The sequence below is a fragment of the Alistipes sp. Marseille-P2263 genome (assembly GCF_018101075.1).
GTDB classification, from domain to species: Bacteria; Bacteroidota; Bacteroidia; order Bacteroidales; family Rikenellaceae; genus Alistipes; species Alistipes dispar.
The window spans coordinates 115344-230686 of record NZ_JAGQEJ010000004.1 but is presented as its reverse complement, the minus strand read 5'-3'; the positions used below and the strand labels follow the sequence as shown (position 1 = coordinate 230686).

At 62.4% G+C, this 115343-nt stretch carries 96 protein-coding genes and 3 tRNA genes (2 of these 99 cut by a window edge); 53 read left to right on the top strand and 46 right to left on the bottom strand.

Annotation, left to right across the window (positions count from 1 at the left end):
* From KB554_RS06835 to KB554_RS06805, 7 genes are all read left to right on the top strand, one after another.
* Positions 1-933, top strand: partial view of a chorismate synthase gene (locus KB554_RS06835; RefSeq protein ID WP_211035326.1) — the 3' portion only. It extends 54 nt beyond the left edge of the window; the window shows 933 of its 987 coding nt (coding positions 55-987); the start codon falls outside the window, past its left edge; it ends in the stop codon at positions 931-933.
* Complete coding sequence (gene prmC / locus KB554_RS06830; RefSeq protein WP_211035325.1) at positions 930-1772, top strand: peptide chain release factor N(5)-glutamine methyltransferase; 843 nt, start codon at positions 930-932, stop codon at positions 1770-1772. The genes KB554_RS06835 and prmC overlap by 4 nt, the downstream gene beginning before the upstream one ends.
* On the top strand, positions 1754-2293 hold the full coding sequence (locus KB554_RS06825) for a regulatory protein RecX (protein ID WP_211035324.1): 540 nt from the start codon (positions 1754-1756) through the stop codon (positions 2291-2293). The genes prmC and KB554_RS06825 overlap by 19 nt, the downstream gene beginning before the upstream one ends.
* A complete protein-coding gene (locus KB554_RS06820) occupies positions 2278-4005 on the top strand; it encodes a M23 family metallopeptidase (protein WP_211035323.1) in 1728 nt (575 codons plus the stop codon). Before KB554_RS06825 ends, KB554_RS06820 begins: the two co-directional genes overlap by 16 nt.
* A gap of 33 nt (positions 4006-4038) precedes the next feature.
* A complete protein-coding gene (locus KB554_RS06815; protein ID WP_141427801.1) occupies positions 4039-4893 on the top strand; it encodes a DUF2971 domain-containing protein in 855 nt (284 codons plus the stop codon).
* 186 nt (positions 4894-5079) lie between these two features.
* A tRNA-Arg gene (locus tag KB554_RS06810) sits at positions 5080-5153 on the top strand.
* A 173-nt stretch (positions 5154-5326) separates the two neighbouring features.
* Positions 5327-5965: an Arm DNA-binding domain-containing protein gene (locus KB554_RS06805; protein ID WP_211035322.1), complete on the top strand. Its 639-nt coding sequence runs from the start codon at positions 5327-5329 to the stop codon at positions 5963-5965.
* Between the two features lie 38 nt (positions 5966-6003).
* Here KB554_RS06805 and KB554_RS06800 read toward each other — a convergent pair whose 3' ends face one another.
* Positions 6004-6876, bottom strand: coding sequence for an AraC family transcriptional regulator (locus tag KB554_RS06800; RefSeq protein ID WP_211035320.1), 873 nt, complete (start codon positions 6874-6876; stop codon positions 6004-6006).
* Positions 6877-7117: 241 nt separating this feature from the next.
* Between KB554_RS06800 and KB554_RS06795 the strand changes: the two genes are divergently transcribed.
* The 15 genes from KB554_RS06795 (at position 7118) to KB554_RS06725 (ending at position 30809) form a co-directional block, all read left to right on the top strand.
* A complete protein-coding gene (locus tag KB554_RS06795; protein ID WP_211035318.1) occupies positions 7118-10132 on the top strand; it encodes a TonB-dependent receptor in 3015 nt (1004 codons plus the stop codon).
* A 12-nt stretch (positions 10133-10144) separates the two neighbouring features.
* Positions 10145-11806, top strand: a complete 1662-nt coding sequence (locus KB554_RS06790; RefSeq protein WP_211035316.1) for a RagB/SusD family nutrient uptake outer membrane protein — start codon at positions 10145-10147, stop codon at positions 11804-11806.
* A 1-nt stretch (position 11807) separates the two neighbouring features.
* Positions 11808-12662 (top strand): alpha/beta hydrolase, encoded by an 855-nt coding sequence (locus KB554_RS06785; RefSeq protein ID WP_211035314.1) that lies wholly within the window; start codon positions 11808-11810, stop codon positions 12660-12662.
* Positions 12663-12684: 22 nt separating this feature from the next.
* On the top strand, positions 12685-15669 hold the full coding sequence (locus KB554_RS06780; protein ID WP_211035312.1) for a right-handed parallel beta-helix repeat-containing protein: 2985 nt from the start codon (positions 12685-12687) through the stop codon (positions 15667-15669).
* Positions 15670-15703: 34 nt separating this feature from the next.
* Positions 15704-16723, top strand: coding sequence for a glycosidase (locus KB554_RS06775; RefSeq protein WP_211035310.1), 1020 nt, complete (start codon positions 15704-15706; stop codon positions 16721-16723).
* A gap of 77 nt (positions 16724-16800) precedes the next feature.
* The gene (locus tag KB554_RS06770; RefSeq protein WP_211035308.1) at positions 16801-18255 is read left to right on the top strand and encodes a hypothetical protein; all 1455 of its coding nucleotides are present in this window, start codon (positions 16801-16803) and stop codon (positions 18253-18255) included.
* A complete protein-coding gene (locus KB554_RS06765; protein ID WP_211035306.1) occupies positions 18252-19829 on the top strand; it encodes a sodium/solute symporter in 1578 nt (525 codons plus the stop codon). Before KB554_RS06770 ends, KB554_RS06765 begins: the two co-directional genes overlap by 4 nt.
* 20 nt (positions 19830-19849) lie before the next feature.
* The gene (locus KB554_RS06760; protein WP_211035304.1) at positions 19850-22240 is read left to right on the top strand and encodes an alpha-L-rhamnosidase C-terminal domain-containing protein; all 2391 of its coding nucleotides are present in this window, start codon (positions 19850-19852) and stop codon (positions 22238-22240) included.
* Positions 22241-23243: 1003 nt separating this feature from the next.
* A complete protein-coding gene (locus KB554_RS06755) occupies positions 23244-23804 on the top strand; it encodes a 30S ribosomal protein S16 (RefSeq protein WP_211035302.1) in 561 nt (186 codons plus the stop codon).
* 95 nt (positions 23805-23899) lie between these two features.
* Entirely contained in the window at positions 23900-24412 is a 513-nt protein-coding gene (locus KB554_RS06750; RefSeq protein WP_211035301.1) for a 16S rRNA processing protein RimM, read from the top strand.
* A 1-nt stretch (position 24413) separates the two neighbouring features.
* Positions 24414-25826, top strand: coding sequence for a tRNA 2-thiouridine(34) synthase MnmA (gene mnmA / locus KB554_RS06745; RefSeq protein WP_211035299.1), 1413 nt, complete (start codon positions 24414-24416; stop codon positions 25824-25826).
* Between the two features lie 166 nt (positions 25827-25992).
* Positions 25993-26169, top strand: coding sequence for an XRE family transcriptional regulator (locus tag KB554_RS06740; protein ID WP_211035298.1), 177 nt, complete (start codon positions 25993-25995; stop codon positions 26167-26169).
* An 11-nt stretch (positions 26170-26180) separates the two neighbouring features.
* The gene (locus KB554_RS06735; RefSeq protein WP_242116314.1) at positions 26181-27137 is read left to right on the top strand and encodes a hypothetical protein; all 957 of its coding nucleotides are present in this window, start codon (positions 26181-26183) and stop codon (positions 27135-27137) included.
* Positions 27138-27430: 293 nt separating this feature from the next.
* A complete protein-coding gene (ppdK, locus tag KB554_RS06730; protein ID WP_141427806.1) occupies positions 27431-30160 on the top strand; it encodes a pyruvate, phosphate dikinase in 2730 nt (909 codons plus the stop codon).
* A gap of 181 nt (positions 30161-30341) precedes the next feature.
* A complete protein-coding gene (locus KB554_RS06725; RefSeq protein ID WP_141427807.1) occupies positions 30342-30809 on the top strand; it encodes a porin family protein in 468 nt (155 codons plus the stop codon).
* Positions 30810-30930: 121 nt separating this feature from the next.
* Here the strand turns inward: KB554_RS06725 and def are convergent, their stop codons facing one another.
* From def to KB554_RS06690, 7 genes are all read right to left on the bottom strand, one after another.
* The gene (gene def, locus KB554_RS06720) at positions 30931-31476 is read right to left on the bottom strand and encodes a peptide deformylase (protein WP_211035297.1); all 546 of its coding nucleotides are present in this window, start codon (positions 31474-31476) and stop codon (positions 30931-30933) included.
* Positions 31477-31585: 109 nt separating this feature from the next.
* Positions 31586-32005: a Holliday junction resolvase RuvX gene (gene ruvX, locus KB554_RS06715; protein WP_211035296.1), complete on the bottom strand. Its 420-nt coding sequence runs from the start codon at positions 32003-32005 to the stop codon at positions 31586-31588.
* A 143-nt stretch (positions 32006-32148) separates the two neighbouring features.
* On the bottom strand, positions 32149-33693 hold the full coding sequence (locus KB554_RS06710; RefSeq protein WP_141427810.1) for a glycine--tRNA ligase: 1545 nt from the start codon (positions 33691-33693) through the stop codon (positions 32149-32151).
* Positions 33694-33808: 115 nt separating this feature from the next.
* The gene (locus KB554_RS06705) at positions 33809-34444 is read right to left on the bottom strand and encodes a JAB domain-containing protein (protein ID WP_232522921.1); all 636 of its coding nucleotides are present in this window, start codon (positions 34442-34444) and stop codon (positions 33809-33811) included.
* A 44-nt stretch (positions 34445-34488) separates the two neighbouring features.
* Positions 34489-35253, bottom strand: coding sequence for a ribonuclease III (gene rnc, locus KB554_RS06700; protein ID WP_141429927.1), 765 nt, complete (start codon positions 35251-35253; stop codon positions 34489-34491).
* Positions 35254-35289: 36 nt separating this feature from the next.
* Positions 35290-36537 (bottom strand): beta-ketoacyl-ACP synthase II, encoded by a 1248-nt coding sequence (fabF, locus tag KB554_RS06695; protein WP_141427811.1) that lies wholly within the window; start codon positions 36535-36537, stop codon positions 35290-35292.
* Positions 36538-36577: 40 nt separating this feature from the next.
* Positions 36578-36814, bottom strand: coding sequence for an acyl carrier protein (locus KB554_RS06690; RefSeq protein ID WP_141427812.1), 237 nt, complete (start codon positions 36812-36814; stop codon positions 36578-36580).
* A 177-nt stretch (positions 36815-36991) separates the two neighbouring features.
* Here KB554_RS06690 and pepE point away from each other — a divergent pair, with 177 nt between their 5' ends.
* The 4 genes from pepE to KB554_RS06670 all read left to right on the top strand — a co-directional run bounded on the left by pepE (position 36992) and on the right by KB554_RS06670 (position 40297).
* On the top strand, positions 36992-37693 hold the full coding sequence (gene pepE, locus KB554_RS06685; protein ID WP_141427813.1) for a dipeptidase PepE: 702 nt from the start codon (positions 36992-36994) through the stop codon (positions 37691-37693).
* A gap of 6 nt (positions 37694-37699) precedes the next feature.
* On the top strand, positions 37700-38542 hold the full coding sequence (locus tag KB554_RS06680; RefSeq protein ID WP_211035295.1) for a prephenate dehydrogenase: 843 nt from the start codon (positions 37700-37702) through the stop codon (positions 38540-38542).
* Positions 38539-38904, top strand: coding sequence for a YraN family protein (locus KB554_RS06675; protein ID WP_211035294.1), 366 nt, complete (start codon positions 38539-38541; stop codon positions 38902-38904). Before KB554_RS06680 ends, KB554_RS06675 begins: the two co-directional genes overlap by 4 nt.
* A 163-nt stretch (positions 38905-39067) precedes the next feature.
* Complete coding sequence (locus KB554_RS06670) at positions 39068-40297, top strand: glycosyltransferase N-terminal domain-containing protein (RefSeq protein ID WP_211035293.1); 1230 nt, start codon at positions 39068-39070, stop codon at positions 40295-40297.
* Between the two features lie 381 nt (positions 40298-40678).
* Here KB554_RS06670 and KB554_RS06665 read toward each other — a convergent pair whose 3' ends face one another.
* Both KB554_RS06665 and KB554_RS06660 read right to left on the bottom strand, forming a co-directional pair.
* The gene (locus tag KB554_RS06665; RefSeq protein ID WP_339328766.1) at positions 40679-41950 is read right to left on the bottom strand and encodes a histidine phosphatase family protein; all 1272 of its coding nucleotides are present in this window, start codon (positions 41948-41950) and stop codon (positions 40679-40681) included.
* Complete coding sequence (locus KB554_RS06660; protein WP_141429928.1) at positions 41947-43230, bottom strand: L-serine ammonia-lyase, iron-sulfur-dependent, subunit alpha; 1284 nt, start codon at positions 43228-43230, stop codon at positions 41947-41949. The genes KB554_RS06665 and KB554_RS06660 overlap by 4 nt, the downstream gene beginning before the upstream one ends.
* 211 nt (positions 43231-43441) lie before the next feature.
* Between KB554_RS06660 and KB554_RS06655 the strand changes: the two genes are divergently transcribed.
* On the top strand, positions 43442-44005 hold the full coding sequence (locus KB554_RS06655) for an NUDIX hydrolase (protein ID WP_211035292.1): 564 nt from the start codon (positions 43442-43444) through the stop codon (positions 44003-44005).
* A 69-nt stretch (positions 44006-44074) separates the two neighbouring features.
* Here KB554_RS06655 and KB554_RS06650 read toward each other — a convergent pair whose 3' ends face one another.
* Positions 44075-44758: a SagB/ThcOx family dehydrogenase gene (locus KB554_RS06650; protein ID WP_141427819.1), complete on the bottom strand. Its 684-nt coding sequence runs from the start codon at positions 44756-44758 to the stop codon at positions 44075-44077.
* A 73-nt stretch (positions 44759-44831) separates the two neighbouring features.
* On the opposite strand from KB554_RS06650, the gene KB554_RS06645 reads away from it, so the two are divergent.
* Both KB554_RS06645 and KB554_RS06640 read left to right on the top strand, forming a co-directional pair.
* Positions 44832-45791 (top strand): 4Fe-4S binding protein, encoded by a 960-nt coding sequence (locus KB554_RS06645; protein WP_141427820.1) that lies wholly within the window; start codon positions 44832-44834, stop codon positions 45789-45791.
* 13 nt (positions 45792-45804) lie between these two features.
* On the top strand, positions 45805-46251 hold the full coding sequence (locus KB554_RS06640; protein ID WP_141427821.1) for a hypothetical protein: 447 nt from the start codon (positions 45805-45807) through the stop codon (positions 46249-46251).
* A gap of 26 nt (positions 46252-46277) precedes the next feature.
* Here KB554_RS06640 and KB554_RS06635 read toward each other — a convergent pair whose 3' ends face one another.
* Positions 46278-46874, bottom strand: coding sequence for a GNAT family N-acetyltransferase (locus KB554_RS06635; RefSeq protein ID WP_211035291.1), 597 nt, complete (start codon positions 46872-46874; stop codon positions 46278-46280).
* A 215-nt stretch (positions 46875-47089) separates the two neighbouring features.
* Here KB554_RS06635 and KB554_RS06630 point away from each other — a divergent pair, with 215 nt between their 5' ends.
* From KB554_RS06630 to KB554_RS06605, 6 genes are all read left to right on the top strand, one after another.
* Positions 47090-47524: an Hsp20/alpha crystallin family protein gene (locus tag KB554_RS06630; RefSeq protein WP_141427823.1), complete on the top strand. Its 435-nt coding sequence runs from the start codon at positions 47090-47092 to the stop codon at positions 47522-47524.
* A 152-nt stretch (positions 47525-47676) separates the two neighbouring features.
* A complete protein-coding gene (locus KB554_RS06625) occupies positions 47677-48417 on the top strand; it encodes a (Fe-S)-binding protein (protein WP_211035290.1) in 741 nt (246 codons plus the stop codon).
* Positions 48414-49781, top strand: a complete 1368-nt coding sequence (locus KB554_RS06620) for an LUD domain-containing protein (protein ID WP_211035289.1) — start codon at positions 48414-48416, stop codon at positions 49779-49781. Before KB554_RS06625 ends, KB554_RS06620 begins: the two co-directional genes overlap by 4 nt.
* Before the next feature lie 42 nt (positions 49782-49823).
* Positions 49824-50402, top strand: coding sequence for an LUD domain-containing protein (locus tag KB554_RS06615; protein ID WP_141427826.1), 579 nt, complete (start codon positions 49824-49826; stop codon positions 50400-50402).
* Between the two features lie 133 nt (positions 50403-50535).
* The gene (locus tag KB554_RS06610) at positions 50536-51267 is read left to right on the top strand and encodes a copper homeostasis protein CutC (protein WP_211035357.1); all 732 of its coding nucleotides are present in this window, start codon (positions 50536-50538) and stop codon (positions 51265-51267) included.
* A gap of 17 nt (positions 51268-51284) precedes the next feature.
* Positions 51285-52466: a transglutaminase domain-containing protein gene (locus KB554_RS06605; protein ID WP_211035288.1), complete on the top strand. Its 1182-nt coding sequence runs from the start codon at positions 51285-51287 to the stop codon at positions 52464-52466.
* A 111-nt stretch (positions 52467-52577) separates the two neighbouring features.
* On the opposite strand, the gene KB554_RS06600 is transcribed toward KB554_RS06605, so the two are convergent.
* The 13 genes from KB554_RS06600 to KB554_RS06540 all read right to left on the bottom strand — a co-directional run bounded on the left by KB554_RS06600 (position 52578) and on the right by KB554_RS06540 (position 64261).
* Positions 52578-53021: a GNAT family N-acetyltransferase gene (locus tag KB554_RS06600; protein ID WP_211035287.1), complete on the bottom strand. Its 444-nt coding sequence runs from the start codon at positions 53019-53021 to the stop codon at positions 52578-52580.
* Between the two features lie 62 nt (positions 53022-53083).
* A complete protein-coding gene (locus KB554_RS06595; RefSeq protein ID WP_141427829.1) occupies positions 53084-53476 on the bottom strand; it encodes a hypothetical protein in 393 nt (130 codons plus the stop codon).
* 2 nt (positions 53477-53478) lie between these two features.
* Positions 53479-54198, bottom strand: a complete 720-nt coding sequence (locus KB554_RS06590) for an SDR family NAD(P)-dependent oxidoreductase (protein ID WP_211035286.1) — start codon at positions 54196-54198, stop codon at positions 53479-53481.
* 53 nt (positions 54199-54251) lie between these two features.
* The gene (locus KB554_RS06585; protein ID WP_211035285.1) at positions 54252-54812 is read right to left on the bottom strand and encodes a Crp/Fnr family transcriptional regulator; all 561 of its coding nucleotides are present in this window, start codon (positions 54810-54812) and stop codon (positions 54252-54254) included.
* Positions 54813-54820: 8 nt separating this feature from the next.
* On the bottom strand, positions 54821-55393 hold the full coding sequence (locus tag KB554_RS06580) for a GNAT family protein (RefSeq protein ID WP_141427832.1): 573 nt from the start codon (positions 55391-55393) through the stop codon (positions 54821-54823).
* Between the two features lie 268 nt (positions 55394-55661).
* Positions 55662-56099 (bottom strand): hypothetical protein, encoded by a 438-nt coding sequence (locus tag KB554_RS06575; protein ID WP_211035284.1) that lies wholly within the window; start codon positions 56097-56099, stop codon positions 55662-55664.
* Complete coding sequence (locus KB554_RS06570) at positions 56083-56508, bottom strand: hypothetical protein (protein WP_211035283.1); 426 nt, start codon at positions 56506-56508, stop codon at positions 56083-56085. The genes KB554_RS06575 and KB554_RS06570 overlap by 17 nt, the downstream gene beginning before the upstream one ends.
* Positions 56509-56510: 2 nt before the next feature.
* Entirely contained in the window at positions 56511-56984 is a 474-nt protein-coding gene (locus tag KB554_RS06565; protein WP_211035281.1) for a hypothetical protein, read from the bottom strand.
* A 12-nt stretch (positions 56985-56996) separates the two neighbouring features.
* Positions 56997-57887: a WG repeat-containing protein gene (locus KB554_RS06560; protein WP_211035279.1), complete on the bottom strand. Its 891-nt coding sequence runs from the start codon at positions 57885-57887 to the stop codon at positions 56997-56999.
* A gap of 388 nt (positions 57888-58275) precedes the next feature.
* Positions 58276-58348: transfer RNA gene (locus KB554_RS06555), tRNA-Phe, on the bottom strand.
* Between the two features lie 167 nt (positions 58349-58515).
* The gene (locus KB554_RS06550) at positions 58516-59454 is read right to left on the bottom strand and encodes a hypothetical protein (protein ID WP_141427833.1); all 939 of its coding nucleotides are present in this window, start codon (positions 59452-59454) and stop codon (positions 58516-58518) included.
* Positions 59455-59491: 37 nt separating this feature from the next.
* Positions 59492-61081, bottom strand: a complete 1590-nt coding sequence (locus tag KB554_RS06545; protein WP_141427834.1) for a RagB/SusD family nutrient uptake outer membrane protein — start codon at positions 61079-61081, stop codon at positions 59492-59494.
* A gap of 21 nt (positions 61082-61102) precedes the next feature.
* The gene (locus KB554_RS06540; RefSeq protein WP_211035278.1) at positions 61103-64261 is read right to left on the bottom strand and encodes a TonB-dependent receptor; all 3159 of its coding nucleotides are present in this window, start codon (positions 64259-64261) and stop codon (positions 61103-61105) included.
* Positions 64262-64572: 311 nt separating this feature from the next.
* Between KB554_RS06540 and KB554_RS06535 the strand changes: the two genes are divergently transcribed.
* The 6 genes from KB554_RS06535 (at position 64573) to KB554_RS06510 (ending at position 74547) form a co-directional block, all read left to right on the top strand.
* The gene (locus KB554_RS06535; protein ID WP_211035275.1) at positions 64573-65787 is read left to right on the top strand and encodes a site-specific integrase; all 1215 of its coding nucleotides are present in this window, start codon (positions 64573-64575) and stop codon (positions 65785-65787) included.
* A 300-nt stretch (positions 65788-66087) separates the two neighbouring features.
* Positions 66088-69312, top strand: coding sequence for a SusC/RagA family TonB-linked outer membrane protein (locus tag KB554_RS06530; RefSeq protein WP_141427837.1), 3225 nt, complete (start codon positions 66088-66090; stop codon positions 69310-69312).
* A gap of 21 nt (positions 69313-69333) precedes the next feature.
* Positions 69334-71013 carry a RagB/SusD family nutrient uptake outer membrane protein gene (locus KB554_RS06525; RefSeq protein WP_141427838.1) on the top strand — a complete coding sequence of 560 codons (1680 nt, stop codon included), beginning with the start codon at positions 69334-69336 and terminating at the stop codon, positions 71011-71013.
* 30 nt (positions 71014-71043) lie between these two features.
* Positions 71044-71889, top strand: a complete 846-nt coding sequence (locus KB554_RS06520; RefSeq protein ID WP_211035274.1) for a hypothetical protein — start codon at positions 71044-71046, stop codon at positions 71887-71889.
* A gap of 137 nt (positions 71890-72026) precedes the next feature.
* Positions 72027-73217, top strand: coding sequence for an FprA family A-type flavoprotein (locus KB554_RS06515; protein WP_211035271.1), 1191 nt, complete (start codon positions 72027-72029; stop codon positions 73215-73217).
* A 13-nt stretch (positions 73218-73230) separates the two neighbouring features.
* A complete protein-coding gene (locus tag KB554_RS06510) occupies positions 73231-74547 on the top strand; it encodes a UDP-glucose/GDP-mannose dehydrogenase family protein (protein WP_211035355.1) in 1317 nt (438 codons plus the stop codon).
* Between the two features lie 175 nt (positions 74548-74722).
* Here KB554_RS06510 and KB554_RS06505 read toward each other — a convergent pair whose 3' ends face one another.
* A complete protein-coding gene (locus tag KB554_RS06505; RefSeq protein ID WP_211035269.1) occupies positions 74723-75172 on the bottom strand; it encodes a YhcH/YjgK/YiaL family protein in 450 nt (149 codons plus the stop codon).
* 127 nt (positions 75173-75299) lie between these two features.
* Between KB554_RS06505 and aspA the strand changes: the two genes are divergently transcribed.
* Entirely contained in the window at positions 75300-76733 is a 1434-nt protein-coding gene (aspA, locus tag KB554_RS06500; RefSeq protein WP_141427843.1) for an aspartate ammonia-lyase, read from the top strand.
* A gap of 81 nt (positions 76734-76814) precedes the next feature.
* On the opposite strand, the gene KB554_RS06495 is transcribed toward aspA, so the two are convergent.
* The 11 genes from KB554_RS06495 to KB554_RS06445 form a co-directional block, all read right to left on the bottom strand.
* Positions 76815-77963 carry an endonuclease/exonuclease/phosphatase family protein gene (locus KB554_RS06495; protein ID WP_141427844.1) on the bottom strand — a complete coding sequence of 383 codons (1149 nt, stop codon included), beginning with the start codon at positions 77961-77963 and terminating at the stop codon, positions 76815-76817.
* A gap of 3 nt (positions 77964-77966) precedes the next feature.
* On the bottom strand, positions 77967-78581 hold the full coding sequence (locus KB554_RS06490; RefSeq protein ID WP_141427845.1) for a rhomboid family intramembrane serine protease: 615 nt from the start codon (positions 78579-78581) through the stop codon (positions 77967-77969).
* A gap of 94 nt (positions 78582-78675) precedes the next feature.
* Complete coding sequence (gene mutL, locus KB554_RS06485; protein ID WP_141427846.1) at positions 78676-80727, bottom strand: DNA mismatch repair endonuclease MutL; 2052 nt, start codon at positions 80725-80727, stop codon at positions 78676-78678.
* A 5-nt stretch (positions 80728-80732) separates the two neighbouring features.
* A complete protein-coding gene (locus KB554_RS06480) occupies positions 80733-81143 on the bottom strand; it encodes a hypothetical protein (protein ID WP_141427847.1) in 411 nt (136 codons plus the stop codon).
* A gap of 220 nt (positions 81144-81363) precedes the next feature.
* The gene (gene dnaJ, locus KB554_RS06475) at positions 81364-82530 is read right to left on the bottom strand and encodes a molecular chaperone DnaJ (protein ID WP_141427848.1); all 1167 of its coding nucleotides are present in this window, start codon (positions 82528-82530) and stop codon (positions 81364-81366) included.
* 4 nt (positions 82531-82534) lie between these two features.
* Positions 82535-83143 carry a nucleotide exchange factor GrpE gene (locus tag KB554_RS06470; RefSeq protein ID WP_211035267.1) on the bottom strand — a complete coding sequence of 203 codons (609 nt, stop codon included), beginning with the start codon at positions 83141-83143 and terminating at the stop codon, positions 82535-82537.
* 67 nt (positions 83144-83210) lie between these two features.
* Positions 83211-83927 carry an SAM-dependent methyltransferase gene (locus tag KB554_RS06465; RefSeq protein ID WP_211035265.1) on the bottom strand — a complete coding sequence of 239 codons (717 nt, stop codon included), beginning with the start codon at positions 83925-83927 and terminating at the stop codon, positions 83211-83213.
* 6 nt (positions 83928-83933) lie between these two features.
* A complete protein-coding gene (alr, locus tag KB554_RS06460) occupies positions 83934-86303 on the bottom strand; it encodes an alanine racemase (protein ID WP_141427851.1) in 2370 nt (789 codons plus the stop codon).
* 222 nt (positions 86304-86525) lie between these two features.
* Positions 86526-89018 (bottom strand): Smr/MutS family protein, encoded by a 2493-nt coding sequence (locus tag KB554_RS06455; protein ID WP_211035263.1) that lies wholly within the window; start codon positions 89016-89018, stop codon positions 86526-86528.
* Positions 89019-89094: 76 nt separating this feature from the next.
* Positions 89095-90096 (bottom strand): MlaD family protein, encoded by a 1002-nt coding sequence (locus KB554_RS06450; protein ID WP_211035261.1) that lies wholly within the window; start codon positions 90094-90096, stop codon positions 89095-89097.
* Positions 90097-90205: 109 nt separating this feature from the next.
* On the bottom strand, positions 90206-91447 hold the full coding sequence (locus KB554_RS06445) for an N-acetylmuramoyl-L-alanine amidase (protein WP_211035260.1): 1242 nt from the start codon (positions 91445-91447) through the stop codon (positions 90206-90208).
* Between the two features lie 138 nt (positions 91448-91585).
* On the opposite strand from KB554_RS06445, the gene KB554_RS06440 reads away from it, so the two are divergent.
* Positions 91586-94453 (top strand): putative LPS assembly protein LptD, encoded by a 2868-nt coding sequence (locus KB554_RS06440; protein ID WP_211035259.1) that lies wholly within the window; start codon positions 91586-91588, stop codon positions 94451-94453.
* 196 nt (positions 94454-94649) lie between these two features.
* Here KB554_RS06440 and KB554_RS06435 read toward each other — a convergent pair whose 3' ends face one another.
* Entirely contained in the window at positions 94650-95930 is a 1281-nt protein-coding gene (locus tag KB554_RS06435; RefSeq protein WP_141427856.1) for an MFS transporter, read from the bottom strand.
* 138 nt (positions 95931-96068) lie between these two features.
* Between KB554_RS06435 and KB554_RS06430 the strand changes: the two genes are divergently transcribed.
* Positions 96069-96139, top strand: a tRNA-Gln gene (locus KB554_RS06430).
* An 18-nt stretch (positions 96140-96157) separates the two neighbouring features.
* On the opposite strand, the gene KB554_RS06425 is transcribed toward KB554_RS06430, so the two are convergent.
* The 4 genes from KB554_RS06425 to KB554_RS06410 form a co-directional block, all read right to left on the bottom strand.
* Complete coding sequence (locus tag KB554_RS06425) at positions 96158-96427, bottom strand: hypothetical protein (protein WP_211035258.1); 270 nt, start codon at positions 96425-96427, stop codon at positions 96158-96160.
* A gap of 153 nt (positions 96428-96580) precedes the next feature.
* The gene (locus tag KB554_RS06420; protein ID WP_211035257.1) at positions 96581-97549 is read right to left on the bottom strand and encodes a hypothetical protein; all 969 of its coding nucleotides are present in this window, start codon (positions 97547-97549) and stop codon (positions 96581-96583) included.
* Between the two features lie 179 nt (positions 97550-97728).
* Positions 97729-99849 (bottom strand): M3 family metallopeptidase, encoded by a 2121-nt coding sequence (locus tag KB554_RS06415; RefSeq protein ID WP_211035256.1) that lies wholly within the window; start codon positions 99847-99849, stop codon positions 97729-97731.
* Between the two features lie 59 nt (positions 99850-99908).
* Positions 99909-102260 carry a M3 family metallopeptidase gene (locus KB554_RS06410; RefSeq protein ID WP_242116313.1) on the bottom strand — a complete coding sequence of 784 codons (2352 nt, stop codon included), beginning with the start codon at positions 102258-102260 and terminating at the stop codon, positions 99909-99911.
* A gap of 97 nt (positions 102261-102357) precedes the next feature.
* Between KB554_RS06410 and KB554_RS06405 the strand changes: the two genes are divergently transcribed.
* The 9 genes from KB554_RS06405 to KB554_RS06365 all read left to right on the top strand — a co-directional run bounded on the left by KB554_RS06405 (position 102358) and on the right by KB554_RS06365 (position 111533).
* Positions 102358-103086: an RsmE family RNA methyltransferase gene (locus tag KB554_RS06405; RefSeq protein ID WP_211035255.1), complete on the top strand. Its 729-nt coding sequence runs from the start codon at positions 102358-102360 to the stop codon at positions 103084-103086.
* 9 nt (positions 103087-103095) lie between these two features.
* The gene (locus tag KB554_RS06400) at positions 103096-105084 is read left to right on the top strand and encodes a proton-conducting transporter membrane subunit (RefSeq protein ID WP_211035254.1); all 1989 of its coding nucleotides are present in this window, start codon (positions 103096-103098) and stop codon (positions 105082-105084) included.
* Between the two features lie 3 nt (positions 105085-105087).
* On the top strand, positions 105088-106005 hold the full coding sequence (locus KB554_RS06395; RefSeq protein ID WP_141427861.1) for an NADH-quinone oxidoreductase subunit H: 918 nt from the start codon (positions 105088-105090) through the stop codon (positions 106003-106005).
* Positions 106002-106631, top strand: coding sequence for a hypothetical protein (locus KB554_RS06390; protein WP_141427862.1), 630 nt, complete (start codon positions 106002-106004; stop codon positions 106629-106631). The genes KB554_RS06395 and KB554_RS06390 overlap by 4 nt, the downstream gene beginning before the upstream one ends.
* Positions 106632-106635: 4 nt before the next feature.
* Positions 106636-108039, top strand: coding sequence for a proton-conducting transporter membrane subunit (locus tag KB554_RS06385; protein WP_232522922.1), 1404 nt, complete (start codon positions 106636-106638; stop codon positions 108037-108039).
* Positions 108036-109556 carry an NADH-quinone oxidoreductase subunit C gene (locus KB554_RS06380; RefSeq protein WP_211035253.1) on the top strand — a complete coding sequence of 507 codons (1521 nt, stop codon included), beginning with the start codon at positions 108036-108038 and terminating at the stop codon, positions 109554-109556. The genes KB554_RS06385 and KB554_RS06380 overlap by 4 nt, the downstream gene beginning before the upstream one ends.
* 85 nt (positions 109557-109641) lie before the next feature.
* Positions 109642-110415, top strand: a complete 774-nt coding sequence (locus KB554_RS06375) for an NADH:ubiquinone oxidoreductase (RefSeq protein ID WP_211035252.1) — start codon at positions 109642-109644, stop codon at positions 110413-110415.
* A 3-nt stretch (positions 110416-110418) separates the two neighbouring features.
* On the top strand, positions 110419-110967 hold the full coding sequence (locus tag KB554_RS06370; protein ID WP_141427865.1) for a chromate transporter: 549 nt from the start codon (positions 110419-110421) through the stop codon (positions 110965-110967).
* Positions 110964-111533 carry a chromate transporter gene (locus KB554_RS06365; RefSeq protein WP_211035251.1) on the top strand — a complete coding sequence of 190 codons (570 nt, stop codon included), beginning with the start codon at positions 110964-110966 and terminating at the stop codon, positions 111531-111533. The genes KB554_RS06370 and KB554_RS06365 overlap by 4 nt, the downstream gene beginning before the upstream one ends.
* An 8-nt stretch (positions 111534-111541) precedes the next feature.
* Here the strand turns inward: KB554_RS06365 and KB554_RS06360 are convergent, their stop codons facing one another.
* The 4 genes from KB554_RS06360 to KB554_RS06345 form a co-directional block, all read right to left on the bottom strand.
* Positions 111542-111829 carry a hypothetical protein gene (locus KB554_RS06360; RefSeq protein ID WP_211035250.1) on the bottom strand — a complete coding sequence of 96 codons (288 nt, stop codon included), beginning with the start codon at positions 111827-111829 and terminating at the stop codon, positions 111542-111544.
* Positions 111830-111892: 63 nt separating this feature from the next.
* Positions 111893-112333, bottom strand: a complete 441-nt coding sequence (locus KB554_RS06355; protein ID WP_141427870.1) for a DedA family protein — start codon at positions 112331-112333, stop codon at positions 111893-111895.
* A 2-nt stretch (positions 112334-112335) separates the two neighbouring features.
* Positions 112336-113247 carry a class I SAM-dependent methyltransferase gene (locus tag KB554_RS06350; protein ID WP_211035249.1) on the bottom strand — a complete coding sequence of 304 codons (912 nt, stop codon included), beginning with the start codon at positions 113245-113247 and terminating at the stop codon, positions 112336-112338.
* Positions 113248-113401: 154 nt separating this feature from the next.
* On the bottom strand, positions 113402-115343 hold the 3' portion of the coding sequence (locus KB554_RS06345; RefSeq protein ID WP_211035248.1) for a glycoside hydrolase family 2 TIM barrel-domain containing protein. 1127 nt of this gene lie beyond the right edge of the window; the window shows 1942 of its 3069 coding nt (coding positions 1128-3069); its start codon lies off the right edge, out of view — the gene reads right to left on this strand; it ends in the stop codon at positions 113402-113404.

The following is a 115343-nucleotide window of genomic DNA, read 5'->3' as shown; positions in this document are numbered from 1 at the left end:
CCGCAGATCGGCGTCACGATCGACGGCGTAAGTCCCGGCATTCCCCTCTCGGAGGCGGATTTCGCCGAAGACCTGGCCCGGCGGCGCAGCGGCGCGCCCGGCACGACGCCCCGCCGCGAGGCCGATGCGCCGCAGATCGTCTCGGGCGTCTATGAAGGGTACACGACGGGGGCGCCGCTGACCGTCGAATTCACGAACGCCGACACCCGTTCGCAGGACTACGCCGCCCTGAAGACCCACTACCGCCCCTCGCACGCCGACCTGACGGCCGTCCGCAAGTTCGGCGGGTTCAACGACCCGCGCGGCGGAGGCCACTTCTCGGGGCGCATCACGCTGGGGCTGGTGGCCGCGGGCGTCGTGGCCAAGAAGATGCTCGGGGAGCGCGTCCGCTTCTCGACGCAAATCGTCGAGATCGGCGGCTGCACCGACCCGGCGCGCTTCGACGACCTCCTGCGCGAGACGGCCGCCGCGAAGGATTCGGTGGGCGGCATCGTGGAGTGCCGCGCCGAAGGGGTGATGCCCGCCGTGGGCGAACCCTTCTTCGACTCGACGGAGAGCCTCATCGCCCACCTGCTGTTCTCGGTCCCCGCAGTCAAGGGGGTGGAGTTCGGCAGCGGATTCGCCGCGGCGCGGATGCGCGGCTCGGAGCACAACGACCCGATCGTGGACGCCTCGGGACTCACGGCGACGAACCACGCCGGAGGCATCGTCGGCGGCCTCACGAACGGCAATCCGCTCGTCGTGCGGGCCGCCGTGAAACCCACGGCGAGCATCGCCCGCGAACAGATGACCTACAACCTCGCGACGGACCGCATGGAGCCGCTCGAAATCCGCGGACGACACGACGTCTGCATCGCCCTGCGTGCGGCGGTGGTCGTCGAGGCGGCCGTCGCCATCGCCCTCGAGGACCTGCTTCTCCGCTGCCGCGCATGACACGCCGCGAAGCCATCGGACGCCTCGCCGCACGGCTCGTCCCCCTCTACGATCCGCGCGAAGCGCGCAGCATCGCGCTCGCGGCCGCGGCGGGAATTTCGGGCCTCACGACGACGGCGCTGCTCACCGACCCCGGCGCGGAGCTGCCCGCCGCCGAGCGGCTCGAAGCCGCCGCCGAGCGGCTCGCCGCGGGGGAGCCTCTGCAATACGTGCTCGGAGAGGCCGGGTTCTGCGGCCGCCCGTTCGTCGTGCGCCCGGGAGTGCTGATCCCGCGTCCGGAGACCGAGGAGCTGGTGGCATGGGTGCTGCGCGGCGAGGTCCGGTCGCGGCGCCTGCTCGACATCGGAACGGGCAGCGGCTGCATCGCCGTCTCGCTGGCGCTCGGGCTGCCCAGCGCGGAGCTGTTCGCCGCCGACCTCTCGGACGAGGCGCTCGCCGTGGCCGCCGAAAACGCCCGCCGGCTCGGGGCCCGCGTCACGCTGCGCCGCGCCGATGCGCTGCACGGACTGGCCGACGCCTTTCCCGAGCGGTTCGACGCGATCGTCTCGAACCCGCCCTACGTGCCCGAAAGCGACCGTGCGGCGATGCACCCCAACGTCCGCGACCACGAACCGGGCATGGCGCTCTTCGTGCCGGACGACGACCGCATCCTCTTCTACCGCGCCATAGCCCGCGCCGGACGGAGGTTGCTGCTTCCGGGCGGCAGGCTCTATTTCGAAATCTACGAACACGCCGCGGAGGAGACGGCGCAAATGCTCCGGCAGGAGGGATACTCCGCCGTCGAGCTGCGCGAAGACCTCAACGGCAAACCCCGCATGATATGCAGCCGGCTGACGTAAAGGAAAGCCCCGTCCGCGGCGAACGGCCGCCGCGGCGCACCAAAACCCCGGAGGAGGCGTATGCCGCGCTGACGCGCCTCTGCGCCCGGGCCGAGAAGTCCGAAAGCGACGCCCTGCGCCTGATGCGCGGCTGGGGACTGGCGGAGAGCGACGCGCAGCGCGTGCTCGCGCGCCTCGTGAGCGACCGCTTCATCGACGACGCCCGCTATGCCGAGGCCTTCGTCCGCGAAAAATTCCGCCTGAGCGGCTGGGGCGAATACAAGATCCGCGCGGCCCTGCAACGCAAGGGCATCGCACGGGAGCGGATCGACGCCGCACTGGCGGAGGCCGACCGCGGCGACACGGCCGGCCGGCTGAGACGCCAGCTCGAACGCAAGGCCCGCACGGTGCGGCATGCGACGCCCTGCGAGCTGAAGGCCAAACTCGTCCGATACGGCCTCTCGCTCGGATACGAATACGAAGCGGTGCTCGACGCCGCCTCGGAGATGACCAAAAACACGGAACCATGCGACGATTTCTGATCCCGCTTCTCGCCACCGTCCTCGCCGCGGCCGCCTACGGCCAGCGGCTCGACCCCGCCGACTACGTCTATCCCGTGCTGGACGTGTCGCGGCTCTACGCCGCCAATTTCGGCGAACTGCGCCCCGCGCATTTCCACGCGGGCATCGACATCAAGACCGACGGCGTGGAAGGCAAGCCCCTCGTGGCCGTGGCCGACGGCTACGTGTCGCGCGTCTCGCTGGCCGCGGGAGGCTACGGACGGGCGATCTACCTGACGCTCGACAACGGCACGACGGCCGTGTACGGCCACCTGCAACGGTTCCGCGACGACATCGAAAAACGCGTGCACGAAGAGCGCTACCGCAACCGTTCGAACGGCGCGGACCTCCGGTTCGACGCCGCGGAGTGGCCCGTCCGGCAGGGCGACACGATCGGATTTTCGGGCAACAGCGGCTCGTCGATGGGCCCGCACCTCCACTTCGAACTGCGCGACACGCCGACGCAACGGCTCCGCAACGTCGTGCGCGAAGGGGTGATCCGCCCCGAGGACGACCTCCCGCCCCGGATCATGCGCCTGCACTACATCGAGGTCGATACGCTGGACGGGATTCCCGTACACCGCCGTCCGGTCAGCTACGCCGTGGTGCGCGAAGCCGAAGGCCGCTACCGCCTGACGCGCGAAGAGCCCGTCGGCACGGGCCGCAAGGGGTACTTCGTGGCCGAGGTCACCGACCGCCGCAACGGCGTGCACAATACGTTCGGCGTCTGGCGCGTCTCGCTCGCGGTGGACGGCGAACCCCGCTTCGAATACCGCATGGACGGCTTCACGCACGACCTCTCGCGCTGCTGCGACGCCGTGAGCTGCTACCCCATGCAGCTCGGTTCGCGCAACGAGGCGATCCGGCTGGCGCGGATGGAGCGCTCGCCGGCATGCTTCTACCCCGTGGCCGAGGAGCGCGGCATCGTGCGTACCGCGCCGGGAGAGGTGCGCCGCGTCCACATCGAGGCCGAAGACGACTGCGGCAACCGCTCGGCGCTGGAGTTCGACATCCGGGGCCGCGCCGACACCTTCCGCGCGAAGGCCGACCCGGCAGCCACGGCGCTCCGGCCCGAACGCACCTCGACGCTCCGCATCGGCCGCACGGCGCACGTCACCGTTCCGGCCGGGGCGCTCTACGAACCGCTCTTCGTCCGCCCGGAGATCCGCACGGCCCCCGAAGCCCCGGAAGGCGTCGTCGTCCTCTCGCCCGCCTACCGGTTCCTGGATTGCACCACGCCGCTGCGGCTGGCCGCGACCGCGGAGATCCGCACCGACATCCCGCGGCCGCTGCAACTGCGCACGCTGCTGGCGGTCCGCAACCGCCACGGACGGCTCTCGCCCGCCGGCGGGAGATGCAACAACGGCATCGTGCGCGCCGCGACCCGCTCGACGGGCGACTTCGTCGTCGTGGCGGACACGCTGCCGCCCCGTGTCCGGCCCCTCTTCGAACGGGGCGCCGACCTTTCGCGGGCCGAAGGGCTGCGGTTCGGCGCCGGGGACAACTTCTCGGGCATCGCGGCCTGGTCGCTCGAAATCGACGGACAGTGGGTTCCCTGCGACCGGTTCCCGATCAAGGGAACGCTCGTGCACTTCTTCGACACGCCGCCCGCCCGCAGCCGCCACACGGTGCGCCTGAGCGTGACCGACGCCTGCGGCAACACGACCCGCTGCGAAACGGAATTCGTACGCTGACACGCCGGACAACACCCCAAAAAGAAAGCCGCCATGAATACCGAAAGACCGGAGGTGCTCTACCACTACACGACGATGAACGCCCTCTGCAACATGCTCAACGGCGTGACCGACCGCGGGGACGGACAGACCCCGGACTACCGTTTCCGGATATGGGTATCCTGCGCCGACTACATGAACGATCCGCTGGAGGGGGTCTTCTTCCGGAAATGCCTCCACGAGGCATTCCTGCGTTACCAGTCCGCACACGATCTTCCGGACAAATCCGGATACATGCCGTTCGCATTCACCGCACTGAACCTGAACCGGCAGACCTTCTACGCCTTCTCGCTCTCCGAACACGCCGACTCGCTGCCGATGTGGGTCGCGTACGGCAACAACGGCCAGGGCGTAGCGATCGGATTCGACACGGAGGAGTTCGCGCGGGCGGCGGCGGAATACCCCTACTGCCATTTCCTGAAAATGGCTTACAGGACCGGCGGGGAGTTCGCGGAGATGTTCTCCGACGAGGACATGGCGCGGGCCTACGAAGCGATCCGCCCGCGGGAGGACGGAGGCTGTTCGGTATGCTATGCCGACTACGACTTCCTGCACGACAAGTACAGCCATGTCAAGAACCGCTATTATGCCGCCGAACGGGAGTGGAGACTGGTCTTCGACGACCGGCCCGACCTGCCCAAACAGTTCCGCGAACGGAACGGGCTGATCCTCCCCTACTACGAGATCGAGTTGCCGCTGAAGGTCATCCGGCACTTCGTCATCGGCCCGTGCACGAACCAGGCACTTTCCCGGAGCGCGCTCGAGTCCATGCTGTACCACAAGGCCCGGGAGTTCCGCAAGAACGAAAGGAAGGTCCTCCTTTCCGAGGTCCCCTATGTGCTGCGATAGCCGCCTCGGAAAGCAGTTGTGCGAACCGGATTTTCCGCCGCCGGCCCCCGGCGGAATCCGCAGACGAAAAGTCCGCAGACCGAAACCGCGTCCCGAAAAGCGGAAAATCGGACGATTAAGTTTGCAGAAGCCCCGAAATTTCGTACTTTTGCACCTGCATCGCGCCGCGACGACGATGCGAGCGTCGGTTCCGTAGCTCAGTTGGATAGAGCAACAGCCTTCTAAGCTGTGGGTCTTGGGTTCGAATCCCAACGGAATCACAATAGGAATCCTCGCTTCTATCTACTTCATTTATAGCGATTTGAACAATTCGCTATGGGTGTCTTTTTTGTGTATTCTTTCCACTCCGGCTGGTACATTCCTCAAAAAAGGCCAAAAAATGATTGTTTTTGAGCCAAAAAATTGTCCAAAAATTGTCCAAAAAAATTAAACAATGGCAACTTTCAAGGTTTGTGTCTTCAGGAATCATTTACGGAAGGATGGGACGTACAATGTGAAATTACGGATTACGCATAATTGCCAGACCCGAAAAATAAGCACTCCCTTTTACGTCGAGGAGGAAAATCTCTCCCCGGATCTTCAGATCACGGATGATGAACTTGTCGATCTTTGTGAGGATCTCTGTCATGAATGCCGAAGAATCACCCGAGAGTCAGGCTATAAAATCAACGGCATGACTATTGACGAGCTTGTCCATTACCTCAAACTGAAGTTGCAGGGCGGAGGCGATTTCCGCTTGGACTTTTGCAAATTCTGGAGAGAACAGGCAGAGACGATGAAACCTGGGACCCGTGGAATTTACATATCAGCTCTCAATGCCTTTCAGCGATTCATTCATGCAGAATCATACGATATCATGCGAATAACCTCACATACGGTCAATGATTTTATGACATTCATCAAGCAGGAACCGTCGCAGCGAGGCTCAAACAGGTTGCGAGCCAAAACAGGCAATAGCTCATCCAAGACCAGGGCCGTATCTTTATACCTCGCATGTATGCGATCCATTTACAATCGGGCAAAATTTCAGTTCAATGACGAGGACTATAAGATCTCGGTATTTTTAACTTAGCCGCTTATCCGAATTTGTTTGAGTATTAGTCAGCATGTTCAATAACGCGTCATGATCGACTGGATGTTGTGGCGGTATTCGGAAGGCGAGCATCCTTTCTTGCGCTTGAAGATCCGGTTAAAATTGGAAATGTTGTTGAACCCCGAGGCGTAGCAGACCTCGAAGACGGTATGAGTAGTTTCATAGAGCAATTTCGAGGCGTACCCGATCCGGATGTCATTTAGGTAGTCGATGAAACTGCGGTTGGTCTTCCGTTTGAAAAAGTGGCTGAAGGCAGATTCGGACATTCCGACCGTGTCTGCCATGGCTGCCAGCGTGATCTCTTCTGTGAAGTGTTTCTGGATGTAAGAAATTACCTGATTGATCCTCCGGCTCTTGGATTCGCGGATAGCCGTATTGGCTTCGAAGTTGTCGTCGAGCAGGAAACGGCGTTTCTCTGTCATGGCCATTGTATGCAGAATCTCGAAAAAGGTCAGAGCTGAATCGAAGCCCTGTTTGCCGGTAAGCTCTAAAATCTTTGCCTGCAAGATGCTCTTCGCCGGTTCGGAGAACACGATTCCCCGGAAGGCATCGTTGCACAATTGGTGAATGGGATGAAAAATCTTTTTGCGCAGAATCTGATAGTCGAGCGTCTCCTTAGGAAACTGGATTGTTACCACATGCATGATCAATGCTTCGTCTCCAGTGGTCCAGCGGTGCGGTACGTTCGGACCGATCATTACCAGATCCGTTCCCTCAAACTTTTCGATGTTGTCCCCCACGATGCGCTCTCCCCGGCCGTTGATGACTAGGTTGATTTCGTATTCCGAATGGAAATGTCCCGTGTAGTCGAACTTGGCATTGGGATGATTCATGACAATGAACAGATCCTCGTCGCCGATGGGGGTGATTTCCCTCTGGAGATATTTCATGGCTGTTTTTTTACAAAAATACATTTTTTGTCAAAAAAATACAAATTATAACCTAAAATATATACATGTATAAATATTTGACTGATAAATATTTGCTTATTTAGCCACCTAAACATGTCGAAATAGTATAAATATTCGACCGTAAAATATCAAAAAAGTGTTGGCTGGCTGATAATTTTGTGAACAACAAAAAACGAATGCGGCATCCGGAAGCCCGAAGCAATCATTAAAACCCATCTTTATGAACCGAAAATTTTTACTTATCTTGTTGGTATCCGTCATCCCGTTGTGGGGTCTCGCGCAGCCAGTCGTTCGGGGAACCGTTACCTCGTCGGAAGGGGAGGCGTTATCCGGTGTAACGGTCATCGTCGAGAATACCACTACGGGAACCGTATCCAATGCCCGGGGGCACTACCAGTTGAAGGCTTCGACGGGCGACACGCTGATCTTCTCCCTGCTCGGTTATGAATCCGTGAGGATGCCCGTATCGGGAACCGAGATGAACGTCGTACTGACTCCCGATACCCAGCAGGTCGAGGAGGTGGTCGTCGTGGGATATGGCATTCAGCGTAAGGTCGATGTTACGGGATCCGTCTCTACGGTCAAAGGGCAAGAGCTGTTGAAAGCTCCCGTCCCCAATCTGACCAACGCCCTGACCGGAAAGATGACGGGTGTCATCACGAAACAGCAGAGCGGAAAACCCGGTCTGGACGATCCGACCTTCATTATCCGGGGTAAGAGCACTTTCGGCGACAATGGTACGCTGACGCTTGTCGATGGTGTGGAACGCTCGATCGGGAAACTCGATCCCAACGAAATCGAAAGCATTACGATCCTCAAAGATGCCGCCTCGGCAGCGATCTACGGCGTGCGCGGTGCGAACGGCGTCGTGCTGGTTACAACCAAACGCGGGTCCGAAGGCCGGACACGCATCAATTATTCGGGAACCGTGGGATTCCAGCAGCCGACTGTTGTTCCCGAGATGATGAATGCTTACGAGTATGCCAAGTACCTGAATCTAGCGATGAGCAACGTGAGCTCGAACTCCATACCGCGTTTCACGGGAGCTGAGATCGAAGCCTACCGCACCGGAAAACTCCCCTCAACCAACTGGTGGAAGGAGACCTTCCGGGAACGGGCTCTGATGCACCAGCACAACCTGACCCTCGACGGAGGCAATGACCGGGTGCGTTTCTTCATCTCCGGAGGCATGCTCGACCAGAACGGCCTTTACGACCAATCCGATTTCAGGCGCTACAACATCCGTTCGAATATCGACACGAAAGTTACGCGTGATCTGAGTATCTCGGTTGATCTGGCCGGACGCTTCGAGAAGATCGGCGAGGCGGCCGCCGGAGATTATATCTTCACGACGGTCATCAATTCGAAACCTACCGAACGGCCCTATGTACCCGATTCGGTCGAGCCGGGAGGCCTCGGCTCCAACGGACTGAACCTCTCACCCATCGGCCAGGCCGAGCAAGGCGGATATCACCATGTAGAGAATTCGGTCTTCAACGGAACCCTTTCGGCGACTTATGAATTCCCGTTTGTCAAGGGTCTCAAGATTCGGGGACGCTTCTCCTACGACCGCTGGTTCTCCAACGACAAGACCTTCACAACCCCCTATGACTTCTACACCTACGACCGCGATATTGATCTCTATACGCGGCGTACGTCCGGCGGCGGCATCGATCTCTACGAGGGTACAGCCGAGGACCAGCGTATCACCGTCCAGGCCATGCTGACCTACGACCGCAAGTTCGGCAACGGGCACACAATCTCGGCGCTGGCCCTGTACGAAGGCTCTTCCTACAAATACCGGAACCTTCAGGCATCACGTGTGAATTACATCTCGGGGGCCATCGACCAGATCTACGCAGGGCCCACGAAGGACCTTTCAAACGGCGGCAGCGCCAACGAAACGGCCATGATGGGCTATGCCCTGCGGGTCAATTACAACTACAAGGAGCGTTATCTGCTCCAGGCCAACGTCCGAACCGACGGATCGTTCAACTTTCCGAAGCACAAGCGCTGGGGCGTTTTCCCGGCCGTTTCGGTCGGTTGGCGTTTGAGCGAGGAGCCCTTCCTCAAGGACCGGATCCACAATCTCAAACTGCGGGCCTCCTACGGCGAATTCGGCAACGACCGTGTGGCGGCGTTCCAATACATGACCGGATTTGTCATGTCCTCCGGGTCGGTTATCAACGGCGACTACCAGTCGGGAATCTCCGACAAGGGAATCGCCAATCCCAATATTACCTGGGAAAAGGCTCGCAACTTCGATGTGGGGCTCGATTTCGGTCTCTTCGACGGGGCTCTCTCCGGCGAGCTGACCTGGTTCTGCAAGAAGACCCGCGATATCCTGCTGCCGCGTTCGGCTTCGGTTCCCGAATCGTTCGGCGCGACATTGCCCGACGAAAATATCGGCAAGGTCGATAACCGGGGCTGGGAAGCCGTGCTGCGGTATGCCCGGCAGTTTGGCGATTTCCGGATGATGCTCGAGGGCAATCTGACCTATGCCCGCAGCAAGGTAGTATTCATGGATGAGGCCGCAAATATTCCCGAATGGCAGCGCCGGACGGGACTTCCGCTCGACCAATTCTTCGGATACAAGGCCGTCGGGCTCTTCCAGTCGCAGGAGGAGATTGACGCATGGGCCGTGCAGGACGGCAATGGAAATGCCAGCCTCCGCCCCGGCGACATCAAGTACGAGGATTATGACGACAACGGCGTTATCGACGGTCAGGACAAGCAGCGGATCGGCCGCAGCCAAATTCCCGAACTGATCTACGGCCTGAACTTCTCCTTCTCGTGGAAGGGGCTCGACCTGACGATGAACTGGCAGGGCGCGGGGCGTTTCGACCAGTTTCTGATGTGGGACCCCTTCAACCTCGAATCTAATGCGCTGCGCATGTACATGGATTCATGGCACGAGGGCAACCGCGACGCCCGCTATCCGCGGCTCTATGCCGGAACGCTGCAGAACAACCGCGAGACCTCCTCGTTCTGGCTCTACAATGGTCGTTACCTGCGACTGCGCAACCTTGAGATCTCGTACACTTTCTCCCGACTGGGATTCCTGCGCAAAGCCGGCATTCGGGGACTGCGGATCTTTGTTTCGGGCAACAACCTGCTCACCTTCTCGAAGATCAAGCACCTCGATCCCGAAGCTCCGAACATCCATCCCGACAACGGCAGCTTCTATTATCCGCAGATGAAGACCTACAATGTGGGAGTAAACATCGAATTTTAACGCTACGGCACTATGAAAAACTTACTGAAAATATATGCGGCCCTGCTTCTGGCCCTCACGGGTACCGGATGCTTCTCCCTCGACAAAATGCCGCTGGATACCATCTCGGACCAGGCGGTATTCAAGGACGAAGCCCTTACAATGGCTTATATGTATAACATTTACGGGTACATGCCCTGTGGTTACGGCGTATCGACCGTTCCCGGAGTAGATGTCGTGCGGACCGGCGGTCTCGGATTGACGGATCTGCTGGACGGCAGTACTGACCTGCTGCGTTCGCCGGCCATGTGGAATGAGAGCAACGGCGTGATGATCCCGGGGACGATCTCTCCCACATACAATCCGATGGAAGTATGGGCCAACCGTTACGAAGTAATCCGGAAGGTGAACAATCTGCTGGCCCATACGGGTGAAGGGAGCGTGTTGGACGAGTCGTTCCGTCTGCGGGTCCGTGCAGAGGCCCGGTTTGTCCGGGCCTGGATGTATTTCGATCTGGTACGACGCTATGGTCCCGTGCCCCTGATCGAGGAGCTGCAAAACTACGAGGATCCCCAAAGCCTCCTCGTCGCACGCGATCCGGTCGAGGATATTTATGACTTCATCTATCGTGAATTGGACGAGATTTCCCGGGAGGGCCTCCCCCATGCCCGTGAGATGAGTGCTTCGGAGATGGGGCGGGCCAGCAAGGAGGCTGCCTGGGCGCTCAACGGCCGTGCCATGCTTTTCGCCGGGCGCTGGAAGGAATCCGCCGAGTGTTCGGCCTGCGTGCTGGAGAGCGGTTACCATCAGCTCAATCCCGATTACAATGCCTTGTTTCAGTCGAAGGGCGGAGATCCGGAGGTGATCTTCGAGGTGATCTTCGACGGCGTGAACAAGGGTCATGCCGCCGACATGCTCTACATGCCGCCGAGTCTGGACAACGGGTGGGGCGCCCAGAGCTGCCCCACACAGGAGCTGGTCGATTCGTACGAGATGCTCGACGGCTCCCCCTTCGACTGGTCGAATCCCGAACATGCCGCCAATCCCTATGAGGGGCGTGACAAGCGGTTACAGTGGAGCATCATTGTCGATGGTTCGGAGTTCAAAGGAAAGATCATCCGTACGGCCTATCTGGTTCCCGACGACGGTCTGGGTCTCCTCGAGCGGACCAATACGGGATATTACATCCGTAAATTCCTCGACGAGACGCTTCCGTTCGAGAAACTCGTGGGATACGGAGGCAGTTCCACGAGCTGGAAAGAGATCCGCCTGGCCGAGGTGCTGCTCAATTATGCCGAGGCGCTCAACGAGCTCCACGGCGGACCCGATCCCGAAGGCGAGGCTTACGAGGCGATGCGGCGGGTGCGCGAACGGGCCGGGTTGCCGGCACTTCCCGACGGGCTGGATTATACGGCCTTCAAGGAACGTGTGATCCAAGAGCGGAAGGTGGAGCTCGCTTTCGAGGGACACCGTTTCTGGGACCTGCGCCGCTGGCGTTTGGCCGAATCGGTGCTCAACGACAAATATTTCCACGGCATGCGGATCACCGAGGATACCTCGGGAAAGAAAACCTACGATATTTTCGAAATCAACAGCGTCCCGAAGCAGGTCTTCCTCGAAAAGCACTACCTGATGCCCATCAACCAGGGCGAAATCGAGAAGAATCCGAATCTGTTACCTAACAACGGCTATTGACATGGGACGCTTTGTGATCTGGACTCTCCTTGTATGGATCGGGTCTTTGGCAGGTACGGCCTGCAGCCCCCGCAACGGGCAGCTCGTCGCGTACGATGTGGCATACGGGACCGATTCGCTCCAGCGAATGGATCTGCACTTCGTCGAGGGACGCGATGCCGCGACGCCGCTCGTGATGCTGATTCACGGCGGTGGGTGGATGGCCGGCGACAAGCATGATGCAGACTTCATGCGGGAGGCACTCTTCGCCCGCGGAATCAATGTCGTGAATGTAAACTACCGACTGGGCGGTGAAACGGTTCATTATCCGGAGATGATGGCCGATATCGATGCGGCAGTCGGCTACCTGCTCTCTCATGCCCGGGAATGGGGCGTCCGCTCTTCAGGAATCGTCCTGTGGGGCGGCAGCGCCGGAGCGCACCTCGCGCTACTCTATGCCTATGCCTACGATAACAACGATGTCGTGTCGCTCGCCATCACGCTCGGAGCCCCTACCAAATTCGACTCTTTCGCCTCCATGGAGGGGGCCAAGCCGCAGGATATCGAGGGTCTGCTTCCGATCGTTACCGGAAGACCGTGGAACTATGATGAGACGCAGCTCGACGAGGCATATCGGCTGGCCAGCCCCTACTACGCCCCGCATTTCAAACCGACGCTACTGGTGCATGGCGGTGCGGACGACATTGTTCCTGTCGGGCAGTCCCAGATCATGTGCCGTCGGCTGCAGGAGGCCGGAGTGCCCTGTCGCCTGATCGTGCTCACCGGAGCCGGCCATGGCGGGGAAAACGCCCCCAGAGAGGAGTCCGAGGCACTCAATGACGCCCTGTTCGAATGGATTTTCAAATACAGCAACTGATAATCATATGAAAAGGAAGATAATGAATACCTTGTTTTTGGCGATCATGACATCGCTTGCGACACTCGGCTCCTGCACGCAGGTGGAGGATACGCTTGGAGACACGGATTATCCGTCGAAAGGGGTTCAGGGTGCGACATATTACCTGGATTCCGAATCGGGAGACGATAGCCAGGACGGCATGAGCCCCGAAACGGCGTGGAAAACGCTCGGCCGTCTCGAAAAGGTCTATCTGCAGGCCGGCAATGCGATCCTGCTCCGTTGCGGTTCGTCGTGGGACGGGCAGCTGGCTCCGCGGGGTTCGGGAACACAGTCCGCCCCCATCCGCATCGGTCACTACGGCGAGGGCTCCCTGCCCGTTATCAACGGTTGCGGCGAGGTGGATGCCGCCGTGAAGCTCTCGAACCAGTCCTATTGGATCATCGAGGGGATCGAGGTTACGAACCTGGCTCCCGAGCGCGATATCTACCGATGCGGCATCCATATTGAGAACAACGGCGGGGGAACCGTTTCGGGAATCGTCATCCGCAACAACCGGGTTCATGACGTAACCAGCTCGTTCGACTACAGCGACGTATATCATCCGCACCAGTTCGGCGGCATCTCGGTCTCGACGAAGAGCGTCACGGTTGCCGAGGAGAAGTTCGACGACATCTTGATCGAGGGCAACGAGGTCGAGCGTGTGGGGCGCACGGGTATTGTCGTCTGGGATTTCGTCTGGGGAAGCAACACGCAGTCGAGTACGAATGTGATCATCCGCGGCAATACGGTCCGCGAGGTCGATTCCGACGGTATCCTGACCTACGGATGCAACGGATCGCTGATCGAATACAACCTGGCCGACGGATGCGGTTCGTGGCGCGAGGAGGACGGTTTCAACGGAGCCGCGGCGATCTGGTGCACGCGGGGCAAGGAGTGCGTCATCCAGTTCAACGAGGCCCGCAATACGAAGGCGCTCGAAGGGAATGACGACGGTGTTGGATTCGACGTCGACCTTGACTCTTCGGACTGCATCGTGCAGTACAACTACAGCCACGATAACGAGGGCGGTTTCATGCTGCTCATCGATGCCCACAAGGAGCAGGGAAACGGCTCGCGAGGGAGCATCGTCCGTTACAACATCAGCCAAAACGACCGCAAGCGGATCTTCATGATCGCCGGAGGCGTAACTCCGGGGATGCAGATCTACAACAACACGGTTTATGTCGGTGCGGGGCTTGACACGAAACTCATCGATCATACCTGGGATGCCGCCGGCGATCTTGATGCCGCGTGGTCATTCCGCAACAATCTGATATACAATCTCGGATCGGGCGAGTGGGTCATCCCCGGCAACGGCGGCAAGTTCGAGGGTAACCTCTATTACGGCAACCATCCCGCGAGCGAACCCGCCGAGGCGGACAAGCTGACGTGTGATCCCCTTTTGTCCGATCCCGGGTCAGGCGGTGAAGGGCTGGCTTCGCTCGATGGCTATCGTCTGCTCGAAACATCGCCGGTGGTCAACGCCGGCGTACAGGTCCCGAACAACGGCGGTCGCGACTTCTGGGGCAATCCGGTTTCGCGCCGTGGTCAGGCTTCGATCGGAGCCCATGAACCTAACGGCGAGGTACAGGAGGGCGGTTATCTCTACGATCCGCTCGATGACTGGAGTCTGGTACACGAATACTCCGCAAATCTCGGACTCGACGGATCCAATCCGACCTATTTTGACGAGGACACCTCGCGGGCCGTACGCCAGGATAAGGAGGACGGCGTGGTGGTCTACCGTCTGGAGGGCTGGAAGTCGGCGTCGGTTACGGCTTACCTCGGCATGTGGTACGGCGCGACTCCAAATGTGCTCAGACTCTATGCTTCGGCAACCGGGGAGGAGGCGGACTATGTTCCTGTGGCGATCCGCTATGCCGAAGCGGGCGATGTAGTCGAAGGATGGCAGAAGTTCGAGTTCTTTGTGAACGAAGTGCTGCCAGATGGGATGAACTTCCTGAAGATCGTCATGTCGGACAGCATTAACGAAGCCTGGGCTGTGCAACTCGGAGAGGTGGAGATCTGCGACGAGCCGGCCGAGGTCGTGGAACCAGAGGACAACACCTTCGTCGATCCGATGGATAACCTGTCGAACCTGGTTTTCAGCTTGGGCGATAATCTCATTTCGGCCTGGTCTTCAGAGGAGGACATCGCCAACTTCTTCAACGGGGATGCCGGGCGTATTGCCCGTCAAAGCAGCGCTGAGGCTGTCATGGCCTGGCAGTACCAGGGACTTGCCGACTTTGCCATCACCTGCTACTACTGCGGTGATCCGGGCGACGACTTCAGTTTCCTGCAGGTGGCGGGGACCGCAGTGGCCGATCCGAGCACGCTGACGACCATTCCCGTAAACTTTACCCTGCAAGCCGTGCGCGGAGACTGGCGCGAATACCTTGTCCGACCGGCCGGGGAGGTGCCTGCCGGTTGGACGTACTTCGCGATCCGGCTGCCGGAGTCGCCACGAGTTCCCGCCGGTTGGGAGTTGCAGATCAGCGAGATGAAACTCTCCGATGCACCGATCGCTGCGGAACCCGGGCTGCTCACCTTTACCGATAACCTCGACGACATGAGCCGCCTTGCGGCAAAATCCGACAACCTCGTAACCGACTGGGGCAACGAGTCCAATTTCAACGGCGACGGCGCACGGGCCACGCGGAGCTCGTCGGAGGAGGGATTCCTGGTCTATGAGCTCTCCGATATCCGGGATTTTGCGATCGAAGCTTTCTTCTCGACCTTTATCGACAACTCCTACCTCAAGGTCTACGCAGGGTCGGCTGCCGATTATTCCGACCGGAAGGAGATTCCCTGCACTTTTACGGAACTCCCGTCCACGGCCGAATTCGCGGGCTATACCGTAACGCCGGCTACATCCCTCGATCCGGGTTTCGAGTATCTCTACCTCGAATTGCAGACGGTACCGGTTGAGGGCAACGGCTGGACGACCCAGATCGGAAGCGTGGAGATCACCTACGGTTCCAGATAAAGAAACGGATCGGTTCATTCTAGTTTGCAATAACATGAAACTGACAAGAAGCGAACACAATCCTGTGCTGGCTCCGAATCCGGATCTTCCGTGGGAGAATCTCGTAACGTGCAATCCCGGCGTGTGGTACGAACAGGGAGTATTCTATATGCTTTACCGTGCCGCAGGCGATGATCCGGAGCACGTCATCCGCATCGGGCTCGCCACGAGCCGTGACGGTGTCCATTTCATACGGGCCTCCGAGGCCCCGGTCTTCGGTCCCTCATCCGAGGGACCCGATTCCGGGGCTATCGAGGATCCCCGCATTGTCAAGTTCGGAGACGAATTTTATATCACCTACGCTTTTCGGCCCTGCCCTCCGGGACAGTACTGGCGGTTTGCCCATGACGAGGTGCTCCGGCCTGAGGTCGATGAATTCGCTCCGACGTTCCTGCGGGAGAATCTGGCCAATACGGGATTGGCTACGACGTGTGATTTCAAGACATTCCGCCGCCTGGGACGCATTACGAACTCCCGGCTCGATGACCGGGACGTCATTCTCTTCCCGGAGAAAATCGGCGGAAAATATGTGATGATGCATCGTCCGAAACAGTATGTCGGCCAACGCTATGGGGTGAAATACCCCTCCATCTGGCTGAAGTTTTCCGACGACCTGCTCGACTGGGAGGGTTGCGAGAGTCATCTGCTGCTCACGGGTGTCGAACATACTTGGGAGGAGAAGGTCGGCGGAAGCTCTCCGCCGCTGCGGACCGACGAAGGATGGCTGGTACTCTATCACGGGGTAAGCGACTGCGGAAAGGGCTATTACCGCGTCGGAGCCCTCCTGCTCGATCTGGAGAATCCGCTGAAAATCCTCGGGAAAACCCGGGAGTGCATTCTCGAGCCCGAAACAGCCTACGAGACGGAGGGTTTTTATAAGGGGTGTGTCTTTCCTACGGGAAACGTGATCGTAAACGGAATTTTATATGTATATTACGGTGCCGGAGACCGTTATGTGTGCCTTGCCACATGTCCGCTCCGGGATCTGCTGGACTATATCAAGAACGGACGATGATGAAAAACTGGTTGTCAAGAGCGGTTTGCCTGGCGGCGGTATTGTTTTGCGCAGCAGGGTGTACGCATGAAAGGATCGTGATCTCGGAGGTACCCGTTTCGGAGGGGTTCGTGGGAAACGGCGTCGAATGGTCGGCCTATCCCCATGCCGATTCCGAAGAGGCCGAATGGGGCTATCTGATGACCGATGAAAAACTCCGGAGGGTATTCGAACGCCTCGACTACATGAAGCCGCGCATCGTCCGGATCATGGATGTCGCCGCATGGCGCTACTACAAGGGGGTCGATGCGCAGGGTGAGCCGCTGCTCGATTTCGCCTGCGACGAGGTCCGCATGGTGTGCCGCTTGCTGGAGTATTGCCAGAGCCGCGGCATCACGGTTCTCATCGGAGATTACGGCGTTCCGGGATTCTGGGGCTACGCGGGCGGCATCGACCGTGTGGACGATCCGCGCTATATCGACATGACGACCCGCTATCTAACCTACCTGAAGCGGGAGCGGGGTTTCGACTGCATCCGTTATTACATCATAACCAACGAACCGAACGGCGACTGGGCCTGTACGCGGGGCGACTGGGAGCAGTGGAAACGCGGCATCGCCCTGATGCATGCCTCGTTCGAACGGGCCGGTCTCGACATCGGCATCTCCGCTCCGGATGCCGTCGAGATGTCCGAAAATCCAGCATCGCAATACCCCACCGGCCGCGAATGGGTCGAGCAAACCGTCGCGCAGATGGATTCGCTCGTGGATCAATACAACATCCACTGCTATGCCGACTGGGCCTTTATCCGCGACGGGAGTTTCCAGCGGCATTTCGAGCAGGTGGCGCGGATTATCCGGCCGACGGGCAAAAAGATGATCTTCGGTGAAATCGGAGGATGGTACCACAGTGGTGAAATGGGTGAACTTTACAGGCAGCGTGTGGCCGAAAAACCGTTTGCCAGCGAGGATTCGCAGCTCTTTACCTACGATTACGTCTATGGGATAGATGCCGCCGATGTATTGATCCAGGCCATGAAGGCCGGCTGGCACGGGGCGAGCGCCTGGATGCTCGACGACGCGATGCATACGATCAACGACCTCGGGGCCCGCGATCAGCTCAAGGTCTGGGGTTTCTGGAACTCGCTGGGTAAGGAGCTCACGGGAGATCCCGCCGAGGAGGAGATCCGTCCGTGGTTCTTCACCTGGTCGCTGTTGTGCCGCTATTTCCCGCCGGGAATGGCGATCTGCAATCCCGAGAAGGATCGTCCCGGAGAGGGTCTGCGGATTGTGGCCGGACAATCGGTCGCCGGAACAACCATCGTCCTGCTGAATGCCTCGGAACAGCCCCGCACGTTCCGTCTGAAGTGTGCCGTAGTGGGTGCCGACGAAATGGACCTCTATGAATACATGCCGGAGGGATATCGGACCGACGAAAAGTCATTTCCCGTGGCTTCGGGGCGTGTGGCGGCTTCGGAGATCCGCTGCGGAGACTATCTTGTGGAAATGCCCGGCCGCAGTTTCCGGTTGCTGACGAACGTAAATCCCGAATGACCATGCGCCTTTCGATCGTGGATATTGCCGTTGTAGCGGTCAGCATTCTGGGTATCGTATGGTGGGCATTGCGCCACGGGCGGAGCGGAGACTCGAAATCCTACTTCCTGGCCGGCCGCTCGATGCCCTGGTGGGGCGTCGGGCTGTCGCTCTTTGCCGCGAGCATCTCCAGCACTACGCTCATCGGACAGACCGGAGATGCCTATTCGACGGGGCTGGCCGTTTTCAATTACAACCTTGTCGGCGTATTCGTCATGGTCTTCTTCGCCACATTTCTGCTTCCCGTCTATATCCGAACGGGAATCTTTACCATGCCCGAATACCTTGAACGCCGCTTCGACGCCCGTTCCCGTTACTACTTTTCGTTCATCAGCATTATCGGCAACGTTTTCCTCGATGCGGCCGGGGCGTTGTATGCCGCGGCGCTGATCGTCAAGTTGCTGCTGCCCGAAGCCGACATACAGATCATCGTCCTGCTTTTCGCTGCGCTGGCCGCTTCCTATACGATCAGCGGTGGTCTTTCCTCAGCCATCAATGCCGAGATTCTCCAGGCGGCAATCCTTCTTGTCGGATCGCTCCTGATGGCCTTGTGGGTTGCCGCAAGCGGCGGTTTCGATTACTTCCGCGAACTGCTCTCCGCGGGCGACCCGCTGGTCCGGCTGATCCGGCCTATGGACGATCCGGCCACCCCCTGGCTGGCCCTTGCGGTAGGCATGCCTATTACGGGACTCTACTTCTGGGCCAACAACCAGACCCTCGTGCAGCGGGTTTTGAGCGCACGGAGTCTCAACGAGGGGCGCAAGGGGGTCATGCTCAACGGTGCCATCACGCTCTCGACGCTGCTGCTTTTCGCAATTCCCGGGGTCATGTGCCGTCAGTTGTTTCCCGGGCTGGAGCGACCCGACATGGTCTATCCGGCCATGATTCTCAATCTGATGCCGGTCGGACTGCTGGGCCTGATGCTTGCCGTGCTCTTTGCAGCCCTCACCTCGACGCTCGGGGCCATCATGAATGCGACTTCGACACTCTTCACGATGGATTTCTACCGGAAGTTCGATCCCCGGGCCTCTGACCGCCGGCTGGTGCGGGTCGGAAAGATCGTATCGCTGATCGTCGTGGTGATCGCGGCGTTGTGGGCCCCGCAGATCGGGCGTTTCGACTCACTGCTGAAGTACTACCAGGAGATTCTCTCCTACTTGGCACCGCCCGTCGTCGCGGCTTTCCTGCTGGGGGTCTTCAGCCGCAGGGTGAACGGGCAAGGCGTCTTCGCCGGGTTGATGGCCGGACTGGTCGTCGCCGTGCTGATGATGCTCTTCCGAACGGCGATCTTCGGCGACATGCATTTCCTGTTCATCGTACCGATTCTCTTTCTCTTCAGTCTGCTACTGATGGTCGTTGTGAGCCTCCTGACCGCACCTCCCGCCGATGACCGGCTTCGCGGCAATCTCTTTTCGGCGGCAGCCTTCCGCAAGGAGTGCATCGCCTTGCGACGGAAGGCCTGGTGGAACAACCACCTGCTGTGGGGCGTCATCCTGCTGATTGCCGGAGGTGCGTTATTGCTCTTGTTCTCATAGCCGATTAAAAAAACTTGCCCATGAAACCTTTCCGTTTGCTCCTTACTCTTTTCTCTCTGCTGTGTCTTCTTTCCGCCGCAGGGCAGATCCGTCTCGAAGGATGGAATGCCCCGAAGATCGCCCCCCGGCTTCACGACGGGCTGTGGCCGGCCCAATGGATCACGGCTCCGGATGCCGGCGGGGACTACGATGTATGTCATTTCCGCAAGAGCTTCTCGCTCGAACGCCTCCCCGGACACTTCTTGGTTCATGTCTCGGCCGACAACCGCTACAAACTCTTTGTGAACGGCCGGCTCGTCAGCCTCGGCCCGGCACTCGGAGACGTGTACAACTGGAATTTCGAGACGGTGGATCTCGCGCCCTATCTTGTGCCGGGACGCAACGTGCTGGCGGTCGTGGTGTGGCACTTCGGGGAGAAGCGTCCTCTGGCACAGATGACCTTCGGCAGCCTGGGATTCCTTCTTCAGGGGAACACCCCGGCAGAAGACGTCGTAAATACCGATGCGTCATGGCGCTGTCTGCGCAATACGGCCTATGCGCCCTGCGAAGAGCCCGTGCTGGGTTATTATGCCGCCGGGGCCTGTGAGCAGGTCGATGCCTCCCGCTATCCGTGGGGCTGGGAGCAACCCTCCTGCGACGACTCCGCATGGGTTGCCGCAGAACCGCTCCAGCCGGGTGCGATGAAGGGGGCTGCGGACTATCCGGGACGCCAGCTCGTGCCGACGCCCATACAACCGATGGAGTACCGGCCGATCGGAGCCCCCCGCCTCCGTCGGGTTGCGGGTGTCGCCGGCATCGGCGACGCCGGAACTCTTACTTTTCCGATCGTCGTGGCGGCGCAGACACAGGCGGAGCTGCTGCTCGATTACAGGGTATTGCACACGGGTTATCCTACGCTCCGGTTCCGTGGCGGAAAGGATGCAGAGATCGAGATCGGGTATGCAGAATCGCTCTTCGACCGGGCGGAGACGGGTGCCAAAGGCCATCGGGACTCCGTGGCGGGCAAACTTTTCGTCGGATATGCCGACCGGATTGTAGCCGACGGAGGCGCGGGACGGAGTTATACGCCGCTTTGGTGGCGGACCTGGCGTTATATCCGGCTGCGGGTGGCTGCCGGTCGGGAGCCGCTCGTCATCGAAGGCCTTGAGGCCAGCTCTTCGATGTATCCCTTCGTCCGCGAATCGGCTTTCGAGGCTCCGGAGTGGAAGGAGGCCGGACGAATACTCCGTACGGGATGGCGTACGGCCCGCCTGTGTGCGAATGAGACCTATATGGACTGCCCCTATTACGAACAACTCCAGTATTTCGGCGATACCCGGATCCAGGCCCTGATTTCGCTCTACAACACCCGCAACGACGAAATGGTGCGTCAGGCGCTCGAACAGGGCCGTCGCTCGCTCTCGGCCGACGGGATCACCATGAGCCGCTATCCTTCGTCGCTGCATCAGTTCATCCCGTCGTTCTCGCTGTGGTGGATCTGTGCCGGACACGATTACTGGCGCTATCGCGGCGATGAGTCCTATCTTGCCAGTCTGCTTCCGGCCTACCGTTCCGTCCTGGCGTGGTTCGAAACCTTCCTGAATCCCGACGGAAGCCTCGGGCGCATTCCCTATTGGTTCTTCGTGGACTGGAGCGGAACCCATTACGGAGAGCCGGTCCGCGAGCGCGACGGGCATTCATCAATTCAGGATCTGCACTTCCTGCTGGCGCTCGAGGCGGCCGCTGACATGGAGGCGGCCTTCGGATCGGCGGCCTGGGCGGCCCATTACCGGGAGACTGCCGCAAGTGTGCGTGCCGGTTTTGCGGAACGTTATTGGGATGCCGGTCGCGGGCTTTTCGCCGACACCCCGTCGCGGCAGAGCTTTTCGCAGCATGCCAACGTGCTGGCTCTGCTGGCCCGGATCGTCGAGGGCGAGGAGGCTGCGGCGCTTTTCGACCGGATGGCCGATGATCCGTCGCTGATCCCCTGTACGATCTATTTCCGCTACTACCTGCACCAGGCCATGAAGATCGCCGGACGGGGCGATCAGTTTATCCGACGGCTCGATCTCTGGAGGGATCAACTGAATCTGGGTTTGAGCACCTGGGCCGAGCAGCCCGAGCCCTCACGCTCGGATTGCCATGCCTGGGGGGCGAGTCCCAATATCGAGGTTTATCGCATCCTGCTCGGTATCGACAGTGACGCTCCGGGCTTTAGGAAGATCCGTATTGCTCCTGCTTTGGGATCCCTTCACGAGGCTTCCGGGTCAATCCCCCATCCGCAGGGGCAGGTTTCGGTCGCATACGAACGCACGGACAGAGGGCCTTTGAAGGCGCGTATCTCCATTCCGGACGGGACAACGGGCATTTTCATATGGAACGGTCGTGAATATCCACTTGTGGAAGGAGAGCAGACAATTGTCGCCCGGTGAGTTTCGGGAACATGAAAAAACGGCGGGCTTGCGAGGTCCGCCGTTTTTTTGATGGTGATATGAGTACCAGATTCGTCCTATATGGGTTCTATAAGACGAATGGCGACGGACGATGCCGGGTAGCGTGGAGAACGTTACCGCGCTCCATACGGGCGACAATACAATAAATTCGAACTACATAACGCATATAGAACGGGGGGGGGAGGTATTCTCGCCGAGCGATAATATGTTTGTAAATAAAGTCGCTTAATTTGTCTGACAGTTTTATGCCGAATTTCCCCGCCTCACGATAAATTGCGGACATGGTGCGGACCCGGAAAAAGTCCCCCGCTGAACTTGCGTTCAACGGGGTTCCAGTGCCCAGGACAAGATAAAACAAAATGTATCGAAATTCGATATTTTACTACAATTTTTGGGGTATTTTATTGATAGCTAATTATTAAATGATTTGGTTTCGTATTTTTTGAATCATTTAAACCCAGAATTTCGATGCATGAATCATCATCCATTTGTGGTTGGATATGAATAGGTCACAAACTCGCAAAATACCTTGTATATATTTATCGAAACGGCATTGCAAGCTGCGGCTTTTTCGGAAAAGTCTTTTAACCGTCATATACTCGTTACCAGGATAACGGATTAAAGAATAGGCTTTTTGGAGTGTTTAAGACCTGCGACGCCGTTCAGTAGAGAGCCTGAAAAGCGATAGAAAGGATGAACACTCCCCCGCAAAACGTCTTAAGCAACAAAATGGATACAAAAAGTATCAAAAGCTGTGGGTCTTGGGTTCGAATCCCAACGGAATCACCCGAAAGCGCGGAATGTCCCCGGGGCGTTCCGCGTTCCGCTTCCCGGAACGACGCCCCGCCGGGGAGGGGCGCAGCGCAAAATGCGGATTTTCATGCCATTTATTTTGCCGGGCGGAATATTTTGTCTATATTTGCGGGCTTAAAAACCCGTAAGGGCGAGCGTTTTTTATTAACCTTATACAATTTTATAGCAAATGGCTGTTAAAATTCGTCTGGCACGTCACGGTAAGAAGGGTTACGCCTTCTATCACATCGTTGCCGCAGATAGCAGAGCGCCACGTGATGGTAAGTTCATCGAGAAGTTGGGAACCTACAACCCCAACACGAATCCTGCTACGATCGATCTGTGCTTCGAGAAAGCACTGGATTGGTTACAGAAAGGCGCACAACCCACGGATACCTGCCGGGCTATCCTCTCCTACAAGGGCGTTCTCTACAAGAAGCACCTGCTGGGCGGCGTAGCCAAGGGCGCATTCACCGAGGCCGAGGCCGAGGCCCGCTTCAACAAGTGGCTCGAGGCCAAGAACGGCAAGATCGAGGCCAAGGCCAACAAGCTGGCCACCGACGCCAAGTCGGCCGAGAAGGCCCGTCTGGCCGCCGAAGCCAAGATCAAGGAGGAGCGCGCCGCAGCGATCGCCGAGAAGAAGGCCGCCGCTGAAGCCGCAGCCCGCGAAGCCGCAGAGGCCGCCGCTGCCGAAGCGGCTGCAGAGGCTCCCGTAGAGGAGGCTGCCGCCGAAGCTCCCGCCGCCGAATAAGCGAGATCCCGATCCGATAGAAACAGTAGATCGCCCGGTGCGGGGGATTTACTGTTTTTTTTCGTATTTTCACCCCGTAATACCATTTTACCGCAATGACAATTCCCGCAGGCAGAATCACCCGACTTTTCGGCACGGACGGGGGCGTGATGCTCTCGCTCTACCCCGCTTTCCCCGAGGATTTCGACACCGACACGCCGCTCGTCGTCACGATCGACGGGCTGGACGTGCCGCTCTATTGCGACCGGTTCGAACGGCGCGGCGTCTCGGGCGCCGCCGCGGCCTTCGCCGACTTCGACACCGAACGGCGCGCACAGGAGCTGCTCGGGCTCGAATTCCGCATCGACACGGCGGACAGGGAGGAAGACGAGTTCTACCTCGAGGACCTCATCGGATTCGCGGTCAAGGCCGAGGAGGCGGGATCGGCGGAGAAGCGCTCCGGAATCCTCGCGGACTACTACGACAGCGACCTCAACCCGCTCTTCGAGCTGGAGATCGCCGGACGGCGGGTGCTCGTGCCCGCCGCCGAGGAGTTTATCGCACACATAGATTTCGAAGGGCGCACGGTGCACCTCGTGCTGCCCGGGGGACTGCTCGACCTGCAATGACATGGCACACGTGGTGATCGGACTTTCGGGCGGCGTCGATTCTTCGGTGGCCGCCTGGCTCCTCAAGGAACAGGGGCATGAAGTGACGGGGCTGTTCATGGTGAACTGGCACGACACGACGGGAACGCTCGAGGGCGACTGCCCGTGGCGCGACGACCGGGTTTTCGCCGAACTGGTGGCCCGCAAACTGGACATCCCGCTGCATGTCGCGGACCTCTCCGCGGAGTACCGCACGCGGGTGGTGGACTACATGTTCGCCGAGTACGAACGGGGGCGCACGCCCAATCCCGACGTGCTGTGCAACCGCGAAATCAAGTTCGACGTCTTCCTGCGGGAGGCGCTCGCGCTCGGAGCCGACTACGTGGCCACGGGCCACTACTGCCGCAAGGCCGAGGAGCGGCTCCCGGACGGACGCACCGTCTACCGGCTGCTCGCGGGCAGCGACCCCAACAAAGACCAGAGCTATTTTCTCTGCCAGCTCTCACAGGAGCAGTTGCGCTACGCCCTCTTCCCGGTGGGCGGCCTGCTCAAGCCCGAAGTGCGGCGCATCGCCGAAGAGCAGGGACTCGCCACGGCCAGGCGCAAGGATTCGCAGGGAATCTGCTTCGTGGGAAAGGTAGATCTGCCGGTCTTCCTCCAGCAGAAACTCGCGTCGAAGCGGGGGAACATCCACGAAATCCTCCCCTCATGGCCGAAATACCGCAGAAACGGCCTTCCGGGTGCGGGGCCGGAGCTTCCGGAAACGAGACCTTCGGGAACAGGGGGACCGGAGACAGACGCAGGGCATCCGGAGGCAGGCCAGACGGCATGGTCCGCCGAACGGCCGGATACGGCGGTCGGTCATACGGGAGCGACAGAAAAGGAGCAACCGACGCGAACGGAGCAACCGGCGGATGCGGCGACGGAAACGGCCGTTCCGACCGCCGGAGAGGGTGCTACGGAGCCGACGGACGCCGAACTGGCCGCGCTGGCCGCACCGTGGCGGTACACCGTGCGCGACGGCAAGAAGATCGGCGAACACAACGGCGCGCATTTCTACACCATCGGCCAGCGCAAGGGGCTGGGCATCGGCGGCCGCAGGGAATCGCTGTTCATTCTGGCCACCGACGTGACGCAGAACGTGATCTACGTGGGCGAGGGAGACGCGCATCCCGGTCTGTGGCGTCCCGCGCTGCACATCGCTCCCGGCGATGTGCACTGGGTCAATCCCGCCCGGGCGATGGCGCCGGGCGAAAGCCGCCGGTTCCGGGTCCGCATCCGCTACCGCCAGCCGTTGCAGGAGGCGCGGCTCTTCATGCGCGGAAACGGCGTCTATCTGCTCTTCGACACCCCCCAGCGGGGGATCACCCCGGGGCAGTTCGCGGCATGGTACGACGGCGACGAGCTGGTGGGATCGGGGGTGATCGAAGCCTGAGAGGAGCACGGAACCCTCTTTTTTCAGACGCGGCCTACCCGTTTCCACACCCAGCGGAAAGAATAAGCGGCGGCACCTGGCCATAGCCAAATATTACCAAGACATGCATATCCGACATAGAAAAAGTGCGGGGTTCCCGGTTTTGTCCCGTTAAAACGAAGAGCGTATGGCGCAGAAAATATCGCAGGCGACATCAGCCTATGGAATAGACGTATCCGACAGGTTCTCCGGACAAGTGGAAAATCCGAAACACCGGGCCAAATACGATCCGAAACACGTCAACGGAATCGCCCGATTCCCCGGCTGCCCGCCGCGCGGTTTCCTGCCCGAAAAACCCCTTTGATCCCCACGGCCATGACGCTTCGCCGAACGATACGCCACACCCTCGCGGCAGCCGGACTGCTGCTGGCCGCCGCGCAGGCGGCACGCCCCGCAACGGCCGTACCGCCGTCAGCCGGGGCAGACGGACGATCCGTCCCCGTCCGGGAAGCCGCGGCCGGCCGAACGCCGCAGCGATCCGGCGGCATGCAGAGAGCCGCGACCGGCCGCCCGGCCGATGAAAGGACGGTCGGCATCGCCTTTTACGACGTGGACCGGCTCTACGACACCCTTCCGGCGCTTTTCTACGACGACGAGGAGTACACGCCCCGGGGACGCCTGCGCTGGACGGCCGAACGCTATGCCCGCAAGATCCGCAATACGGCGGCCGTCATCGACTCGATGGCCCTGCCCGTCGTGGCGCTCCGGGGCGTGGAGAACGAACGGGTCGTGCGCGACCTGGCCGCCGCCTGCCGGGGCGACTACTCCTACCTGCACCGCACGCTCAACACGCTCGACGGCCTGGATTTCGCCCTGCTCTACTACGGCGACCTCTTCTATCCCCACTACGCCGAGCCGGGACGCCATTACCTCTACATCGAGGGGACGATGGGGCGCGACACCGTGGGACTGGTCCTGAGCGCCGACACGCGCATGAGCGAATGGGTCGTCCGCGACCTGCGCGCCGAAAGGCCCGGAGCGAAGCTGCTCGTCCTGGGACGCTCCGCATCGCTCGAACCCGCCCGCTACGGACTGCGCGACGCCACGGCACGGGCAGCGCGCGCCGGACGGGGCACGGTCCGCAGCCGCGGACGCTGGGTGATGCGCGACCGCATTCTGGCGGACACGGCCTTCACCGTCGTCGGAAGCGACGTGTTCGCCCGCCGATACCTGCTCGATCCCCGAAGCGGCAGTCCGATGGCCACCTACTCGCGGCGGGTCTATACGGGCGGCTACGGCTATTCGCTTCCGGTGTTCGTCCACATCCGGTGACGGCGGCGCGGCCCCCGGCGCCCCGGAAATTCCGCTCCGTTCCGGTTCCCGGAACGAAAACCGGGCGCATTTTCCGACGAATATTGAAAAAAACGCACGCCGGAGACCCGGAACGTACAATCGTCACGGCAATTTATTTGGAGTTTGCGAAAAGTTTTCTTATATTCGCAATCCCTTTGACGGATAAGAGGTTCCGAAATGCGGTAACGGCGACGTCACCGCAATTTTTTCCGCCTCCGGGCAAGCGGACTTTTTGAAAAACTTTTTAAATTCACATACTAAATCGAAAAATTATGGCAGACGTTAAACGAGTCTATACCTTCGGCAACAAGGAGGCCGAAGGCAACGGCAAAATGCGTGAGTTGCTCGGCGGCAAGGGTGCGAACCTCGCGGAGATGAACCTCATCGGCATCCCCGTTCCCCCGGGCTTCACGATCACCACGGAGGTATGCGCGGAGTATTACAGACACGGCAAGCAGGCCGTGATCGAGATGCTCCGCCCCGAGGTCGAGAAGGCGATGCACAACATCGAACGCCTGACGGGCATGAAGTTCGGCGACGCGCAGACGCCGCTGCTCGTCTCCGTGCGTTCGGGCGCGCGCGCCTCGATGCCGGGCATGATGGACACGATCCTCAACCTCGGCATGAACGACCAGGCCGTGGAGGCCGTTTCGAAACGCACGGGCAATCCGCGCTTCGCATGGGACTCGTACCGCCGCTTCGTGCAGATGTACGGCGACGTGGTGCTGGGCATGAAGCCCGTCTCGAAGGAGGACCACGATCCGTTCGAGGAGATCATCGACGCGCTGAAGGCCAGGCGCGGCGTGAAGAACGACACGGACCTGACCACCGACGACCTGAAGGAACTGGTACGGAGCTTCAAGGAGGCCGTGAAGCGGCAGACCGGCGAGGATTTCCCCGCCTGCCCTTGGGAGCAGCTGTGGGGCGCCGTGTGCGCCGTGTTCGGCTCGTGGATGAACGAGCGCGCCATCCTCTACCGCAAGCTCAACAACATCCCCGCCGAGTGGGGAACGGCCGTTTCGGTGCAGGCGATGGTCTTCGGCAACATGGGTGAGAACTCGGCCACGGGCGTGGCTTTCTCGCGCGACGCCGCGACGGGCGAGAACATCTTCAACGGAGAGTACCTGATCAATGCGCAGGGCGAGGACGTCGTGGCCGGCATCCGCACCCCGCAGCAGATCACGATCGAAGGCTCGAAGCGCTGGGCCAAGGCGCAGAACATTCCGGAGGCGGAGCGCGCCGCGAAATACCCCTCGCTCGAGGAGGTGATGCCCGCGGTCTACAAGGAGCTGGACGAGATTCAGCACCACCTCGAGCAGTACTTCAAGGACATGCAGGACATCGAGTTCACGATCCAGGACGGCAAGCTCTGGATGCTCCAGTGCCGCAACGGCAAGCGCACGGGCGCAGCGATGGTCAAGATCGCCATGGACATGCTGCGCGAGGGGCTGATCGACGAAAAGACCGCCGTGCTGCGCTGCGAACCCGCGAAGCTCGACGAGTTGCTGCACCCCGTATTCGACAAGAAGGCCATCGCTTCGGCGCAGGTCATCACGAAGGGGCTGCCCGCCTCGCCGGGCGCGGCGACGGGTCCCGTGGTGTTCTTCGCCGAGGACGCCGAGAAGGAGCTGGCCAGGACGGGCCAGAAGGCGATCCTGGTGCGCATCGAGACCTCGCCCGAGGACCTGAAGGGCATGCTCGACGCGGCCGGAATCCTCACGGCGCGCGGCGGCATGACCTCGCACGCGGCCGTCGTGGCGCGCGGCATGGGCAAATGCTGCGTCTCGGGCGCCGGCGAGCTGGAGATCGACTACAAGGCCCGCACGATCAAGGTGAACGGCTTCACGGTCAAGGAGGGCGACTGGATCTCGCTCAACGGCTCGACGGGCGAGGTCTATCTGGGTCAGGTGGCCACGAAGGCCGCCGACCTGAGCGGCGACTTCGGCAAGCTCATGGAGCTGGCCGGGAAGTACTCCGTGCTGAAGGTGCGCGCCAACGCCGACACGCCGAAGGACGCCAGGCAGGCCTTCGAGTTCGGCGCCGAGGGCATCGGCCTCTGCCGCACGGAGCACATGTTCTTCGAGGGCGACCGCATCAAGGCCATCCGCGAGATGATCCTCGCCGACGACGAGGCGGGCCGCCGCGTGGCGCTGGGCAAGCTGCTGCCGATGCAGCGGGGTGACTTCGAAGGGCTGTTCAAGGCCATGAACGGATTCCCCGTGACGGTGCGCCTGCTCGATCCCCCTCTGCACGAGTTCGTGCCCCACGACGAGAAGGGACAGCGCGAGATGGCCGCCGAAATGAACGTACCCCTCCAGAAGATCGTCGCCAAGGTCGAGTCGCTGGCCGAGTTCAACCCCATGCTGGGCCACCGCGGCTGCCGTCTGGGCAACACCTACCCCGAAATCACGGAGATGCAGACGCGCGCCATCATCGAGGCGGCGATGAACGTCAAGGCTTCGGGCATGCCCGTACACGTGGAGATCATGGTTCCGCTGGTGGGCAACCACAAGGAGCTGCGCTATCAGAAGCAGATCATCGACTCGACGGCCGAACAGGTCTTCTCGGAGCGCAACGACAAGATCGAATACATGGTCGGCACGATGATCGAAGTGCCGCGCGCGGCCGTCACGGCCAACCAGATCGCCGAGGTCGCCGAGTTCTTCTCGTTCGGCACGAACGACCTGACGCAGATGACGCTCGGATTCTCGCGCGACGACATCGGCAAGTTCCTGCCCATCTACCTCGAGAAGGGTATCCTCAAGAACGACCCGTTCCAGATTCTCGACCGCAACGGCGTGGGCCAGCTCATCCGCGAGGCGGTGTTCAAGGGCCGCGGCACGCGCGAGAACCTCAAGTGCGGCATCTGCGGCGAACACGGCGGCGAACCCTCGTCGGTGGAGTTCTGCCACTACGCCGGACTGAACTACGTGAGCTGCTCGCCCTTCCGCGTGCCCATCGCACGCCTGGCAGCCGCCCACGCAGCGCTCAACCAGAAATAGACGCCGCCGGCACGGACCGGCGCAACGGAAAGGGGTCTGCGGCACGAGTGTTGCAGACCTCCTTTTTTGTGATTCAAAACGCCGGATTCGTTGAATTCATTTGTCCGGGATGAGAATTTTACGTATATTTGTTTGATAAATGATTCGGAGGGAGAGTATTCACAACTTAAACACAAAAAATATGAAAAAGATCATTCTTCTGACCATCGCCGCGCTGTGCGCATTCACCGCGGTTTCAGCACAGGACAAGGGGAATTGGGGAGTAGGGCCGCAAATCGGCATCTACACCAATACGGGAGCCGACGGTGCCATCTTCGGCATCGGCGCCACGGGACGTTACAGCTTCACCGACACGTGGCGCATCCAGCCGTCGCTCACGGCCCTCTGCAAATCGGGCTGCTCGGTGGATATCGCGGCCGACGTGCAGTACCTCTTCGAGGTCGCAAGTTCGTGGGACGTCTATCCGCAGGCCGGTCTGAGCGCCAACGACATCGGCGGCTGGTCGTGCGGCATCAACCTCGGTGCAGGCACGGACTTCAACGTGGCCCGCAACTGGGACCTCTCGGCCGGATTCAAGTGGATGATCCAGACAGCCAAATGGCACAAGAACCCGATCATCATCAACATCGGCGCCACCTACCGCTTCTGATCCGAACGGAGAAAGCGGGGAGACGAACCCCGCATAAAAAAGCAGAGACCGACGTCGGTCTCTGCTTTTTCCGTTTTCGCCCGGAGCCGAACACCCCGGCTCCCACCGGATCCTCCGTCTCCTACCGGGTCTTGTATCCGCAGCGATACTTGCCCTTGGCCAGATTGAGCAGCTTGCTCTTGAGCAACTGACGGCGCAGCGGCGCGACGCGGTCCGTGAAGACCACACCCTCGATATGGTCGTACTCGTGCTGGATGACCCACGCCTTCAGCCCCGTGAACTCCTCGTCGTGCTCCACGAAATCGGTATCCATGTAGCGCATCCGGATCGAGAGCGAGCGCGGCACGTCGGCATGGATGCCGGGAAACGAGAGGCAGCCCTCGTTGTAGGTCTTCTTCTCGGCCGAGTACTCGTAAATCTCGGGATTCAGAAAGGCCCGTTTGTAGTCGGCGCACGAAGGGTCGTCCTCGGCCCACGGCGTGCAGTCCACGATGAACAGGCGGATGTCCTTGCCGATCTGCGGCGCGGCCAGCCCGACGCCTTCGGCCTCTTCGAGCGTGAGGAACATGTCCTCGGCGAGTTTCTTCACTTCGGGGTAGTCGGGACCGATCTCCCGGCAGCGCTTGCGCAGCACCTCGTCCCCGTATATGACAATCGGATAAATCATAATCTGAAAAACAATCGTATATTGCCTAATTTTATTGTATCGTCCCGTAAAAAACCGCGGCGGCCCGCGCTACGGCTCCGGCCCGGAGCTCGTGCGGCTACCGGCCCCGTCAGCGGGAGGGGACGGATTCCATATAGCCCTGGAGGATGATCGTCGCCGATATTTTGTCCACCAGCGCCTTGTCGCGGCGGGCCATCCGGCCGATACCGCTGTCGCGCATCGCACGATGCGCCAGCACCGACGTGAAACGTTCGTCGTAGAAGACCACCTCCTTGTCGGGCCAGGCCCGGCGCAGGCGCGCGGCCAGCGGCTCGATGAAACGCCACGTCTCCGAAGGCGTGCCGTCCATCCGCGCAGGCTTGCCCACGACGATCGTGGAGACCTCCTCGCGGGCGAAATAGTCCGCCAGCCACCGCTCCAGCTCCCGGGTCGGTACGGTCTCCAGTCCTCCGGCGATCAGCCGCAGGGGGTCGCTCACGGCGATTCCCGTGCGCTTCGTCCCGTAGTCTATGGCGAGGATGCGTCCCACGGTTCAAAGATTGATTTCCGTCCGGCGCTCCGACCGCACTCCCGAAAGCAGCAGGCCGGCCAGCGCCCCCGACACGAAACAGAACCGCGCCACCCGCCGGCGGCTCCGGCTCCGACGATCTCCGGAGAAAAAGTCCATTCCCCTTACAGATTCAGCTTTCCGAACAGCCTGCGGTACGAGCACTCCTTCTCGACGAGCGACGGCAGCGCCTCGATCTGCACGCGCTCCTGCTCCATCGAATCGCGGTGGCGGACCGTCACCGTGCCGTCCTCGAGCGTCTGCCCGTCCACGGTCACGCAGAACGGCGTGCCGATGGCATCCTGACGGCGGTAGCGCTTGCCCACGGAGTCCTTCTCGTCGTAGATGACGTTGTAATCGTATTTCAGCTCATCGACGATCCGCTGCGCCACCTCGGGCATGCCGTCCTTTTTGACCAGCGGCAGCACGGCCACCTTCACCGGCGCCAGCGCGGCGGGCAGACGCAGCACGACGCGCGAATCGCCGCCGTCGAGCGTCTCCTCGGTATAGGCCGCCGACATGACCTGCAGGAACATGCGGTCCACGCCGATCGACGTCTCCACGACATAGGGCACGTAGCTCTCGCCCGTCTCCGGGTCGAAGTACTGGATCTTCCGGCCCGAGAACTTCTGGTGGTTGCCCAGGTCGAAATCCGTGCGCGAGTGGATGCCCTCGACCTCCTTGAAGCCGAACGGGAAGTTATACTCGATGTCCGTGGCGGCATTGGCGTAGTGCGCCAGTTTCTCGTGGTCGTGGAAACGGTAGTTGTCGTCGCCGAAGCCCAGCGCGCGGTGCCATGCCATGCGCGTCTCCTTCCAGCGGTTCCACCACTCCATCTCGGTCCCGGGGCGCACGAAGAACTGCATCTCCATCTGCTCGAACTCGCGCATGCGGAAGATGAACTGCCGGGCCACGATCTCGTTGCGGAACGCCTTGCCGATCTGCGCGATACCGAACGGCAGCTTCATGCGGCCCGTTTTCTGGACATTGAGGAAATTGACGAAAATGCCCTGCGCCGTCTCGGGCCGCAGGTAGATCGTCGAGGCCCCTTCGGCCGTCGAACCCATCTGCGTCGAGAACATGAGGTTGAACTGCCGCACGTCGGTCCAGTTGCGCGTGCCGGAAACGGGGCAGGCGATCTCGCAGTCGAGGATGATCTGCCGCAGCCCGGCAAGGTCGTTGGCGTTCATCGCCTCGGCAAAACGCCCGTGCACGGCGTTCCGGCGGGCGAGCGTCTCCGCCACGCGGGGCGAGGTCTCGCGGTACTTCGCCTCGTCGAACGCCTCGCCGAAACGCTTGCGGGCCTTCTCGACCTCCTTCTCCACCTTCTCGTCCTGTTTGGCGATCCACTCCTCGATGAGCACGTCGGCGCGGTAGCGCTTCTTCGAATCCCTGTTGTCGATCAGCGGGTCGTTGAACGCCGACACGTGGCCCGAAGCCTCCCAGGTTTTGGGATGCATGAAAATGGCGGCGTCGATGCCCACGATGTTCTCGTGCAGCTTGACCATCGAATCCCACCAGTAGCGCTTGATATTGTTCTTCAGCTCCACGCCGTTCTGCCCGTAGTCATAAACGGCGGCCAGACCGTCGTAGATCTCGCTCGAAGGAAACACGAACCCGTACTCCTTGCAGTGGGCGACCAGCTTCTTGAAAAGTTCTTCCTGCGTCATCGTATTTTGGTATTTTACTGATTTTCCGGACTACAAAAGTACAAAATAAATGGATATTCCCTCCCGCCGGCGGAGAATTTATTTCCCGGGGGAAACGGCCCCGGAACCGGACGGGTCAGCCGAGAAGCCCCGCGCGCAGGAAGGAGAAATCGCCGCCGCGGGCGATGACGATGTGGTCCAGCAGGCGGATGTCGAACAGCGCCGCGGCACGGGCGATCCGCTCGGTCAGCGCCCGGTCCTGCGGACTGGCTTCGGCCGTTCCGGAGGGATGGTTGTGAATGAGAATGAGCTGCGTGGCGAGCAGCTCCAGGGCGCGCTTGACCACGATCCGGTGATCGACGACCGTTCCCGTCACACCGCCCTGGCTCACCCGCTGCCGCTCGATGATCCGGTTCGACGCGGTGAGGTACACCGCCCAGCACTCCTCGTGCGGCAACTGTTCGAGCTGCGGCCGGAACAGCCGCACCACGTCGTCGCTCGTGGCGATACAGTCGGCCTCCGCGGCACGCTCCGCAACGGCCCGGCGGCCGAACTCGGCGGCGGCGAGCAACAGCCGCGCCCGCCGCAGGCCCAACCCGCCGATCATGCGCAGACGCGCCTCCCCTTCGCCGGCGATACGCGCCAGCGAATCCCCGCAGGCCGCCAGCAGCGCGTCGGCCCGCTGTCCGTCCTCCGTAAGCAGGGTCAGCAGTTCCCGGTCGGTAAGCGCCCCGACTCCCCGCGCAGCCATCTTGTCGGAAATCGTCGTCATAGGTATTCCGTACGCCCGTTCCGGGACTTCGCCCGGAGAGCGTGTCATTTCGTCCCCGTCAGCCGGTCCACCTTGTCGAGCAGCGAGGCGCACTGCTCGTCGGTCATGTACTGCGACACGGAGAAGGCCGCATGCTGCTCGGCCTCCTTCTTCGAGTCGCCCGCACCGTGGCCGACCTCCATGCCGTCCACCAGCACCGTACAGTGGAACACCGGGTGGTTCGGAGCCGCCTCCTTGTCGAAGCCCGTGCGGAACGAGACCTTGTGGCGGTTCTTCTGACACCACTCGATCAGGCGGCTCTTGAAGTCGTTCTCCGATTCGGTGAGCTCCTCGAGGTCGAGCAGTCCGAAGTAGATGCGGTTGATCAGCAGCCGATTGACGAAATCGTACCCCTGATCCAGATAGACCGCCCCCATCATCGCCTCGAAAGCGTCGCCGTAGATATGCTTCTGGGCGATTCCGGCGCCGTTGGCCGAAATCACGTGCGCGTCGAGTCCCAGCTTCACCGCCAGTCCGTTGAGCGACTGCCGCGAAACGATCTTCGAGCGCAGCTTGGTCATGAACCCTTCGTCGCGGTCGGGGTATTCGATGAAGATATAGTCCGAAGTGACGGCCTCGATCACGGCATCGCCCAGGTATTCGAGCCGCTCGTTGTTGATCGAACGGCCGTCCTCCAAAACCAAAGAAGCTGACTTGTGAACCAAAGCCAGCTTGTAGAGTTCGATATTGTGCGGAACGAATCCGAACAAATCGTCGATAATCCTGTAATACGCCTTGTCGGGCCCGAAATTCCGTCTCCACGGACGCAGCAGAAAGTCGATCACGGCGGCGGGACCCTTCGGGCGTTAGAGCTTGCGGAAAATGACCGTCGAGTTGTGGCCGCCGAAGCCGAACGTATTGCTCAGCGCACACTTCACGTCGCGCTTCTGCGCCGTGTTGAGCGTGAGGTTCAGCTTCGAGTCGATCTCGGGATCGAGATTCTCGCAGTTGATCGTCGGGGGCACGACGCCGTGCGTCAGCGCGAAGATGCAGGCCAGAGCCTCCACGGCGCCGGCGGCACCCAGCAGATGTCCCGTCATGGATTTGGTCGAGGAGATGTTGATGTCGTACACGTGGTCGCCCAATACGCCAGCGACGGCCTTCAGCTCGGGAATGTCGCCCGCAGGGGTCGAGGTTCCGTGCACGTTCACATAGTCGATCTCCCCGGGGGTGATGCCGGCGTCCTTGATGGCGTCGCGCATCGCCTTCATGGCCCCCTTGCCCTCGGGATGGGGCGCCGTGAAATGGTAGGCGTCGGCCGAAGCGCCTCCGCCCACGATCTCGCAGTAGATCTTCGCCCCGCGCGCCTTGGCGTGCTCGTACTCCTCCAGAATCAGCGCGCCCGCGCCCTCGCCGATCACGAAGCCGTCGCGGTCCTTGTCGAACGGACGCGAAGCGTGCACGGGATCGTCGTTGCGCGTCGAAAGCGCCTGCATGGAGTTGAAACCGCCCACCGAAGGCTCGTTCACGGCGGCTTCCGAGCCGCCCGTGACCATCACGTCGGCCTTGCCGTAGCGGATGGCCTCCATGGCGGCGATCATGCCGTGGTTGGACGAAGCGCAGGCCGACACGGTGCAGTAGTTCGGTCCCATGAAGCCGTACTTCATGGAGATGAAACCGGCCGCGATGTCGGCGATCATGCGGGGAATAAAGAACGGGCTAAACCGCGGGGTTCCATCCCCGGCGGCATAGCCCAGACACTCATCGAAGAACGACTTGAGTCCTCCGATACCCGAACTCCAGATGACGCCCACCTGCTCCTTATCGACCTTCTCGAGATCGAGGGCCGAATCCGCCACGGCCTGCTCGGCCGCGATCAGAGCGTACTGGGTGAAAAGGTCGTACTTGCGCACTTCCTTCCGGTCGAAATACCGGGTCGGGTCGTAATTCTTTACTTCACAAGCGAAGCGTGTCTTAAATTTCTCAGCGTCGAAATGAGTAATGGGCGCGGCACCGCTGACTCCCTTCTCCAAATTCGAAAAATACTCCTCAATACTATTGCCGAGCGGGTTGATCGTCCCGATACCCGTAACAACTACTCTTCTTCCTGTCATAAATTTAAGGCTTCTTGCCGTGAAACGAATATGGTAGAAATTATTTCTTGTGCTCCTCGATGTACTTGATAGCGTCGCCGACGGTAGCGATCTTCTCGGCGTCCTCGTCCGGAATCTGGATGTCGAAAGCCTTCTCGAACTCCATGATCAGCTCCACGGTGTCGAGCGAATCCGCACCCAGGTGGTTGGTGAAGCTTGCTCCGGGCACAACCTCCGACTCCTTGACACCCAGCTTGTCGACGATGATCTCGACAACTTTTGATTGAACATCTGCCATAATTTTAAGTTTTTAGTTAAACAATTATTTGGAAATAGCAACTCACATTTCCAGCGTAATTTTGCGCAAAAGTAACACTTTTTTTATTACTTTTGACAAAACGCTGCGATTTTTTGTTCACAATTTTTTCGACATTTAGCACAAAAATTCGCAAAAAACATTCAGAAACAACCGATTATGAAATTACTTCTCATCTCCAATTCGACCAACGCCGGGGAGGAATACCTGCGTTATCCGCTGCCCGAAATCGGACGCTTCCTGCAGGGCGTGCGCGAAATCGTCTTCGTGCCCTACGCCGCGGTCACCTTCTCCTACGCCGAATACGAACGCAGGGTGCAGGCGCGTTTCGCCGAGCTGGGCATCCGCGTCCGCTCGGTGCACCGGGCCGGGGATCCCGCAGCGTTCGTCCGCCGGGCCGAAGCGATCTGCGTGGGCGGCGGCAACACCTTCGCGCTGGCCAGAAAGATGCAGCAGCAGGGGCTGATGCAGGCCATCCTGCGCCGGATCAGGGCAGGCGTGCCCTACGTCGGCTGGTCGGCCGGCAGCAACGTCTGCTGCCCGACGATCTCGACCACGAACGACATGCCGATCGTCCAGCCCGAATCGTTCCGGGCCATCGGAGCGGTGAAGTTCCAGATCAACCCCCACTACCTCGACGCCAATCCCGCGGGACACGCCGGGGAGACGCGCGAGCAGCGCATCCGCGAATACATCGAGGCCAACCCGCGCCGCTGGGTGGCCGGGCTGCGCGAAGGGTGCATGCTGCGTTACGACGGCGGACGGTTGGAACTGATCGGAGGACGGCCGATGCGGATGTTCCGCAAGGGCGTCGAACCGTTCGAAGTGGAACCGGGCGGAGACCTTTCGTTCTTATTATAAATAGGTATGAAAGCGATGATAGCGGGCCTGGGCCTCATCGGAGGCTCGTTCGCCCTGGCGTTGCGCGACCGTGCGCTCGCCGAAGAGATTCTCGGCGTGGAGAAATCGCCGGAAATCGCCGAGGAGGCGATGCGGCTGGGTCTCGCGGACCGGATCGTGGGATTCGAAGAGGGAATCGCCGAGGCCGACCTGGTGGTGCTGGCCACCCCCGTGGACACCATTCCGATCATGGCCGTCAAGGCGCTCAACCGCGCGACGGACAGGCAGGTGGTCATGGACATGGGGTCGATCAAGGGCGAGTTGTGCGAGGTCGTCTCGATGCACGCCCGCCGCGGACGTTTCGTCGCCGCCCATCCGATGTGGGGCACGGAGTACAGCGGTCCGAAGGCCGCACAGCGGGGCGCCTTCTCGGGCCGGATCGCCGTATTGTGCGACACGGAGCGCAGCGACGCCGACGCGGTGGCCCTCGTGGAGCGGATCTTCCGGACGCTGGAATGCCCGCTCGTGTATATGGACCCCGAGGAACACGACCTGCACGCGGCCTACGTGTCGCATATTTCGCACGTCACGTCGTTCGCCCTGGCGCTCACCGTACTCGAAAAGGAGCGCGAGGAACGGCATATCTTCGACTTGGCGGGCGGAGGCTTCGAGAGCACCGTGCGGCTGGCAAAAAGCGCCGCAGGGACCTGGGTTCCGATCCTGCTGCGCAACAAATACAACGTGCTGGACGTTCTGCGCGAACACATCCACCAGTTGCAGATCATGCGGCGCATGATCGAGCGGGACGACGCCGAGGGGCTGACCGAGGCGATGCAGCGCGCGAACTCCATCCAGCGCATCCTCCGGTGACGACGACGGCCGAAACGGGACGTGCGGGCGAACGCGCCGCGGCGGAACACCTGCGGCAGGCGGGATACGAGATCCGCGACACGAACTGGCGGGCGGGACGGGACGAGCTGGACATCGTGGCCCTGCGCGGGGAGGTGCTGCATTTCGTGGAGGTCAAGACCCGTCGAGCCGGGTCGCTCACGCCGCCCGAAGCGGCCGCCACGCAGCGCAAGTTCCGCGCCCTGACCCGCGCCGCGGCCCGCTACCTGCGCACCGCCGGATGGCAGGGCGAGGTGCAGTTCGACCTGGCGGCCGTCACGCTGTCGGACGACGGCCGCGCCGACGTGGAGCTCATCGAGCGGGCGATGGAACACCACTGGTGACCTGCGGGCAGCCCCGCCGGCACACGAAGGAAGCGTCCGCAATTTTTGCAAATCCGGCAAATTATGCTATCTTTGCCGGCTGAAAACAAACTCCCTGACACTGAACGCCAAGCGCGGGAAAAGTCCGGGCGGAAACGACAAACCTCAATACCGGCAAACAGCGATGTGGCTCTATAATCTCGGGCTGACACTCTATGTATGGGCCATCCGGCTCGTGGCGCCGCGCCATCCGAAGGCCCGGCTCTGGATCGAAGGACGCAGGGACCTCTTCCGCCGCATACGCGAAGCGGTCGCTCCCGGGGAGCGGATCGTCTGGATGCACGTCGCGTCGCTCGGCGAGTTCGAACAGGGCCGCCCGATCATCGAGGAACTGCGCCGGAAACACCCCGAATACAAAATCCTGCTCACCTTCTTCTCGCCTTCGGGCTACGAAATCCGGAAAAACTACGCCGGAGCCGACCATATCTTCTACCTGCCGATCGACACCCCGCGCAACGCCCGCCGGTTTCTCGACGCCGTACACCCCGAAATCGCCATCTTCGTCAAATACGAGTTCTGGCTGAACCTGCTCTCGGAACTGCGCCGCCGGCATGTGCGGACCTTCATCGTTTCGGCCATCTTCCGCCGCAATTCGGTCTTCTTCCGTCCCTACGGCGGCATGTGGCGGCAGGCGCTCGAATCGTTCGACGTCCTGTTCGTGCAGAACGAGGAGTCGAAAAAACTGCTGGCGACGCTGGGATTCGACAACGTGCTGGTGGCCGGAGACACCCGTTTCGACCGTGTGGCCGAAATCGCCCGGGCCGCCAGACGCATCGACCTCATCGACCGCTTCAAGGGCGACGCACGCCTCTTCGTGGCCGGTTCGACATGGGGTCCGGACGAGGAGCTGCTCATCCGCCTTGCGAACGACAATCCCGAAATCAAGTTCGTCATCGCCCCCCACGAAATGGACGAGGGCCGCATCGCGCGGCTGATCGCCGAGACGCGGGGCGGGGCGCTGCGTTACACGCAATGCACGCCCCACACGGCTTTCGGGCCGAAGCAGGTGATGATCCTCGACACCGTGGGCCTGCTCGCCTCGGTCTACGGCTATGCGACATGGAGCTATGTGGGCGGCGGATTCGGCGTCGGCATCCACAACACGCTCGAAGCGGCGACCTTCGGACTGCCGGTCGCCTTCGGGCCCAATTACGGGAAATTCAAGGAGGCGCGCGATCTGGTGACGCTCGGCGCGGCCCGCTCCGTCGGCAACTACGAAGAACTGAACGCCTGGTTCGTCCCCCTGCGCGACAACGAGGAGTTCCTCCAGCGCACCAGCCGCATCGCCAAGGACTACACCACGCGCCACCAGGGCGCCACGGGCATCATCGTCCGGACGATCTTCCAACAATAGCACGCGCGCCGTCCGGGAACTCCGGCACGCATGCGCTTCTCTCCGCCCCGACGACATCCCGAACCGCGGCACAGCCCCGCCGACAGAGAGACACACCCCCGGCCAAATACGGCAATTCCGACGAACGCATCCTCCCTGCGCACACGGGGACGGACTTCGGAAAAAGCACAAACCCGGCGCCGGGCCCTCCCCGACAGACGCGGCGAGCCGTCATGAACACAGGACAGCCGCCGCAGAGGCGCAAAGCCGGGCGGGTCGCCCTCCGGGATGAAAAGCCGGGTCCCGGGGTCCGGCGATGCAAAGAAACGGCCGGCCCCTGCGGCAGCCGAATGTGCCGCAGGGGCCGGTCGTATCGGAACGCACGGGGCTCGCACCGTCAAATCACTCGTACAGCCGCTCGCAATAGCGTTTCAGCGCCTCCCACTCGTAATAGGGACCGCCGTCGAGCGGCAGCCGGGCGTCGCGCTCGTTGTAAAGCACCCGCACCCGGACATCGCCCGCGGCATTGCGGAAGAAGACGAACTGCACGTTGCCCGCCATCGGCGAAACCTTCTCGATGCTCCAGCAGGAGCGCACCTCGTCCACGGAGCCCACCCGCGCCGAGGCGCCCTCCACCTGCAACAGGGCGGCGAGGGGTGTCAGATAGACGTCGTGCCCGAAACGTAGCGAGGCCGCCAGCGGCTCCTTCCCGTCGATCACCCGCCGGGCCGTCTCCACGAAATCGCGGAGCAGCGGCCGGGCCGAGGCCACGACCGGATCGCCGAAACGCAGCGAAGGCCCCATCGTCAGGTAACAGTAGGCGTTCAGACTCTCCCAGAGCGCATAGAGCTCCCCGGGCGTGAAAATATCGTAGAACGCCCACTCGGGACGGTCGATGTCCTGCGCGATGGAGGTCAGCATGAAGAGGTCCCACATGAACCGCTGCGGATCGGCGACCTGCGGGGCTTCGTCCGTAAAGAGCGCCGAAAGAAGCCGCTCGGGATGCAGCCAGGCCCGCTTGGCGCTGTCCGCCACCTCGCGCGCCGCCTTGTCCATATCTTTGTCCCGCTCCCCGTTGGCCAGATAGCTCAGGTCGCGGGCGCTCGCCGTACGGACCATGCGGATCCGGGGATCGAGCTCCTTGAGCCGCTCGTTGAAGGCGGCCATGCTCAGGATGCAGCGCGGCACGAGCGTCGAACGGCTCTCCACCCGGCATTCGCGGCCGTCCGCCGTCGAGAATACCTCGGGATAGGCCGCATACATGCGTTCGGCGATCGCCCGGTGTTCGCGCACCCCGCGCGGCGACAGGTCGCCGTAGCGCCCTGCGGCATCGGCGGCCAGCGCCTCGCCCTTCGCCAGGACGGCACGGCCCGCCGCCGTCAGCGTCCCCGCCGCCGCAGCCTCGCGCAGCGGGACGAGCGGCGCCGTGTAATGCGCTTCGGAGGAGTGGTAGCGGCTGCCGTGGCGGCCGTAATGGCTGATATAGAACGGTACGTATCCCTCCGGAACGGGCTCGGCCTCCGCGGGACGGTATTCGTACGAATGATAGACGCCGGCGGCCCGTTCGGGGCAGTCGGCGATTTCCTCCGGCGCGGTCTGCGCGGCCGCGGCGCCCGCAGTCAGCACACACAATGCCGAAGCGAGGAGCTTCGATGAAAAACGGTTTCCTTTCACGATTTATGCGTCATTATTCCCAGCACGAGCCGGTCGGTTTCATTCATGCCGTCGCGGCCGATGGCCGTCAGATTGCGGATGCACTTGTCCACGTCCTCCTCGATGATCCCCTCCACCGGCGTCACGCAGTGACCGTCCATGGCCATCATCGCCGAGAGCAGAGCCGTCGAGACGCCGCTCGTGAGCTTCATCGCGCAGCTCGGCTTCGCACCGTCGCAGATCATGCCCGTCAGGTTGGCGATCATGTTCTTCACCGCGGCGGCCGCCTCGGCGTATCCGCCGCCCATCAGGTAGGTCACGCCGCAGCTCGAACCCGTCGCGGCGGCCACGCAGCCGCAGAGGGCCGACAGCCGTCCGAGGCTCTGCTTGATGTAGATCACCGTCAGGTGGCTCAGCGTCAGCGCGCGGATCATCCGCTCCTCCGAAGCGTGCGTCTCCTCGGCATAGACCGCCACGGGCAGCGTCGCGGCGATGCCCTGGTTGCCGCTGCCCGAGTTGCTCATCACCGGAATCATGGCCCCGGCCATGCGGGCGTCGCACGCCGCCGAGGTGTAGGAGAGGACGCGGGTGAAGATGCTGTCGCCCATCACGCGGCGTTCGCGGTCGCAGCGGAGCGTCCGTCCCACGCAATGACCGAACTCGCCCGCAAGCGAACGCTCGGCGGCGGCCTTGTTCACGCGGCTCGTCTCGAGAATGAAGCGCAGCTCCTCCGCCGGCGCGGTCATGGCGAAATCCCAGACCCGGCGGAACGTCAGCGGAACTTCCTCCTCGCCCGCGGCGTCCGCGGACGGCGTGCGGCGGTCGAGCAGCGTCTCGCCGTCGCGGGTCACGCTGACGAAACGCGTATGGCCTCCGGCTATGACCGCCGCAGCCGAATGGCCCGCCGCCGCGACCTCGACCTCGATATAGAGTTTTTCGCCGATCGCCTCCTTCAGCGCGATCGCGATGCGCCGCTCGTCGATATAGCGCCGCCCCTGTTCCACGGCCTCGGGCGTCACGTCGCGCAACACCTCGAGCCGGTACTCCGAACGGCCCACGAGCGCTCCGAGGGCCACGGCGATCGGCAGGCCGATCATCCCCGTGCCGGGAATGCCCACGCCCATCGCGTTTTTCAGGATATTGGCACTCAGCCGCACGTCGATCCGCTCGGGCCGCACGCCCAGCGTCTCGGCGGCGCGCGCCGTACAGAGCGCCACGGCGATCGGTTCGGTGCACCCGATGGCGGGTACGACCTCCCGGTTCATCAGGGCGACGATCCGCGCCCGTTCTTCCCGGGGCATTGCAGGGGATTCCATAAAAATTCCGGTTCGTTTTGGAAAACAAATGACAACCGCCCACTTCCCGCATTCCGGCCGTCCCCTTCCCGGGTCCCGACGGCCCCGACCGGCAGACACCGCCGGAAACGGCGGCCGTCGGTACGGCGAGGTATCCGATTGCGAAACAAAGATAACGATTTTTCGCTATTTTTGCTCCGAACGAACGACAACAGCGATGGAAAATCCGAAAAACCGCAAATGGCGGGTCGTGCGGAGCGAATACCTCGCCCGCAAGCCGTGGTTCACCGTGCGCCACGAAACGATCTCGCTGCCCGACGGACGCACGATCCCCGACTACTACGTGTTCGAATACCCCGACTGGGTCAATGTCACGGCCATCGACCGCGAGGGACGCTTCGTGATGATCGACCAGTACCGTCACGGGCTGGGCGAGACCTCCTACGAAATCCCGGCCGGCGTGGCGGAACCCTCGGACGAGACGATGCTCGCCGCGGCGCAGCGCGAACTGCTCGAAGAGACCGGTTACGGCGGCGGCCAGTGGCGGCTGCTGACGACCCTCTGCGCCAATCCCGCCACGCAGAACAACCTGACGCACTGCTTCCTCGCCACGGGCGTCGAACGGCTCGGCGCGCAGCGGCCCGACCCGACGGAGGATATCCGCGTGCACCTCTTCTCCCGCGACGAGGTGCTGGAGCTGCTCCGCACCGACCGCATCCGGCAGGCGTTGATGGCCGCACCGCTCTGGCGCTGGTTCGCCGAAGAGGGCATCGTCGGATAACGGCTCCGTGAACCGCGAAGGCCCGCCGGACGTAAAGCCGACGGGCCTTTCCCGTTTCCGGCGAACGCCCTACCGTCCGACGGTCTGCGCCAGCGCCAGGAAGTAGCGTTCCGGATCGAGCCCGAGGGCTTCGAGCAGCTCCCCGGCGGGCGCGCTGCCGCGCGTGATCGAACGCAGCCCGTGCCCGGCCGCATAGAGGTTCACGTTCTCGGCACACCCCGCGGCATCCTGCCCGCAGAGGTAGCGGACCTGTTCGGCCGGGATACTCCGCCCCTCGTAAACCGCCCGGTCGGCGACATAGACCAGATTCAGCGGCGCCGAATAGACGAAGGGCTGCGCCCCGGAGAGTCTGCGGCGATCGCCCTCCAGCACGCGCACGAGCCTGTGCGCCTCCGCATCGTAACGATAGACCCCCTCGGCGAAGAAGACGTAGAGGCGGACCGGGTAGAGCGCCAGCGCCGAAGGAGCCGTCAGACGCCCCTCCTCCGGCCTGTTCTCGCCCGCGGCGGCCCATACGATACCCGAGAGCTCCTCGAGCGACAGCGCGCCGGGATTGTACTCGCGCCACGAACGGCGGTTCCGCAGCGCTTCGTCGATCGTCAGGCCGCCCTTCGGCGGCACCTGCACGAGCGCGATCTCTTCGCCGTACCGCACTTCGGTACGGGTTTCGGCGGTCTTCTCCGCCTCCGGGTTCCGGGTGCCTCCGCACGCCGCCAACAGCAGCGCCGCGCAGGCCAGCATTTTCGTTTTCATCCGTATTTCGATATTTACATTACGGACAAATATACGAATTTTTCCTACCTTTGCCTGCACACACCGAACGGATATGCAACCCGAACGCATCTGCACCCTCTTTTTCTCGCCGACAGGCACCTCGCGGAAAACGGCCACAGCCGTGGCGCGGGGAATCGCGGCTCCCTTTGCGGCGACGGCCGACAGCACGGCGACGGACCGCGCCACGGCAACGGCCGACAGCAGCGGCTCGACGGACCCGGCGAACCATGCCGCGGAAGCGAACCGCGTCGCCGCGACGCCGGAGAACGGTCCCATACCCGTACGCGCCCTCGACCTGACGCACGCCGCACCGCGCCCCGAAACGCTGTCAGCGGATACCGTGGCCGTATTCGCCGCACCGGTTTACGGCGGACGCATCCCCCGCACGGCGCTCGAACGCATGGAGGGCATCCGGGGCGAAGGCACGCCTGCGGTAGTGATCGCCGTTTACGGCAACCGGGCCTTCGAAAAGGCCGCGGCGGAGCTGGCGGATTTCGTGCGCGCCCGGGGATTCGTCCCGGTGGCCGCGGCGGCCTTCGTCGGGGAGCATTCGTACAGCACGGAACGCACGCCCATCGCGGCAGGCCGCCCCGACGGGCAGGACCTCGCCGCAGCGGAGGCGTTCGGCCGGGCCGTCCGGCGCAAACTCGCCGGGCAGGGACCCCTGCCGGTCGATGCCGCACGGCTCAAGGCCCCCGGCACGCCGCTCGTCCCGCTGCTGCGTTTCATCCGTTTCGTTCTCGCCTACCGGCGGCGCCAGAAGAAACACCCCGTCGTCCTGCTGCCCGCAGGCAGCGCGGACCGCTGCACGCACTGCGGCCGCTGCGCGGCGGTCTGCCCCACCGGAGCCATCGCCCGCGGCGACGAACTCCGCACCGACGCGGCCCGCTGCATCCGCTGCTGTGCCTGCGTAAAGGGGTGTCCGGTCGGTGCGCGCACCTTCGAAACGCCTTTCGCGGCGGCCCTTTCGCGCAACTTCGCACGCCGGAAACCGCCCGTCACCCTGCTTTGAGACACGACCGACGATGAAAACGCTCCCGATACGCCTCCGCCTCCTGCTCGGCGCCGCCGTGCTGCTGACGGGCTGTTTCGAGAAAAGCGGAACCTACGGTCCCGACCCCGGGGAGGCGATTCTCGCGCTCACGGCGCACGGCTGGGAGACGGAACACCCGGACGGCCCGGGAACGATAAAGGAGACATGGACGTTCCGCCCGATCGGGAACGGCCGCACGGAACTGCTGCGGACGCACGGAGACGGAAGCGAGGAACGCAGCGAGACGTTCTTCCTGTGGGAATACGTCGGGCCGAATTACAACGTGCTCTACATCGCGGCCGAAAACCTCCGTTCCTGCTACTGGGCCGTCGAGGAGCTGACGCACGGCACGCTAACCGTCCGAAAGAGTTTCATCGACCCCGATCTGGTGACATCGGGGGATTACAGCGAACGCATCCGGTTCTCCGCCGTCCGGTGACGGGCGGCAGGGCGGATTCCGTCCGGTCAGAGCCGTTTCTCGAAGGCCAGCCGCTCGCCGCCGGCATAACGGACCGTTCCGCAGAAACGGAAGCCCTCCTTCTCCAGCAGACGCAGCATGCGGCGGTTGTCGAAATTGGTGTCCACACGGAAAGCGCACACCCCGCGCCGCCGCGCCAGTTCGCTCACACGCCGCAGAAACGCCGTCGCCAGCCCCCGGCCCTGCATCCCGCCGGCCACCGCCAGACGGTGCAGCACGACGTATGCGCCGTCGGTGAGCCAGCGCCCTTCGATTCCGGCATAGGCCGGTTCGCCGTCGAACACCGCGGCACCGTAGGCAACCGCCTCCCCTGCCGCGGAGCCGCCCGGCAGCATGTCCGGAAGGGAATCCCGATCCGGCAGCGCACTCCCGGCGGATCCGGCGGCCGGATCCGCCGCCGGAAGCGACAACACGTATCCGTCCCCCCGCCCGATGTCCCGGGCGATATCCGATTCGGCGGGATAACCGTCCTGCCATTGCAGGCTGCCGGCCGCCCGCATCTGCGCCTGCGCCCGGGCGATGATCCGCATGATGCGGGGAATGTCCGCCGCCGCGGCCCGGCGGAACAACAACTGCTCGTTCATGACGGCAAAGATACGAAATTGTCGCGGGGCGTCATCCGGACACGACAAAATTTCCGAACGGGTGACAATTCGTGACATTTCATGACAATCGGTGACATTTCATGCCGTTTTCCGCCCTGGCACGGGATTTGACCTTATCGAGAACGAAGCCGCTCCGCAAGGGGCGGGGTCAAAAAAAGAATGTTGAACCAAAAAACAATAAGGAGGACAAAATTATGATGCCAGTCAGAAGAAATCAGAATTGGTTACCGAGTATTTTCAACGACTTTTTCGGCAACGAATGGGTCGATAAATCGAACGCGACGGCTCCGGCCGTCAATATCCTCGAGACGGAGGACGACTTCAAGGTGGAAGTGGCCGCCCCGGGTATGACCAAACAGGACTTCAAGGTCCATATCAACGAGGACAACGAACTGATCATCTCGATGGAGAAGAAGGCCGAGAACAAGGAGGAGGACAAGAAACGCAAGGGCACGTACCTGCGCCGCGAGTTCTCGTACAGCCAGTTCCAGCAAAGCCTGATCCTTCCCGACAACGTCGAGAAGGAGAAGATCGCGGCCAAAGTCGAGCACGGCGTGCTGACGGTGGAAATCCCGAAGAAAAAGGAGGTTCACGCAACGCCCGCCGCACGACAGATCGAAATCGAGTAAGGCCGCGGCCGATCGGATGCGGGGCGGGGCCGGCAGAAAGCCGGTCCCGCCTTTTTCGCGTCCCGGCGCACGAAATGCGGCGGAGGAAACAGGATAACGAAAAATCCGCTATCTTTACCCCCGATTCCAAACACACAAACTCAAAGACACGAATGAAAGTCGGACTGTTCATTCCCTGCTATATCAACGCCGTCTATCCGCAGGTCGGGCGCGCCTCCTGCGAGCTGCTGCGGCGCGTGGGGTGCGAGGTGGACTACCCGCTCGACCAGACCTGCTGCGGGCAGCCGATGGCCAACGCCGGTTTCGAACGGGATGCGGCCGCACTGGCCGAACGCATGAACGCCCTGTTCGGGCGCTACGACTACGTCGTCGGCCCGTCGGCCAGCTGCGTGGTCTTCGTTCGGGAAGGCTACCCGCGCCTGCTGAAGAATTACCGCGAACACGCCTGCGTCGATGCGCGCATCTGGGAGATCTGCGAGTTCCTGCACGACGTGGTGCGGCCCACGCGCCTCGACGCACGCTTCCCCCACCGCGTGAGCCTCCACAACTCCTGCCACGGCGTGCGGAAAATGGGTCTCTCGTCGCCCAGCGAGCTGCACGTCCCTTACAGTTCGAAGCTGCGCGATCTGCTTTCGCTGGTCGAGGGCGTCGAAGTCGCCGAGCCCGAGCGGCGGGACGAATGCTGCGGCTTCGGCGGCATGTTCTCGGCCGAGGAGGGGGCCGTTTCGGTGGCGATGGGCCGCGCGAAGGTGCAGCGCCACATGGCCACCGGCGCGGAGTACATCACCGGCGCCGACTCCTCGTGCCTGATGCACATGCAGGGGATCATCGACCGCGAGAAGCTCCCCGTGAAAACCGTTCATATCGTGGAAATCCTCAATTCGAAAGCATGAGCACGCACTCCTTAGCCGCAAAGCGATTCGTCGCCGACGCCGACCGCATGGCGTGGCACGACAGGGCGCTCTACGCCGTACGCGAAAAACGCGACCGGATGATGGAGACGGTCCCCGAATGGGAGGAGCTGCGGCAGCTCTCCTCCGAAATCAAACGCCACACGCTGAGCCGTCTGGGCGACTACCTGCTCGAATTCGAGCGCAACGCCACGGCCAACGGCATCGCGGTGCACTGGGCGCGCGACGCCGCCGAGATGAACGACACCGTATGGCGTCTCGTCCGCGAACACGGCGGACGGAACCTCATCAAGAGCAAGTCGATGCTCTCCGAGGAGTGCGGCCTGACGCCCTTCCTGCGCGAACGCGGCATCGACGCCGTCGAGAGCGACCTCGGCGAACGGATCATGCAGCTGCTCGGCCTGCCGCCCAGCCACATCGTGCTGCCGGCCATCGGCGTACGGCGCGAGGAGGTCGGCGCGCTGTTCGAACGCGAGCTGGGGACCCGGCCGGGCGACAGCGACCCGACCTATCTGACGCACGCCGCACGGCAGGCGCTGCGCGCGAAGTTCCTCGGGGCCGACGTCTCGATGACGGGCGTCAATTTCGCCGTAGCCTCCACCGGAGCGCTGGCCGTCTGCACGAACGAAGGCAACGCCGATCTGGGCACGTCGTTCGCCGACCTGCACATCGCCATCATGGGCATCGAGAAGGTGATTCCCGACATGCGGGCGCTGGCGGTCTTCACGCGCCTGCTGGCCCGCTCGGGCACGGGGCAGCCCGTGACGACCTACACGTCGCTCTACCGCCGTCCCGCACCGGGCAAACGCATCCACGTCATCCTGGTGGACAACGGCCGCTCGGAGTGGCTCGCCGACGCGCGGCACCGCAACATGCTCAAATGCCTGCGCTGCGGCGCCTGCATGAACACCTGCCCCGTTTACCGCCGTTCGGGAGGCTACTCCTACTCGTACTTCATCCCCGGACCGCTGGGCATCAACCTCTCGATGCTGCGCTCGCCGGAGCTCCACCGCGGCAACGTCTCGGCCTGCTCGCTGTGCTACTCCTGCTCGGAGGTCTGTCCGGCGAAGATCGACCTCGGGGAGCAGATCTACATGTGGCGGCAGCAGCTCGACGCGCTGGGGCTGGCCGACCGCACGAAAAAACTCGCCGTGAAAGGCATGGATTTCGTAATGAACGGGACAAGGCGTTTCTACGGCGGCATCGCGCTGGCACGCGCGGCCGGGAAACTGCCGCGCTTCGTCGTCGAGAACGGGCTCAACCCGTGGAGCGCCCCGGGCCGGGCCATGCCGCCCTTCGCACCGCAGACATTCAACGCGTGGTGGAAAAAGGGCCGCGGCGAATGACGTGCGGAGAGCCTGCGCGCCCCGAATAAAAACGACAACACGATGGACAGCAAGGAAGAGATACTGAAAAGACTCGCGGCCGGACGGCCGGACGAGACACCCTACCCCGAAACCGGATTCACGCCCCAGCGTTTCGACGACCCCGAAGCCATGTTCGCCGAGCGGCTCGAAGCGGCCGGAGGCCGGGCCGTCGTCATGCAGCCCGGCGAGACGCTCGACGAGGCCGTGCGGCGCTGCTATCCCGAAGCGCGGACGATCGTCTCGGCGATCCCCGGTCTGAGCGTCGCCACGATGAATCCCGACCGCATCGAGGACCCGCGCGAGCTGGTGGATGCGGACCTGGGCGTCGTGACGGGCGCATTCGGTGTCGCCGAAAACGGCGCGGTGTGGATTGCGCAGAACATCCGCCACAAGGCACTCTACTTCGGAGCCACGGCGCTGATGATCGTCATCCCGCGGGATGCCATCGTCGCGACGATGCACGAAGCCGTGCTGCGGCCCGAGGTGGACGACTTCGGCTACGGATGTTTCATGTCGGGCCCGTCGAAAACGGCCGACATCGAGCAGGCGCTCGTCTTCGGCGCGCACGGCCCGATGTCCGTCACGGTACTGCTGCGCTGACACCCCCGCCCGTCCTTCGCAGGACGGACGGTTCCGTTTGCGGACCGGCGCCGATTTCTTTGGCGGTTCGGGCGAAAATCGCTATCTTCGCTACGCCCGGCCGGTGCCGGGCCTGCAAAACGGACCGAAGATGATCGAAACCGAACTCTGCGCCTTCTCGCCCGAAGCCTGCCGGACCGCAGCCCGGGCCGGAGTGACGCGCGCCGAACTCTGCGCCTCGCCCTACGAGGGCGGCACGACTCCCTCCGCCGCGGCGATCCGGCTGGCGCGGCGCGTCCCGAACCTGCGGCTGAGCGTGATGATCCGCCCCCGCGGCGGGGATTTCCTCTACACGGACGAAGAGTTCCGCCAGATGCTCGAGGAGGTCCGCTTCGCCCGCGAATGCGGTGCGGACTGCGTCGTCGCGGGACTGCTGACCCCGGACGGACGGGTGGACGAGGAGCGCACGGCCCGTCTGGTCGCGGAGGCCGGCGGAATGGAGGTGACCTTCCACCGCGCCTTCGACATGACGCGCGACTGCACCGAGGCGCTCGAGGCGCTCGTCCGGACCGGATGCCGCCGGGTGCTCACATCGGGCGGCCGCAACACGGCTCCGGAGGGGCTGGAGACGATCCGCACGCTGGTCGCGGCGGCCGCAGAGCGGATCGAGGTGATGGCCGGCAGCGGCGTAAGGCCCGCGAACGTCCTGAAGATCGCCGCCGCGGGAGTCGATGCCGTACACTTCAGCGCACGGTGCACGGTCGAAAGCCGGATGCGCTTCCGCAACGGCGCGGTCTCGATGGGAGGCATCGCCGGAATCCCCGAATACGCCTCGGTCGGAACCGACGAGGAAACGATACGCGAAATCCTGCGGCGACTCGCCTGAAAAAACGACACGATACCATGAAAAAACTGCTTCTGACGATGCTCTGCATCGCCGGCATCGCTTGCAGCGATGCCGGAATCCCGGACGACGAACAGCGGCGGCTCGACGCCGCGCTGGCCACGACGCCCCGCGCCGATTCGCTCCGGCAGCTTCTCGCTTCGACCCCCCGCGGCGAACGCGCCGCGATGGCCTGGCTCATCGCCCGGATGCCTTGCGGCGACCGCGACACGATGCATCTCGACCTGCTGCGCGAGAACGTCGCATACGCCTGCCGCGCCCGGGAGGAGTTCCCGTGGACGAAGGCGCTGCCCGACTCGGTCTTCCGGAACGAGGTGCTGCCTTACGCCGTGGTGGACGAGGTGCGCGACGGCTGGCGGCGCGATCTCTACGAACGCTTCGCGCCCCGCGTGGCCGGCTGCCGCGACCTGCGCGCCGCACTCGACACGGTGAACCGCATCCTGCCCGGAGTCGTGGGCGTGGAGTACAACACGCTGCGCGAGAAGACCAACCAAAGCCCCGCGGAGTCGATGCGTCAGGGCATGGCCTCCTGCACGGGACTTTCGGTGCTGCTCGTCGATGCGCTCCGCGCCGTGGGCATCCCGGCCCGTTTCGCCGGCACGGCGGCCTGGCACGACGACCGCGGCAACCACAGTTGGACGGAGGTGTGGATCGACGGCGAGTGGCACTTCACGGAGTTCTACCAGCCCGCGGCGCTCGACCGCGCCTGGTTCCTCGCCGACGCGGGACAGGCCACGCCGGGCGACCGGCAGCACGCCGTCTATGCCGTATCGTTCGCCCCGACGGGCGACTGGTTCCCGATGGTGTGGAACGAAACCTCGCGCGAAGTCCACGCCACGGACGTCACGCAACGCTACCGCGACGCCTACGCCTCCTTCGCCGGCACGGCGGCCGAAGAGGGCACGCATACGACCGTCACGTTCCGCATGTTCCGCGACCCGCGCCACGCTGCCGCTTCGGGCGACCGCGTGGCGGCCAACGTCGATGTCTTCTGCGGTACGGAGCAGATGGGCGGCGGACGCACGGCCGGACCGTTGCAGGACATGAACGACGCCCTGCGGTTCCTGCTGAAGAAGAACCGCACCTACACGTTCCGCTATGCGAACGCACGCGGCGAGACGACGGAGGTCACGGCCGCGGTGGCCGACGACCCCGTGACCGTGACGGGCTACATGGAGTGATTCCGGAACGGACGGAACACGCACGACGGACACCTCTCCGGAGGTGTCCGTCGTTTCGACCGGCCCGTCCGCCCGCACCGGCCATCCGGAGGCCGAAGAACCGCCGCACATTCACAAAGCGAGGTGGAGAATCGGATGCGGCCGTCCCGACGCATCGAGCGGATCGCGCGACACGACGCGGAATCCGAGCCGCGCATAGAAGCCCGCGGCCTGCGTATTCTCCTCATTGACATCGACACGCCGCACGCCGCAGCGGGCGACGGCATGTTCCACGAGACACCGCCCCAGCCCCCGGCCCCGCAGGTCGGGCGCGACGAAAAGCATCTCGAGCATCCCGTCCGCAACGCCCGCGAAGGCGGCGAAACCGCCGCCGGGACGGCGGACGACCCAGAGCCGCACCGCAGACAACGCCCCGCCCCGCACCAGCGAGCGGTAGAAACAGATCTCGTCCGGAGCGAGAAAGTCGTGCGTGGCGCGCACCGACGTCTCCCAAAGGTCGGTCAGCGCATCCAGGTCGGCGGCAGAGGGATTCGGCAAAAATTCGACGTCGTACATCGGTACAAGAGTGTTTGGTTGTATGGGGCAAAGATACGCAAAATCGCGGCTTCCGCAACAGGTCAGTGCGCCGCACCGATTCCGGCCAGCGCAGCGACCGTGCAGAAAAGCACCCAATGGCACAGCCTCCGCCAATACCGGGCCGAAGCCCGTTCGCACCGCAGCGCCGCGGGCCATGCCACGCTCCAGCCGCCGTAAACGGCCGTCAGAAAGAGTTCCAGCGGCAGCGAGCGCGGAAGCGCCCCGAACCCCAGCGACAGAAATGCCGCCGCCCCCAGCACGAGGTCCGTCGTAACGAGCTGAAAACCGCAGCGGCCCAGGAGCCATGCGCCGTAAGCCCCGCCGCCGGATTCCCGGCAAGGCCGGGCCTGCGCGTAGAAGCGGCTGCCCGAAACCGTATGGACGAACGAAGCCGCGGCCAGAAGCGTCCCCGCAGCCACAAACCAGCCATTCATACCTATCGCACGTTGAGATAAATCCGATCGGGAAGCCGCCGCAGAATCCATGCGACGAGCCGCCAGCGGCGCGTGACGACCGCCACGGCCTTCCGGCGGCGGATCGCCCGCAGAATCTGTCCGACGACCCGTTCGACGGGCATCACCCAGAAAAGGCCTTCGCCCCGGGCCATCGCCGTCGCCGTGAGACCGGGCCGGACGTCGGTGACGCGGACCGGAATCCGCAACCGGGCGAAACGCTGCCGAAGCCCCTCGGCATAGTTGATCTGGTAGGCTTTCGAAGCGCTGTAAGCCGGGGCGGCGCCGCTGCCGCGCAGCCCTCCGACCGACGTGACGCAGACCAGATGTCCGGCACCCTGCCGCTCGAAGAATCCGCAGGCCCAATCGACCGACGCGGTCCATCCTGCGACGTTCGTGCGGATCGCAGGCTCCTCGAGCGCATAGGCCAGTGCGGGATTCAGCTCCCCCGTACCGGCGCAGACGATGCACAGATCCATGCCGCCCAGCTCCGCGGCGAGGCGCTCCAGCGCGGCTACCGCCTCCGCCGTGCGCGTCAGATCGGCCGCCGCACGGCGGAATGCCGCGGGATTCCCCGCCGCGATCTCATCCAACAGATTCTCCCGGCGGCCGACCAAACCCACCGTATATCCCGCGGACGCCAGCCGCTCCGCGAGGCTGCGCCCGATTCCCGAGGTCGCGCCGATCACAATAGCCCGTTTCATCGCCGCAAAGATAGCTCCGCACGCCGGCATGCGGCTTGATCCGAATCAAGAAATCATCGGATCCGGCGCCGGATACGGCTCAGCGTCTCGGGCCGCACGCCCAGAAAGGAGGCCAGTTCCTGCAACGGCACGAGGTCCAACAGTCCGGGGCAGCGCGCGAGCAGCGCCTCGTAACGCTCCTGCGGCGTCGCGGCATAACGCTGGAGCAGGCGTTCGTAAACCTCGAGGAGCAGGCGCTCGGCCACACGGCGGCCCAGCCGCTCGCAGGCGGCATCGGTGCGGTAGAAGGCCTCGAGCCGGTCGTTCCCGACCGCCAGCACACGGCTGTCGCACATCGCCTCGATCCGGACGAGGGCCGGAGCGGCGTTGCGCATCGAAATATAATCCCCGACGAACTCCCCGGCGAAAGCGAAGCCGACGACGTGCCGGTCTCCCTCGGCCGTCTCGTGAAGATAGCGGAAAGCCCCCACCTCGACCAGTCCGCAACGACGGTTCCGCTCCCCCTGCACGGCGAAGGCATCGCCCGCACGGACGCAGAGCCGACACCCCTCCCGGCGGAAGAATCCGGCCAGGGGGCCGAATTCCCCGGCCGCTATGTGACGGTTGAAAAGCATCTCCGCGACTATTCGTTCCGCCGGATGTCGCGCGGAAGGTAAAACGAACAGAGGTCCGAAACCACGCCCCGATGGTCCTGCACGGCGCGGTGGATCACCCCCTCGAAACGGAACCCGAGCCGTTCGAGCACCCGCCGCGACCGTTCGTTATGCGGATAGCAGGTCGCCGTGACCATCTCCAGCCCGAGCTGCGAGAATCCGTAGCCGACGACCGCCCGCGCCGCTTCGGTCATCAGCCCCCGGCCCCAGCACGCCTCGTCGAGCCAATAACCGAGCATCGCCACGCCGGGGCATTCGCGCTTCGGGTCGGGCAGCAACCCGACCGCCCCGACGAGCCGCCCCGTCCCGCCGTCCGTCACGGCCCACGTCGTCGGCCGGCGGAGGAAGACCTCCTCCAGCACCCGGCGCGACTCCCCGGGGGAAGAGTGCGGCTTCCAGCCCGCATTGTCCCCCAGAAGCGGATTCCGGCAGCAGGCGTACAGCGCCCCGGCGTCGCTTTCGGCGAAGGCGCGCAACAGCAACCTCCGCGTGCACAGGGCGGGAGCCTCCCGCCGCACTTCATCCTGACCCGTCTCCATCATGACACAAATTATAAAGGAAAAGACCGACTCGGAAAACAAAAAACGGCCTGCATTTCTGCAAGCCGTTGATTTTCAAGTGGTACCACCAGGAATCGAACCGGGGACACAAGGATTTTCAGTAATAAACAGATATACATTTATCTTATTGCATATCAATAATATAACTGTATCCTTGACCACTATGGCTAATGCAGTGGAGAAAACAAAGAGTGTTTTCAAATTAATATTAAATTTGTCTGTTACAACATATAATAACACTTATAAAGTGCTAAGTTTCTGTTTTATGTTTCATCATTACTTTTATTATATGGTTCAATGATTCTCTGCCTAATATAGCTGGCTCATCTAAACTTTTGTCAAGAAGGAAAGGAAAAGAGAAAGGACATCCTTCATTCTCAAATCCAAACCTGAATACTCTGCATTCTCTCAACTTGTTATCCTTGCATCTTCCCGTTTCCCTCCCTACATAATGGAATACATCATTAGTACTAATGGAATTCATATAGACAGGAAGAAATGGGAAAGCATTATCATTAGTATTCACTTCCCTAATATTATTCTCAGGAAGTGAATGCATCCACCTCTTTCCAAGACTGAAAAAAGACAATAATGCAGGACTGACAAGGTTATGTTCAATTCTCTTGTCAAGAAGGAATGTAAAACCAATGCCTTTAATTTGGATGAAGATTTCATTTTTCTCTGTCATGTGTCACAATTAGTTTGTCAAAATCAACAATCCACTTATTCTCCATAAGAAATTGAGAGCCTAATACACCGTGAATCTGCACTCCTGTTTCTTCTTGTACTTGCATTATAGCATCAGTAGCATCAAGAACAGAAAAAGTAGAAGTGTAGTCTGTTCCCTCAAAGTTAAATGTAGCTTCTATAACAGGAGTTTCCTTGTAATGCCCCTCAATTCCCATTGTCCTACAAGTACTGTCAAGCAACTTAAACTCATCTTTGAAGTGTTCATACACGAAGTCAAAAAGGGTGTTATGGGTAGAACCTGTGTCTATAAGAAAACACAAGTTCTTTAATCTGCCTGATGTTACTATCAGTGGTAAGCTTGTCTTTTGCAAACCAAACGTTAGTGGAAATTCCAATTTATCACTCATTATTAAAAGCTATTAGAATAGAAAAATATGTGATAATTATGCAAAGATTTCTGTATTTCAACATATAAGTTATTAAAATAATAAGAGCGCTTCATGTATTTTTCTTCAGGAGTGAAATCTCCTATAACATTTTTGGGGCTGCATTCCAATAACAAACTATCAAATTTTAGAAAGTCTTCATAATCAAATGGTTTATTGTATCCCTGCCATATCACAGAATCATTGCGAACATATATGTCATTTGTAAAAGTATAATATTCACCATTTTCATCTTTGACTAATCTTGAATACATTTCAGTATTATTATCCCTTGAATGTCCTTTCTTAAAATGTGATCTATATTTATACTCAGACCATTTCTGATTGACTATTGTTCCCAATTTTGTCTCTATTTCAGATGTATCTTTATTTTTAGATGGTACGCAAGAAAACAATATCAATGCACCCATAATTAAAATGAATATTCTTTTGCTCATGTCTGTTTTTATTTAATCAATATTCCAATAATTACTTTCATCACCTTCAAAAGCATCTGCCAATCCACTTTCAACATCTTCTCTGCTCCATCCACCATAGTAGGCTTGTTCATCTCCATAAGGGTCACTCCAATCATCTGCATCATTCATTTTTTCAGCTTCATAGTCCCAAAAGGATGTTTTGTGAGATGCTACTTTTGAAATAGTTCTTTTAGGAGCTGCCTTGGCAGGGAATAATGTAGCTTTGCCTATATCTGCTTTTTCCATTAGCAAAGGAAATATCTTGCCACTACTATTGGCAACAATGGAGATTACGGGTTCTTTTGGCATCCCTTTTAAAGAGACAAAACCTATATTAGCTCCGTAAGTAAAATGCAATTGTCTTGTATTAGGTTGAGCTTTGACAAATAGTTTCTTGCAATGTACTAACTCCTTAAATGCCTCTACTGAATAAGTACAAATATAGGTTAAACCATCAAAAATGACTTTATTGCCTAATTGATAAAGGTTTATTCTTTCTTCTTTATCACCAAGAAAAGCCCTAAGAGAAAAAAGATATTCTTCCTTTATTGCCCATATTTTATCATATTTCAGTGGAACAATTATGTTTCCTAATGTATCAATAATACCCCATTGATTCTTTTCTTCTAAATAGTGATATTCCATCACACGGGCATAACCACAAGTAAATTGAGGGTCACACCAAGAATATTTGCCAAAATGAGTTATTTGCTTGTTGTTAATATCAATGTAAGCATACTGATATTGGTGGTTTCTGACTAATGACAGTCCACAGTTAAATGGCTGCATTTCCATATATTGAGGTTGAATGACAACTTCCCCTCTTTGGTTCTTAGCTCCAAATAAGCCATCCTCTTGAAATATGAAATAATCCTTATCCATGTTGTCTTTTTGCAGCCATACCACAAAAAGAAAGGTACAAGCCTAACCTTGATTTGTTATTCTGAAGGTATCGCCAAACACCTATATCCATACAAACAAGGAAAGCCCACACCTTATGGCATGAGCATTTACCTACTTACATTTGATGGATATATTCTTCTAAATTGGCGATTTTTCAGAACTCATCAAGTAAGAAGCAAACACTTCTTTTTCTAATATGTCTTGTTAAACTTCTATTTCATTGCTAACTATTTTTGTTGTTACTACATCTACTGTAGTCATTACGGTTAAAACATTGGAGAAAACATTTCCCTGTTTTCTTCTGCATTTCAGCCATTTTTGACCATAAAAAAACGGCCTGCATTTCTACAAGCCGTTGATTTTCAAGTGGTACCACCAGGAATCGAACCGGGGACACAAGGATTTTCAGTCCTTTGCTCTACCAACTGAGCTATGGCACCATCCCGATCTCACGGAGTGATCCGTATTATCGTGGTGCAAAGGTAAGCAAAAATTTCGAATCTGCAAGGCCTCCGAAAAAAATTATGCGTTTTTTTCTCCGGCGGATCCGGAAACAAAAAAGGACGGCCCCCACGGGAGCCGTCCGGAAAGCGCACCGGAGACGATGCTACTCGAGAGAAGCCGAACCGTCGTTCAGCACGAAGGTCTCGACGCAGGTTTCGCCGAACCAACGGCCGTCCTCCAGAAGGTAAACCAGCGGGAAGGTGAACGTCCTATCGCCGTCCCACGTACAGACGTCCGTTCCGACGCCGGTAGAAGGAAGATCCGAAACGAGCACCTTGGTTCCGTCGGAATAGTCCTCTCCGACATACTGCGACGTGAGCGAAATCGTCTTGTCGGCGTTGATCGTAAAGAGGATGTTCACGCCGCCGCCCCAATTCGTGAGGCGGAACACGTTGGTTCCCTCGGCCCGTTCGAGCATGACGGTATCGTCCTCGCCTTCCCACCAGAACGTGTAGGTATATACGCCGCCCTGGAGCATTGGCTTGCCGTCGGGGCCCACCACATAGTCCGCATCGGTCAGATCGGTCGAGAGCAGTTTCGAGAAATCCTTCAGCACGTAGCACGGAACCCAGTTGAGCGTCAGGGAGGCGGAAAGCGTGACCGAAGCGTACTTGGAGCCGATCGACGCCGAACTCTCATTTTCCGTCCCGGCGTTATTCACGGAAATCGAGACGGCGTAGGTCACGCCCTTGTCAAACTTCTCCACGTCGAGGACCGAAACCGGAACGATCACCCGATAGTCGCCGTCGGCGAAGGTCACACTCTCGGGAATCCGGAAGAACTTCGCGGCCGCCTCGTCCATCTCGGCCGTAAGACCCACCGTCAGCTCGCCCGCGGCGTCCTGCCGGAAAAGGTCGAGATTGATGGTCTGCGTACCGGTCGCCGAGGCTTCGAAGTTCTCGGAGACAGCGTTCTTGACAAAGTAGGCGGTGCCGGCATCCTCTCCCGAGGTGTCGAACTTCGCAACGATCTGGTCCTGATCGCAGCCGACCGTGGCGAACAACATGCCCAACGCGAAAAGCGATTCGATTATCTTTTTCATATTCAATTCCAATTTTTACAAGTTAGTCCGTTTCACCCTAATCGGCCGTATCGCCGATCGGATTCTGCACGATGTTGGGGTTGCCGTCCAGCTCCTTCTGCGGCAACAGCAGGATCCAGGCGAACGAGCCGGGCGATTGCGTGTCGTGATCCGCAATGAGCGAAGCGGGATCGAATTGGGGATTGTCCGCGCTCTCGACGGCCACCCGCTTGAAGCCCTGGCCCAGACGCTTGATATCGAAGATGCGGCCGTATTCTCCCCAAAGTTCCAGACGACGCTGGATGAGGATCTCCTCCAGCAGCGAACCGGTCATCGAAGCGCCGTCGCTGCCCGGAGTCAGCCCGTTGATCGCATTGCCGGATTTCTCCGCGCCGGTGTAGGACGCATCGCGTTTGGCCATGAGCTTCTGGAGATAGATGCGGGCCTGCGGGTCGTTGCCCTCCTGGCAATAGGCCTCGGCAGCGGTCAGCAGCATCTCCTCGGCACGCATGTAGATATAGTCGCCGAGCCACGAATCGCCCTTGAACTTGAACTTCACCTGGCAATAGCGGATCGCTTCGCCCGAGTCCGCGAAGTCGGCGTTGTCGAAGGTTCCCAGCCACCAGGCGCGGCGGGCGTCGGTCGCATTCATGCGGTTCCAAAGCCACGAAGTGCAGCAGCGGCGGGCCGTCTTGGCATAGCCGTCGTGTCCAGCGTCCATCTGGGCCTGGAACGAAAGATACATGCCGTAATTGTCCGTCGTCTTTACCTCGCCCCACATGACACTCGGCAGGGCCGTGATGTCGTTCATGCCGCCCGTGATCTGCGAAGCGTCGAGCGCCTCGCTGCCGGCATACCCCTTCAGGGCTTCTTCGGCGGCCTTGTAGGCATCCGACCACTTGTGCATCGTCAGCGCGACGCGGGCCTTGATACCGTTGGCCACGTAGTAGTCGATTTCGGTCTTCGAGCTGCGCGCGATTCCGGCTGCGGCAGCCTCTTCGAGCAGGCCGACTCCGGTCGTCAGATCGGGATAGATGACCTCCTCGTAAACCTGTTTGTTCGTCGAACGGGCCGCACCCTTCGTCTCGGAGGTCGTAGGCTCCAGATAGAGGGGTACGCAGAGGTCATCGGGATAATAGTAGTATGCGCGGGCATACACCTGGGCCAGCATGTGGTAGCAGAAGGCCCGCAGCACGTAGGCCTGTCCGAGGATGTTCTTACCCTCGGCGGAGGTCTCCAGAAGTTCGGCCGAACCGATCAGGTTGTTGCACGAATTGATGGTCGTATAGTAGCAGTTCCACGTCGTGGAGCATTGCAGACGCGGGTCGTCGAACCAGCTTTTCACGTTGTAGGAGTAGGTCTGCCACATCCAGCCGCTTCCCGAGCCGGACAGCACGTAGTCCTCGGCCAGAGCGTCACCGGTCAGGTAGGTCTCCGTAAGTCCGAACCCGATACCCGAATTGTAGTTGCCCTGCCAGCCGCCCTGTCCCAGTCCGGCCAGCGCACCGGTCAGTGCGGACCGGGCGTTCTCGACGCTGCCGTAAACGACATCGGAGGGAACCTTATCGCCGGGGAAGGTTTCGAGCGCATCTTTCGAGCAGGAGAGCGCGAACGATGCGACGATGCTCAATAAAAGTATTTTTTTCATAGTCTTTGTCTCCGGTTTTAATTAGAATTTAATGTCCAGGCCCGCCACGAAGCTGCGCGAAGGCGTGTAAACGAATCCGGTCGAACCGGTCAGCGTATAGGTCGGATTCATGCCCTTCAGGTGGGTGAAGAGCGCCAGATTGTCCATCGAGCAATAGACGCGCACGCTCTTCATGCCGATATAATTGGCGGCCTTCTCAGGAATCGTGTAACCGATCGTGATGTTCTTGATCGAGAAGTACGACGCATCCACGAGGAAGCGGTCCGACGAAATGCTGCTCGTGCCGACCTCCACACGCGGCACGTCGGTGATGTCGCCCGGCTGTTTCCAGGCGCGCGTCAGGTGCTTGTGGAACGTCTGTCCGTAATAGAACGGATTCATCGTCGAGGAGTAGATCGCCTCGTTGACCTTGCCGCCGATCGAGTAGGTCGTCAGGATCGAGAAATCGAGCCCTTTCCACTGGAACGTGGAACCGATGCTGCCGAACAGGTCCGGAATACGGCTGCCGCAGGTATAACGGCTCGACGAAGCCTCGCTCGTATCGGAAGTGATGTACTCCTCGCGGCGGGTCTCGCCCGTCGTCTCGTCGGTCACGTCCTTATAGGCGTAGTAAAGCGCCGCACCGGTCGCGGGATCGACGCCCGCGAATTTGGACATGTAATAGGTATAGATCGGCAGCCCCTCGCGGATAATCGTCGAGCCGTCGATGATCTCGGGCGTTTCGGGCGTCAGTTTGAGCACCTTGTTGCTCTGCGTCGAGGCCATGACGGTCACGTCCCAGCGCATGTCGGGACGCTTGATGAGCATGCCGTTCAGCGTGATCTCCCAACCCGAGTTACGCATCTCGCCGATATTGTCCAGATAGGACTCGAAACCGGACGAGAAGGCCATCGGACGCTCCAGAATCATGTCCGTGGTTTTGCGGTTGTAATACTCGATGCTGGCATTGAGCCGGTTGCCGAACAGCGAAGCCTCGATGCCCACGTTCACATTGGAGTTCTTTTCCCACGTCAGGCCGGCGTTCTCGAGCTGCGCCACGGAGAAACCGTAGTCGGTCCCCGTCGAGTTGATGTCGTAGTAGCCCTGCCAGCCGTAGAAATTGTCGTAGCCCGACGAATCGAGGATGCCCTCGTTACCCTGCACGCCGTAGGAGGCTTTCAGCGTCAGGTTGTCCAGCCACGAGAGGTCCCGCATGAACTTCTCCTGCGAAATACGCCACGAAGCGCCGACCGACCAGAAGTGGCCCCAGCGCGTGTCGGGGGCGAAACGCGACGAACCGTCGGTTCGCCAACTGGCGTCGATGTAGTATTTGTGGTCAAAACCGTAGTTCAGACGTGCGAAGTAGGACTCGATGCGGTGGTCCTTGGTGAGCGACGAGGCCGAGTTAATCGTGGAACCGACCACCTCGTAGATCCCTTCCACCAGTCCCGAACGGCTGGCCTCGAGATAGTTCTGCTCGTAACTGTAGAACTCGTGACCCAGCAGCGCGTTCACCTCGTGCCGGTCCGCGAAGGTCCGGTCGTAAGTTATCAACTGGTTAAACGTGTAGGTCATGTAACGGTAGTTGTACTTGTAGATCAGACCGCCGTTCGACGCCTGGTTGCCGTGTTCACGGTTGAAATACTGCATGTTGTTCGAAATACTGTAATCCACGCCGAAATTGACCGTGCCTTTCAGTCCCTGAAGAGCGCCGGCGCGTTCGTCGTCGCTGCCGAACGTGAGGTAGGTGCGGGCCGAGAGGCTCTCGGTCGTATTCGTGGTCGGGTCGTCGTAAAAACCGGCGATGGCGTTGCTGTTGTTGTCCTGCGGACGGGTTTCGCCGTAGTCGAACTGCTTTTTGCCGTTGGCGTCGAGCAGGTTGTTGCCGTTCTCGTCCTTCATGTAAACGGGATAGATCGGAGCCATGAGCTGCGCCGTATAGAAGACATTGCTGTTCGAGGAGCCCGTATAACGGTTCGTGTTGGACTTCGCGTGGGCGAAGTTGGCGTTCATACCGCCCTTGAACCAGTGCTTGGGCGTCGTATCGTAGCTCACACGGCCCGTATAACGCTGGAAATTGGTGGTTTTGAGCACACCGTCCTCATCGAGGTAGCTCAACGACATGCTGCCGCGGTGAACGTTGTTGCCGCCCGACACCGAGGCCTGGTATTCCTGCCGGAAAGCGGCGTCCTCGGTCACATTGTCGATCCAGCTCTCGTCCCAGGCCGATTTCGCATCGGCGCGTACCTTGCCCGTCGCGGGATCCACCAGATTGTCCCAACTGTAATTCTTGAAGGGGTTGTAGTTGGCGCCCAGCGTACCGCTCAGACGCGACGACGCGTAGGCGCGGGCCGCAGCGTCGGTATAGCCCGAGGTGAAATAGGCCGTATTGTAGAGCGACTGCCAGTTCAGCTCGACGAATTCGCGCTGATTGACCAGATCGTAGTCGGGAATGGCGCGCGACGAAACGCCGAGCGTGGCCTTGAAGTTCACTTCCACGTTGCCTTCACGGCCGCGCTTGGTGTTGATGACGATGACGCCGTTGGCTCCGCGTGCACCGTACAACGCACCGGCCGAAGCGTCCTTGAGCACGGTGATCGACTCGATGTCATCGGGGTTGATGGCGCTGATCGAACCCGAATAGGCGATACCGTCCACGACGTAGAGCGGCGAAGAGCTGGCGCTGATCGAACCGAAACCGCGAATGGCCACGGTAGCCTCCGATCCGGGCTGGCCGCTGCCCGACGTGGTCTGCACGCCGGCCACCTGTCCGTCGAGAGCCTTCGAGACGTTGGATACCACGCGCTTCTCGAGATTCTCCGACTTGATGACGGCGGCCGATCCGGTGAAGGACTCCTTCTTGGCCGTGCCGTAAGCGACGACGAGCACCTCGTCGATGGCCTTCGTATCTTCGGAAAGTCTGATTTCAACCGAGGTCCGGCCGTTCACGGGAACCGACTGCGTCTGATACCCGATAAACGAAACCTGCAACGTGCCGTCGGCGGGAACCGCCAGGGTGAACCTGCCGCCCGCTCCGGTCGTCGTGCCGACGGTGGAGCCTTCGACCATCACGGTCGCTCCGACGACGGGACTGCCCGCCTGGTCTACTACCGTACCGGAGAGCTGCCGACTCTGGGCCATCGCAAGGAGCATTCCCCCGCCCAGCACGGCAATTAACGATAGTACAAGTTTTCTTACCATAAGCGTTAATTTTAATAATGTTTTTAAAATAAAAAGCGATCCACCCGATCTTTTCCGGTCATATATCTCATAATCAACCACATGCGCCATATCGAAATAAATTTCCGGTTGCGGGCCGCAACCGATTGGCCCCGAACGGAGAATTTGCGGTCCGGTGCGATTGCGGCACGACGGTTGCGGTGACAGATAGTTACCGGACGGAAGAGGTCAATCGCCGGGAAATAAGTCGATTGGTCGCAATGATACGCCATTCGGAAGTTACTTTATCGTTACCTTCGGGCGATTGTCGCACCGATTAAGGTCATGAAAACATGAGAAACACATTCAGGGTACTTTTCTACATCAAGCGCACCGCGCCGCGCCGCAACGGCGACGTGCCGGTCATGGCGCGCATCACGATCAACGGCGAGCGGGCGCAACTGGCTGTCCGCGCATACGTCGATCCGGCCTTGTGGGACGTCCGCACGGGGCTCGCGGCGGGACGGAGCGCCGCCGCTTCGGAACTCAACGAGAAACTGCTCCTCGTCCGCCGCCGCATCGAACGGTGTTATGAAACGCTGCTGGCCCGGCAGGCCGCGGTCACTCCCGCGCTGGTCCGGGAAATGTATTTCGGGAACGACCGGCAGCAGGAGACGCTGCTGGCATTTTTCCGGCAGCACAACGAGGAGTTCGGCCGCATGGTCGGCGTCAGCCGCAGCAAATCCTCCTATTACAAGTACCGGAGCGTTTACCGGCTGCTCGCCGCCTACGTCCGCGAGCGCTGCCGCCGCGCGGACATTCCGTTCCGCGAACTCGACAAACGGTTTCTCGCCGGATTCCACCAGTACATCGCCCGGGAATCCCCGCACAAGAAGAACACGGCGTGGGTCTATATGATCGCGTTCAAACACATTCTGATGCTGGCCCGCAGCCGCGACCTGCTCTCCGCGGACCTCTTCGCCGGATACAGGCTCCGCAGCGAATTCGTGGCGCGCGACTACCTCACCGAGACGGAAATCCGCCGGCTCATGCTGCTGACACCGACCGACCGGACGCAGCGGCTCGTGCTCGACGCCTTCCTGTTCAGTTGCTTCACGGGCCTTTCCTACATCGACATCCGCCAATTAAAACCCGCGAATATCCGCTATACGCAGGGGCAGCTCTGGATCGGCACGACACGCCGCAAGACCGGTTCGGAGGTATATGTCAGGCTTTTCGCCGTTCCGAACGCCATCCTGTCCAGGTACCTGACGGACGCGGCCGACGAACCGATTTTCGCCCTGCCGAGCAACGGCTGGTGCAACGCCTGCCTGCGCCGGCTGCTCCCCGAGGCGGGAATCGTGCGCCCGGTCACCTTCCATGTCGCGCGCCACACGTTCGCCACGACGATCACGCTGTCGCAGGGTGTCGCCATCGAGACCATCAGCAAGCTGCTGGGCCATCGGAACATCCGCACCACGCAGATTTACGCCGCCGTCACCCACGCCAAGCTCGAAGGGGACATGGAGCGGCTCTCCCGGCAGCTCGACGCCTGCTATCGTCTCTGACCACCTATATATTATGGGAATACCGGGTCTCCGGAACGTTCCGGGGCTGTCGGAGAGCCTCCGGAAAGGCTTTCCGGACGCATCGTCGCATGCCTGCACCCGGAAAACGCCCGAATGTCCCATTACAATTCGTAATCGCTCGGGGGGGGGTACGCAGAAAATCGTAATCGACTGTCGCTTATATCTATAAATAATGTTATTTACGGGAAATTCTTTAATAATTTACTTGCATGTACCACCCTTTTTTCCGATCTTTGCAGGTGAACTTTTTATTTTAAAATCTTATTAAAATTAACGCTTATGGTAAGAAAACTTGTACTATCGTTAATTGCTGTACTGGGGGGGGGAATGCTCCTTGCGATGGCCCAGAAGCAGCAGGTTTCCGGTACAGTTACCAATGCTGACGGCAACCCGATCGTCGGTGCTACGGTCGTGGTGGACGGAACCACGACGGGTACGACGACCAACGCCGCAGGCCAATTCAGCCTGCAAGCCCGGAGCGACGGTTACCTGAACGTCTCGTTCATCGGCTACGAGTCGCAGAAAGTGCCCATTGCCGGTAAGACGACGGTCAATATTCAGCTCAAGGAGGATATCACGGCTATCGACGACGTGCTCGTCGTAGCGTTCGGTACGACCAAGAAAGAGGCATTCACCGGATCGGCTTCGGTCATCAAGTCCGAAGACCTCCAGAAGCGTCAGACGACCAACGTGATGAATGCGCTGGTGGGTTCCGTGGCCGGTCTGCAAATGCGCGGAGGCTCGGGCACGCCCGGCTCCGATTCGGGCTCGATCAACATCCGCGGCATCAGCTCGATGTACGCCGACACGGACCCGCTCATCATCGTGGACGGCGCGCCCTACAGCGCCAGCCTGTCGAACATTCCGCAGTCCGACATCGAATCGGTCACCGTGCTCAAGGACGCCGCTTCGGCCGCCCTGTACGGAGCCCGCGGCGCATCGGGCGTAATCATCGTGACGACGAAGCGTTCGCAGGCCCGCGACGCGGTGATCAACGTGGACATGAAGTGGGGCGTGAACTCGCGCGCCGTGCAGGATTACGACGTCATCACCGACCCGGGCGAATACTACGAGGCGGTGTACGCACAGTACTACAACCGCTACTTCTACGGGCAGGGCATGAACGCCACGACTGCCAACGCACAGGCCAATACGGACATGCTCAAGGCACTCGCCTACGACGTTTACACGCGTCCCGACGGCGAGAACCTGATCGGGCTGGACGGCAAGCTCAACCCCAACGCCACGCTGGGCCGCAAGGTGTCGTTCAACGGCACGGACTATTGGATGCAGCCCGACGACTGGACCGACGCGGCCTACAAGAACAGCCTGCGCCAGGAGTACAACGTGAGCGTGAACGGCGGTACGGACAAGGCCACCTACTATACGAGCGTGGGCTATCTGAACGAGGACGGCATCGTGGACAATTCGGGCTACGAGCGTATCTCGGCACGCATCAAGGCGGACTACCAGGCCAAGAAGTGGCTCAAACTGGGAGCCAACGTGGGTTACATCCACTCGTCGCAGGATCTGGACGTCGGTCTGGGTACGAGCACCTACACCAACAACCTCTTCTATTACACCTCGCGCATCGCCCCGATCTACCCGATCTACGTGCGCACGATCGGCGCCGACGGCAAAATCGGCATCAAGCGCGACCAGTACGGCAACAAGGCCTACGACTACGGCGTGGCCGAGACCGGCTACGGCGTGACGCGTCCCTTCTCGCCGCAGGGCAACCCGCTCGGCGAGGCGCGGTACAACAACTACACCTCCATCGGCAACCAGCTCAACGGAACCTTCACGGCCGACTTCGACATCACCGACTTCCTGAAGGTGAACGTCACGAGCACGGCTACGTGGGGCGAGACCTACATCTCCAACTTCCGGAACATGTACTACGGCACGAGCGCCGGCACGAACGGCAGCATCGAGAAAACCGTACAGTCGTCGCTGCGCACGAACAACATCCAGACGATCACCTACTACGATTCGTTCGGCCTGCACAACATCAACGTACTGGCCGGCCACGAATACTACAACGTGAAGACGCGTAACCTCGCGGCCTCGAAGAACGGCATGTTCTCGCCCGACATCCAGGAGCTTTCGGCAGCCGCCACGCTCGCCGACGCGTCGAGCTACACCACGCACTACAACGTGGAGGGCTATTTCCTCAGCGCCCAGTACGACTACAACGGCAAGTACTACGGTTCGTTCTCCTACCGCCGCGACGGCTCCTCGCGTTTCGCACCGGGCCACCAGTGGGGTAACTTCTGGTCGGTCGGCGCGGCATGGATCCTCTCGAAAGAGAACTTCCTCGCGAACGCCAAATGGATCGACATGCTGAAACTGAAGGCCTCGATCGGCCAGCAGGGCAACGACCTGATCGGCGACTACTACTACACCGACCTCTATTCGCTGAGCAAGGTGGACGAGAAGTCGATGAGCGCATCGTTCGCCATCCAGGGCAACCCGGACATCACGTGGGAGACCACGACGAACCTCAACGTCGGCGTAGAGTTCAGCTTCTGGCGCGGACGCCTGTCGGGAGGCATCGACGTTTACCGCAAGAAGACGACCGACCTGCTCTTCTGGCTGTCGCTGCCCGAATCGGTCGGCACGCGAGGCATGTACGGCAACCTGGGCGACATCCGCAACTCGGGTATCGAAATCAACCTGACCGGCACGCTCATCCAGACCAAGACGGTGGACTGGAGCATTTCGGCCAACCTGGCGCACAACTCGACCAAGATCCTGAGCCTGCCCGCCAGCAAACTCACCAAGACCGCTTCGGGCAAGATCGGATTCCAGGAGGCTCCCACGCAGTTCGTGCCCTACTGGTACGAGGTGGGCGGTCCGCTCTACAACGCATACCTGCCCGTCTATGCGGGAACCGACGAGTACGGCCAGGCCATGTTCTACAAGGACGTCATCGAGGACGGCAAGGTGGTGGGCCGCACGACGACCTACGACTTCAACGACGCCACCGAATACGAACACGGCAGCGTGCTTCCCAAGGTCTTCGGCGGTTTCGGAACGAACCTGCGCGTCGGCGACTTCGACCTGTCGCTCACGTTCGACTACCAGATCGGCGGCAAGGTCTTCGACGCAGGCTATGCAGGGCTGATCACCCCCGAAACGGGCGCGGCAGGCGGTACGGCCATCCACAAGGACTGGAAAAAGTCGTGGAGTCCGAACAACACCGACAGCGACATGCCCCGCTGGCAGCAGGGCGACCAGTACGGCGGCGCCAAATCGGACCGCTTCCTGACCGATGCCAGCTACCTCAACTTCCAGTCGTTCTCGCTGGGTTACACGATTCCCGAGCGGGTATTCCGCGACAAGGTGAAGGTGCGCATCTACGCCGCAGGCGAGAACCTCTGGTTCTGGTCGGCACGCAAGGGCCTCGACCCGCGTTACAGCTTCGAGGGAACCGCCTCCACGGGCGTATCTCCCTACTCCCCGATCCGGACCATTTCGGGCGGCGTTCAACTCACGTTCTAATTCAATAAGGAGAGATTATCTATGAAAAAGACCATAAAATTTGCAGCAGCGTTGCTTATCGGCACATCCCTCCTGTCCACCGGCTGCCTGGAGGAGACCTTCCCGCAGCAGGGAACCGTCACCGTGGATCAGGCGGGCGATGCGCCGAACGCCTTCAACAACTTCGTCACGGCCTGCACCTCGACCCTCGCGGGCGAGTTCCTCTACGCCGGAAACGCCAATATGAATGCATACGATTTCGGCTATCCGTCGTTCCTGCTCCAGCGCGACGTCATGGGACAGGACATCGCGCTCGAAGACACGGGATACGAACAGTTCACGACGTGGTACACCTGCGGTGTGGGCCTGGGTCCCGACTACGCCATCTGCCAGGTTCCCTGGACGATCTACTACGGATGGATCAAGAACTGCAACGTGGTGATCTCGCTCGCCGGCGAAAAGCCCGACGAGGAGCATATCGTGGGAGCGGGCATCGCCCATGCCATGCGCGCCTTCTACTACATGGACCTGGCCCGCATGTACGCACCCCAGACCTACAAGGGTCATGAAGACGCCCCGACCGTGCCCATCGTCACGGAAAAAACGACCAACGCGGAAGCCACGAACAACCCGCGCGCCACGAACAAGGAGATATGGGAGGAGCTTATTCTCAAGGACCTCGACAAGGCCGAGAGCTATCTGGCCGACTACAAGCGCACGGACCAGACGACGCCCGACCTGAGCGTGGTTTACGGCCTGAAGGCCCGCGCCTACCTGACGATGGAGAAGTGGCCCGAAGCCGAGGAGTATGCGAAAAAGGCCCAGGAAGGCTATACGATGATGACCGAAGCGGAATACCTCGACCACGACAAGGGCTTCAACACGCCCAACAATTCGTGGATGTTCATGACGAAGTACGACGCCGAGGATCCCAACATCACGCTGAACGACGGCGACTCGAGCTGGGGTTCGCAGATGATGATCGAAATCACCACCTCCAACGGCTATGCGCACGGAGCCGGCACGGTGAAGCGTATCGACGCGCACCTGCTGGAGACCATTCCACAGACCGACTGGCGCCGCAAGTGCTTCATCGACCCCGAGCTGGACGAGCTCGTAGCCGAAGCGCAGACGGTCGAGGAGCTGAACAAGATCGTCGCCGACTACCTTTCCGACGTCTCGTCCTACCCGGAGACGATCACCTCCACCGCACAGGCTTCGGCCTCGGGCGCCTTCGGCGGCCTGTCGCTCAAGTTCCGCCTGGGCGGAGGCGACGCGGGCCACAGCAACGCGCAGTTCGTCGGATTCGTCGTAGCGGTTCCCCTGATGCGCGTCGAGGAGATGAAGCTCATCGAGGCCGAAGCGGCCGGCATGCAGGACGAGGGACGCGGCAAGACGCTGCTCGAGGCCTTCGCCAAGACGCGCGACCCGCAGTACACGTACAACGACCTGCAATCGTTCCGCGACAACGTCTGGTGGCAGCGCCGCGTCGAGCTCTGGGGCGAAGGCTTTGCGACGTTCGACATCAAGCGCTTCGAAAAGGGCATCACGCGCAGCTACGCCGGCACGAACCACCCGAAAGGCTATCGCTGGAACACGGACGGCGTGCCCGACTGGATGAACCTCTGCATCGTGGGAACCGAGGTGAACTTCAACCAGGCCTGCACGAACAACCCGACTCCGATCCAGCCCACCGAGGACTCCCCGGAGAAAGTATGGTAATTTGTGGAACCGATTAAAGATTCGAATTTTATGATACTGAAAAAATATCTCTATGCGGCGCTGGCAGTCGTGAGCGCGATCGCCCTGGCCGCCTGCTCGGACGACGAGGGAACCGACCCCGGGCACGACAGCGCGCCGGTGGTGACGATCTACGAATATGCCGCACCCGAAGATTACGATGCGGACATCACGGAGAATATCCGCATCGTCCCGAACGACAAGGTGTCGAAAATGTTCGTCTATACCGAACTTCAGACCGACAAGGAGGCATACGTGGCCGAGAAGGGAGAGGCCGCATACATGGACCGGGTGGTCTCGGAAGGAACGGAATACGCCGGAGAGATTCAGGAAGTGGTGATTTCGGACCTGACGGGAACCTATGCCACGACCGTGGTGGCCGTCGCTTCCAACGGAGCCCGCAGAGCCTACGAAAACATCTTCAAAGGTGTCACCTGGGTCGAGGGCGGCACGGCCTTCGTTCAGGAGAACGTGGCAGGACTTTCCGGAACCGTGACGGTTCAGCGCCAGTCGGATGCGAACATTTTCCGCATCGTGGGTCTCTACACCCAGCTCGATCCCTCGCTGGGCGATCCGGACGAACGTTTCGTCTTCAATTTCAACGACGAGAAGGTCTGCACGCAGTTCTCGACGACGAACGCTCCGTTCTTCGTGGTCAATCTGCAGAAGGAAGACGGCATCTACCACGGCTACTACGACGCGGCCAACTACGGCGACTACTGCAACGTGGCAACCGGGAAATTAGACGAGAACCCTGCCGTAGCAGTATCCTGCCTCATCCTGAACAACAGTACCGGCAGTCTTTTCACCGGCGGACAGATCATCGTGCTCATCAACGATTTCAAGTGGATCGAATAATCCCCGGAACTGCATCTTCCACGGAGCCGGCCCTTTGCGGGTCGGCTCCTCGTGTTTTCGGGACGGAAGCCGCCCCGGTTGCACGCTGGCGTTTTTTTTCGTAAATTCGCCGCAGAAACCAAAAAAGACAACGAGATATGGCTATCACGGAAATTCTGCCCGGCATCCATTACGTCGGCGTAAACGACCGCACCACCACCCGCTTCGAAGGGCTTTGGTCGCTTCCTTCGGGGGTTTCGTACAACTCCTATCTGGTCATCGGCGAGAAGATCGCCCTCATCGACACCGTGGAGGAGGCTTTCGGCAGCCGCCTGTTCGAGAACATCCGCGAAGTGATCGGCGAGCGGAAGATCGACTACCTCGTGGTGAACCACATGGAACCCGACCACTCCTCGTCGATCGCGGCCCTGCGGCTGCGCTACCCCGACCTGCGGATCGTCGGCAACGCCAAGACGCTCCAGATGATCGGCGGCTACTACGGCATCGGCACGGGGACGGTCGAGGTCGGGGAGGGTTCGACGCTCGATCTGGGCGGCAAGGTGCTCTCGTTCCACCTGATCCCGATGGTCCACTGGCCGGAGACGATGGTGACGTGGTATGCCGACGAGGGGGTCGTCTTCTCGGGCGACGCGTTCGGCACGTTCGGCGCCCTCGACGGCGGCATCACCGATTCGCAGGTCGAACCGGAACGCTACTGGGACGAGATGCGCCGCTACTACGCCTGCATAGTGGGCAAATACGGCGTCCCCGTGCAGAAGGCGCTGCAAAAGGTCGGCGGACTTCCGATCCGGACCATCTGCCCGACGCACGGCCCCGTCTGGCAGCGCGAGATTCCCCGCGTGGTAGATATGTACGACCGTCTGAGCCGCTACGAAGGCGAACCGGGCGCGGTCGTGGCCTACGGCTCGATGTACGGCAACACGGAGCAGATGGCCGAACGCATCGCCCGGGAGCTGGCCGAGGCGGGCGTGCGGCGGATCCGGGTCCACAACCTCTCCTACGCCGATCCGTCGGTCGTGCTGCGCGACGTCTTCCGCTACGACACGCTCGTCGTCGGCAGCCCGACCTACAACGCCGAGCTTTTCCCGCCCGTCGAGCAGTTGCTGCGCCGCCTCGAGGCGCGCTGCATCCCGCAGCGCAACTTCGCCTTCTTCGGCTCCTTCACGTGGGCCGCGGCCGCCGTGCGCCGGATGAAGGAGTTCTCCGAGCGCATGAAGTGGGAGCCGGTGTGCGGTCCCGTGGAGATGAAGCAGGGCTACTCGCCCGCGATGATCGACCCGTGCCGCTCGCTCGCCGCCGCCGTCGCCGAACGGGTGCTGCGCAAATAACGGACGCGCCATGATGAGGATCGCCATTGTCGGAACGGGCTACGTCGGGCTCGTGTCGGGGGCCTGCTTCGCGGAGATGGGCCTCGACATCACGTGCGTGGATACCGACCGGAGGAAGATCGCGGCGCTGAACGAGGGCCGGATTCCGATTTACGAACCGGGGCTGGAGGAGATCGTGCGGCGCAATTTCGACGCCGGGCGGCTCCACTTCACCACCGACCTCGCGGCGTGTCTCGGCGAGGTGGAGGTGGTCTTCTCGGCCGTCGGCACGCCGCCCCGGGAGGACGGTTCGGCCGACCTCTCGCAGGTGTTCGAGGTGGCCCGCACCTTCGGCCGTCACATCGGCCGCTACACGCTGCTCGTGACCAAGAGCACGGTGCCCGTCGGCACGGCGGAGCGCATCCGGCGGATCGTCGCCGAGGAGCTGGCGGCACGCGGCGCGGAGGTGCCGTTCGACGTGGCGTCGAACCCCGAATTCCTCAAGGAGGGTGCGGCCGTCAAGGATTTCATGTCGCCCGACCGCGTGGTGGTGGGCGTCGAGAGCGAACGCGCCCGGCGGCTGATGGCGCGGCTCTACCGTCCGTTCCTGATAAACAACTTCCGCGTGCTGTTCATGGACATCGCCTCGGCCGAAATGACCAAATACGCCGCCAACGCCATGCTGGCGACGCGCATCTCGTTCATGAACGACATCGCCAACCTCTGCGACCGCGTGGGGGCCGACGTCGAGATGGTCCGCAAGGGCATCGGCTCCGACGCCCGCATCGGCAACAAATTCCTCTACCCCGGCTGCGGATACGGCGGTTCGTGCTTCCCGAAGGACGTGCAGGCACTCGCCTGCACAGCCCGCGAACACGGCTACACGATGCAGGTCGTCGAGGCGGTGGAACGGGTGAACGAGGCGCAGAAAGGGGTGCTCGTCCGCAAGCTCCGCGAACTGCTGGGCGACGACCTGCGGGGACGGCGCATCGCCGTATGGGGCCTCGCGTTCAAGCCCGAGACGGACGACATGCGCAAGGCGCCGGCGCTGACGGCGATCGGACAACTGCTGGAGGCCGGGGCCGAAGTGGCGGCCTACGACCCGGTGGCGACGGAGGAGTGCCGCCGCCTGCTGAAGGACCGGCCCGTGCGCTATGCCCGGAACATGTACGACGCGGCCGACGGGGCCGACGCCATCCTGCTGGTCACCGAGTGGAAGGAGTTCCGGATGCCCGACTGGCCGCGGCTCCGCGCGACGATGCGCGGCGACGGAATCGTGGACGGCCGCAACATCTTCGACAAGCAGGAGGCCCTCGCCGCAGGATTCCGCTACCGCGGGATCGGCAAATGACGGGGAGGGGAAGTCCGGAACGTTCCGGTCCGTGCAGGCGGGTCCGGTAAAAATCCGGTACGGCAGCCGGAAAGGCGGAAACAACCCCGCGGCACAGCGATACGGGGCGACGAAAACGGCTCAGGCTTCGGAAAAACCGAAGTCTGAGCCGTTTTCCGGTCCGGAAGGGAACCGCCTACCGGCGGACCTTGACGATGATCTTGCGGATATGCCCCTCGCCCACCATCGGCGCATGGCCGTCCTCGGGCAGCAGCATCGTGAACTGGCCGGGACGCAGCGTATAGTAGGTCTGCGGCACGTCGTCGAAGAACTGGATGTCCTTCTGCGCATCGAACGTCCCCAGCGGCTGCCGGAGGTCCTTGCGCTCGCTCCAGCCGAACGACTCCTCCGTACCCGCGACGAGGACCTGAATGTCGATATAGGCGTCGTGCACCTCCAGTTTGGCATCGGGCCTGCGCTTGAGGTCCACGTCCATCACATTGACGAAAATATCCCGTCCGTCGAGTTCGTGGACGCCCGGCTCCATGCCGGTCCAGTCGGTCGAGGCGATGAACGAGAAGGCCCGTTCGAGCCGCAGGTTGAGCGAATGATACAGCGCGCTGTTTTTCAGAGAATCGAGAATCATGGTATTACAGGTGTTTGCAAACGCCGCCGGAGACCTTTTCCGGACGGCGGAATACAAAGGTAGCAAGATTTTTCGACAACCTGCCGTAAAAATGCTATATTTGTAATACGAACAAAAAATACACACTATGGATTTTACGGACATCGAACTTTCGGGCAAAACCCGCCGCGAGCACGACCTGCTCGGCGAGATGGACATTCCCGTGGAGTACTATTTCGGCGTGCAGACCATGCGGGCCGTGGAGAATTTCCACATCAGCCGCGTGCGGCTCAACTTCTTCCCGCAACTGATCCGCGCCCTGGCCGACGTGAAGCAGGGGGCGGCGGCCGCGAACCGCGATCTGGGGCTGCTGGATCCCGCCATCGCCGACGCCATCACCCGCGCCTGCGAAGAGTTGCGCGAAGGGCGCCTCAACGAACAGTTCGTCGTGGACATGGTGCAGGGAGGCGCCGGCACCTCGACCAACATGAACGCCAACGAGGTGATCGCCAACCGGGCGCTCGAGCTGCTCGGCCACGAAAAGGGCGAATACGCCTACTGCCATCCGAACAACCACGTGAACCTCTCGCAATCGACCAACGACGCCTACCCGACGGCCGTGCGGATCGCGCTGGCGCGCAGCATCGACGGAGCGGTGGCCTCGCTGCGCGAACTGATCGCGGCGTTCCACGCCAAGGGCGAGGAGTTCGCCCACATCATCAAGATGGGCCGCACGCAGCTGCAGGACGCCGTGCCGATGACCCTCGGCCAGGAGTTCGAAGCCTACGCCGCGACGCTCACCGAGGAGATCGACCGCCTGCAAACCAACCTGCGGCTCTTCTACGAGATCAACATGGGCGCTACGGCCATCGGCACGGGCATCAATGCCGATCCCGACTATGCGGAGCTCTGCACGAAGCACCTGCGCGAAATCACGGGACTGCCGCTGAGCAAGGCGACGAACATGATCGAGGCCACGAGCGACACGGGCGCCTTCATCATGAACTCCTCGGCGCTCAAGCGGCTGGCCGTGAAGCTCTCGAAGATATGCAACGACCTGCGTCTGCTCTCGTCGGGTCCGCGCTGCGGCCTGAACGAGATCAACCTCCCGCCGCGCCAGCCCGGCTCGTCGATCATGCCCGGAAAGGTCAATCCCGTGATTCCCGAGGTGGTCAATCAGGTCGCCTTCCGCGTCATCGGCAACGACCTGACGATCACGCTCGCCTCCGAGGCCGGACAGCTCGAGCTCAACGTCATGGAGCCGATCATCGTCCACTCGCTCTTCGAGAACATCGAGATGCTGGTCAACGCCATGAACACGCTGCGCGAGAAGTGCGTCGTCGGCATCACGGCCAACCCCGAAGTCTGCCGCCGGATGGTCTACAACAGCATCGGACTCGTCACGGCGCTCAATCCCTACCTGGGCTACGAGACCTCGACGATGCTGGCCAAGGAGGCCCTGCAAACCGGCAAGGGCATCTACGACCTGGTGCTCGAACACCGCCTCATGAGCGAGGAGGAGCTGCACAAGGTCCTGCTCCCCGAGAACATGGTGCATCCCCGCAAGAAGATCACCGAGTGATCCGCCTGCGGACGGAAAAACGACTACGGCGGCCTCCGAAAAGGGCCGCCGTAGTCGTTCTTACCGTCGCACCGGGAGCGTTCACGAACTCTTTTTCAGCCGCTTCAGCCGCACGACGACGGGATGATGGTCCGAATACTCGACCGGCAGCACGCCGTAGGCGACGGCCCGGAATTCGTCGGAATAGAGCACGTAGTCGATACGCAGCGTATTGAAAAAACCGCGGTAGGTGTGCGAATAGCCCGACCCGCACCGGCTGAAGGCGTCTTCGAGGCCGGCGGCCATCCGCCGATAGACATACGACACGGGGGTATCGTTGAAGTCTCCGCAGACGATGCGCCCCGTGCGCGTGGCCCCGATCTGTGCGGCGATGCTGTCCACCTGCGCCGCCCGCAGCTCGCTGTTCTCGCGCAGGCGGGTGACGATGCTGCGCAGCTTCACCTCGCGGGCCGTATCCGAAAGGAAACGGCGGGTGGTGATATACTCGTTGTCGTCGGCGTTGATCGCCGTCGAGTGAAGATGGTCGTTGAAGATCCGGACCGTATCGTCGCCGATCAGCACGTCGGCCCACACCGACGAATGGGGCGTCAGCACCGTCTCCGAACGCAGAATCCGGTACTTGCTCAGGATCGCCAGCCCCGCGTCGTCCGAAGGATCGGGATCCTTCTCGGCTCCGAAACGGGCGCTCTCGTACTCCTCGCCGAGCAGCCGGAACGCCTCGGAGGCCCCGGCCAGCCGCCCGTTGAACTCCTGCAGACAAACGATGTCGGGATTCTGCTCGCGGATCAGCCGCACCACCTCGTCCACGCTGCTCCGCCCCTCCTCGCCGTAGAAACCGCGGACGTTGTAGGTCATCACGCCGAAAGTGCCGCGCTCGGAGATTTTCTCCTCGTAGCTGCGCCGGATTTCGGGCCGCCAGAAGAGCGACACCTTGCCCAGACCCGCCGCCACGAGCAGCAGCATCGCCCCGGCCTGCACCCACCGCCAGCGGATGATCCAGTAGAGCAGCAGTACGACCGAAGCGACGTAAACGCCCGGAGCCGCCAGCCCCAGCACGGGCAGAAACCAAACGCGCCCGGGATTGACATACGGCACGAAATACGTCAGGAGCATGGCCGCCCCCACGGCGACGGTCACCGGCGTCAGCACCCAGTCGAGCACCCGCAGGACGACACTCCGCCGCCCGGCCGCCGGCCGCTCGCCGTAGTCGCTGTAATAGTCGCCGCGCATCTTCTAAAACCGGATCGTTCCGTTACGCTTCCACCATTGCAGCAGCAACAGCCCCCACAGCATGCCGCCGACATGGGCGAAATGGGCCACGTTGCCGCCGAATCCCGTCCAGCCCAGGAACAGCTCGATCACGCCGTAAATCACCACGAACCATTTGGCCTTCATCGGAATGGGCGGAATGAGCAGCATGATGACCGCATTGGGATGCATCACGCCGAAAGCCAGCAGAAGCCCCATCACCGCTCCCGACGCGCCGACGAGCTGGATGGGCATTTCGCCCGTCAGGTAGGCCGTCGCCAACTGGATCAGCGCCGCACCGACGCCGCAGACCATGTAGTAGATCAGAAAACGCTTCGACCCCAGCTCGTACTCCAGCGTCCGGCCGAACATCCACAGTGCGAACATGTTGAAGAAGATATGCTCGACGCTGGCATGCAGGAACATGTAGGTGACGAACTGGTAGGAGTGGAACTCGCCGAAGGGCGACGCCCCGAACCAGAGCGCGCAGAAGCGGATGATCTCGTTGCCCACGGGCAGCAGCGCCGTGGCCATATAGACCAGGACATTGATGATTATCAGGTTTTTGACCACCGGAGGGGTCTGAAAATAGCGGTTCATGGAATTTTCTGTCGTCTATCCGTTTTTCAAATTCGTCTTCTGCGGGCGGCCGGGCCCGCACCGATACGGGTGCAAATATAACGATCTTTCGCCATTATCCCAGCTTCGCGCGCAACTCTTCGGGCGTGATCTCCGCCAGAATCGCCTTGCCCGAGGGCGAGAAGCTGACGTTTCCCGTCTCGGCAAGCTGCGCGAGCAGCGCCGCGGCCTCTTCGCGCGACAACACGCGCGGCGTGTTGCGCGCCGCGCCGCGGGCCATGACCGCAGCGACCTTCTCGCGCCGCACGTCGGCCACCGACAAAGGCGTGCGAAAAGCCTGCAACAGCTCGAAAAGCAGCTTGTCCACCGCATCGGGCGGCAGTTCGGCGGGCGTGCCCTTCACCTCGACCGCCCCGTCGCCGCAGAAGCCGATGTCGAATCCCAGCGCGGCGAACTCCACGGCGTTCTCCTCGAGCAGGGCGTATTCGTCGCCCGACAGCTCGAGCCGCTCGGGAAACAGCAACTGCTGGCTCACGGACGAGCCGTTGCCCAGCATCCGGAGGTAATCCTCGTAAAGGATCCGTTCGCGGGCGCGCCGCAGGTCCACGACGACGAAGCGCCCGTTCAGCAATGCGGCGAGATAGCCGGCCCCCAGCGGCAGCGGGTCCGAGAACTCGGGACGCTCCGGCCCCAGATCGAAACGCTGCTGCTCCGCCCCGGCGGACGACGGAATGAAATCGAGCGCGCTCTCCCCGTCCGTCCCGCCGGATGCGATTTCGAAGCCGCCGTCCTCTCCGGCGATCCCGCCGGAGGGGCTCCCCCCGCCGTATCCGAACCGGTCCGAACCGAAGTCCGCCCCCGACTCGAACTCCTCGAACTCCCCGTCCTGCGGGAGGCGGAACCCGCCCCCTGCGGAGGGACCCGGCGCGGCAGTACGCACGCCTCCGGCCCGGAATCCCGCTCCGGAGGTGTCCGACACCATGCCGCCGTCGGCATAGGGCACGTCGAAGCCCGTGAAATCGACATTCGGATCGGGAGCCGAAGGGTCGATGTAGGTCTCGCGGAACGGGTTGTAGTCCTCGTTGGACATCGCCCGGGGCTCGCTGTATATGGCTCCCCTCTGCAACACGGGAATCTCCACCTGCCCCTCGCGGTCGAAATCCATCATCGGCACGGCGCCCGTCCTGGCCAGCGTCTCGCGCACGGCGGCGTGGACGATCTGCCACACGGCCTCCTCGTCGGCGAACTTCACTTCGGTCTTCTGCGGATGCACATTGACGTCGATGCGGCCGGGGTCGATCGTAAGGTAGAGGAAATAGGAGGGCTGCGAACTTTCGGGTATCAGTTTCTCGTAAGCCTTGAGAATCGCGCTCGTGAGGTACGAACTCTTGAAGTAGCGGCCGTTCACGAACAGATACTGCTCCGTGTTGCGCTTCTTGGCCGCCGCCGGGCGGCCGATATACCCTTCGATGCGGGCGATCGAGGTGTCGGCCTCGACGTCCAGCAGGTTCTGCTTGATATGCCGTCCCACGACATCCACGATACGGCCCGCGAGCGATGCGGCCGCAAGCGACAGGATCGGTGCGTCGTTGGCGTACAGTTCGAACGCCACGGAGGGGTTGCACAACGCGACACGCTGGAATTCGGCCTTGATCTGCGACGCCGACGTCGTACCCTTCTCCAGGAAACGGCGGCGCGCCGGAACGTTGTAGAAGAGGTTGCGCACGAAGAACTGCGACCCCACGGGGCACATCGCCGGGGTCTGCGCCACGAACTGACCGCCGTTGATCTCGGTCACGGTCCCCACCTCGTCGCCCTCCTGCCGCGTGCGCAGCTCGACCTGCGCCACCGCGGCGATCGAGGCCAGCGCCTCGCCCCGGAAACCGAACGTGCGGAGCGCATAGATGTCGTCCACCGAACGGATCTTGCTCGTGGCATGGCGGTCGAAGGCCATCCGCGCGTCGATGGGCGACATGCCGCAGCCGTCGTCCACGATCTGAATCAACTCCTTGCCTCCGTCGCGGTAATTGACCTTCACGGAGCGGGCCCCGGCGTCGATGGCGTTCTCCATCATCTCCTTGACCACCGACGAGGGCCGGTTCACGACCTCTCCGGCAGCGATCTGATTGGCGACGACCTCGGGTAAAAGTCTGATCTTGTCGGCCATCTCGCTCACTCCTCGTAATCGTTCGGAACGACCCGTATCGGGGCGTAGGGATCGAACCCGTCCTCCGCCGCCTCGGTATTCGCCGCAGGGGCGGGCTGCGTGGCGGCAGCTTGCAGGAAGACCTCCGCCAGCTTCGGATAGAGCAGGTAGATGAACAGCAGGACCAGCACCGCGGCGGCGGCCATCTTCAGGATGCGGATGCGGCCCCGCTCCTCCTCGCCGGCCCGGTGCGCCGCACGGGCTTCGCGCTGCGTGCGGATGAACTGGCCGGGAACGTATTCGTGCGCCTCATCCCCGGCACGCTCGCCGCGCAGCTCGGCACGACGCTGCTCGCGCGCCTCCTTCTCCGGGTCGTAATACCGCGGAATGTAGTTGAACTTGTTGGCGTGTTTCTTAAAAGGGGTAAAACCTAACATGGTCGATTTTTTTTCAAAGATACGAATATATCCGCGATTTTATTGCCGTCGTGCGGCTCTCTTTTTCCGCAGCGCCTCCCCTTTCCCACGACAAGCCCCCGCCGAAGCGGGGGTCTGACGCGCTCCGTCCGCGGACGGAACGGCGGCATGCGGGAAAACGCCCGCAAAGGGAGTCGCGGCGCACGGCATCGCCGCACCCGCCGGAAACGCACTCCGTCATCTACCGGAAGAAATTCTTCATCCGCTCGAAGATGTTCTGGTTCCTGACCGACTCGGCGCGCTGGAACGAGGGCTGCCCGGCGAGCTGCTCCACGATGCGCTTCTCCTCGGCGGTGAGTTTCGCGGGAACGGTGATGTCCACCACGATCAGCTCGTCGCCGCGGCCGTAGCCGTTCACCTCCGGAAGGCCCTTGCCCGCCAGCCGCAGCACCTTGCCCGCGTGCGTGCCCGGAGCGATCTTGATCTTGGCCCGGCCGTCCACCGTCGGAACCTCGACCGTACCGCCCAGGAGGGCCGTCACGACCGTAATGTTCAGATTGTGGATCAGGTCGTTGCCGTCGCGCACCAGTTCGGCGTCCGGCTCCTCCTCGATGAGCACCTGCAAGTCGCCGTTCACTCCGCCGTGACGCGCCGCATTGCCCTTGCCCGACACCGTGAGCACCATGCCTTCGCCCACGCCGGCGGGAATCTGTATCTCCACCACCTCGTCGCCGCGCACGGCGCCTTCGCCCTTGCACTTGTCGCAGGGGGCCGTAATCACCTTGCCCGTGCCGCCGCACGTCGGGCAGACGCCCTGCGTCTGCATCCGGCCGAAGAAGGTGTTCTCCACGCGCGTCACGTACCCCGCGCCGTTGCAGGTCGCGCACGTCCCGTAGGAGGAGGCGTCCCGGGCCCCCGTGCCGCCGCATTTGTCGCAGGCCACGGTCTTGGTGATCTTGAGCTTCTTCGTCACGCCCGAGGCGATCTCCTGCAACGTCAGCTTCACCTTGATCCGGATATCCGACCCGCGGTTCACGCGACGGCCGCCCCCTGCGGACGAGGAGCGGAACCCGCCCCCGAAGTGTCCGCCGAAGATGTCGCCGAACTGCGAGAAGATGTCCTCCATCGAGAAGCCGCCTCCGAACCCTCCGAAGCCTCCGGCTCCGCCGCCCGCAGCGCCGTTCATGCCGGCGTGGCCGAACTGGTCGTAACGGGCGCGCTTGTCGGGATTCGACAACACGTCGTAGGCCTCCGCGGCCTCCTTGAATTTCTCCTCGGCCTCCTTGTCCCCGGGGTTCTTGTCGGGGTGGTACTTGATGGCCGCCTTGCGGTATGCCTTCTTTATTTCGTCAGCGTTAGCGTTTTTCTGGACGCCCAGCACTTCGTAGTAATCCCTCTTCTCTGCCATGATTCTACTCTCCTACAACGACTTTGGCGAAGCGAAGCACCCGCTCGCCCAGCATGTAGCCCGTCTGAACGACGTCGATGACCTTGCCCTTCTTCTCCTCTCCGGCCGCGAAGCGGGCCACGGCCTCGCAATACTCCGCGTCGAAATCCTTGTCCTTGACCTCGATCTCCGTGACGCCCTTCTGGCGCAGCGCCTCGGTGAACTTCTGCGAAATGAGCAGCACGCCCGAACGCAGCGCCTCCACGTCGTCGCTCTTCTCCATCGCCGCCAGCGCCCGCTGCACGTCGTCGCGCACGGGAAGCATGGCCAGCAGCACGTCGCGGCCCCCGGTCTGCACCAGGTCCATCTTCTCCCGGAGCGTCCGTTTGCGGTAGTTGTCGAACTCGGCCTGCAACCGCAGGTACTTGTCCTGCCATTCGGCCACTACCGCCTCCAGCTCCACGGCCGCCTCGGGTTCGGACGTCTCGCCTCCGACTGCCATTGTGGCAGTCGCATCCTCCGCATCGTCTGCCACATTGGCACACGGCTCGCCGTCGCACGACGGATAACCGTCGCCGGCCGAGAATCCTTCGTCACCGTTAACGGCCTCATTATAAACTTCTTTCTTTTTCATATTTTCGTATTTTTCCGGTTTTTCCGCCCTATACGGCGCAAATTGCATACCAACCGCCCGCCGGAAGCTATCCGATCGCAAAAATCGCCGGACGCCTGTTCAGTTCGGGCAGCGGCCGGCGGCGCCACTCCCCCGCCGTATGCGTCTCGACCCAGCCGCCGGGCGCCGTCAGATCGACGGCCACCGTAAGACGCGTCTCCGCCCCGAGTGTCCGGAGCAGCTGCCCGAAGAGCTTCTCGTTGCGGTAGGGAGCCTCGATGAAGAGCTGCGACTGCCCCTCGCTCAGGGCGCGGCGCTCGAAAAAGCGGATCGCTTTCGCCCGCTCGGGCGGCTTCACGGGCAGGTAGCCGTTGAAGGCGAACGACTGCCCGTTCAGTCCCGAAGCCATCACGGCCAGGATGATCGACGAAGGCCCCACGAGCGGCACGACGCGGATGCCCCGCCTATGGCAGGCCTCGGCGACGAGCGCCCCGGGATCGGCCACGCCCGGCACGCCGGCCTCGGAGATCACCCCCGCCGAACGCCCTTCGGCGATCGGGCGCACCAGTTCCTCCACCTCGCGGCCCGCCACGGTGTGTTCGTTCAGCTCACGGAACTCCAGTCCGTCGATCGGCCGCGCGATGCCGGCCTTCGCCAGGAACCGCCGCGCCGAACGCGTGTTCTCGACGATGAAGTAGTCGAGCGAATCCATCACCGCCCGGTTGGCCGCGGGAAGCACCTCCCACGGCGCCGTTTCGTCCGAAATCGGACAGGGAATCAGATAAAGCGTTCCTTTCGTCGTCATGCGCCGTCACTCCTTGAGATAAATCCGTTTCACCCGGCCCGATACGGAGGTCATCACCTCGTAGGGAATCGTACCGAGCACGCGGGCCATCGCCTCGGGGTCGTTGCCCGCCGCGGGCGAGAAGATCAGCACCTCGTCGCCCTCCGCGACGCCGTGCACATCGGTTATGTCGATCATGCAACTGTCCATGCAGATACGTCCCACGACGGGAGCCGCCTCCCCGCCCACGCGCACCGACCAGCGGCCGCACCCCAGGCGGCGGTCCAGCCCGTCGGCATAGCCCACGGGAATCGTGGCCACGACGCTCGGCCGCGTCAGGCGTCCGGCCCGGCCGTAGCCCACCGTCTCGCCCGCGGCCAGACGCCGGATCTGCACGATCCGCGTTCGGAGCGTCGAGACGGGCCGCAGGGCGTCGTTGTGCCGCCAGCCGAAGCCGTAAAGCCCCAGTCCGAGGCGGCACATGTCGTACTGCGCCTCGGGGAAGCGCTCGATGGCCGCCGAATTGGCCGTATGGCGGAGCACCGGGTAAGGCAGCGACGCCGCGACGGCGCCGCTCATGCGGTCGAAACGGGCGATCTGCGCCCGCGTATAGGCATCCTCCTCGGGCATGTCGGCGCAGTTGAGGTGCGAGAACACCGAGGCCACCTTCACCTCCGGCCGGGTCGGCAGCACCTCGCAGAGGCGGCCGATCTCCTCCTCCATGAATCCCAGCCGGTGCATGCCCGTATCGAGTTTGAGATGGATCGGATAGCGCGCCTCGCCCGCATGCGACACGGCCGCCGCGAAGTCGTCGAGCGAGCGGAAGCCGTAGATTTCGGGTTCGAGCCGGTTGGCGATCATCAGATCGAAGCTGTCGGCGTCGGCGTTGAGCACGACGATCGGCATGGCGATCCCCCGCTCGCGCAGCAGCACCCCCTCGTCGGCGAAGGCCACGGCCAGGTAGTCCACGCCCTCGTGCTGGAGCATCTGAGCCACCTCGAAATCGCCCGCGCCGTACGACCCCGCCTTGACCATCGCCACCAGCTTCGTCCGCGGCGACAACTGCGCACGGAAATAGTTCAGGTTGTGTATCATAGCATCCAGATCGACCTCCAGCACCGTCGTATGGCTCTTGCGCGCGAGGGCGTGGGCAAGCCGTTCGAAACGGAACTCCCGCGCCCCCTTGAGCAGCACGGCGCGGCCCGCCACGGCGTCGCGTCCGATGCGGGCGATGCACTCGCCCGTCGAGGCGAAGAACTCCCGCTCGCAGGCGAAGAGCGAAGCGTAGCGTTTCAGCTTCGGTCCGATGCCGATGAACGTGTCGATGCCCGCCCGGGCGACCATTCCGGCCACGCGGCCGTACAGTTCGTCGTCCGAAAGCCCGCTTTGGGCGATGTCCGACAGGACGAGCGTCCGGCGGCGCGACAGCGCCACGTTGTGCAGGTAGTCCAGCGCCAGCGCCAGCGAATTGAGGTCGAGGTTGTAGGCGTCGTTGATGAGCACCGAATCGTTGATGCCCTCCTTCACCTCGAGGCGCATCGCCACCTCGGGAGCCGACGAGAAGGCCGGTTCGGGAAAATCCATCGCGGCGCAGAACGCCTCGACGATCTGCGCGTTGCGGCGCGAAGCCTCGTTGCCGACGACCGCCTCCGGCACGCGGGGGAACGCCGCAGCGTCGTAGAGCTTCCGCCCGGCGAAATGCGCGGCGATCATACGCCCCAGCGGCTCGTAATGGCTATGATAGACGATCCGCGAGGCGCCGCGCGCCAGAATCATCTTTTCCAGGCACTTCTGGTCCAGATTGAGGAAATTCTCCTGGTGGGCGTCCCCGATCGAGGTGAAGACGACCACGTCGGGACGGATGATGCGCTCCAGCCGCTCCATCTCCCCCGGCTTCGAAATGCCCGCCTCGAAGATCGCCAGCCGCTCGTCGCCCTCGAGCATCAGCACCGACAGCGGCACGCCCAACTGCGAATTGTAACTCTTCGGCGAACGGTAGCACTTCATCCCCGCGGGCAGTTCCTCGGCGATCCATTCCTTGATGACCGTCTTGCCGTTCGACCCGGTGATGCCCACCACCGTCCCGCGGAACTGCGCCCGGTGGTAGGAGGCCAGCCGCTGCAACGCTTCGATGGCGTTCCGCACCACGACATAGCCGCATCCGGGAGCCGCATCGACGGCGCGCTCGGTCAGGAAGGCGCGGACCCCGCGGGCGCGCATCTCCCCGATGAAATCGTGCGAATCGTGGTTGGCGCCGCACATGGCCACGAACATCGGGCCGGTTCCCAGCTCGCACGTCAGCGAGCGGCTGTCGGTGACGACCGACTGCACCGTGGAGTCCGTACCCGAAAACCCGCCGCCCACGATGGCGGCGATCTGCGATAGCTGATATTCCATAGGAATAGCTGTTTTTATTCCGGCAATCCTGTTTTCATGCGGCGAAAACCGGCAGGCCGTATCCGTCGGTGCCGTCGGTATGTTCCAAAATCCCGGTTCCCGGGGTCTTTCCCGGAACCGTCATGCGGAAAAATGCGTTTCCCCGGCCCGGCCCGCGATTCCGGTTCGTTCCGCGTTTCCGGCCCGTTCCGCGCGGCGGCTCCGGAGCGGAGCGCCGCGAAATCACGACAGGTCGAACGTCACGACCGTAATGCCCGCACCGCCCCGGTCGGCATGCTCGTCCGCAGCCGAGACCACCTCGGGAACCGAACGGAGGTAGCGCCGTATCTCCTCCTTCAGTGCGCCCGTGCCCTTGCCGTGGAGGATCGAGACCGAACCGACACCCACCATCAGCGCATCGTCGATGAAGTCGCGCACCTCCTCCAGCGCCTCGGCGGCGCGCATCCCGCGCACGTCGATATGGTCCCGGAAACGGAGCTTGCGGGCCGAAATGTCGGCCGACAGGACCGTGCGGGCCGTCGCCGGACGCGTCGCCTCGCGGTATTCGCTGTTCGAAACGACCGTGAGCAGCGTCTTGTCCACCGTCGTCAGAATCTGCCCGAAGGCCACCTGCGCCCGTTTGCCCTTGATCGACTGCACCACGCCGACCATCTCCTGCCCGGCCATGCGCACCTTCGAGCCCTCGACGACTTCGCGCGGTTTCTCCGGCACAGGAACCGCCTCCGCCTTCGTCTCGGCCCCTTCGCGGGCCTTCCGTTCGGCGCGCCGCTGCCGCCGCCGTTCGATGCGCTCGATCTCGCGGGCCACCGCGGCTTCGCGCTCCGCCGAACCGGCCGCATCCACCTTCCCGCGGAAATCGTCCAGCTCGCGCCGCGCCAGCCGCGTCAGCTCCTTTTCGGCCTGTGCCTCGCGGATGGTGCGGATCGTGTTTTCGATCTGCCGGTTGGCGTCGGCGATGAGCTGCTGCGCCTCCTGCTTGGCCCGCTTGAGAATCTCCTGCCGCTCGGCGCGGATTTTCGCCAACTGCTCGGCGTAGGTCTGCTCCAGTTCCTCCACCTTGCGGTCCGTCAGGCGTATGCGGTCGCGTTTCTGCTCCCAGTAGTGCTTGTCGCGGGCGATCTCGCGCAACTGTTTCTCGATATTGATATGGTCCGACCCGGCCTTCTCGCTCGCCGCGCGGATGATCTCCTCCGGAAGCCCGATCTTGCGGGCGATCTCCACGGCGAACGAACTGCCCGGCTTGCCCGTCTCGAGCCGGAAAAGCGGCCGGATACGCTGCACGTCGAAGGTCATCGCGCCGTTGGCGATGCCTTCGGTGTTCGAGGCGTAATACTTGATATTGGCATAGTGGGTCGTGATCACCCCGTAGCACCCCCTGGCCAGCAGCCGCTCGAGGATGGCCTCGGCGATGGCCCCGCCGATCGTGGGTTCCGTGCCCGAGCCGAACTCGTCGATGAGCACCAGCGTACGGTCCGAAGCCCCGGCGAGCATGTGCTTCATGTTGAGCAGGTGCGAAGAGTAGGTCGAAAGGTCGTTGTCGATGGACTGCTCGTCGCCGATGTCGAGGAAGATGCTCCGGAACACGGGCAGCTCCGAGACCTCCGACGCGGGGACGGGAAAACCGCATTGGAACATGTATTGCACGATACCCGTGGTCTTCAGGCAGACCGACTTGCCGCCGGCGTTGGGGCCCGAAATGACGAGGATGTGCTTGCGGCGGTCGAGCTGCAGGTCGAGCGGCACGATCTCGCGCCCCGCGGCGCGGAGGGTCTGTTGCAGCAGCGGGTGGCGGGCGTTTTTCAGCACCAGCCGGTCGTCGGTCGAGAGGATCGGCCGCACGCATCCGTTCTCCGAGGCCCAGCGCCCCTTGGCACGCAGCATGTCGATCTCGGCCAGGTAGTCGCCCGAGGCGGCGATCAGCTCCGCATCGGGCCGGATCGAGGCCGTGAATTCGGTGAGGATGCGGACGATCTCGCGCCGCTCGGCATACTCCAGTTCGCGCAGTTCGTTGTTGATCTCCACCACCTCCACCGGCTCGATGTAGAAGGTCTTGCCCGTGGCCGACTCGTCGTGTATGAATCCGTTGAGCTTGCGTTTGTTGGCCGCGGCGACGGGAATCACGGCCCGCCCGTCGCGGATCGAGATCTGCGCGTCGGCCTCGACGATGCCCGCTCCCTTGGCCGAAGCCAGCACGGCCTGCAACCGCTTGGCGGCCTGCCCTTCCCGCTCGCGGATCGCCCGCCGGATCTCCAGCAGTGCGGGCGACGCATCGTCCCTCACCTCGCCCAGCCGGTCCACGATCCCGTCGATGCGCCGCACGATCTCCGGAAAGGACTCGACGCCGCGCGTCCGGTCGTACAGCGCCGGATAGCGCTCCTCGCGGGCGAGGATGAACGAAACGACGCCGCCCAGAGCGGACAGCGCCCGACGGAGCGTCGCCACCTCCTCCACGTCGAGGAACGATCCCTCGACGCGCAGCTTGGCGATCAAAACGTCCGTATCGGGGTATTCGCCCCCGGGAAATTCGTGCTCCATATCGAGCAGCAGGCGCATCTCGTCGGCGAGCGCCTGCCGCCGCTCGATCTCGCGCGGCGAGGTCGAGAAATCCTCCGCGGCGATCCGTTCGCGGGCGGCGCGCATGGTGCAACGCGCGGCGACCTGCTCGCGGAGCCGGTCGAAACCTATCTTTTGCTCGAAAGAGGCAGGGTAAATCATGGTATCGAAATCTCGTTAAACACCGTCGGCTCCGCTCCCCCGGAACGGCCGAGCCGGTGTGCCGGCGGCCGGGCCGCTATTTCAGCAGCCGGAGCGAATCCCGCTCGGCCTTTTCGGCGGCCCTGACGGCCTTGCGGTCGGCCTTCGCCTTCATCTTTTCGGGATCGCGGCCGAAGAGCGAGAAGTGGACGTAACGTCCGGGATACCGCTGCAAGTCCGCGAGCAGCGACGCCAGATTGCCGCCCGCCGCGGTCAGCGAGTCGTAGAGCGCCGGATCGTTCATCAGCCGGCCCAGCGTACCCTCGCCGTCGTCGATCTTCGCCAGCAGGCCGTCGAACCGCTCCACGGCGTCGGAGAGCTTCCGTGCGAACTCCGCTTCGGAAAGCTGCGCCGTCACGTCGTTCAGATTGCCCACGATACTGTCCACGCGGGGGGCATTCTCGCCCAGCATGTCGGCGAAGGCCGCGAGACTGCCGACGGCCGATTGCAGGCGTCCCTTCTCGGCGTCGAGCAGCCGGGCCAGATCGCCCGAGGCGGCGTTCAGGTTGCCGAGCGTTCCGGTGATATTTTCCTCATTGGCCTCCAGCAGCCGGTTCACGTTGTCCAGTGTCCGCGAGAGGTCGTCGGTCAGCCGCGATACCCTCTGCTTGAAAAACTCCAGCTCCGAGCCGGCCACGTCCATCAGATCGCGGTTGCGGCCCGAACGGAGCGTATCGCCCTTCGCGAGGCAGACGTCGGAATCACCGTAGGTGATCTCGATCGCCTTCGAACCCATCAGACTGCTGCTGACGATCTTCGCCTCGGAATCCTCGGGAATGCGGTACTGCCGCTTGATCGTGAGTTGCAGCACGACCTTGTCGCTCAGTTGCGGATCGAACGCGATGCCGGTCACCGTGCCGATCTTGACGCCCCGCATCATCACGGGCGACGCCGACTGCACGCCCCCGATCTGATCGTAGGCGGCGTAATAGACCGTATTGCGGCCGAAGATGTCGAAACCTTTCAGAAACCGGATTCCGGCCCACGCGGCGACGATCATCGCCACGGCGAAAATCCCGATCTTAACCTCTCTTTTCATATCCTGACAAATCTTGCTTTCCTCATTTCGCAACGGTTCCGGAACCTGCACGCCCCGGCGGCACGGCTCCGCGTCCGGTCCTTCCCGGTCCGGCTCCGGCAAGCGGACGTCATTTCACGATCCGCGAACCCCGGCAGCCCACCACGAAGGCATCGGGAAAAACCCGCCGCACCTCGCGCAGCCGCCGCTGGGCAGCGGCCCGGTCGTCATACTCCCCCACACAATATTTATAGGGGAACCGACCTTCGGAGGTGTACTGCTTCACCTTCCCGCGGTAGGAGCGGAACTGCGACGAACGCACCGGCAGCGGCTTCGCGCTGGCCAGCACCTGAATCGTATAACGCAGGGGTTCCGACACCCGACGCGCCGCGGCCTGCTTCGTCCCGCCATCCTTCGCAGCCGCTTTCGTCCCGGCTCCGGAAGCCGCAGCGGCATCTTTTCCGGAGGGTTTCGACGCGGAGCCGCCTCCCGATGCGGCCGCCTCCTTCGCAGCCGTCCCGGAAGCGGCGGCCGAAGCCTCCTCCGGCCGCTCCCGCTCCGTCCGGGCCGCTTCGGCCTCCCCGGCCCGGCGCGTCCGGAGCACGTAGTCCGAATAGTCCCGGATACCCTGATATATATTGCGCGCGATCTCCTGCTGCCCCTTTTCCGACTTCATGTAGGCCATCTCCTGCGAGTTGGTCATGAAACCGATCTCGGTCAGCACGCCCGGCATGTCCGTGGCGTAGAGCACCCGGAGCAACTGCGGCTTCACGCCGCGCGAACGGCGTCCGCTCTTGATGTAGTTGTTCTGTATGCAGCGGGCCAGCGCCATGCTGTACTCGCCGTAGGTGAACTGCAAATTCTGGATGTAGGCCCGGACGATGGCCGCCGTCCGCTCGTCGGACATGTCGATCAGATCCTCCCGGTTGCTCTCGTAGAGGGCGTTCTCGTTGTAACGCTGTTCCTTGGGACTTTCGCCCATGATGAGCGTCTCGACGCCCCGCGCCGCCGCGGCCCTCGCCGCGTTCACGTGGATCGACACGAACAGGTCGCCGCCCGCCCCGTTGGCGATGTCGGCACGCGCCTGCAGGTCGTCGGCCAGCGTCGCGCCCAGCGCCTTGTCCGTCTTGCGCGTATAAACGACCTTCACGCCCGGCATTCCCTCCTCGATCAGCCGCCCGAGCTTCAGGGCCACCTTCAGCGTGAGGTCCTTTTCATAGACTCCGCCGTAATGCGCCCCGGGGAATTTTCCGCCGTGGCCGGCGTCGATCACGACGACCTCCACGCCGTGCGCAATATTTCCGGCCCGTAAGACGTTCGTAAGGAGCGTCGCAGCCGCGATGGCGAGAAACAGCAGGGACCGAGTGCGCATATTTGACGGTAAATGTGAGCTTTCTGTAAATTTTTGCCTATCTTTGTCGGGCCGAAAATCGCCGCGAGGAGCCCTCCGGGGGCCGTTCCGGGCGGTTTTGCCGACTCGTCGGCAAAGGTATGGATTTTTTTTGTAATTTTGGACAGGTCGAAGGTAAAATATCTCTTGTCGGCGGCGGCGCTCCTGCTTTTCGCCCAGGTCCTGCTGGGTTCGGCGGCGCCCCGTGCCCTGCTGCCGGCGCCTCTGTCCGACACCGCCCGCACCCATCGGATCGCCCCGAACGGCCCGGAGGCCGCCGACTCGGCGGCACGCCCCCTGACCCGCCGCGAACGCCGCATGCAGGCGCGCGCCGCACGCGAGGAGGCCCGCCGCGCCGCAGCCTTCAACGCCCTGCCGCAGGAGGAGCGCGACTCGCTTTTCGCGGCGCATATCGACTCGCTGGTGGCCAGCCAGGCCGACTCGCTGTCCGCGGCGGACGGGACTCCGCCCGCCGCGGACAGCCTGCAGCGCGACACGGTCCGCAAACCGCGCGCCGCGAAGGGATTTCTCGACGACCCGCTCGACGGAAAGAGCACCGACTCGCTGGTTTACGACGTGCGCAACAAACTCGTTTACATCTACAACGAAGGCGACGTGACGTACCAGAGCCGCAACCTCAAGGCCGACTACATGCAGATCGACATGAATACGAAGCTGGTGTACGCCTACGGCAAGCCCGACTCGGTGGACGGCGTATGGACGGTCACCAAGCCCGAATTCACCGAAGGGAGCGCCGCGTACCAGATGGATACGATCACCTACAACCTCGATTCGCAGAAGGCCAAGATCAAGGGCGTGGCCACGCAGCAGGGCGACGGCTGGCTGGTGGGCGGCAGCGTGAAGAAGATGCCCGACAACACCTTCAACATCGAACACGGCAAGTACACCACCTGCGAAGAGACCGATCACCCGCACTTCTACCTGGCGATGACCAAGGCGAAGGTCATCCCCGGCAAAAAGGTCGTCACCGGTCCGGCCTATCTGGTCATGGAGGACGTGCCGATCTACTTCCTCGGCATCCCCGAAGGCTTCTTTCCGATCAATATGGGCCCCAAATCGGGCCTGCTGATGCCGACCTACGGCGAGGAGTACTCCAAAGGTTTCTTCCTGCGCGATCTGGGCTACTACTTCACGCTGGGCGAGTACGCCGACCTGGCCGTGCGCGGAGGATTCTACACGCTCGGCTCGTGGGAAGCCTCGGCCGCCTCGCGCTACATCAAGCGCTACAAGTACAGCGGCAGCTTCAACCTCCAGTACTCGAACATCAAGACGGGCGAAAAGGGCGAACCGGACTACATCAAGCAGAGCAACTTCCGCATCCAGTGGACCCACTCGCAGGACGCCAAGGCCAACCCGGGATCGACCTTCTCGGCCTCGGTGAACTTCGCCACCAGCGGCTACAACCGCTATTCGGCCACCAATATCGACGACATCCTCTCGACGCAGACCAACTCGTCGATCTCCTACTCGAAGAACTGGGCCGGAACCCCCTTCTCGCTCTCGGCCAACATGGCCATCTCGCAGAACTCGCAGAACAAGTCCATCTCGGTCACGCTGCCCACGGTGGTTTTCAACGTCTCGCGCCTCTACCCCTTCAAACGCAAGGAGCGCATGGGCAAGGAGCGCTGGTACGAGAAAATCTCGATGCAGTACACGGGCAAGATGACCAACTCGGTGACCACCACCGAATCGGAAATCTTCTCCCAGAAGACGCTCGACAACATGAAGAACGGCATCGAGCACTCGATCCCCGTCTCGGCGTCGTTCAACCTGTTCAACTACATCAACATCTCGCCGTCGTTCAACTACACCGAGAAGTGGTATTTCAAGAAACAGGAATACCAGTGGAACCCCACGACGAACCAGACCGACACGCTCGCCTCGGACTACGGATTCTACCGCCTCTACAACTACACGGCGAGCGTCTCGGCCTCGACGACCCTCTACGGCATGTACGACTTCACGAAGAAGCGCCGCGACCGCAAGATCCAGGCCATCCGCCACACGATCACCCCGTCGATCGGCTTCTCCTTCGCCCCGGACTTCAGCGATCCCCGCTACGGATACTACCTCACGCGGCAGACCGACTCCACGGGCCGCTTCACGACCTATTCGCCCTATGCGGTCAATGCCTACGGCGTTCCCTCGTCGGGAAAATCCATGTCGATGAACTTCTCGCTGTCGCAGAACCTCGAAATGAAGGTGCTCTCCAAACGCGACACGTCGGGCGTCAAGAAGATCAAGCTCATCGACGAACTGCGCCTGAGCGGATCGTACAACTTCCTGGCCGACTCGATGAAGCTCTCGACGATCTCGCTGTCGTTCCGCACGACGCTCTTCAACAACTTCGGCATCAACCTCTCGGCCACGATCGACCCCTACCGCGTGACGCCCGAGGGCATCCGCTACGACAAACTCTTCTTCCCGGGGCGCATCACCTCCACGGGCTGGTCGTTCGGCTACACCTTCAAATCGCGCGACGACCGTTCGCAGCCGGCCATCAACGACATCACGAGTCTCCCGCCGGACTATGCGAACCCCTTCCACGACCCCTACGGAACGATGGACCCCGTGCTGCGAAGGCAGTACATGGCCCAATCCTACTACGACTTCTCGCTGCCGTGGAACTTCGGCTTCAACTACGCGGTGAACTACTCGATCTCCTATGTCAATAACGGCACGACGGGCTATCGGAAGAACGTCACGCAGACCGTGAGCTTCAACGGTTCGCTCAACCTCACGCCCAAGACCGGCATCACGTTTCAGGGCGGTTACGACATCAAGGCCAACAAGCTCACCACCTCGTCGATTTCCATTTCACGGGACCTCCACTGCTGGCAAATGTCCTTCTCGTGGATTCCCTTCGGCTACCACAAGAGCTGGAGTTTCAACATCGGCGTCAAGGCCGCATCGCTCGCGGACCTGAAATACGACAAGAGCCAGTCCATGTACGACAACATGTACTGACCGCCGGTCCGCCATTACACCTCATAATCGGTTTCGGCCCGGCCAGGACGGTGCGGGCCGTGCCGAAAGACGGCCGCAGCCCTTCCGGCACGGAGAACAAAAGGCATCGCCCCTGCCGCATGAAAGCGGCAGGGGCGATGCGACAAGAAAATGCCCGGAAAGAAGCGGCCGCCATCCGGCCGCCCCTCCCCGGCAATCAGCGGCTCTCTCCGGCCAACGCCGCCGGATCGTGCCTGTATCTGAAAACCAGCGCGAAGACAAGGGTCACGACGAGCGCATACCCGGCGAAGATCAGCCACGATTCGGACCATCCCCCCACCATCGCCTCGGGCGTGGACTGCGAATAGACGCAGCGATTGACGACGGCCTGCGCCCCGAGCGTTCCGATCGTCGCCCCGACGCCGTTGGTCATGATCATGAACAGGCCCTGCGCCGAAGAGCGGATCGCCACGTCGGTCTCCTTATTGACGAAGAGCGATCCCGAGATATTGAAGAAGTCGAATGCCACGCCATAGACGATCATCGACAGCACGAACATCCACACGCCCGACCCGGGATTCCCCAGTCCGAACAACCCGAAGCGCAGCACCCAGGCGAACATGGCCATCAGCATCACGTTCTTGATTCCGAAACGCTTCAGGAAGAAGGGAATGAGCAGGATGCAGAGCGTCTCGGAGACCTGCGACAGCGAAATGAGCGCGTTGGCGTGGTTGGCGCCGAAGGTCGAGGCGTACTGCGGAATGTCGCGGAAGCTGGTGATGAACGGGTTGGCGAACCCGTTGGTGATTTGCAGCGAGACGCCCAGCAGCATCGAGAAGACGAAGAAGAGCGCCATGCGCCTCTGTCTGAACAGCGTGAAGGCGCGCAGTCCGAGCGCCTCGACCAGACTCTTCTTGTTCCCCGCACGGCTGACGGGGCATCCGGGCAGCGTCATGGCGTAGAGACCCAGCGCAAGCCCCAGCACGGCGCACTGGACGAACTGCATGCAGGTCGTCTGGAATCCGGCAGCATCGCACACGAGCATCGAGCAGATGAAACCCACCGTGCCCCACACGCGGATCGGCGGAAAGGATTTGACCGTGTCCAGCCCGGCCCCTTCGAGCACGCAGTAGGCCACCGAGTTCGAGAGCGCGATGGTCGGCATGTAGAACGCCACGCTCAGCGAATAGAGCGTGAACAGCACCCCGAACGACACCTCCGCGCCCGACGAGAAGGCGTAATATCCGGCCGCGCCCATGAAGAGGGCCGCCAGCAGGTGGCAGACGCCCAGCAACCGCTGCGCCGGAACCCAGCGGTCGGCGACGATGCCGATCACCGCCGGCATGAAGAGCGACACGATGCCCTGCATGGCATAGAAGATGCCGATATGCGACGCCAGGCCGACGCCGACCAGATACGACCCCATCGAGGTCAGATAGGCGCCCCAGATCGCATATTGGAGAAAGTTCATGACGACGAGACGCAGCTTGATTCCCATAACAGGCTGATTTTAGGCTGAATTTATTCTATCCGTTCATTTCCGCCGGAGCGGTGAAAACAAATGTACGAATTTTTTTTCGGAATTTTCTTTGAAATTGCGAAATAAAGTTCTACTTTTGCATCACCAAAACGTCATTGAGCTATGGTGTAATGGTAACACAACAGATTCTGGTCCTGTTATTCTTGGTTCGAATCCAGGTAGCTCAACTCGAAATCCGCGACCTTTCAAGGTTGCGGATTTTCGTTTTTCACTCCGCCCGCATCCCGCACATCCGTCCGCCGGCACGATTTCCGCAACGCCGCCGGACGGACGACACGATAATCGCAAAACGGCACGGCCGGCAGCCCCGATTTGCGAAAATCGCACGAAGCCGCTCCGATCGTGTCAAAAACAGGACCCTTTCCGCCATGTCTTTTGCGATTTCCGTCTTGCGCCGAACGAAAATTCCCGCTATATTTGTAATACACAAAACAAGAAGAATTCAACAGTTTCAAAAACTTTTTGTGTAACGCGCGAAGCTTCGCAACGGCAACGCACGGATGGAGAATCCCCGGGAGAGGATTCGAAGGACGAGGTTTGACAACGGTGACGCAACAACGTTTTTCACAGAACCGACTTCGGGGGAGGGCTTACAGGCCCTCCCTTTCCTATTCCGCATCCAGTTCCGACACCACGGCGCGCTGCTCCTTGAAGAAGCGGAGCCGCTGCAACTCCCCGCTCCGTGAGACGAGCGTCGAAAGGCGCCGCATGGCCAGTACCCACTGTTTGATACGTGCGAACATGTCCGGATCGGAGGTCCGCAGCGAATTGACCGAAAAGACCGCCATCCCGCTGCTCTGCACCGCCTGCGAGACGAAATAGCTGTACGTCCCCTCCAGATCGACGTCCGATATGTAAAGGAACACCCGCCGTCCGTCCGGGAACCGGCCCGTGAGGGCGATCTCCTCCAGTTCGTCGAGCATCCGCAGCAGCTCCTCCCTGAGCTCCCGGACACACCCCTCCGAAATCAGACGCATGGCGCGGAACGACCGGATCGCATTGACCCAATGTTTGAAACAACTGTGGTCCAGGACATAGTAGGTCGTGTCGATCTGCCGCACCGCCTGCCGGAGCCGCCGGCTGAGATCGAACACGTGCGGAGGCAACTGCATATCATCGAAACGGTTGTTCGCTCCGTCGAGCATCCCGTGCTGGAAAAAACATTTGAAGAACCGGAACCGCACGAGTCGTTCGTAGCCGAGATACAGCGCTGCCGGCAGCGAACTCCCGGCAAGCGAAAACTCCGACTGCTCGTCCGAAGCGATCTCCTCCATCTTACCGATCCAGGACTCCACCTTGCCGGGATAGTCCTCGAGCAGCGTCTGGCCGTCGGAAAAGTCGAGGCGGAAAAGCACGCAGTCCGGATCGTCCGTCCCCATGATGCGGTCGAGCGAGAAACTGAGCCGCGCGGCGACGAGCGCCGCTTCGCCGAACGTGAAGGGCACCTCCCCGCGCATCCGGCGGTAGGCGGCCTCGCGGCCTATGTTGAGGATTTCGGCCACCGTAGCGGCCGGGTTGGAATTTTTGGGCGTATTTTCGAGAACAGCGCCGATCAGCGCCGCATTCAAAGCGTTCACTGGCATTTTTTCGGGTTTAACGTCTCCGGTTTACAAAAATAAAAAATAAATCCGCTACGGACAACGGCCCTGTCGCTTTCGACCTCGAATCCGTCCTTACGGAATACTCCCGCCGAAAACCGAGAAAGCCGCGGTCGTCGTGACCGCGGTTCTCCATTCCTAACGGACGTCGTTACGTCCTATTTTCCGAGCTGCATCTTCTCGATCAGCGCCTTCGTCTCGGGCTTGTGGCCGCGGAAACGCACGTAAAGCTCCATCGGATCTTCCGTACCGCCCTTCGAAAGGATGTTGTCGCGGAACGACGCGGCGACCTCGGGGCTGAAGATGCCCTTCTCCTCGAAGAGCGAGAAGGCATCGGCCTCCAGCACCTCGGCCCACTTGTAACCGTAGTACCCCGAGGCGTACCCTCCGGCGAAGATATGCCCGAAGGCCGGCGACATGGCCGTACCCTCGACCGCGGGCAGCACCTGCGCCGGAGCCATCGCCTCGCGCTCGAAGGCCTCCACGTCGCCCTCGAACGGCTCGGTGAGCGTATGCCACGCCATGTCGGTCAGGCCGAACGACAGTTGCCGCACGTTGGCATAGGCCGCCAGGTAGTTCTGCGCCGCGACGATGCGCTCCACGATCTGCGCGGGAATCTTCTCCCCCGTCTCGTAGTGCCCGGCCCAGAGGTCGAGGAACTCCTTCTGCGTGGCCCAGTTCTCCATGATCTGCGACGGCAGCTCCACGAAGTCGCGCGAGACGTTCGTGCCGGTCAGCGACTCGTAGGAGCCCTCGCCCAGCATGCCGTGGAGCGAATGCCCGAATTCATGGAGGAAGGTCTCCACCTCGTCGAAGGTCAGCAGCGAGGGCGACTTTTCGGTGGGCTTCGTGAAGTTCATCACCAGCGACACCAGCGGGCGGGTCTCCTTCCCGTCCACGCACTTCGTACCGCGGAATTCGGTCATCCACGCCCCCGAGTTTTTCGACGCGCGGGGGAAGAAGTCGAGGTAGAGGACGGCCATGAAACGCCCCTCGGCGTCCGTCACGTCGTAGGCCGTCACGTCGGGATGATAGACGGCCACGGCCGGATTGGGGGTGAAATGCAGTCCGTAGAGCTTTTCGGCCAGCAGGAAGACACCCTTTTTGACCCGCTCCAGCTCGAAATAGGGCTTGACCGTCTCGGCGTCGAGCGCATACTTCTCGCGCTTGTATTTCTCGCTGTAATAGGCCCAGTCCCACGGCATCAGCGTCCCTTCGAAACCCTGCGAGGCGGCATAGCCGGCGATCGTGCGGTAATCGGCGTCGGCATACCGCTTCGTCTCGTCGAGCAGCTCCCCGAGGAACGCACGGACGGTCGGCGTGTTCTTGGCCATGCGCTCCTCGAGCACATAGTCCGCATAGCATTCATAGCCCAGCAGGTTGGCCAGCCGGAGGCGCGTATTGGCGATCCGCTTGACGATCTCCGTGTTGTCGAACTCGCCGCCCAGCGCGCACGAACCGTTCGCCCGCCACAGCTTCTCCTTGAGCGCGCGGTTCGAGGAGTAGGTCATGAAGGGCAGGTAGCTGGGGTACTGCAACGTCACGGTCCACCCCTTCTCCCCGCGCGAACGGGCCTCGGCGGCCATCCCTTCGCGGACGAATTCCGGCAGTTCGGAGACCGTCGCCGGATCGGTGATGTTGAGCGTGAAGGCGTTGGTCGCGGCCAGCGAATTGCGGTCGAACTCCAGCGAAAGGGCCGACAGTTCGGTGGTGTACTGCCGGTAGAGCTCCTTGTCGGCGTCCGACAGCGCCGCGCCGTTGCGGGCGAAGCTCTTGTAGGTCTTCTCCAGCAGACGTCTGTCCTCGGCCGAAAGGCCCCGTCCGGGATGCTCATAGACGGCCTTCACGCGCGCGAACAGTTCGGGATCGAGCGAAATGTCGTTGGACAGCTCCGTCAGGCGGGGCTGGACGCGCATGGCGATCTGCTGCATCTCCTCCGACGTGTCGGCGCTCAGCAGGTTGAAGAAGACGCCCGATATCCGGTTCAGCAGCTCGCCCTGGCGCTCCAGCGCCACGATCGTATTGCCGAAGGTCGGCTTCTTCGGGTTCTTCACGATCGCCTCGATCTCGGCGCGCGAGCAGGCGATCGCGGCATCGAACGCCGGTTCGTAGTCCGCCGGTTCGATCCGGTCGAACGGCGGTGTGGCATGGGGCGTCTTCCACTCCGCCAGCAGCGGATTCGAGGTGTCCAGTTCGGGCAGATCGGCCCGGGGAATCGAATTGTCGGCGCATCCGGCCGCAAGTGTCGAAAGGGTCATAATCAACAGGGCTTTTTTCATCGTATCCTCAAATAAATAAGAAGGTTTCTTCAACGGGTCGCGAAATCGGAGCCGGGCCGTCATTCCCGGACGGTGCGGGGACTTTCCGCCGCCCCGTCCGCACGCTTGTCCGCAGCCTCCTCCGCACGGAGGGGCTGCGCGCCGGTCCGCACCGCGGCGGCCTTCAGAGGCGTCTTGCCGGAGAGGGCCGCAGGAGAGAGCGTCCCCGCATCCGCACGTTCCGGCACGGCGGCTGCCGGAACCGTGCCGGATACCGGCGCGGGACTTTCCGCCGCGGCCAGCGAATCCGCCGGGTCGGGGCCGTTCCAGAGACCCCGGCTGCGCAGCATCGCCCGCTTGTCGGGGTCCTTGCCGCGAAAGGCGCGGTAGAGGCTCATGCCGTCCTGCTCGCCGCCGCGGGCGAGCACCTTGCGGCGGAAATCGGCGGCGATGCGCCGGTCGAACAGGTCGCCGCTCTCGCGGAACGCCTCGAAGGCGTCCTTGTCCAGCACCTCGGCCCACGTATAGAAATAGTACCCGGCCGAGTAGCCGCCGTCGAAGATGTGGCTGAAATAGGGGTAACGATAGCGCGGCTCGATCTGCGGAATCAGCCCCCGCTTCTCGGTCAGCGCCTGCCGCTCGAAGGCCACGGGATCGAACGGCTCGTACTCCCGGACCGAATGGATGTCCATGTCGGAGAGCGCGGCGGCGGTCTGCTCGGTGGTCATGAATCCCTGGTTGAACAGCTCGCTGCGACGGATCTTGTCGATCATCGCCTGCGGGATGACGTCGCCCGTGCGGTAGTGCACGGCGTACTGCCGCAGCACTTCGGGATCGAAGGCCCAGTTCTCCATCAGTTGCGAAGGCAGCTCCACGAAATCGCCCTCGACCTCCGAGAGGCCGCGGTACTTCACGTCGTGGAAGAGGAAATGCAGCGCATGGCCGAATTCGTGGAAGAGCGTCTCCGCCTCGTCGAGCGTCAGCAGCGACGGCGAGCTGCCCACCGGCCGCGTGAAGTTGCAGACGATCGACACCACGGGCGCCACGCGCCTCCCTTCGGCGTCGTAGGTCTGCTCCACGTAGTTGCCGCACCACGCACCCTGGCTCTTGCCCTCGCGCGGGAAGAAATCGAAATAGAGCACGCCGAGGTGCGTCTCGTCGGCATCGAGCACCTCGTAGGCCGTCACGTCGGGATGATAGACCGGCACGATGACGGGCCGGAAGGTAATGCCGTACAGCCTGTTGGCCAGGAAGAAGACGCCGCTCCGGACGTTCTCCAGCGAGAAGTAGGGACGCAGCATCGCCTCGTCGAGCGAATACTTCTGGCGGCGGAGCTTCTCGGCGTAGTACCACCAGTCCCACGAGGCGAACTCCCCTTCGGGCACGTCCTTGCGGAACAGCTCCTCCAGCTCGCTCAGCTCGCCTTTCGCCCGTTCCAGCGCCGGAGTCCAGACGCCTTCGAGCAGCTCATAGACCGCGTCGGTCGTACCGGCCATCTCGTCGTCCACGACATAGGCCGCATAGGAAGGGTAGCCCAGCAGGTGCGCCTTCTCCGTGCGCAGGCGGATGAAGTCGTTGATCAGCTGTTTGTTGTCGTACTCGTCGCCGTTATTTCCGCGGTTCAGGTAGGCCTTGTAGATCCGCTCGCGCAGCCCCCGGTCGGACGAATAGGTGAGGAACGGGATGAGGCTAGGTTTGTGGAGCGTGAAGATGCCCGTGTCCTTCTTTTTTCCCCGCTCGCGGGCCTTCTCGCGCGCGAGCTCCTGCACGTCGGAGGGCAGACCGGCCATCTCGTCGGCCGTGAGCTCCATCTCGAAGCGGTTGTTCTCGGCGAGCAGGTTGTTGCCGAACTTCACCGCAGCGAGCGCCAGCTCGCCGTTGATCTCCTTCAGGCGGGCCTTCCGCCCGGCGTCGAGCAGCGCCCCGGCGCGCACGAAGCGCCGGTAGGTCTTCTCCAGCAGGCGCAGCTGCACGTCGTCCAGATCCAGCGCCCCGCGCCGGTCGTACAGCTCCTTCACGCGGGCGAAAAGCCGTTCGTCGAGCAGAATCCGGTCGTAATGCGCCGCCAGCAGCGGCATCACCCGCTCCTGTAGGGCCTGCAGCTCGGGGGTGTTCTCCGCAGCGCAGAGCATACCGAAAACCAGCTCCGTCCGGGCGAGCATCCCTCCCGCGGCGTCGTACGCTTCGATGACGTTCCCGAACGTCGGGTCGTCGTTGTTCGACGCGATGGCGTCGATCTCGGCATCGTGCAGCGACATGCCCCGCTCGAGGGCGGGCAGGAAGTGTTCGGCACGGATCTTATCGAAGGGAGGCACGCCGTAGGGCGTCTCCCAGGCGGAGAAAAAGGGGTTCTCCCCCTCCGTCTTTTCGGATTTGCAGGATACGCAGGCCATAACCAGAAAAAGTGTCAATAATCCAGCGATAGGTTTCATCTGTCGGCTTATTTGTGTAACTTTGCGGCTCGGGATTTCCCGCACGGCGCGTCATGCCCCCGGGAAGCCGTTGCAAAGTTAGTAAATTATAACAGGTATGCAACTTTTTTACGACCCCGACGCCGCACCTCCCCGCCATACGCTGGGCGAGGAGGAGTCGAAGCACTGCGTGCGCGTCCTCCGGCTCGGCCGGGGCGACACGCTCCACCTCACCGACGGCCGGGGCAACCTCTACCGCTGTTGCATCACGGACGACGCCCCCAAACATTGTACCGTGCGGATCGACGACGTGCAGTCCGGGTTCGGGAAACTGCCCTACTCGCTGACGATGGCCGTCGCGCCGACCAAGAACACCGAGCGCTTCGAATGGTTTCTCGAAAAGGCCACGGAGGTGGGCATCGACGCGATCGTACCGCTCGGCACCGAACACAGCGAGCGCCGGATATTCAGGACCGAACGGGGCGGGAAGGTCATAACGGCGGCGATGAAGCAGTCGCTCAAGGCCTACCGGCCCGAACTGCGGGAGCTCACGCCCTTCCGCGAGGAGGTGCTGCGCCCCTTCCCCGGACAGCGCTTCATCGCCCACTGCGGCGCGGCGCATGCTCCCGAAGGCAAGGCGTACCTGCCGCAGGCGGTGCAGGCCGGAACGCCTGTCGAGATATTCATCGGCCCCGAAGGGGACTTCTCGCCCGCGGAGATCGACTTCGCCCTGGCCCACGGATTCCGCGAGATCACCCTCGGCGACCAGCGGCTGCGCACCGAGACGGCCGCCCTGACAGCCGTCGTGATGGTCTCCGTCGCGAACGGACCGAAACAGACGAATTAATCTTCCGATATGTTTTTTCTCTGCACACTACTCGCGCTGGCGACCGTAACGGCCATCCTGTTCGCCGCGCCGCTGCGCTACAAGGCGCCGGCCGCGCTGGCGATCGTCGGCGCCGGCGCCCTGTGGGGCTGCACGCAGGCCGTCGCCACGCTCGCCGGAGTCCCGGAGCGGCTGCTGTGGCTGCTCCCAGGCACGCTCTTCGGCGGCGATTCGGGTTCGATGGACTCCCTGTCGGCACTCTTCGTGCTGATCGTCTCCGTCGGTTCGCTGGCCGCGACGGCCTATTCGCGCGGATACCTCGCCCGCTACCTTCCGCTCAAGTCCCCGGCCCACATCTCGCTGCACTACACGGCGCTCGTCGTGCTGTTCTACGCCATGCTGGGCGTCGTGCTCTCCGACGGCGGCTACTCGTTCCTCTTCTTCTGGGAGCTGATGACCGTGGCCTCGTTCCTGCTGATCCTTTTCGACGCCGAACGCCGCGAGGTGCGCCGCGCTGCGCTCTCCTACCTTATCATGATGCACATAGGCTTCGTGCTGCTCGTCGTGGGATTCGTACGCCTCGAAGCCGTCACCGGCTCGGCCGCGTTCGGCGCGCTGGCCGAATACTTCCGCACGCAGCCCGCGCTGCCGCTGTTCGCCGTCTTCCTCGCCGGCTTCGGCATGAAGGCGGGGCTCTTCCCGATGCACGTCTGGCTGCCGGAGGCGCATCCCGCCGCCCCGTCGCACGTTTCGGCGCTGATGTCGGGCGTGATGATCAAGACGGGCGTCTATGGCATCCTCCGCACGACGGCCGCGCTGGGCGAGTTGCCCGCGCTGCGCACCGCGGGATACATCCTGCTCGCCGCCGGCATCCTCACCGGACTCTGGGGCGTCGTGCTGGCCGCGGCGCAGAACGACGTGAAACGCCTGCTGGCCTACTCCTCGATCGAGAACGTCGGCGTCATCCTCATCGGCATCGGCATCGCCGCGCTGGGCAAGGCCTCGGGCAACCAGTTCGTCGCGCTGGCGGGCATCGCCGGGGCGCTGCTCCACACGGCCAACCACTCGTTTTTCAAGCCGCTCCTCTTCTTCGGCGCGGGCAACATCCTCTCGGCGACGCACACCACCTCGCTCGACAGCCTCGGCGGACTGGGCCGCCACATGCCCCTGACGGCGCTGCTCTTCCTCGCCGGCACGGCGGCCATCTGCGCCCTGCCGCCCCTGAACGGCTTCGTCTCGGAGCTGCTCATCTACCTCGGACTGTTCGACGGCATCGCCTCGGGCAGCGACACCCTCGCCTCGGCGGCCGCGCTGACAGCGCTGGCCCTCATCGGCGGCGTGGTGGTGCTGGCCTTCACCAAGCTCTACGGCACGGTGTTCCTCGGCTCGCCCCGCACGCACGAGGTGGCCGAAGCCTCCGAGGCCGACAACCACCGCATCGCCGCCATGGCGCTGCCGCTGGCGGGCATCCTCTTCGTCGGGCTGTTCCCCCGCGCGGCCGTGGCCGCCGTGACGCGCGCCGCGGACTTTTTCCTCCGCACTCCGGCCGACGCCGCCGACTGGCTCCTGTCGCCCTCGCTGGCCGCCGCCGGACGCACGGCCTGGCTGCTGGCCGCCGTCGTGGCGCTGCTGCTCTGGCTCCGGCGCCGCCTGCTCCGCGGCCGCCGCATCGCCCGCGGCCCCACGTGGGGTTGCGGCTTCACCTCGCCCAACGTGAAGATGCAGTACACGGGCGAATCCTTCTCCGAAGGGTTGCAGTCCATCGCCACCTCCCTGACGCAGAACAGCGGCGAAGGCTCCCCCGTGCCGAAGAGCGAAATCTTCCCCGGCGCGCACTCCTTCGACGTCGGCCACCGCGACCGCATCGGACGGCTCTTCTCGGCCTGGTGGGTCGAACTGCTGCGCCGCATCAACGCCCGCGTCATGCGGCTGCGCACGGGCAAGATCAACCACTACGTCCTCTTCGCGCTGGCCTTCCTGGCGCTGGTATTCCTGTTGTCCGTCCTCAATCTGATCTGACGTATGGCCCTTTTCAACACGCTGCTCCTGCTGCTCGCGGCCCTTGCGATTCCGGGGCTTATCAACCGCACGCGGGCCCGCCTGGCCGGACGCCGGGGCATCCGCTTCACGCAGCACCTCCGCGACTTCCGCCTGCTGCTCCGCAAGGGAGCCGTCTATTCGACGACCGTGTCGCCGCTCTTCCGCGCCGCACCGTCCGTCTGCCTGGGCTCGGCGCTGCTGGCCGCGCTCTTCATCCCCGTGGGCGACCTGCCGCCGCTGCTCTCGTTCGACGGCGACCTGGTGGCCTTCGCCTACCTGCTGGCCCTGGGCCGCACGGCGCTCATCCTCGCGGCGATGGACACCGGCAGTTCGTTCGAAGGGATGGGAGCCAGCCGCGAAGCGCTCTACGGCGCGCTCGCCGAACCGGCGCTGATGCTCGTTTTCGGCACGCTGGCGCTCCTCTCGGGCCACACCTCCTTCGCCGCGCTCTTCACCGGCGACACCGCGGGCGACGCGCAGCAGGCCGTCGTACTGCTGCTCGCGGCCTACCTGCTGCTGAAGCTCGTCTTCACCGAGAGCGGCCGCATCCCGGTGGACGATCCCCGCACGCACCTCGAGCTGACGATGATCCACGAGGTCATGTGCCTCGACTACTGCGGCGTCGATCTGGCCTTCGTCAAGGCGGCCGGATGGCTCAAGACCGCCGCGCTGGCGGTGCTCGCCGCCGATGCGGCGGCGGCAGCCGTCGCCGCACCCCGCTGGTGGATCGCAGCACCGCTCGCCGTGCTGCTGACCGGTCTCTCGGTGGGCGTCGTCGAATCGACGCAGGCCCGCAACAAGCTCGCCCGCAACACCACCTTCATCCTCACCATCGCCGCGCTGGCCGCCCTGGTCTTCTTCACGGGCTACCTGCTGCGGTTCAACATCGCCGTCCAATGATCCTTCCGCTCGTCATACTCTACGTCGTGACGCTCGTCTATCTCCCGATCACCGAGCGTTTCCGCAACTTCGCTTCGCTCATCGGCCTGCAGGGATGGCTGCTGTTCGCCGTCGCGCTGGTGCGCCTGCACGCCATCAACCCCGCCGAACTGGCCTTCATCGCCGTCGAGACCCTCCTGTTCAAGGGCATCCTCGTCCCGTGGATGCTCTTCGCCGTCATCCGCCGCACGAAGATCAACCGCGTGCGCCGCTCCGGCTCGTCGCAGTCGGGGGCGCTGCTGCTGTCGCTCACGGCGCTCGTCGTCAGCGCCTCGATCACCTACTACATCGCCGATTCGGCCGTCGATCTGATCTTCTTCGGCGTGGCGCTCTACTCGCTGCTGAGCGGACTGATCCTCATCACGCTGCGCCAGCGCATCTTCTCGCACATGGTGGGATTCCTCGTCATCGAGAACGGCGTGTTCCTCTTCTCGACGGCCATCGGCGTCGAAATGCCGCTGGTCATCAACTTCGCCATCCTGCTCGACATCCTCATCTCGGTGCTCATGCTGGGCATCTTCTTCACGAAGATCGACGGCAAGCTGCACGCCGACGACGCCGACTCGCTCACCAACGTAAAGGACTGACGCCATGATGCTCTTCTACCTGATCGCAAGCATTCTGGCCGCCTCGGCGGCCTTCGCGGCCCGCAACGAGCGGCAGATCGCCGCCGCGGGCGCCGCATTCTACGCCGTTCAGGCCGTCTTCGTCCTCTGCATCTTCGCCGGAGGACTCTACGGCACCGACTCGCTCGGCGTCTTCTCCTTCGACGCCGCCGGCACGCTTTTCCACATCCTGCTCGTCGTGGTCTCGGCCTTCGCCTTCGCCCACTCCGAAGCCTACCTGCACGGCAGCGACCTGAGGCAGACGCGCACCTACTCGGCGCTCCTGATGCTCCTCACCACGGCCATCTCCGGAGCCTATTTCGCCTCGAACCTGGCCGTGACGTGGATCTTCCTCGAAGCCACGACGCTCTGCTCGGCAGGCATCATCTACCACCGCCGCACGGCGCAGACGCTCGAAGCGGCGTGGAAATACGTCTTCGTCTGCTCGACGGGCATCGCCATGGCCTATCTGGGCATCCTGCTGCTGGCCGCCGCCACCAAATGCGAATCGCTTTCCTACGAAGCGGTCGCCGCCGCGGCCGCGGGCGGCAACGCCCTCTACCTGAAGACCGCCTTCCTGCTGATCCTCTGCGGATACAGTTGCAAGGTCGAGCTTTTCCCGCTCTACACCGTGGGCGTCGATGCCAACTTCGCCGCGCCGTCGCCCGCCTCGGCGCTCATCTCCACGGGGCTGGTCAATGCCGGCTTCCTGGCCGTGCTGCGCGTCTATAGGATTCTCGCCGCCACGGAGGTCTTCCCGTGGGTCCGCTCCGTGCTGCTCGTCGTCGGCGTGCTGTCGCTCGCGATCGGCGCGCTCTTCCTGCGCCGCACGAACAACTACAAGCGCTTCCTCTCCTACTCCACGGTCGAGAACATGGGTATCGCGGCCATCGGACTGGGCATCGGCGGCGCGGGCGTCTGGGCCGCCGTGTTCCACGTCGTCTGCCACACGCTCATCAAGAGCAGCCTCTTCCTGCAAATGGCCGTCGTGCGGCAGGTTTACAACGGCTACCGCATCAACCGCATCGGCGACTACATCCACATCAACCGCGTGGGGGCCGTCGGCCTGCTCGCCGGCATGGTCGTCGTGATGGCCTTCCCGCCCTCGCCGCTCTTCGTCTCCGAGCTGGCGATCCTCCGCGAGGTGATCGCCGCCGGCAAATGGTGGCTCGTGGGCGTCATGCTGCTGCTGCTCTGCATCGTCATCTACTCCTTCTGCGTGCGGATGCTCCGGCTCTGCTACCAGCCCAACCAGGACGAGCTGCACCCCTCGAAAGCCGACCGCAAACTCTCGTGGTCGGCCCTCACGCTGCTGCTGGCCGCGATCGTCGTCGGCGTGTGGCAGCCCGCATTCCTCGAACGTCTGATCGCTCAAATCGTATCGCTATGAACTGGTATTCGACCGACAACCGCTCCCTGCACGTCCCGCTGAGCGAGATTCCCGAGGTCGCCTACGCCGAATTCCACGACGAGCTGGCCGCGCGCCTCGCCCGGCCGCAGTACCACGTGGCGCACTATTTCGCCCTTCCCGCGGGCGACCGGATGCGCTTCTTCTGCCTGCTGCTCGACGACGCCCGGAGCCGCGTGCTCATCGCCTCGCACGCCACGGAGTACTACGACGACGGAGCTCTGCCGTCGCTCACGGCCCTGCACCCGCAGATGCACCCCTTCGAACGCGACATCGCGGAGCGCTACGGCATCCGGTTCGACGCCATGCCGTGGCCCAAACCGCTGCGGTTCCCCGCCGACGGCTACGACCGCCGCAGCTCGATCGACAACTACCCCTTCTACACGATGGAGGGACGCTCGCTGCACGAAGTGAACGTCGGGCCGATCCACGCCGGAATCATCGAACCGGGAGCCTTCCGCTTCATCTGCAACGGCGAGCAAGTCCTCCACCTCGAAATCGCGCTGGGCTACCAGCACCGCGGCGCGGAAGCCGAGTTCGCCGCTACGGAGAACCGGCTGCGGCAGGCGTGTCTGGCCGAAACCGTCGCGGGCGACAGCGCCGTGGCCCATGCCTCGGCGTTCGCCGCCGCCGTCGAACGCCTCGCGGGATTCCGCGCTCCGGAGCGTCTGGAGACCGAGCGCGGCATCGCCCTCGAACTCGAACGGATGGCCATGCAGATCGCCGACACGGGGGCGCTCTCCATGGACGTCGGCTACCAGCTCGGGCAGGTGGCCTGCGAGGCGCTGCGCACCATGACGATCAACACCACGCAGGCGTGGTGCGGCAACCGCTTCGGCAAGGGCCTCGTCCGCCCCGGCGGCACGGACCATCCGCTCGACGCCGGGACGGCCGGCACGATCCGCCGCAACGTCCGCGAAATCGCCCGCCGCTACGACGAGGTGCGCCGCGACATCAAGTCCTCGCCCTCGCTGCTGGCCCGTTTCGAACAGTGCGGCATCGTGTCGCGCGAGGAGATGCTGCGCATCGGCGGCGTGGGACAGGCGGCCCGCGCGAGCGGCCTTGCGCGCGACGTCCGCGCCTCGCACCCGTGGGGCATCTACGCCGAAACGCTGCGCCACGAACCCATCGTCAGGACGCAGGGCGACGTGATGGCCCGCCTGATGGTCCGCTGCCGCGAGGTGCTGCAATCGGCCGCCTACATCGACCGCCTGCTCGACGCGTGGGAGCGGCAGACGCCTCCGGCCGTCCCGCAGCCCGACTACACGGCGCCGCTGGCCCCCGAGGCGCTGTCGTTCGGACTGGTCGAAGGATGGCGCGGCGAGACATGCCACGTCGCGGTGACCGACGCCGCGGGGCGCATCGCGGCCTGCCGCATCAAGGACCCGAGCCTGCACAACTGGCTGGCCCTCGCGCTGGCCGTGCGCGGCGAAGGCATCTCCGATTTCCCGATCTGCAACAAGAGTTTCAACCTCTCCTACTGCGGGCACGACCTTTGACGCGGCCCGCCCGGAGAAGAGGCCCGGCAGGGCGCACCGCCACCGCGGACCGTCCGCCGGAACGAACCGAAAAAATAGACCGAACATGCTGTTTCCCAAGATACGCGTTCTACGCAGCCACGGCCGGCAGGCCATTCCGGATCTCGACACCGTGGAGCTGACCCCCAAATTCCGGGGACGTCCCGTCCTGACGGCTCCCTGTGACGACCAGACGGCGGAAGCTGTCGGACGCGCCGCGCAGCGGTGTCCCACGGGCGCGCTCTCCGCGCAGCCCTTCGCGCTCGACCTGGGGCGCTGCCTCTTCTGCGGCGAGTGCGCCCGCATCGCGCAAAGCGCGATACGCTTCACGAACGACTACCGCATCGGATCGCCCGTGCGCGAGGGTCTCGTCGTCCGCCCGGGGCAGGAGCGCATCCCGTTCGACGCCGCACAGGTGCGGCCCGAGATCCGCCGGTTTTTCGCCGAAGCGCTCCAGTTGCGCGAAGTCTCGGCCGGCGGCGACGCCTCGGTGGAGATGGAGCTGGGAGCCACGGGCAACGTCAATTTCGACCTCGGCCGCCACGGCATCGGATTCACCGCCTCGCCGCGCCACGCCGACGGCGTGGTCGTCTCGGGACCCGTCACGCGGAACATGGCCGAGGCGCTCGAAATCTGCTACGACGCCGTCGCCGAACCGAAGGTGCTCGTCGCCTGCGGTACGGAGGCCTGCTCGGGCGGGCTGTTCGCCGCGAACCGCGCCATAGACCGCTCGTTCTTCGACCGTCACCGGGTCGATCTCTGGCTGCCCGGCGCACCGACTCACCCGATGGTCTTCATCGACGGCATCCGCACGCTGCTGGGCAGAAAAAAACGGGAATAAGTCATGGAGCGGACCACTCTTTTCGAACTCTTCCGCAGCTTTTTCAAGATCGGACTGTTCACCTTCGGGGGCGGCTACGCGATGGTTCCGCTCATCGAGGCCGAGATCATCGAACGGCGCCGCTGGCTGCCGCAGGGGGAATTCCTGGACCTGCTGACGCTGGCGCAATCCTCGCCCGGACCCATCGCCGTCAATACGTCGGTCTTCATCGGCTACAAGGTCCGCGGACTGCGGGGCGCCGTGGCGGCCTCGCTGGGGGCCGTGCTGCCGTCGTTCCTCATCATCCTGATCGTGGCGATCTTCTTCGCGGGCATCCGCCACAACCCGGTGGTGGACGCCGCCTTCAAGGGGATGCGCCCGGCCGTCGTGGCGCTGATCGTCGTGCCGGTCTTCTCGCTGGCCCGGGGCATGCACCCGGCGCTCATGGCCGTCGCGGTCCTCGCGGCGCTGGCCGTCTGGGGCCTGGGCTGGTCGCCCGTGCTGCTCATCGCCGCCGGAGCCGCGGCCGGCATCGGATGGACGCTCACAATCGGTAAACGCCTGCACAAATGATCTACCTGCAACTCTTCCTATCGTACCTCAAGATCGGGTTCTTCGGATTCGGCGGCGGCTACGCCATGCTGGCGCTGATCCAGAACGAGGTGGTCGTCCGCCACGCGTGGATGACCAACACCGAATTTACGGATATCGTGGCCGTGAGCCAGATGACCCCCGGCCCCATCGCCATCAACTCGGCGACCTACGTGGGCTACACGGTCGGGGCGCAGGCGGGCGACAACCCGTTCTTCGGCATCCTCGGCTCTGCGATCGCCACCTTCGCCGTCTGCCTGCCGTCACTGACGGTCATGCTCGTCCTGACACGCTTCTTCCTGCGCCTGAAGGGCAATGCCGTCCTGGCGGGAGCCATGTCGGGCATGAAACCCGTCGTCATCGGCATGATCGCTTCGGCGGCCCTGCTGCTCATGTTCCCCGCTTCGCACGAGGGCGAGAGCTTTATCGACGGCTGGAGCTGGGCGATCTTCGGCCTCTGCGTCGTCGCCTCGGCCCGCAAGGTCAATCCCATCCTGCTGATCCTTCTCTCGGCCGCCGCGGGCATCGTGATCTACCATCCTTTCTGAAACGCCCGCTAAAGGGCGAGCACGAGCGCGCCGCCCGTGAGCAGCAGCAGGAGGAACGCCGCGAGGAAGGCCAGGCCCAGAATGGCCAATAGCGTGCCGATACAGCCCCAGCGGCGGTCGCCGCCCGGCAGCGGATCGGTCAGCAGAGCGACGATAAGCCCCACGAGGGGCGTGAAAATCAGACTGATGAGAAAGGCCCAGCCGAAACCGATCCTGCGGCTGCTGCCGATGATGCCCACCAGCACGGAGAGCAGGCATCCGCTCAGGATGCCGAATACCACGGTAAGTATGCCCATATCGCAATCGTTTTAGTCGTTTTCAAATCCCGGCGGCAATTCCCGGCCGCCCCTCTTCGCCTGTCAGACGAACGCCCGATGCAGCAACACCCAGAAAAGAAATCGGGCGAACGAGCCGGCAAGCGCCATGAACGCCGTCGTGCGGGGCCGCACGCGGTAGATTCCCAGCGCGATCATGAAGACCACACCGATCACCGGAGCCCAGAAAAACGGCGCGAGCCACACACCGAAACGATCTACGCGCACCTTCTGCTTCTCCAGCGTCTCCGGCCGCACCCCGAACCAGCGCCCGAGCCACTCCCACCGGGCGTACCATCCGAGCCAGTAGGAGGTCATGGCTCCGAGCCAGTTGCCCACCGCCGCCACGACGAGGCACACCGCCGGGTCGGCCTTCGCGGCGAGCATTCCGATCAGTAGCACGTCCGAACTGAGCGGCAGCACCGTCCCTGCCAGAAACGTGCCGAGAAAAAGGCCCAGATAGCCCAGATCGAGCAGCCACTCCATCGCTATCGCACGAAACGGTAATAGGTTCCCAGCGGCAACTGCTTCCCGCCGCGGTCCGTGAAACACAACTCGCCCCACTGCTCCTCGCCGGGCGCGCCGAACGCCTGCCGGACGGCTGTCCGGGCCAGCGTCGAAGAGAGCCCCATCGAGTAGAGGTTGAGTACGAGAAACGCCCCCGCGGGCTCCAGCAGCCGCGCACAATGCTCCAGCATCTCGCAGATACCCTCCTCGAGCACCCATTTCTCGCCGTTCGCGCCGCGTCCGTAGGCCGGCGGGTCGAGGACGATGCCGGCATAGCGGTTGCCGCGGCGCACCTCGCGCTGCACGAATTTCAGCGCATCCTCCACGATCCAGCGCACCCCGTCCAGCCCGCTCCGCTCCATGTTCTCGCGCGCCCAGGTCACCACCTGCCGCACCGAATCCACGTGCGTCACCTCGGCCCCGGCCGCCCGGGCCGCGAGCGTCGCGCCGCCCGTATAGGCGAACAGGTTCAGCACCTTCGGCGCGCCTTCCGCCCGCTCGCCGCTCCCCGCGGACGCACCGCCGCCGGCCAGCTCCCGGCATCGGTCGTAGATGAAATCCCAGTTGGCGGCCTGCTCGGGAAAAATCCCGACGTGCTTGAACGACGTCAGCGCCAGCCGCATCCGGAGGCGCATCCCCCGGCCGGCATACTCCACCGTCCAGCGGTCGGGCATACCGGGCGCAAGGCGCCACTCGCCGCGCTCCTCGCTGCGTCCGTCGCGTCTGAACGAAGCGTCGGCCCGCCGCCACTCCGCCTCCGGCAGCGACCGCCGCCAGATGGCCTGCGGCTCCGGACGGCGCGTGACGAAGCGGCCGAAACGCTCCAGTTTCTCGAAATCGCCCGTATCGAGCAGTTCGTAATCCCCGAATGCGGGGGTCAGTTGCATCTGCATAGTTTCCGAAAATCAAAAAACACCCTCCGCCCCGCAAGGCGGAAACTTCCGCCCGCTCTCCGCCCCGGCGGGCGGAGGAGGCAGACGGAGGAAGAGAGTGCCGTACCGCGGCATGCGGCCGGACGAGGAAAACGCCCGGCCGCACCGCACCGGCCTATTTCACCACCGGCTTCAGCCGGAACCGGAACGTATAGTCCCCGTAGGGAAGCCTGTACCGCTCCTCGGGCAGGCGGCCCCACGAATCGACGCAGCCCAGTCCCGACTGGCGCAGTTCGAAGTTCACATGCGTCCGGCCGTCCGGCTGAAGCGGTCCGGAGTGCTGCTGCGGCGGAAAGTTCGAGACGTCGAGCGCGGCCGTCGAATAGGGCAGGGCCGAAGCCGAGAAGGGTGCGTCGGAGACGATCTCCAGCCCCGATCCCGACGAATCGAGCACCTGCCACCAGCGCACGTCGCACTTCGTGCCCGACTCCTGCGGCCGCACGTACTCGTCGTGGTACTGGTCGGACACCCGCTGCACATACAGTCCCAGGTCGGCCGACGAGAGGCGGTCCGCATAGTTCTCGTGCGCCCCGCGGCCGTAATAGCGGATGCGGTCGTAACGCGCCGGCATCTCCATCGTCATTCCGAACCGGAAGAGGTGCGGAGCCTCCTCCGCCCCGGCCTCCATCCGCTCCTCGACGGTCATCGCGCCCGCACCGTCGATCCGGTACACGAGCGTCAGCGAAGCGCCGGTCCCGGGCAGCGAGTAGCGCGCCGTCACGACGGCCCCGGCCTCCGCCTGCTGCGCCTCGAACGATTCGAGCTTCATCTCCGGATTCTTCCACACGCCCTGCCTGCGGTCGAGCGCGGCCCCGAGGTCGTTCTCCGTCGGTGCGCGCCAGAACTGCGGACGCAGCGAGGCGCCTTCGGCCAGCAGCTCGCGGCCGTCCGTGCAGTAGCGCGAGAGGAACCCGTCGCGCGAGAAGAAAGCCGTCCAGCGGTCGCCCTCGACGCGCGTGCCGCGCTCCCACCGGGACACCCGCACGGTCCCCTCCGAAACCGTATCCGAATCGAAATGCGCTCCGAAATCGTACTCCCGCACGACGAACTGCTGCCGCGCCACCGCGAACCCGGCGTCGAGCAGCGGTTCGGAGTTCTTGAGCCGGTAGGCCACGTTCACCAGCACCTCGCCGGCTCCGGCGGGGAAATCCGCCGCCGAAAAGCCCAGCGCGTATTCGCGGCGCTGCTGCGGCGCCACATCGAGATCGGACACACGCCCCTGCCGGACCGTGCGACCGTCGGCCACCACCTGCCACTCCAGCTCGCAGTTCTCCAGCGAGCGGAAGAAATTCTCGTTATAGACCCCGACACGGCCCTGCTCCAGCGCGACGGGCTCGGTCCACACCGACTGATACTGCCGCTGCACCTCGCGGGCATGCGGATGCCACGTGCGGTCGGGCGCGACGATGCCGTTGCAGTTGAACGAATTGTCCGTCGCGTCGTAATCGTTGAAGTCGCCGCCGTAACGGAACGACACGCGGCCGTCCGGCTCGTAGTGCGCCAGCCCCTGGTCCACGAAGTCCCAGATGAATCCGCCCTGGTAGGCGGGGTATTTGCGCACGAGGTCCCAGTAGATGTCGAACCCGCCCAGCGAGTTCCCCATGGCGTGCGCGTATTCGCACTGGATGAGCGGTTTGTCCGGATTCGACTCGCAGTACTCCCGGCAGCGCCCGTAATCCCAGTACATCGGGCAGACAATGTCCGTATAGGGCGAACCCTCCTCCGTCTTGTAGCCGATCGCCTGCTCGTACTGCACCGGACGCGACGCGTCGTACTCCTTCACCCAGCGGTAGGAGGCCTCGAAATTGGGCCCCATGCCCGCCTCGTTGCCCAGCGACCAGACGATCACCGAGGGATGGTTCTTGTCGCGCAGCACCATCCGGCTGCTGCGCTCCACGTGCGCCTTCGCATAGGCCGGGTTCTTCGCCAGTGTGCTTTCGCCGTATCCCATGCCGTGCGACTCGACGTTGGCCTCGTCCACGACATAGAGCCCGTAACGGTCGCAGAGGTCGTACCACTGCGGGTCGTTCGGGTAGTGACATGTCCGCACCGCGTTG

Excerpts from the sequence above, each read along its gene's own strand:
- ppdK (WP_141427806.1), top strand. The coding sequence starts at position 27,431 with ATGGCAGACGTTAAACGAGTCTATACCTTCGGCAACAAGGAGGCCGAA.
- KB554_RS06570 (WP_211035283.1), bottom strand. The coding sequence starts at position 56,508 with ATGAGTGATAAATTGGAATTTCCACTAACGTTTGGTTTGCAAAAGACA.
- KB554_RS06580 (WP_141427832.1), bottom strand. The coding sequence starts at position 55,393 with ATGATGGAGACGGGTCAGGATGAAGTGCGGCGGGAGGCTCCCGCCCTG.
- KB554_RS06585 (WP_211035285.1), bottom strand. The coding sequence starts at position 54,812 with ATGCTTTTCAACCGTCACATAGCGGCCGGGGAATTCGGCCCCCTGGCC.
- KB554_RS06710 (WP_141427810.1), bottom strand. The coding sequence starts at position 33,693 with ATGACGCAGGAAGAACTTTTCAAGAAGCTGGTCGCCCACTGCAAGGAG.
- KB554_RS06435 (WP_141427856.1), bottom strand. The coding sequence starts at position 95,930 with ATGGGAATCAAGCTGCGTCTCGTCGTCATGAACTTTCTCCAATATGCG.
- KB554_RS06605 (WP_211035288.1), top strand. The coding sequence starts at position 51,285 with ATGAAAAAACTGCTTCTGACGATGCTCTGCATCGCCGGCATCGCTTGC.
- KB554_RS06495 (WP_141427844.1), bottom strand. The coding sequence starts at position 77,963 with ATGCGCGGCGACTATTACAGCGACTACGGCGAGCGGCCGGCGGCCGGG.
- KB554_RS06505 (WP_211035269.1), bottom strand. The coding sequence starts at position 75,172 with ATGATTCTCGATTCTCTGAAAAACAGCGCGCTGTATCATTCGCTCAAC.
- def (WP_211035297.1), bottom strand. The coding sequence starts at position 31,476 with ATGATTTATCCGATTGTCATATACGGGGACGAGGTGCTGCGCAAGCGC.
- KB554_RS06465 (WP_211035265.1), bottom strand. The coding sequence starts at position 83,927 with ATGACGACGAAAGGAACGCTTTATCTGATTCCCTGTCCGATTTCGGAC.
- KB554_RS06530 (WP_141427837.1), top strand. The coding sequence starts at position 66,088 with ATGGTAAGAAAACTTGTACTATCGTTAATTGCTGTACTGGGGGGGGGA.
- KB554_RS06815 (WP_141427801.1), top strand. The coding sequence starts at position 4,039 with ATGAATACCGAAAGACCGGAGGTGCTCTACCACTACACGACGATGAAC.
- KB554_RS06800 (WP_211035320.1), bottom strand. The coding sequence starts at position 6,876 with ATGAAATATCTCCAGAGGGAAATCACCCCCATCGGCGACGAGGATCTG.
- KB554_RS06360 (WP_211035250.1), bottom strand. The coding sequence starts at position 111,829 with ATGGGCATACTTACCGTGGTATTCGGCATCCTGAGCGGATGCCTGCTC.
- KB554_RS06355 (WP_141427870.1), bottom strand. The coding sequence starts at position 112,333 with ATGGAGTGGCTGCTCGATCTGGGCTATCTGGGCCTTTTTCTCGGCACG.
- mnmA (WP_211035299.1), top strand. The coding sequence starts at position 24,414 with ATGGCACACGTGGTGATCGGACTTTCGGGCGGCGTCGATTCTTCGGTG.
- KB554_RS06365 (WP_211035251.1), top strand. The coding sequence starts at position 110,964 with ATGATCTACCTGCAACTCTTCCTATCGTACCTCAAGATCGGGTTCTTC.
- KB554_RS06455 (WP_211035263.1), bottom strand. The coding sequence starts at position 89,018 with ATGATTTACCCTGCCTCTTTCGAGCAAAAGATAGGTTTCGACCGGCTC.
- pepE (WP_141427813.1), top strand. The coding sequence starts at position 36,992 with ATGAAATTACTTCTCATCTCCAATTCGACCAACGCCGGGGAGGAATAC.
- prmC (WP_211035325.1), top strand. The coding sequence starts at position 930 with ATGACACGCCGCGAAGCCATCGGACGCCTCGCCGCACGGCTCGTCCCC.
- KB554_RS06735 (WP_242116314.1), top strand. The coding sequence starts at position 26,181 with ATGACGCTTCGCCGAACGATACGCCACACCCTCGCGGCAGCCGGACTG.
- KB554_RS06620 (WP_211035289.1), top strand. The coding sequence starts at position 48,414 with ATGAGCACGCACTCCTTAGCCGCAAAGCGATTCGTCGCCGACGCCGAC.
- KB554_RS06645 (WP_141427820.1), top strand. The coding sequence starts at position 44,832 with ATGCAACCCGAACGCATCTGCACCCTCTTTTTCTCGCCGACAGGCACC.
- KB554_RS06415 (WP_211035256.1), bottom strand. The coding sequence starts at position 99,849 with ATGAAAAAAGCCCTGTTGATTATGACCCTTTCGACACTTGCGGCCGGA.
- KB554_RS06765 (WP_211035306.1), top strand. The coding sequence starts at position 18,252 with ATGACCATGCGCCTTTCGATCGTGGATATTGCCGTTGTAGCGGTCAGC.
- KB554_RS06575 (WP_211035284.1), bottom strand. The coding sequence starts at position 56,099 with ATGACAGAGAAAAATGAAATCTTCATCCAAATTAAAGGCATTGGTTTT.
- KB554_RS06655 (WP_211035292.1), top strand. The coding sequence starts at position 43,442 with ATGGAAAATCCGAAAAACCGCAAATGGCGGGTCGTGCGGAGCGAATAC.
- KB554_RS06395 (WP_141427861.1), top strand. The coding sequence starts at position 105,088 with ATGGCCCTTTTCAACACGCTGCTCCTGCTGCTCGCGGCCCTTGCGATT.
- KB554_RS06550 (WP_141427833.1), bottom strand. The coding sequence starts at position 59,454 with ATGAAAAAGATAATCGAATCGCTTTTCGCGTTGGGCATGTTGTTCGCC.
- KB554_RS06545 (WP_141427834.1), bottom strand. The coding sequence starts at position 61,081 with ATGAAAAAAATACTTTTATTGAGCATCGTCGCATCGTTCGCGCTCTCC.
- KB554_RS06670 (WP_211035293.1), top strand. The coding sequence starts at position 39,068 with ATGTGGCTCTATAATCTCGGGCTGACACTCTATGTATGGGCCATCCGG.
- KB554_RS06780 (WP_211035312.1), top strand. The coding sequence starts at position 12,685 with ATGAATACCTTGTTTTTGGCGATCATGACATCGCTTGCGACACTCGGC.
- KB554_RS06450 (WP_211035261.1), bottom strand. The coding sequence starts at position 90,096 with ATGAAAAGAGAGGTTAAGATCGGGATTTTCGCCGTGGCGATGATCGTC.
- KB554_RS06600 (WP_211035287.1), bottom strand. The coding sequence starts at position 53,021 with ATGTACGACGTCGAATTTTTGCCGAATCCCTCTGCCGCCGACCTGGAT.
- KB554_RS06520 (WP_211035274.1), top strand. The coding sequence starts at position 71,044 with ATGATACTGAAAAAATATCTCTATGCGGCGCTGGCAGTCGTGAGCGCG.
- KB554_RS06690 (WP_141427812.1), bottom strand. The coding sequence starts at position 36,814 with ATGGCAGATGTTCAATCAAAAGTTGTCGAGATCATCGTCGACAAGCTG.
- KB554_RS06795 (WP_211035318.1), top strand. The coding sequence starts at position 7,118 with ATGAACCGAAAATTTTTACTTATCTTGTTGGTATCCGTCATCCCGTTG.
- KB554_RS06820 (WP_211035323.1), top strand. The coding sequence starts at position 2,278 with ATGCGACGATTTCTGATCCCGCTTCTCGCCACCGTCCTCGCCGCGGCC.
- KB554_RS06595 (WP_141427829.1), bottom strand. The coding sequence starts at position 53,476 with ATGAATGGCTGGTTTGTGGCTGCGGGGACGCTTCTGGCCGCGGCTTCG.
- KB554_RS06760 (WP_211035304.1), top strand. The coding sequence starts at position 19,850 with ATGAAACCTTTCCGTTTGCTCCTTACTCTTTTCTCTCTGCTGTGTCTT.
- KB554_RS06750 (WP_211035301.1), top strand. The coding sequence starts at position 23,900 with ATGACAATTCCCGCAGGCAGAATCACCCGACTTTTCGGCACGGACGGG.
- KB554_RS06725 (WP_141427807.1), top strand. The coding sequence starts at position 30,342 with ATGAAAAAGATCATTCTTCTGACCATCGCCGCGCTGTGCGCATTCACC.
- KB554_RS06635 (WP_211035291.1), bottom strand. The coding sequence starts at position 46,874 with ATGAACGAGCAGTTGTTGTTCCGCCGGGCCGCGGCGGCGGACATTCCC.
- KB554_RS06385 (WP_232522922.1), top strand. The coding sequence starts at position 106,636 with ATGATGCTCTTCTACCTGATCGCAAGCATTCTGGCCGCCTCGGCGGCC.
- KB554_RS06740 (WP_211035298.1), top strand. The coding sequence starts at position 25,993 with ATGGCGCAGAAAATATCGCAGGCGACATCAGCCTATGGAATAGACGTA.
- KB554_RS06410 (WP_242116313.1), bottom strand. The coding sequence starts at position 102,260 with ATGAAACCTATCGCTGGATTATTGACACTTTTTCTGGTTATGGCCTGC.
- KB554_RS06785 (WP_211035314.1), top strand. The coding sequence starts at position 11,808 with ATGGGACGCTTTGTGATCTGGACTCTCCTTGTATGGATCGGGTCTTTG.
- fabF (WP_141427811.1), bottom strand. The coding sequence starts at position 36,537 with ATGACAGGAAGAAGAGTAGTTGTTACGGGTATCGGGACGATCAACCCG.
- KB554_RS06775 (WP_211035310.1), top strand. The coding sequence starts at position 15,704 with ATGAAACTGACAAGAAGCGAACACAATCCTGTGCTGGCTCCGAATCCG.
- KB554_RS06660 (WP_141429928.1), bottom strand. The coding sequence starts at position 43,230 with ATGCCCCGGGAAGAACGGGCGCGGATCGTCGCCCTGATGAACCGGGAG.
- KB554_RS06630 (WP_141427823.1), top strand. The coding sequence starts at position 47,090 with ATGATGCCAGTCAGAAGAAATCAGAATTGGTTACCGAGTATTTTCAAC.
- KB554_RS06540 (WP_211035278.1), bottom strand. The coding sequence starts at position 64,261 with ATGGTAAGAAAACTTGTACTATCGTTAATTGCCGTGCTGGGCGGGGGA.
- KB554_RS06680 (WP_211035295.1), top strand. The coding sequence starts at position 37,700 with ATGAAAGCGATGATAGCGGGCCTGGGCCTCATCGGAGGCTCGTTCGCC.
- KB554_RS06525 (WP_141427838.1), top strand. The coding sequence starts at position 69,334 with ATGAAAAAGACCATAAAATTTGCAGCAGCGTTGCTTATCGGCACATCC.
- KB554_RS06480 (WP_141427847.1), bottom strand. The coding sequence starts at position 81,143 with ATGTTAGGTTTTACCCCTTTTAAGAAACACGCCAACAAGTTCAACTAC.
- KB554_RS06615 (WP_141427826.1), top strand. The coding sequence starts at position 49,824 with ATGGACAGCAAGGAAGAGATACTGAAAAGACTCGCGGCCGGACGGCCG.
- KB554_RS06625 (WP_211035290.1), top strand. The coding sequence starts at position 47,677 with ATGAAAGTCGGACTGTTCATTCCCTGCTATATCAACGCCGTCTATCCG.
- KB554_RS06510 (WP_211035355.1), top strand. The coding sequence starts at position 73,231 with ATGAGGATCGCCATTGTCGGAACGGGCTACGTCGGGCTCGTGTCGGGG.
- KB554_RS06350 (WP_211035249.1), bottom strand. The coding sequence starts at position 113,247 with ATGCAGATGCAACTGACCCCCGCATTCGGGGATTACGAACTGCTCGAT.
- aspA (WP_141427843.1), top strand. The coding sequence starts at position 75,300 with ATGGATTTTACGGACATCGAACTTTCGGGCAAAACCCGCCGCGAGCAC.
- KB554_RS06375 (WP_211035252.1), top strand. The coding sequence starts at position 109,642 with ATGCTGTTTCCCAAGATACGCGTTCTACGCAGCCACGGCCGGCAGGCC.
- KB554_RS06560 (WP_211035279.1), bottom strand. The coding sequence starts at position 57,887 with ATGGATAAGGATTATTTCATATTTCAAGAGGATGGCTTATTTGGAGCT.
- KB554_RS06825 (WP_211035324.1), top strand. The coding sequence starts at position 1,754 with ATGCAGCCGGCTGACGTAAAGGAAAGCCCCGTCCGCGGCGAACGGCCG.
- KB554_RS06490 (WP_141427845.1), bottom strand. The coding sequence starts at position 78,581 with ATGAACCGCTATTTTCAGACCCCTCCGGTGGTCAAAAACCTGATAATC.
- dnaJ (WP_141427848.1), bottom strand. The coding sequence starts at position 82,530 with ATGGCAGAGAAGAGGGATTACTACGAAGTGCTGGGCGTCCAGAAAAAC.
- KB554_RS06470 (WP_211035267.1), bottom strand. The coding sequence starts at position 83,143 with ATGAAAAAGAAAGAAGTTTATAATGAGGCCGTTAACGGTGACGAAGGA.
- KB554_RS06650 (WP_141427819.1), bottom strand. The coding sequence starts at position 44,758 with ATGAAAACGAAAATGCTGGCCTGCGCGGCGCTGCTGTTGGCGGCGTGC.
- KB554_RS06755 (WP_211035302.1), top strand. The coding sequence starts at position 23,244 with ATGGCTGTTAAAATTCGTCTGGCACGTCACGGTAAGAAGGGTTACGCC.
- KB554_RS06535 (WP_211035275.1), top strand. The coding sequence starts at position 64,573 with ATGAGAAACACATTCAGGGTACTTTTCTACATCAAGCGCACCGCGCCG.
- KB554_RS06590 (WP_211035286.1), bottom strand. The coding sequence starts at position 54,198 with ATGAAACGGGCTATTGTGATCGGCGCGACCTCGGGAATCGGGCGCAGC.
- KB554_RS06565 (WP_211035281.1), bottom strand. The coding sequence starts at position 56,984 with ATGAGCAAAAGAATATTCATTTTAATTATGGGTGCATTGATATTGTTT.
- KB554_RS06640 (WP_141427821.1), top strand. The coding sequence starts at position 45,805 with ATGAAAACGCTCCCGATACGCCTCCGCCTCCTGCTCGGCGCCGCCGTG.
- KB554_RS06805 (WP_211035322.1), top strand. The coding sequence starts at position 5,327 with ATGGCAACTTTCAAGGTTTGTGTCTTCAGGAATCATTTACGGAAGGAT.
- alr (WP_141427851.1), bottom strand. The coding sequence starts at position 86,303 with ATGGAATATCAGCTATCGCAGATCGCCGCCATCGTGGGCGGCGGGTTT.
- KB554_RS06445 (WP_211035260.1), bottom strand. The coding sequence starts at position 91,447 with ATGCGCACTCGGTCCCTGCTGTTTCTCGCCATCGCGGCTGCGACGCTC.
- KB554_RS06405 (WP_211035255.1), top strand. The coding sequence starts at position 102,358 with ATGCAACTTTTTTACGACCCCGACGCCGCACCTCCCCGCCATACGCTG.
- KB554_RS06380 (WP_211035253.1), top strand. The coding sequence starts at position 108,036 with ATGAACTGGTATTCGACCGACAACCGCTCCCTGCACGTCCCGCTGAGC.
- KB554_RS06515 (WP_211035271.1), top strand. The coding sequence starts at position 72,027 with ATGGCTATCACGGAAATTCTGCCCGGCATCCATTACGTCGGCGTAAAC.
- KB554_RS06705 (WP_232522921.1), bottom strand. The coding sequence starts at position 34,444 with ATGACGACGATTTCCGACAAGATGGCTGCGCGGGGAGTCGGGGCGCTT.
- KB554_RS06370 (WP_141427865.1), top strand. The coding sequence starts at position 110,419 with ATGGAGCGGACCACTCTTTTCGAACTCTTCCGCAGCTTTTTCAAGATC.
- KB554_RS06390 (WP_141427862.1), top strand. The coding sequence starts at position 106,002 with ATGATCCTTCCGCTCGTCATACTCTACGTCGTGACGCTCGTCTATCTC.
- mutL (WP_141427846.1), bottom strand. The coding sequence starts at position 80,727 with ATGGCCGACAAGATCAGACTTTTACCCGAGGTCGTCGCCAATCAGATC.
- KB554_RS06790 (WP_211035316.1), top strand. The coding sequence starts at position 10,145 with ATGAAAAACTTACTGAAAATATATGCGGCCCTGCTTCTGGCCCTCACG.
- KB554_RS06400 (WP_211035254.1), top strand. The coding sequence starts at position 103,096 with ATGTTTTTTCTCTGCACACTACTCGCGCTGGCGACCGTAACGGCCATC.